Source organism: Dactylosporangium sp. NPDC000244 (assembly GCF_040300725.1).
Taxonomy (GTDB): Bacteria; Actinomycetota; Actinomycetes; order Mycobacteriales; family Micromonosporaceae; genus Dactylosporangium.
The window spans coordinates 55,831-150,065 of the sequence record NZ_JBEPEH010000032.1 but is presented as its reverse complement, the minus strand read 5'-3'; the positions used below and the strand labels follow the sequence as shown (position 1 = coordinate 150,065).

Annotated in this window: 82 protein-coding genes, 4 tRNA genes and 2 pseudogenes (1 of these 88 running past the window's edge); 28 read left to right on the top strand and 60 right to left on the bottom strand. The window is 71.5% G+C overall.

The genetic code is table 11. The features are described 5' to 3' along the window. The 33 genes and pseudogenes from rpsC to ABT369_RS38405 form a co-directional block, all read right to left on the bottom strand. Positions 1–870, bottom strand: an 870-nt coding sequence (rpsC, locus tag ABT369_RS38565; protein ID WP_350619921.1) for a 30S ribosomal protein S3, incomplete at its 3' end; no start/stop codon positions are given. A 113-nt stretch (positions 871–983) separates the two neighbouring features. Beyond that, positions 984–1,433 (bottom strand): annotated as a pseudogene (gene rplV / locus ABT369_RS38560) (50S ribosomal protein L22); the annotation flags it as partial. A gap of 31 nt (positions 1,434–1,464) precedes the next feature. Further along, complete coding sequence (rpsS, locus tag ABT369_RS38555; RefSeq protein ID WP_350619916.1) at positions 1,465–1,746, bottom strand: 30S ribosomal protein S19; 282 nt, start codon at positions 1,744–1,746, stop codon at positions 1,465–1,467. Between the two features lie 12 nt (positions 1,747–1,758). Beyond that, the gene (gene rplB, locus ABT369_RS38550) at positions 1,759–2,598 is read right to left on the bottom strand and encodes a 50S ribosomal protein L2 (protein WP_350619914.1); all 840 of its coding nucleotides are present in this window, start codon (positions 2,596–2,598) and stop codon (positions 1,759–1,761) included. A 12-nt stretch (positions 2,599–2,610) separates the two neighbouring features. Continuing rightward, a complete protein-coding gene (rplW, locus tag ABT369_RS38545; RefSeq protein WP_033357665.1) occupies positions 2,611–2,913 on the bottom strand; it encodes a 50S ribosomal protein L23 in 303 nt (100 codons plus the stop codon). 3 nt (positions 2,914–2,916) lie between these two features. Continuing rightward, entirely contained in the window at positions 2,917–3,582 is a 666-nt protein-coding gene (gene rplD, locus ABT369_RS38540) for a 50S ribosomal protein L4 (RefSeq protein WP_350619911.1), read from the bottom strand. Further along, positions 3,579–4,250: a 50S ribosomal protein L3 gene (rplC, locus tag ABT369_RS38535; RefSeq protein ID WP_350619909.1), complete on the bottom strand. Its 672-nt coding sequence runs from the start codon at positions 4,248–4,250 to the stop codon at positions 3,579–3,581. The genes rplD and rplC overlap by 4 nt, the downstream gene beginning before the upstream one ends. A gap of 12 nt (positions 4,251–4,262) precedes the next feature. Next, positions 4,263–4,571 (bottom strand): 30S ribosomal protein S10, encoded by a 309-nt coding sequence (gene rpsJ, locus ABT369_RS38530; protein WP_018347762.1) that lies wholly within the window; start codon positions 4,569–4,571, stop codon positions 4,263–4,265. A 324-nt stretch (positions 4,572–4,895) separates the two neighbouring features. Next, positions 4,896–6,089, bottom strand: a complete 1,194-nt coding sequence (tuf, locus tag ABT369_RS38525) for an elongation factor Tu (protein WP_350619906.1) — start codon at positions 6,087–6,089, stop codon at positions 4,896–4,898. Positions 6,090–6,237: 148 nt separating this feature from the next. Continuing rightward, complete coding sequence (fusA, locus tag ABT369_RS38520) at positions 6,238–8,337, bottom strand: elongation factor G (protein WP_350619904.1); 2,100 nt, start codon at positions 8,335–8,337, stop codon at positions 6,238–6,240. Between the two features lie 46 nt (positions 8,338–8,383). Continuing rightward, positions 8,384–8,854: a 30S ribosomal protein S7 gene (gene rpsG / locus ABT369_RS38515; RefSeq protein WP_350619901.1), complete on the bottom strand. Its 471-nt coding sequence runs from the start codon at positions 8,852–8,854 to the stop codon at positions 8,384–8,386. A gap of 1 nt (position 8,855) precedes the next feature. Beyond that, entirely contained in the window at positions 8,856–9,230 is a 375-nt protein-coding gene (gene rpsL, locus ABT369_RS38510; RefSeq protein ID WP_033357671.1) for a 30S ribosomal protein S12, read from the bottom strand. A gap of 336 nt (positions 9,231–9,566) precedes the next feature. After that, positions 9,567–10,064, bottom strand: coding sequence for a hypothetical protein (locus ABT369_RS38505; RefSeq protein ID WP_350619898.1), 498 nt, complete (start codon positions 10,062–10,064; stop codon positions 9,567–9,569). Continuing rightward, positions 10,065–10,400, bottom strand: a complete 336-nt coding sequence (locus tag ABT369_RS38500; protein WP_350619895.1) for a hypothetical protein — start codon at positions 10,398–10,400, stop codon at positions 10,065–10,067. Between the two features lie 100 nt (positions 10,401–10,500). Continuing rightward, positions 10,501–14,388 carry a DNA-directed RNA polymerase subunit beta' gene (locus tag ABT369_RS38495; RefSeq protein ID WP_350619892.1) on the bottom strand — a complete coding sequence of 1,296 codons (3,888 nt, stop codon included), beginning with the start codon at positions 14,386–14,388 and terminating at the stop codon, positions 10,501–10,503. Positions 14,389–14,494: 106 nt separating this feature from the next. After that, the gene (rpoB, locus tag ABT369_RS38490) at positions 14,495–17,920 is read right to left on the bottom strand and encodes a DNA-directed RNA polymerase subunit beta (protein WP_350619890.1); all 3,426 of its coding nucleotides are present in this window, start codon (positions 17,918–17,920) and stop codon (positions 14,495–14,497) included. 527 nt (positions 17,921–18,447) lie between these two features. Continuing rightward, positions 18,448–18,828, bottom strand: coding sequence for a 50S ribosomal protein L7/L12 (gene rplL, locus ABT369_RS38485; RefSeq protein WP_350619888.1), 381 nt, complete (start codon positions 18,826–18,828; stop codon positions 18,448–18,450). Positions 18,829–18,873: 45 nt separating this feature from the next. Beyond that, positions 18,874–19,422: a 50S ribosomal protein L10 gene (gene rplJ, locus ABT369_RS38480; RefSeq protein ID WP_350619886.1), complete on the bottom strand. Its 549-nt coding sequence runs from the start codon at positions 19,420–19,422 to the stop codon at positions 18,874–18,876. 243 nt (positions 19,423–19,665) lie between these two features. Further along, the gene (locus ABT369_RS38475) at positions 19,666–20,355 is read right to left on the bottom strand and encodes a hypothetical protein (RefSeq protein ID WP_350619884.1); all 690 of its coding nucleotides are present in this window, start codon (positions 20,353–20,355) and stop codon (positions 19,666–19,668) included. Further along, positions 20,352–21,080, bottom strand: coding sequence for an ATP-binding cassette domain-containing protein (locus tag ABT369_RS38470; protein WP_350619882.1), 729 nt, complete (start codon positions 21,078–21,080; stop codon positions 20,352–20,354). Before ABT369_RS38470 ends, ABT369_RS38475 begins: the two co-directional genes overlap by 4 nt. A 61-nt stretch (positions 21,081–21,141) precedes the next feature. Further along, on the bottom strand, positions 21,142–21,873 hold the full coding sequence (gene rplA / locus ABT369_RS38465) for a 50S ribosomal protein L1 (protein ID WP_350619879.1): 732 nt from the start codon (positions 21,871–21,873) through the stop codon (positions 21,142–21,144). An 83-nt stretch (positions 21,874–21,956) separates the two neighbouring features. Beyond that, positions 21,957–22,388: a 50S ribosomal protein L11 gene (gene rplK / locus ABT369_RS38460; RefSeq protein WP_350619877.1), complete on the bottom strand. Its 432-nt coding sequence runs from the start codon at positions 22,386–22,388 to the stop codon at positions 21,957–21,959. 164 nt (positions 22,389–22,552) lie between these two features. Further along, a pseudogene (gene nusG / locus ABT369_RS38455) lies at positions 22,553–23,152 on the bottom strand (transcription termination/antitermination protein NusG); the annotation flags it as partial. A 192-nt stretch (positions 23,153–23,344) separates the two neighbouring features. After that, positions 23,345–23,818, bottom strand: a complete 474-nt coding sequence (gene secE, locus ABT369_RS38450) for a preprotein translocase subunit SecE (RefSeq protein WP_350619875.1) — start codon at positions 23,816–23,818, stop codon at positions 23,345–23,347. Positions 23,819–24,028: 210 nt separating this feature from the next. Next, positions 24,029–24,101 (bottom strand) — tRNA-Trp (locus ABT369_RS38445). 106 nt (positions 24,102–24,207) lie between these two features. Next, entirely contained in the window at positions 24,208–24,621 is a 414-nt protein-coding gene (locus ABT369_RS38440) for a MaoC family dehydratase (protein WP_350619872.1), read from the bottom strand. Between the two features lie 3 nt (positions 24,622–24,624). After that, positions 24,625–25,071 (bottom strand): FAS1-like dehydratase domain-containing protein, encoded by a 447-nt coding sequence (locus ABT369_RS38435; protein WP_350619870.1) that lies wholly within the window; start codon positions 25,069–25,071, stop codon positions 24,625–24,627. A gap of 136 nt (positions 25,072–25,207) precedes the next feature. Further along, positions 25,208–25,375, bottom strand: coding sequence for a 50S ribosomal protein L33 (gene rpmG / locus ABT369_RS38430; protein WP_350619868.1), 168 nt, complete (start codon positions 25,373–25,375; stop codon positions 25,208–25,210). Positions 25,376–25,486: 111 nt separating this feature from the next. After that, positions 25,487–25,559 (bottom strand) — tRNA-Met (locus ABT369_RS38425). 32 nt (positions 25,560–25,591) lie between these two features. After that, positions 25,592–25,664 (bottom strand) — tRNA-Thr (locus ABT369_RS38420). A gap of 205 nt (positions 25,665–25,869) precedes the next feature. After that, positions 25,870–28,407: a putative bifunctional diguanylate cyclase/phosphodiesterase gene (locus ABT369_RS38415; protein WP_350619866.1), complete on the bottom strand. Its 2,538-nt coding sequence runs from the start codon at positions 28,405–28,407 to the stop codon at positions 25,870–25,872. 67 nt (positions 28,408–28,474) lie between these two features. Further along, the gene (locus tag ABT369_RS38410; protein ID WP_350619863.1) at positions 28,475–28,687 is read right to left on the bottom strand and encodes a hypothetical protein; all 213 of its coding nucleotides are present in this window, start codon (positions 28,685–28,687) and stop codon (positions 28,475–28,477) included. Between the two features lie 372 nt (positions 28,688–29,059). Further along, entirely contained in the window at positions 29,060–29,362 is a 303-nt protein-coding gene (locus ABT369_RS38405) for a hypothetical protein (RefSeq protein ID WP_350619861.1), read from the bottom strand. An 85-nt stretch (positions 29,363–29,447) separates the two neighbouring features. Here ABT369_RS38405 and ABT369_RS38400 point away from each other — a divergent pair, with 85 nt between their 5' ends. The 8 genes from ABT369_RS38400 to ABT369_RS38365 all read left to right on the top strand — a co-directional run bounded on the left by ABT369_RS38400 (position 29,448) and on the right by ABT369_RS38365 (position 37,377). After that, complete coding sequence (locus tag ABT369_RS38400; protein WP_350619859.1) at positions 29,448–29,969, top strand: NuoI/complex I 23 kDa subunit family protein; 522 nt, start codon at positions 29,448–29,450, stop codon at positions 29,967–29,969. A gap of 96 nt (positions 29,970–30,065) precedes the next feature. Continuing rightward, positions 30,066–30,587: an NADH-quinone oxidoreductase subunit J family protein gene (locus tag ABT369_RS38395; RefSeq protein WP_350619856.1), complete on the top strand. Its 522-nt coding sequence runs from the start codon at positions 30,066–30,068 to the stop codon at positions 30,585–30,587. Positions 30,588–30,723: 136 nt separating this feature from the next. Then, entirely contained in the window at positions 30,724–31,203 is a 480-nt protein-coding gene (nuoK, locus tag ABT369_RS38390; RefSeq protein WP_350619932.1) for an NADH-quinone oxidoreductase subunit NuoK, read from the top strand. Beyond that, the gene (locus ABT369_RS38385) at positions 31,200–33,041 is read left to right on the top strand and encodes an NADH-quinone oxidoreductase subunit 5 family protein (RefSeq protein WP_350619854.1); all 1,842 of its coding nucleotides are present in this window, start codon (positions 31,200–31,202) and stop codon (positions 33,039–33,041) included. The genes nuoK and ABT369_RS38385 overlap by 4 nt, the downstream gene beginning before the upstream one ends. Beyond that, the gene (locus tag ABT369_RS38380) at positions 33,038–34,654 is read left to right on the top strand and encodes a complex I subunit 4 family protein (protein ID WP_350619851.1); all 1,617 of its coding nucleotides are present in this window, start codon (positions 33,038–33,040) and stop codon (positions 34,652–34,654) included. Before ABT369_RS38385 ends, ABT369_RS38380 begins: the two co-directional genes overlap by 4 nt. Beyond that, entirely contained in the window at positions 34,651–36,153 is a 1,503-nt protein-coding gene (locus ABT369_RS38375; RefSeq protein WP_350619849.1) for an NADH-quinone oxidoreductase subunit N, read from the top strand. Before ABT369_RS38380 ends, ABT369_RS38375 begins: the two co-directional genes overlap by 4 nt. An 83-nt stretch (positions 36,154–36,236) precedes the next feature. Further along, complete coding sequence (gene htpX / locus ABT369_RS38370) at positions 36,237–37,112, top strand: zinc metalloprotease HtpX (protein ID WP_350619846.1); 876 nt, start codon at positions 36,237–36,239, stop codon at positions 37,110–37,112. 103 nt (positions 37,113–37,215) lie between these two features. Further along, positions 37,216–37,377 (top strand): hypothetical protein, encoded by a 162-nt coding sequence (locus tag ABT369_RS38365; RefSeq protein WP_350619844.1) that lies wholly within the window; start codon positions 37,216–37,218, stop codon positions 37,375–37,377. Positions 37,378–37,569: 192 nt separating this feature from the next. On the opposite strand, the gene ABT369_RS38360 is transcribed toward ABT369_RS38365, so the two are convergent. Further along, on the bottom strand, positions 37,570–38,064 hold the full coding sequence (locus ABT369_RS38360) for a YajQ family cyclic di-GMP-binding protein (RefSeq protein WP_350619842.1): 495 nt from the start codon (positions 38,062–38,064) through the stop codon (positions 37,570–37,572). A 102-nt stretch (positions 38,065–38,166) separates the two neighbouring features. Here ABT369_RS38360 and ABT369_RS38355 point away from each other — a divergent pair. Continuing rightward, positions 38,167–38,247, top strand: a tRNA-Tyr gene (locus tag ABT369_RS38355). Positions 38,248–38,369: 122 nt separating this feature from the next. Here the strand turns inward: ABT369_RS38355 and ABT369_RS38350 are convergent. Beyond that, the gene (locus ABT369_RS38350; RefSeq protein WP_350619938.1) at positions 38,370–38,549 is read right to left on the bottom strand and encodes a hypothetical protein; all 180 of its coding nucleotides are present in this window, start codon (positions 38,547–38,549) and stop codon (positions 38,370–38,372) included. A gap of 282 nt (positions 38,550–38,831) precedes the next feature. Next, entirely contained in the window at positions 38,832–41,588 is a 2,757-nt protein-coding gene (locus ABT369_RS38345) for an ATP-binding protein (protein WP_350619840.1), read from the bottom strand. Between the two features lie 88 nt (positions 41,589–41,676). On the opposite strand from ABT369_RS38345, the gene ABT369_RS38340 reads away from it, so the two are divergent. Genes ABT369_RS38340 through ABT369_RS38330 form a run of 3 tightly spaced genes read left to right on the top strand, consistent with a single transcriptional unit; the run spans position 41,677 to position 42,994 of the window. Further along, the gene (locus tag ABT369_RS38340) at positions 41,677–42,039 is read left to right on the top strand and encodes a VOC family protein (RefSeq protein WP_350619838.1); all 363 of its coding nucleotides are present in this window, start codon (positions 41,677–41,679) and stop codon (positions 42,037–42,039) included. A gap of 53 nt (positions 42,040–42,092) precedes the next feature. Continuing rightward, the gene (locus tag ABT369_RS38335; protein WP_350619930.1) at positions 42,093–42,548 is read left to right on the top strand and encodes an iron chaperone; all 456 of its coding nucleotides are present in this window, start codon (positions 42,093–42,095) and stop codon (positions 42,546–42,548) included. Further along, complete coding sequence (locus tag ABT369_RS38330) at positions 42,548–42,994, top strand: pyridoxamine 5'-phosphate oxidase family protein (RefSeq protein ID WP_350619836.1); 447 nt, start codon at positions 42,548–42,550, stop codon at positions 42,992–42,994. The genes ABT369_RS38335 and ABT369_RS38330 overlap by 1 nt, the downstream gene beginning before the upstream one ends. Before the next feature lie 178 nt (positions 42,995–43,172). On the opposite strand, the gene ABT369_RS38325 is transcribed toward ABT369_RS38330, so the two are convergent. Then, entirely contained in the window at positions 43,173–43,790 is a 618-nt protein-coding gene (locus tag ABT369_RS38325) for a TetR/AcrR family transcriptional regulator (protein WP_350619833.1), read from the bottom strand. Positions 43,791–43,874: 84 nt separating this feature from the next. Here ABT369_RS38325 and ABT369_RS38320 point away from each other — a divergent pair, with 84 nt between their 5' ends. Beyond that, on the top strand, positions 43,875–44,630 hold the full coding sequence (locus ABT369_RS38320) for an SDR family NAD(P)-dependent oxidoreductase (protein ID WP_350619831.1): 756 nt from the start codon (positions 43,875–43,877) through the stop codon (positions 44,628–44,630). Between the two features lie 11 nt (positions 44,631–44,641). Here the strand turns inward: ABT369_RS38320 and ABT369_RS38315 are convergent, their stop codons facing one another. Beyond that, entirely contained in the window at positions 44,642–44,941 is a 300-nt protein-coding gene (locus ABT369_RS38315; protein WP_350619828.1) for an MGMT family protein, read from the bottom strand. A gap of 52 nt (positions 44,942–44,993) precedes the next feature. On the opposite strand from ABT369_RS38315, the gene proB reads away from it, so the two are divergent. The 4 genes from proB to ABT369_RS38295 are packed head-to-tail and all read left to right on the top strand — an operon-like array spanning position 44,994 to position 48,112. Continuing rightward, positions 44,994–46,094 (top strand): glutamate 5-kinase, encoded by a 1,101-nt coding sequence (gene proB, locus ABT369_RS38310; RefSeq protein ID WP_350619825.1) that lies wholly within the window; start codon positions 44,994–44,996, stop codon positions 46,092–46,094. A 22-nt stretch (positions 46,095–46,116) separates the two neighbouring features. After that, on the top strand, positions 46,117–46,626 hold the full coding sequence (locus ABT369_RS38305; protein WP_350619823.1) for an NADH-quinone oxidoreductase subunit B: 510 nt from the start codon (positions 46,117–46,119) through the stop codon (positions 46,624–46,626). After that, complete coding sequence (locus tag ABT369_RS38300) at positions 46,623–47,141, top strand: NADH-quinone oxidoreductase subunit C (RefSeq protein ID WP_350619821.1); 519 nt, start codon at positions 46,623–46,625, stop codon at positions 47,139–47,141. Before ABT369_RS38305 ends, ABT369_RS38300 begins: the two co-directional genes overlap by 4 nt. Beyond that, positions 47,141–48,112 carry a complex I subunit 1/NuoH family protein gene (locus tag ABT369_RS38295; RefSeq protein WP_350619819.1) on the top strand — a complete coding sequence of 324 codons (972 nt, stop codon included), beginning with the start codon at positions 47,141–47,143 and terminating at the stop codon, positions 48,110–48,112. The genes ABT369_RS38300 and ABT369_RS38295 overlap by 1 nt, the downstream gene beginning before the upstream one ends. Here the strand turns inward: ABT369_RS38295 and ABT369_RS38290 are convergent. Then, the gene (locus tag ABT369_RS38290) at positions 48,078–49,538 is read right to left on the bottom strand and encodes a pyridoxal phosphate-dependent decarboxylase family protein (RefSeq protein WP_502891874.1); all 1,461 of its coding nucleotides are present in this window, start codon (positions 49,536–49,538) and stop codon (positions 48,078–48,080) included. The genes ABT369_RS38295 and ABT369_RS38290 overlap by 35 nt on opposite strands. Then, on the bottom strand, positions 49,480–50,826 hold the full coding sequence (locus ABT369_RS38285; RefSeq protein WP_350619814.1) for an MFS transporter: 1,347 nt from the start codon (positions 50,824–50,826) through the stop codon (positions 49,480–49,482). Before ABT369_RS38285 ends, ABT369_RS38290 begins: the two co-directional genes overlap by 59 nt. On the opposite strand from ABT369_RS38285, the gene ABT369_RS38280 reads away from it, so the two are divergent. Next, positions 50,825–52,252: a gamma-glutamyltransferase gene (locus tag ABT369_RS38280; protein ID WP_502891873.1), complete on the top strand. Its 1,428-nt coding sequence runs from the start codon at positions 50,825–50,827 to the stop codon at positions 52,250–52,252. The genes ABT369_RS38285 and ABT369_RS38280 overlap by 2 nt on opposite strands. 7 nt (positions 52,253–52,259) lie before the next feature. Here ABT369_RS38280 and ABT369_RS38275 read toward each other — a convergent pair whose 3' ends face one another. From ABT369_RS38275 to ABT369_RS38240, 8 genes are all read right to left on the bottom strand, one after another. Then, a complete protein-coding gene (locus ABT369_RS38275; protein ID WP_350619810.1) occupies positions 52,260–52,592 on the bottom strand; it encodes a winged helix-turn-helix domain-containing protein in 333 nt (110 codons plus the stop codon). Continuing rightward, entirely contained in the window at positions 52,589–53,311 is a 723-nt protein-coding gene (locus tag ABT369_RS38270) for a hypothetical protein (RefSeq protein ID WP_350619808.1), read from the bottom strand. The genes ABT369_RS38275 and ABT369_RS38270 overlap by 4 nt, the downstream gene beginning before the upstream one ends. 356 nt (positions 53,312–53,667) lie before the next feature. Further along, entirely contained in the window at positions 53,668–54,222 is a 555-nt protein-coding gene (locus tag ABT369_RS38265; RefSeq protein ID WP_350619806.1) for a Uma2 family endonuclease, read from the bottom strand. A gap of 206 nt (positions 54,223–54,428) precedes the next feature. Further along, positions 54,429–55,226, bottom strand: coding sequence for a prenyltransferase/squalene oxidase repeat-containing protein (locus tag ABT369_RS38260; protein ID WP_350619804.1), 798 nt, complete (start codon positions 55,224–55,226; stop codon positions 54,429–54,431). Between the two features lie 73 nt (positions 55,227–55,299). Beyond that, positions 55,300–56,478, bottom strand: a complete 1,179-nt coding sequence (gene moeZ, locus ABT369_RS38255; protein ID WP_350619802.1) for an adenylyltransferase/sulfurtransferase MoeZ — start codon at positions 56,476–56,478, stop codon at positions 55,300–55,302. A 41-nt stretch (positions 56,479–56,519) separates the two neighbouring features. Beyond that, a complete protein-coding gene (locus tag ABT369_RS38250; protein WP_350619799.1) occupies positions 56,520–57,383 on the bottom strand; it encodes a DUF3152 domain-containing protein in 864 nt (287 codons plus the stop codon). Positions 57,384–57,389: 6 nt separating this feature from the next. Continuing rightward, positions 57,390–58,418, bottom strand: a complete 1,029-nt coding sequence (locus ABT369_RS38245; protein ID WP_350619797.1) for an alpha/beta fold hydrolase — start codon at positions 58,416–58,418, stop codon at positions 57,390–57,392. Between the two features lie 27 nt (positions 58,419–58,445). Then, a complete protein-coding gene (locus ABT369_RS38240; RefSeq protein WP_350619795.1) occupies positions 58,446–60,548 on the bottom strand; it encodes a hypothetical protein in 2,103 nt (700 codons plus the stop codon). 89 nt (positions 60,549–60,637) lie between these two features. Between ABT369_RS38240 and ABT369_RS38235 the strand changes: the two genes are divergently transcribed. Both ABT369_RS38235 and ABT369_RS38230 read left to right on the top strand, forming a co-directional pair. Further along, complete coding sequence (locus ABT369_RS38235; RefSeq protein WP_350619793.1) at positions 60,638–61,276, top strand: TetR/AcrR family transcriptional regulator; 639 nt, start codon at positions 60,638–60,640, stop codon at positions 61,274–61,276. Positions 61,277–61,345: 69 nt separating this feature from the next. Then, on the top strand, positions 61,346–61,579 hold the full coding sequence (locus tag ABT369_RS38230) for a DUF3107 domain-containing protein (RefSeq protein ID WP_350619790.1): 234 nt from the start codon (positions 61,346–61,348) through the stop codon (positions 61,577–61,579). Positions 61,580–62,050: 471 nt separating this feature from the next. Here ABT369_RS38230 and ABT369_RS38225 read toward each other — a convergent pair whose 3' ends face one another. Then, positions 62,051–62,728, bottom strand: coding sequence for a ferritin-like fold-containing protein (locus tag ABT369_RS38225; protein WP_350619788.1), 678 nt, complete (start codon positions 62,726–62,728; stop codon positions 62,051–62,053). Positions 62,729–62,963: 235 nt separating this feature from the next. Between ABT369_RS38225 and ABT369_RS38220 the strand changes: the two genes are divergently transcribed. Then, the gene (locus ABT369_RS38220) at positions 62,964–64,583 is read left to right on the top strand and encodes a DEAD/DEAH box helicase (protein WP_350619786.1); all 1,620 of its coding nucleotides are present in this window, start codon (positions 62,964–62,966) and stop codon (positions 64,581–64,583) included. A gap of 892 nt (positions 64,584–65,475) precedes the next feature. On the opposite strand, the gene ABT369_RS38215 is transcribed toward ABT369_RS38220, so the two are convergent. Together ABT369_RS38215 and ABT369_RS38210 are read right to left on the bottom strand one after the other, a co-directional pair. After that, positions 65,476–67,569, bottom strand: coding sequence for a RecQ family ATP-dependent DNA helicase (locus tag ABT369_RS38215; RefSeq protein WP_350619784.1), 2,094 nt, complete (start codon positions 67,567–67,569; stop codon positions 65,476–65,478). 42 nt (positions 67,570–67,611) lie between these two features. Then, positions 67,612–68,547 carry a C40 family peptidase gene (locus ABT369_RS38210; RefSeq protein WP_350619782.1) on the bottom strand — a complete coding sequence of 312 codons (936 nt, stop codon included), beginning with the start codon at positions 68,545–68,547 and terminating at the stop codon, positions 67,612–67,614. Between the two features lie 82 nt (positions 68,548–68,629). On the opposite strand from ABT369_RS38210, the gene ABT369_RS38205 reads away from it, so the two are divergent. Beyond that, complete coding sequence (locus ABT369_RS38205; protein ID WP_350619780.1) at positions 68,630–69,493, top strand: DUF8832 domain-containing protein; 864 nt, start codon at positions 68,630–68,632, stop codon at positions 69,491–69,493. 159 nt (positions 69,494–69,652) lie between these two features. Here the strand turns inward: ABT369_RS38205 and ABT369_RS38200 are convergent, their stop codons facing one another. From ABT369_RS38200 to ABT369_RS38185, 4 genes are all read right to left on the bottom strand, one after another. Next, positions 69,653–71,065 carry an FHA domain-containing protein gene (locus tag ABT369_RS38200; RefSeq protein WP_350619778.1) on the bottom strand — a complete coding sequence of 471 codons (1,413 nt, stop codon included), beginning with the start codon at positions 71,063–71,065 and terminating at the stop codon, positions 69,653–69,655. A 139-nt stretch (positions 71,066–71,204) separates the two neighbouring features. Beyond that, entirely contained in the window at positions 71,205–72,671 is a 1,467-nt protein-coding gene (locus tag ABT369_RS38195; protein WP_350619775.1) for a serine/threonine-protein kinase, read from the bottom strand. Beyond that, positions 72,653–75,316: a cyanophycin synthetase gene (gene cphA, locus ABT369_RS38190; RefSeq protein ID WP_350619773.1), complete on the bottom strand. Its 2,664-nt coding sequence runs from the start codon at positions 75,314–75,316 to the stop codon at positions 72,653–72,655. Before cphA ends, ABT369_RS38195 begins: the two co-directional genes overlap by 19 nt. Further along, entirely contained in the window at positions 75,306–76,130 is an 825-nt protein-coding gene (locus ABT369_RS38185) for a cyanophycinase (RefSeq protein WP_350619771.1), read from the bottom strand. Before ABT369_RS38185 ends, cphA begins: the two co-directional genes overlap by 11 nt. A gap of 259 nt (positions 76,131–76,389) precedes the next feature. On the opposite strand from ABT369_RS38185, the gene ABT369_RS38180 reads away from it, so the two are divergent. Continuing rightward, positions 76,390–80,064: a family 78 glycoside hydrolase catalytic domain gene (locus tag ABT369_RS38180; RefSeq protein ID WP_350619769.1), complete on the top strand. Its 3,675-nt coding sequence runs from the start codon at positions 76,390–76,392 to the stop codon at positions 80,062–80,064. A 29-nt stretch (positions 80,065–80,093) separates the two neighbouring features. Continuing rightward, positions 80,094–81,092, top strand: a complete 999-nt coding sequence (locus ABT369_RS38175; protein WP_350619767.1) for an SMP-30/gluconolactonase/LRE family protein — start codon at positions 80,094–80,096, stop codon at positions 81,090–81,092. A 16-nt stretch (positions 81,093–81,108) separates the two neighbouring features. On the opposite strand, the gene ABT369_RS38170 is transcribed toward ABT369_RS38175, so the two are convergent. Then, entirely contained in the window at positions 81,109–85,146 is a 4,038-nt protein-coding gene (locus ABT369_RS38170; protein ID WP_350619765.1) for a PDDEXK-like endonuclease domain-containing protein, read from the bottom strand. A 118-nt stretch (positions 85,147–85,264) separates the two neighbouring features. Between ABT369_RS38170 and ABT369_RS38165 the strand changes: the two genes are divergently transcribed. Beyond that, complete coding sequence (locus ABT369_RS38165; RefSeq protein WP_350619763.1) at positions 85,265–86,821, top strand: cellulose binding domain-containing protein; 1,557 nt, start codon at positions 85,265–85,267, stop codon at positions 86,819–86,821. A 33-nt stretch (positions 86,822–86,854) separates the two neighbouring features. Here ABT369_RS38165 and ABT369_RS38160 read toward each other — a convergent pair whose 3' ends face one another. After that, positions 86,855–87,817: a LysR family transcriptional regulator gene (locus ABT369_RS38160; protein WP_350619761.1), complete on the bottom strand. Its 963-nt coding sequence runs from the start codon at positions 87,815–87,817 to the stop codon at positions 86,855–86,857. 104 nt (positions 87,818–87,921) lie between these two features. Here ABT369_RS38160 and ABT369_RS38155 point away from each other — a divergent pair, with 104 nt between their 5' ends. The 3 genes from ABT369_RS38155 to ABT369_RS38145 are packed head-to-tail and all read left to right on the top strand — an operon-like array spanning position 87,922 to position 89,760. Next, positions 87,922–88,362, top strand: a complete 441-nt coding sequence (locus ABT369_RS38155) for a DUF4396 domain-containing protein (protein WP_350619759.1) — start codon at positions 87,922–87,924, stop codon at positions 88,360–88,362. A 10-nt stretch (positions 88,363–88,372) separates the two neighbouring features. Next, a complete protein-coding gene (locus ABT369_RS38150; protein ID WP_350619757.1) occupies positions 88,373–88,954 on the top strand; it encodes a DUF998 domain-containing protein in 582 nt (193 codons plus the stop codon). 2 nt (positions 88,955–88,956) lie between these two features. Further along, positions 88,957–89,760, top strand: coding sequence for an SDR family NAD(P)-dependent oxidoreductase (locus ABT369_RS38145; protein WP_350619927.1), 804 nt, complete (start codon positions 88,957–88,959; stop codon positions 89,758–89,760). Here the strand turns inward: ABT369_RS38145 and ABT369_RS38140 are convergent. The 3 genes in view from ABT369_RS38140 to ABT369_RS38130 are tightly spaced (at most 38 nt apart) and all read right to left on the bottom strand, a layout consistent with a single transcriptional unit that may run on beyond the window. Next, on the bottom strand, positions 89,749–90,447 hold the full coding sequence (locus ABT369_RS38140) for an NRDE family protein (RefSeq protein WP_350619755.1): 699 nt from the start codon (positions 90,445–90,447) through the stop codon (positions 89,749–89,751). The genes ABT369_RS38145 and ABT369_RS38140 overlap by 12 nt on opposite strands. A gap of 38 nt (positions 90,448–90,485) precedes the next feature. Continuing rightward, a complete protein-coding gene (locus tag ABT369_RS38135; protein WP_350619753.1) occupies positions 90,486–92,966 on the bottom strand; it encodes a putative bifunctional diguanylate cyclase/phosphodiesterase in 2,481 nt (826 codons plus the stop codon). A 27-nt stretch (positions 92,967–92,993) separates the two neighbouring features. Next, positions 92,994–94,235: the 3' portion of a S8 family serine peptidase gene (locus tag ABT369_RS38130; RefSeq protein WP_350619751.1), read on the bottom strand. 564 nt of this gene lie beyond the right edge of the window; 1,242 of the gene's 1,806 nt are visible here — the last part of the coding sequence; its start codon lies beyond the right edge, outside the window; its stop codon occupies positions 92,994–92,996.

The window sequence follows — 94,235 nt, the reverse complement described above, 5'->3', positions numbered from 1 at the left end:
TTGGCCTACTTCCGCCTCCCCGGCCCGGGCGGTGCCGCGGGGCCGGGGGGGGGGGGGGGGTGGGGGGGGGGGGGGGGGGGGGGGGCCGGGGGGGGGGGGCGCGCCCCCCCCCCCGCGACCGGCCTCAGTGCCACCAGCGGTCGTGCCGGAGGAGCCGGAACGCCCGCGGCGCGGCCGCTCGGGCCGGTCCGCACGCTCACGACGACCACGCGGCGGGGCGGCCTCGGCCGGCGCCTCGCGACCCGGAACGGCGTCGCCCTTGTAGATCCAGACCTTCACGCCGATCCGGCCGAAGGTCGTACGGGCCTCGAAGAAGCCGTACTCAATGTTCGCGCGCAGCGAGTGCAGCGGCACACGACCCTCGCGGTAGAACTCGGTGCGGCTCATCTCGGCGCCACCGAGGCGACCGGAGACCTGCACCCGAATCCCACGCACGAGCGGGTTCTTCATGGCCGACTGCATCGACTTGCGCATTGCGCGGCGGAAGCTGACCCGGCTGGACAGCTGCTCGGCCACGGCCTGCGCGACGAGCTGGGCGTCCGACTCGGGGCTCTTCACCTCGAGGATGTTGAGCTGCACCTGCTTGCCGGTGAGCTTCTCGAGCTCCGCGCGGATGCGGTCCGCCTCGGCGCCCTTGCGGCCGATCACGATGCCCGGGCGGGCCGTGTGGATGTCCACGCGGACCCGGTCGCGGGTGCGCTCGATGTCGACCTTGGCGATGCCGGCCCGCTCCAGGCCCTTGGACATCATCCGGCGGATCTTGACATCCTCCGCGATGTAGTCCTTGTAGAGCTTGTCGGCGTACCAGCGCGACTTCCAGTCGGTGCTGATACCGAGCCGGAACCCGTGCGGGTGAACCTTCTGACCCATTACTCGGTCCCTTCCTCGGCGTCAGCCTGCTCGGCGTCCGCCTTCTTGGCCGGCTCGGCCTTTTTGGCCGGGGCCTTCTTCGCGGCCGCCTTCTTCGCGGGCCGCGACTCGACCTCGTCGCCCTCGTCCGTCTCCGGCGTCACGGCCTTCGCGGCCTTGGTCGCCTTGGCCACGCCGGCCTTTGCCGCACGGGCCTGGGCGGCCGGAACGCTCTCGACCACGATCGTGATGTGGCTGGTGCGCTTGCGGATCCGGTACGCCCGGCCCTGCGCCCGCGGCCGGAACCGCTTGAGCGTCGGGCCCTCGTCGACATAGCACTCGGCGACCAGGAGCGAATCCGGGTCGAGGCGCTCGTTGTTCTCTGCGTTGGCGATGGCGCTGGCCAGAACCTTGTAGACCGGCTCGCTCGCCGACTGCGGCGCGAACTGCAGCACCGTGAGCGCCTCGCGCGCGGGCAGGCCCCGCACAAGGTTCACCACACGGCGCGCCTTCATCGGCGACACGCGCACGTGCCGCGCGATCGCCCGCGCACCGGGCAGCGCCGCCTCGCTCTTCGTTGGCATCGGGAAATCCTCTTGATTCCTATCGGCTGCCTTAGCGGCGGCGGCTCTTCCGGTCGTCCTTCTCGTGACCCTTGAACGTGCGGGTCAGCGCGAACTCGCCGAGCTTGTGCCCGACCATCGCCTCCGTCACGAAGACGGGCACGTGCTTGCGTCCGTCGTGGACGGCGATCGTGTGCCCGAGCATCTCGGGGATGATCGTCGACCGGCGCGACCAGGTCTTGATGACGTTCTTGGAGTTCTTGGCGTTCTGGACTTCCACCTTCTTGACCAGGTGGTCGTCAACGAACGGGCCCTTCTTCAGGCTGCGAGGCATTGCTCAGGCTCCTTAGCCGCGCTTCCGGGTGGCGTAACGCCGACGGACGATGAGACGGTCGCTCGGCTGGCCCTTGCGCCGCGTGCGGCCCTCCGGCTTGCCCTTCGGGTTGACCGGGTGGCGACCACCCGAGGTCTTACCCTCACCACCACCGTGCGGGTGGTCAACGGGGTTCATCGCGACACCACGGACGGTCGGGCGCTTGCCCTTCCACCGCATGCGGCCGGCCTTGCCCCAGTTGATGTTCGACTGGTCGGCGTTGCCGATCTCACCCACGGTCGCGCGGCAGTTCACGTCGACGCGCCGGATCTCGCCGGAGGGCATACGCAGCGTGGCGTACTGCTCCTCGCGACCCAGCAGCTGGATGCCGACGCCGGCCGAGCGGGCCAGCTTGGCCCCGCCACCCGGGCGCAGCTCCACCGCGTGAACGGTGGTGCCGACCGGGATGTTGCGCAGCGGCAGGTTGTTGCCCGGCTTGATGTCCGCGCCGGCACCGGCCTCGACCGCGTCGCCCTGCTTGAGGTCCTTCGGGGCGATGATGTAGCGCTTCTCGCCATCGGCGTAGTGCAGCAGGGCGATGCGCGCGGTGCGGTTGGGGTCGTACTCGATGTGCGCGACCTTGGCGGGAATCCCGTCCTTGTCCGCACGCCGGAAGTCGATCAACCGGTACTGGCGCTTGTGCCCGCCGCCCTGGTGCCGAGCGGTGACCCGCCCGTGGACGTTGCGGCCGCCCTTGCTCGGCAGCGGCACGAGCAGCGACTTCTCGGGCGTCGATCGGGTGATCTCGGCGAAGTCGGCAACGCTCGAACCACGACGACCGGGCGTCGTCGGCTTGTATTTACGGATAGCCATCGTCTATACCCCTCAGCTGACCGGTCCGCCGAAGGCTTCGATCCGGTCACCCTCGGCGAGCTTGACCATCGCCCGCTTCGTGTCCTTGCGCTTGCCCCAGCCCGTGCGGGTGCGCTTGCGCTTGCCTTCGCGATTGATGGTGTTGACCGACAGGACGCGGACGTTGAAGATCTGCTGGATCGCGATCTTGATCTCGGTCTTGTTGGCGTCCGGGTGCACCAGGAACGTGTACCAGTTGCGGTTGAGCTCGCTGTAGCTCTTCTCCGAGACCACCGGCTGGATGATCACGTCCCGCGGGTCTGCGATCGTCGCCATGGCTCAGCCCTCCTCGTTGCTGTCGTCGGCGCGCGCGCTCGACTCGGCCGGAACCCCGAGGAACTCGTCCAGCGCCGCGGTGGTGAACACCACGTCGTCGGCCACGAGCACGTCGTGGGTGTTGAGCTGGTCGGCGACCAGCAGGTGCACCGACTGCTCGTTGCGCAGGCTGAGCCAGTTCGCCTCGTCGTCGCGGGCGAGCACCACCAGGACCCGGCGGGCCTCGGTGATGGCGCGCAGCGCGACCAGCGCGGTCTTGGTCTTCGGCGTCTCACCCTCGATGAAGGACTCGACGACGTGGATGTGACCCTCGCGGGCGCGATCCGACAGCGCACCGCGCAGGGCGGCGGCCTTCATCTTCTTGTTTACCCGCTGGGTGTAGTCGCGCGGCACGGGGCCGTGGACCACGCCACCACCGGTGAACTGCGGCGCGCGGATCGAGCCCTGGCGGGCGCGACCGGTGCCCTTCTGCTTGTAAGGCTTCTTGCCACCGCCGGCGACCTCGCCGCGGGACTTCGCCTTGTGCGTGCCCTGGCGGGCCGCGTTCAGCTGCGCGACGACGACCTGGTGCATCAGCGGGATGCTGGCCTGGGCGTCGAAGATGTCGTCGGGGAGCTCGACGGAGCCGTTGGTGGTGCCGTCGGCCTTGCGAACGTCGACGGTCGTCATCGGGTGATCCCGCCCTTCTGCGCCTTCGCCTCGACCTTGGCCGCGCTGCGCAGCAGCACGAGGCTGCCCTTCGGACCCGGGACCGCGCCGCGGACCAGGATCAGGCCCGCCTCGGCGTCGATCGCCTGGACCGTCAGGTTCTGCACGGTGAAGCGCGCGCCACCCATGCGACCGGCCATCCGCACGCCCTTGAAGACGCGACCGGGGGTCGCGCAGGCGCCGATGGAACCGGGCGAGCGGTGCTTGCGCTCGACACCGTGGCTGGCCCGCAGGCCGTGGAAGCCGTGCCGCTTCATGACACCGGCGTAGCCCTTGCCCTTGGTGCGGCCGGTCACGTCGATGCGCTGGCCGGCGGCGAAGGTGTCGGCGTTGATCTCCTGGCCGAGCGAGTACTCGCCGGCGTCGGTGGTCCGCAGCTCGACGATGTGCCGGCGCGGCGCGACGTCCGCCTTGGCGAAGTGGCCGGCGCGCGGCTTGTTGACCTTGCGCGGGTCAATCTGACCCCACCCGATCTGCACCGCCGAGTAGCCGTCGTTGTCGGGCGTGCGCACCTGGGTCACGACGCACGGGCCGGCCTGCACCACGGTCACGGGGACAACCTTGCCGTTGTCCCAGACCTGGGTCATGCCGAGCTTCTCACCCAGGATGCCCTTGACTTGCCTGTCCATAAGTCCGAGTCCCTACAGCTTGATCTCGATGTCGACGCCGGCCGGAAGGTCGAGCCGCATGAGCGAGTCGACCGTCTTCGGGGTGGGGTCGATGATGTCGATCAGACGCTTGTGCGTGCGCATCTCGAAGTGCTCGCGCGAGTCCTTGTACTTGTGCGGCGAGCGGATCACGCAGTAGCGGTTGATCTCAGTGGGCAGCGGCACCGGCCCAGCGACCTGAGCCCCGGTGCGCGTGACCGTCTCGACGATCTTCCGCGCCGAGGAGTCGACGACCTCGTGGTCGTAGGCCTTGAGCCGGATGCGGATCTTCTGTCCCGCCATGGTGGCTTCAGTTCCCTCTCTCATGCGGGGCCTCGCAGCCCCGCCAAACCCCGCAGGGTCCGGTGCCGCCTAATGTGTTTGTCCGACCCCCGCGGTCGGGCGTGTCGCGGCCAAGGGCCAGGCTCCGCCGCAGACGATTTCCGCTGTGGAGACCTACCCCAGGGCGTGCCACGCCCAGTCGAGGGGATCCGCGTCGATCACAGGACCGACGCCGCGCGGAAGCGGTCGAGACTTCTCATTGAGCAGTCTCGACCGCCCCACGACGCAACCCGACCATTATGCCGCATGTTCTGCGACAAAGTGAAATCGGGGTACCTCCAGGTGTTACTTGATGATCTTCGTCACGCGGCCGGCGCCGACGGTACGGCCACCCTCGCGGATCGCGAAGCGGAGGTTCTCCTCCATCGCGATGGGCTGGATGAGCTGCACCGACATGCTGGTGTTGTCGCCCGGCATGACCATCTCGGTGCCCTCGGGCAGCGTGACGACGCCGGTGACGTCCGTGGTACGGAAGTAGAACTGCGGCCGGTAGTTCTGGAAGAACGGGGTGTGCCGGCCACCCTCCTCCTTGGAGAGGATGTAGACGGTCGCCTCGAACTCGGTGTGCGGGGTGTTGCTGCCCGGCTTCACCACGACCATGCCGCGCTCGACGTCCTCGCGCTTGATACCACGCAGGAGCAGACCGACGTTCTCGCCGGCACGCGCCTCGTCGAGGATCTTGCGGAACATCTCGATCGCCGTGCAGGTGGTCTTCATCGACTTGGCCTTGATGCCAACGATCTCGACCTCTTCGTTCGGCTTGAGGATGCCACGCTCGACACGGCCGGTGACGACCGTGCCACGACCGGTGATCGTGAAGACGTCCTCGACGGGCATGAGGAACGGCTTCTCGGTCTCACGCTCGGGCTGCGGGATCGCGGTGTCGACCGCGTTCATCAGCTCCAGGAGCGCGCCGGTCCACTGGCTGTCGCCCTCGAGCGCCTTGAGCGCCGAAACGCGCACGACCGGCGCGTCGTCGCCCGGGAACTCCTGGCTCGACAGCAGCTCGCGAACCTCGAGCTCGACGAGCTCGAGGAGCTCCTCGTCCTCGACCATGTCGCTCTTGTTGAGCGCCACGACGATGTACGGCACACCGACCTGGCGGGCCAGCAGCACGTGCTCGCGGGTCTGCGGCATCGGACCGTCGGTCGCCGCCACCACCAGGATCGCGCCGTCCATCTGCGCGGCACCGGTGATCATGTTCTTGATGTAGTCGGCGTGACCCGGGCAGTCGACGTGCGCGTAGTGCCGGTTCGCCGTCTGGTACTCGACGTGCGCGATGGAGATCGTGATACCACGGGCCTTCTCCTCCGGCGCCTTGTCGATCTCGTCGAACGGCGTGTAGGGGTTCAGGTCCGGGAACTCGTCGTGCAGCACCTTGGTAATGGCCGCCGTCAGCGTCGTCTTACCGTGGTCGATGTGACCGATGGTGCCGATGTTGACGTGCGGCTTAGTCCGCTCGAACTTCGCCTTCGCCACTGGTGTCCTCCTGTGGACTTCTTGGTTCACGGTGCGCCGACGCTGGAAGCGCCGACGCACCCTGTCGACTTGGGTCTGGCTGGCCCCGACTTGCAGGAATCCGAATCAGCCCCGCTGACACAGCCTCACGGCCAAACTACCGGGGTGCTTACTCCCCGGTCGCCTTCGCGATGATTTCCTTCGCCACGTTCGCGGGAACCTCGGCGTAGGAGTCGAACTGCATCGAGTAGCTCGCCCGGCCCTGAGTCTTCGACCGCAGGTCGCCGACGTAGCCGAACATCTCCGACAACGGCACGGTGGCGCGGACGACACGGGCGCCGCCACGCTCCTCCATCGCCTGGATGGTGCCTCGCCGGGAGTTGAGGTCGCCGATGACGTCGCCCATGTTCTCCTCGGGCGTCGTCACCTCCACCGCCATGAGCGGCTCGAGCAGCACGGGGTTGGCGCGGCGAGCCGCGTCCTTGAGCACCATCGAGCCGGCGATCTTGAACGCCATCTCGGAGGAGTCGACCTCGTGGTACTGCCCGTCGAGCAGCGTGAGCTTGATACCGACGAGCGGGAAGCCCGCCAGCACGCCGTACTGCATCGCGTCCTGCGCACCGGCGTCGACCGAAGGGATGAACTCCTTCGGGATGCGACCACCGGTGACCGCGTTGACGAACTCGTACGTGGGGCCGTCTGCGCTGGTCTCCAGCGGCTCGAGCTTGATGATCACGCGCGCGTACTGGCCGGAGCCACCCGTCTGCTTCTTGTGGGTGTACTCGACCTTCTCCGCAACCGACTTGATCGTCTCGCGGTACGCCACCTGCGGCTTGCCGATGTTCGCCTCGACGTTGAACTCGCGCCGCATGCGGTCGACGAGGATGTCGAGGTGCAGCTCGCCCATGCCGGCGATGACCGTCTGCCCGGTCTCCTCGTCGTTCTTGACGCGGAAGGTCGGGTCCTCCTCGGCCAGGCGCTGAATGGCGGTGCCCAGCTTCTCCTGGTCGGCCTTCGTCTTGGGCTCGATGGCCACCTCGATGACCGGCTCCGGGAAGGTCATCGACTCGAGGATGACCGGGTTCGCCGGGTCGCACAGCGTGTCGCCGGTGGTGGTCTGCTTGAGACCCTGCACGGCGATGATGTCGCCGGCACCGGCGCTGCTGCGCTCCTCACGCTTGTTCGCGTGCATCTGGTAGATCTTGCCGATCCGCTCCTTGCGGTCCTTGGTGGAGTTGACCACCTGGGTGCCGGATTCGAGCGTGCCGGAGTAGATGCGCACGTAGGTGAGCTTGCCGAGGTGCTTGTCGGTCTGGATCTTGAACGCCAGGCCCGAGAACGGCTCGCTGGTCGACGGCTTGCGCAGCAGCGGCGTCTCGCCGTCCGTCGCGATGCCCTCGATGGCCGGGATGTCCAGCGGGGAGGGCAGGAACTCCACGACGGCGTCGAGCATGGGCTGAACGCCCTTGTTCTTGAACGCCGAGCCACACACGACCGGGTTGAGCTTGCCGGCGATGGTGGCCTTGCGGATCGCGGCCTTGAGCTCCTTGACGTCGAACGTGTCGCCGTCGAGGTAGCGGACCATGATGTCGTCGTCGGTCTCGGCCAGCGTCTCGAGGAGCTTGTCCCGGTATTCGTTGGCCTGCTCGACCAAGTTCTCCGGGATCTCCTCGATGGCGTAGTCCTCGCCCTTCTGGGTCTCGCCGCGCCAGGTCAGCGCGCGCATCTCCAGCAGGTCGACGACGCCGATGTGATCGCCCTCGAGGCCGATCGGAATCTGCAGCACCAGCGGGGTGGCGTTGAGCCGGTCGACCATCATCTGCACGCAGCGGAAGAAGTCGGCACCGGTGCGGTCCAGCTTGTTGACGAAGCACATACGCGGGACGTTGTACTTGTCCGCCTGCCGCCAGACGTTCTCGGTCTGCGGCTCCACGCCGGCGACGCCGTCGTAGACCGCCACCGCGCCGTCGAGGACGCGCAGCGACCGCTCGACCTCGACCGTGAAGTCGACGTGGCCGGGCGTGTCGATGATCTGGATCGTGTGGCCCTTCCACTCGCACTTCGTGGCGGCGGAGGTGATGGTGATGCCGCGCTCCTGCTCCTGCTCCATCCAGTCCATGACCGCCGCGCCCTCGTGGACTTCGCCGATCTTGTACGTGATGCCGGTGTAGAAGAGGATGCGCTCGGTCGTCGTCGTCTTACCGGCGTCGATATGCGCCATGATGCCGATGTTGCGGACCTTGGCGAGGGCGGCGTCTACGGCAGCCACTACAAATCCCTACTTCGTCTCTCGTCGGATGCTGGGGAAGCGTCGCTTACCAGCGGTAGTGCGCGAAGGCCTTGTTGGACTCCGCCATCTTGTGGGTGTCCTCGCGGCGCTTCACCGAAGCACCGAGACCGTTGCTGGCATCGAGCAGCTCGTTCATCAGCCGCTCGGTCATGGTCTTCTCGCGACGGGCGCGGGAGTACGTGACCAGCCAGCGCAGGCCCAGCGTGGTGGCGCGGACCGGCTTGACCTCGACCGGAACCTGGTAGGTCGCGCCACCGACACGGCGGCTGCGGACCTCGAGGGTCGGCTTCACGTTGTCCATGGCGCGCTTGAGCGTCACCACGGGGTCGGTACCGGTCTTCTCGCGAGCACCCTCGAGCGCGCTGTACACGATGCGCTCGGCGAGCTGACGCTTGCCCTCGACCAGGATCTTGTTGATCAGCTGGGTCACGAGCAGGGAGTTGTAGACCGGGTCCGCCACGAGCGGCCGGCGCGGCGCGGGGCCTTTACGCGGCATGTCAGCTCTTCTCCTTCTTCGCGCCGTAACGGCTGCGAGCCTGCTTGCGGTTGCGGACGCCCTGGGTGTCCAGCGAACCACGGATGATCTTGTACCGGACGCCGGGGAGGTCCTTCACACGACCGCCACGGACCAGCACGATCGAGTGCTCCTGAAGGTTGTGACCGACACCGGGGATGTAGGCCGTCACCTCGATGCCGTTGCTCAGCCGCACACGGGCCACCTTGCGCAGCGCCGAGTTGGGCTTCTTCGGCGTGGTCGTGTACACACGCGTGCAGACGCCCCGCCGCTGCGGGCTTCCCTTGAGCGCCGGCGTCTTCGTCTTGCTCAGCTTCGCCTGGCGGCCCTTGCGGACCAGCTGCTGGATCGTAGGCACTGGGCCTGCCTCTCCCTTCGGCCTCGCGGCCGCAACGTCTTCTCTATCTGTCTGCCCGGCGTAGACCGGCACCCGCGGTCGGGCGTGTCGCCAGTTCCGCGGACCCGGCCCGTTTGATCCCAGCCCGGGGTTGTGGTCCGCACCCACTCTCACTCCCGCGGAGCGGGCGATGTGGGCGCACGCACGAGTTGCCCAGCAATGCCGGGCACGAGGGGAAAGAGTACCCACCGTAAGGACGCTGGTCAAAATCGCCCGGCACGCCCGCCGACGGAACACTCTTCACGCTAAGAGTACCTGGTCGCAGATCGAAGCGTCCGGGGGGCCCGTTTTCCCCGCTCAGCTGAGCAGGAAGGTGAGCATTATGACGAACATCGCCAGGCCGCCGCCCGTGCAGCCGAGCACGATGCCGGTGATGGCCATGCCGCGCCCGCTCACCGCGGCGCCGGCGGCGGCGGCCTTGCGGATCTGACGGGTGCCGGCGAGGCCCAGGCCGGCCGCACCGGCGCCGAGAAAGATACCCAGGACGGTGAACGCGCCCGCGGCGGCGAGCCCCCAGCCCTCGGACGCGCCGGTGGCGCCGAGGCAGAGCGCGAACAGCGCGACCAGGATCGAGGCGATGCCCGCGACCAGGGAGCCGATGGACGGACCGCTCGGTGTGGTCGGCGCGGCCGGGTAGGCGACGCCGAACGGGGTGCCCTGGATGACGTCGACGCGCATGGCGGGCGTCAGCGCGGGCGACGGCGGGGCCGGGGGCGGCGCGTAGCCCGGCGGCGGGCCATAGGCCTGCGGCGGGCCGTAGACGGGCTGCTGCGGCTGATACGGCGGGTAGGACATCTAGTTCACCGTCGAGTCGAAATCGGTGCCGCGCTGCCGCGCGTAGTGCAGCAGGCCGACGATCGCCAGCACGACGAGGCCGGCGATGGCGAGCACGATCCCGGTCCAGGCCAGCCGCACGCCGTTGCGCAGCCGCCGGGCGCCGAGCAGGAAGCCCTCGGCGGCGACCAGTTCCTTGTGCGACTCGCGGGCCATGAGCAGCGCGAGCGTCGCCGGAATCACCCCACCGAGGAACGGGCCCGTGACGACGGACAGCAGGCCCAGCCCGAACACGGCGGTGGCCTTGGTCGCTCGAACGGGATCCGGATCCAGCGGATGCCGGGTGGATGACGTCACCAGACGACTCTATCCGGTGAACGACGAAGGGGCGGAGACCCCTGAAGGTCCCCGCCCCTGCGCTTGTTCAGATCGCTTTGCTCGGCCTAGCGGAAGGAGCCTAGCGGAAGGAGCCCAGGTCGAAGTCGTCCAGCGGGACGGCCTGACCACTCGCGGGCCCGAAGCCGTAGTCGGCCTCCGGGTAGCCCGTCATCGAGTAGACCTTCGCCTTCGCCTCCTCGGTCGGCTCGACCCGGATGCTGCGGTACTTGCTGATGCCCGTACCGGCCGGGATGAGCTTACCGATGATGACGTTCTCCTTCAGACCGATCAGCGAGTCGCTGCGCGCGTGGATCGCGGCATCGGTCAGCACCCGGGTCGTCTCCTGGAACGAGGCCGCGGACAGCCACGACTCCGTCGCCAGCGACGCCTTGGTGATACCCATGAGCACCGGACGACCCGCGGCCGGCTCACCGCCCTCGGCGACGACGCGGCGGTTCTCCGCCTCGAACATCGCGCGGTCGACGAGCACGCCCGGCAGGAACTCGGTCGAGCCGGAGTCGATGACCGTCACCCGCTTGAGCATCTGGCGAATGATGATCTCGATGTGCTTGTCGTGGATGAGCACACCCTGCGAGCGGTACACCTCCTGGACCTCGGACGTCAGGTGCACCTGCACCGCCCGGGGACCCATGATGCGCAGCAGCTCGTGCGGGTCGATCGTGCCCTCGGTCAGCTTCTCGCCGACCTCGACGTGCTCGCCGTCCTGGATCCGCAGCTTGACGCGGCGGCTGAGCTTGTCGTGGACGATCTCGTCGCTGCCGTCGTCCGGCACGATGATGATCTTCCGCATCCGCTCGCCGTCCTCGATGCGCACGCGGCCGGGGGTGTCGGCGATGGGCGCCTTACCCTTCGGCACGCGGGCCTCGAAGATCTCCGTGACACGCGGCAGACCCTGGGTGATGTCCTCACCCGCGACACCACCGGTGTGGAAGGTACGCATCGTCAGCTGCGTGCCCGGCTCACCGATGGACTGGGCGGCGATGATGCCGACCGCCTCGCCGACGTCGACCGTCTTGCCCGTGGGCAGCGACCGGCCGTAGCAGGCGCCGCAGACGCCCAGCTTCGACTCGCAGGTGAGCACGCTGCGGACGCGGACGTTCTCGGTGCCGGCCGCGACCAGCAGGTCCACGACCATCGAGTTGATGTCCGTGCCCCGCTCGGCGACCATGCGGCCGTCCTTGTCCCGCACGTCGTCGGCGAGGGTGCGCGCGTGCACACCGGTCTCCGCGTGCTGGTGGATGCGCAGCACACCGTCGGCCAGCTCGCCGACCGCCATCGGGATGGCGCGGTCGGTGCCGCAGTCCTCCTCGCGGATGATGACGTCCTGCGAGACGTCGACCAGACGACGGGTCAGGTAACCCGAGTCGGCGGTCCGCAGCGCGGTGTCGGCCAGACCCTTGCGGGCACCGTGCGTGGAGATGAAGTACTCCAGCACGGACAGACCCTCCCGGTAGCTGGCCTTGATCGGCCGCGGGATGATCTCGCCCTTCGGGTTGGCCACCAGGCCACGGATCGCGGCGATCTGGCGGAGCTGGAGGAGGTTACCGCGGGCACCCGAGTTGATCATCTTCCACAGCGGGTTCTCGCGCGGCAGCGCGCTCTCCATCTCCTTGGCCACCTCGCCGGTCGCCTTGGTCCAGATCTCGATGAGCTCGCCGCGGCGCTCCTCGGCGGTCATGAGACCACGCTGGTACTGCTTGTCGATCCGCTCGGCCTCCTTCTCGTAGCGCTCGAGAATCTCGCGCTTACGAGGCGGCTGGATGACGTCCTCCATGCCGATGGTGACGCCGGACCAGGTGGCCCAGTGGAAGCCGGCCAGCTTCAGCGCGTCCAGGGCCGCCGCGAGGGAGACCTTGGGGAAGCGCTCGGCGAGGTCGTTGACGATCGCCGACAGCTGACCCTTGCGGATCTCGTAGTTCACGAAGCGGTACCCGACGGGGAGCGCCTCGTTGAACAGCACGCGCCCGAGCGTGGTCTCGATCGTGACCGTCTCGCCCGGCTGCCAGCCCTCCGGCGCCTCCCACGGCTCGGCACCGGCGCCGTTGTCGACCCCGATGAGCTCCTTGAGCCGGATCCTGACGGGCGCCTGCAGGTGCAGCTCGCCGTTGTCGAACGCCATCCGCGCCTCGGCGTCGGAGCTGAACGTGCGCCCCTCGCCGAGCAGGTTCTTCTGGATGTGCGTGAGGTGGTACAGGCCGATGACCATGTCCTGGGTAGGCATGGTGACCGGCTTGCCGTCGGCCGGCTTGAGGATGTTGTTGCTGGACAGCATGAGGATGCGGGCCTCGGCCTGCGCCTCCGCGGACAGCGGCACGTGCACGGCCATCTGGTCGCCGTCGAAGTCGGCGTTGAAGGCGGTGCAGACGAGCGGGTGGATCTGGATCGCCTTGCCCTCGACCAGCTGCGGCTCGAAGGCCTGGATGCCCAGACGGTGCAGGGTCGGCGCGCGGTTGAGCAGCACCGGGTGCTCCGCGATGACCTCCTCCAGCACGTCCCACACGACCGGGCGCTGACGCTCGACCATGCGCTTGGCCGACTTGATGTTCTGCGCGTGGTTGAGGTCCACCAGGCGCTTCATCACGAACGGCTTGAACAGCTCCAGGGCCATCTGCTTCGGCAGGCCGCACTGGTGCAGCTTGAGCTGCGGGCCGACGACGATGACCGAACGGCCGGAGTAGTCGACGCGCTTGCCGAGCAGGTTCTGCCGGAACCGGCCCTGCTTGCCCTTGAGCATGTCGGACAGCGACTTCAGCGGCCGGTTGCCCGGGCCGGTGACCGGACGACCGCGGCGGCCGTTGTCGAACAGCGCGTCGACGGCCTCCTGCAGCATCCGCTTCTCGTTGTTGACGATGATCTCCGGGGCACCCAGGTCGATCAGGCGCTTGAGCCGGTTGTTGCGGTTGATGACCCGGCGGTACAGGTCGTTGAGGTCGCTGGTGGCGAAGCGGCCACCGTCGAGCTGCACCATCGGGCGCAGGTCCGGCGGGATGACCGGGACGCAGTCCAGCACCATGCCCAGCGGCGAGTTCGCGGTGTTGAGGAACGCGGCGACGACCTTGAGGCGCTTGAGCGCCCGGATCTTGCGCTGGCCCTTGCCGCTGCGAATGGTCTCGCGCAGCAGCTCGGCCTCGTCCTCGAGGTCCAGGTTCTCGAGCAGGGCCTTGATCGCCTCGGCGCCCATGGAGCCGTTGAAGTACTCACCGAACCGGTCGCGCAGCTCGCGGTAGAGCAGCTCATCGGTGATGAGGTTCTTGCGCTCCAGCTTGCGGAACGTGTCCATGACCTCGTCGAGGCGGTCGATCTCGCGCTGCGCGCGGTCACGGATCTGCCGCATCTCGCGCTCGCCGGCCTCCTTGACCTTGCGGCGCACGTCGGCCTTCGCACCCTCGGCCTCGAGCTCGGCCAGGTCCTGCTCCAGCTTGGCGGCCCGCTTCTCGATCTCGGAGTCGCGCGCGTTCTCCGCCTGCCGCTTCTCGGCCGACACCTCGTTCTCGAGGGTGGCGAGGTCGCGGTGGCGAGCCTCCTTGTCGACGCTGGTGATCACGTACGACGCGAAGTAGATGATCTTCTCGAGGTCCTTCGGCGCCAGGTCGAGCAGGTAGCCGAGGCGGCTGGGCACACCCTTGAAGTACCAGATGTGCGTGACCGGCGCGGCGAGCTCGATGTGGCCCATGCGCTCACGGCGGACCTTCGCCCGGGTCACCTCGACGCCGCAGCGCTCGCAGATGATGCCCTTGAAGCGGACCCGCTTGTACTTACCGCAGTAGCACTCCCAGTCCCGGGTCGGACCGAAGATCTTCTCGCAGAAGAGCCCGTCCTTTTCCGGCTTCAGGGTGCGGTAGTTGATGGTCTCAGGCTTCTTGACCTCGCCGTGCGACCACTGGCGGATGTCGTCGGCCGTGGCCAGGCCGATGCGGAGCTCGTCGAAGTAGTTGACGTCGAGCACTTCGTCTATGTCCTCACGATTCAGTTGCTCGGGTAATTGCTAGGTCGCGTGCCGGTCCTCAACGGGCCGGCGAGGCGGCGCCCCCGCAGGAGCGCCGCCCGCGATATCAGACTTCCTCGACGCTGCTCGGCTCGCGCCGCGAGAGGTCGATGCCCAACTCCTCGGCCGCGCGGAACACCTCGTCGTCCGTCTCGCGCATCTCGAGGGCCACGCCGTCGCTGGAGAGCACCTCGACGTTCAGGCACAGCGACTGCAGCTCCTTGAGGAGCACCTTGAAGGACTCCGGGATGCCCGGTTCCGGGATGTTCTCGCCCTTGACGATCGCCTCGTAGACCTTGACGCGTCCGAGGACGTCGTCGGACTTGATCGTCAGCAGCTCCTGCAGCGCGTAGGCCGCGCCGTAGGCCTGCATCGCCCAGCACTCCATCTCACCGAAGCGCTGGCCACCGAACTGCGCCTTACCACCCAGCGGCTGCTGCGTGATCATGGAGTAGGGGCCGGTGGAGCGAGCGTGGATCTTGTCGTCGACCAGGTGGTTGAGCTTCAGGATGTAGATGTAGCCAACCGCGATCGGGTCCGGGAGCGGCTCGCCGGAGCGGCCGTCGAACAGCCGCGCCTTGCCACTGGCCCCGATGAGCTGGTTGCCGTCCCGGTTGGGCAGCGTGCTGCTCAGCAGGCCGGCGATCTCCTCCTCCTTGGCGCCGTCGAAGACCGGGGTCGCCACGTTGGTGTCCGGCTCGGACTCCCCCGCGTTGATGGCCTTCAGGGCGCGCTGCCACTCGTGCTCGTCGCCGTCGATCTTCCAGCCGGTCTTGGCCACCCACCCGAGGTGGGTCTCCAGCACCTGGCCGATGTTCATACGGCTCGGCACGCCGAGCGGGTTGAGCACGATGTCGACCGGGGTCCCGTCCTCGAGGAACGGCATGTCCTCGACGGGCAGGATCTTGGAGATGACACCCTTGTTGCCGTGGCGGCCGGCGAGCTTGTCGCCGTCCTGGATCTTCCGCTTCTGGGCCACGTAGACGCGCACCAGCTCGTTCACGCCCGGGGACAGCTCGTCGCCGTCCTCGCGGCTGAACGTCCGCACGCCGATGACCGTGCCGGTCTCGCCGTGCGGCACCTTGAGGCTGGTGTCGCGGACCTCGCGGGCCTTCTCACCGAAGATCGCGCGCAGCAGCCGCTCCTCGGGGGTCAGCTCGGTCTCGCCCTTGGGCGTGACCTTGCCGACGAGGATGTCGCCGGTGACGACCTCGGCGCCGATCCGGATGATCCCCCGCTCGTCGAGGTCGGCGAGCATCTCCTCGCTGACGTTCGGGATGTCGCGGGTGATCTCCTCCGGCCCCAGCTTGGTGTCGCGCGCGTCGACCTCGTGCTCCTCGATGTGGATCGAGGTGAGGACGTCGTTCTGCACCAGCTTCTGGGACAGGATGATCGCGTCTTCGTAGTTGTGGCCCTCCCAGGGCATGAACGCCACGAGCAGGTTTCGCCCGAGCGCCATCTCGCCCTCGTCGGTGCACGGACCGTCGGCGATGACCTGCCCCGCCTCGACCCGCTGGCCCTCGAAGATCACGGGCTTCTGGTTGACGCAGGAGCCCGAGTTGGAGCGGCGGAACTTGTGCAGCAGGTAGGTGCGGCGGTGGCCGTCGTCCTGGTGGACCGTGACGTAGTCGGCGCACATGTCCTCAACGACCCCGCCGACCTCGGCCACGACCACGTCGCCGGCGTCGACGGCGGCACGGTACTCCATGCCGGTGCCGACCAGCGGCGACTCCGCCTTGACCAGCGGCACGGCCTGGCGCTGCATGTTCGCGCCCATCAGTGCCCGGTTGGCGTCGTCGTGCTCGAGGAACGGGATCATCGCGGTCGCGACCGAGGTCATCTGCCGCGGCGAGACGTCCATGTAGTCGACCTGGTCGGCGGGGACGTTGTCGACCTCGCCGCCCTTCCGGCGAACCAGGATGCGGTCCTCGGCGAAGTTGCCGTCGCTCTTCAGCGGAGCGTTGGCCTGCGCCTTGACGAACCGGTCCTCCTCGTCCGCGGTCAGGTAGTCGATCTGGTCGGTCACCTTGCCGTCGACGACCTTGCGGTAGGGCGTCTCGACGAAGCCGAACGGGTTGACCCGCGCGAACGTCGAGAGCGCGCCGATGAGACCGATGTTGGGACCCTCAGGAGTCTCGATCGGGCACATGCGGCCGTAGTGCGACGGGTGCACGTCACGGACCTCGAAGCCGGCCCGCTCACGGGACAGACCACCCGGGCCGAGCGCGCTCAGCCGGCGCCGGTGGGTCAGGCCCGCCAGCGGGTTGGTCTGGTCCATGAACTGCGACAGCTGGGAGGTGCCGAAGAACTCCTTGATCGCCGCCACGACGGGGCGGATGTTGATCAGGGTCTGCGGCGTGATCGCCTCGACGTCCTGGGTCGTCATCCGCTCGCGGACGACGCGCTCCATCCGGGACAGGCCCACGCGGACCTGGTTCTGGATGAGCTCGCCGACCGTGCGCAGGCGACGGTTGCCGAAGTGGTCGATGTCGTCGGCCTCGTAGCCCTCTTCGCCCGTGTGCAGGCGGCAGAGGTACTCGACCGTGGCGACGATGTCCTCTTCGGTCAGGACGCCCTGGTTGATCGGCAGGCCCAGCTCGAGCTTCTTGTTGAACTTGTATCGGCCAACCTTGGCGACGTCGTACCGCTTCGGGTTGAAGAACAGGTTGTCGAGGAGGTTCTGCGCGTTCTCCCGCGTCGGCGGCTCACCCGGCCGCAGCTTGCGGTAGATGTCCAGCAGCGCCTCATCCTGACCGGCGATGTGGTCCTTCTCGAGCGTGGTCATCATGAGCTCGGACCAGCCGAACTTCTCACGGATACGCTCGGCGGACCAGCCGATGGCCTTGAGCAGGACGGAGACCGCCTGCCGACGCTTGCGGTCGATGCGGACACCGACGGTGTCGCGCTTGTCGATGTCGAACTCAAGCCAGGCACCCCGGCTCGGGATGACCTTGACGCTGGTGAGGTCGCGGTCGGAGGTCTTGTCCGGCTGCTTGTCGAAGTACACGCCCGGGGAGCGGACGAGCTGGCTCACCACGACGCGCTCGGTGCCGTTGATGATGAAGGTGCCCTTGGGCGTCATCATCGGGAAGTCACCCATGAACACCGTCTGGCTCTTGATCTCGCCAGTGGTGTGGTTGGTGAACTCCGCGGTCACGAACAGCGGGGCGCAGTAGGTGAGGTCCTTCTCCTTGCACTCCTCGATCGGGGCCTTGACCTCGTCGAAGCGGGGCGCGGAGAACGACAGTGACATCGTGCCGGAGAAGTCCTCAATAGGACTGATCTCATCGAGGATCTCCGCGAGCCCGGAACGGGCGTGCTGATCACCGGCCGAGCGGCTCTGCCAATTCTCGTTGCCAACCAGCCAGTCGAACGAGTCGGTTTGGATGGCAAGGAGGTTGGGAACCTCTAGGTGTTCGGTGATCCTGCCGAAGGAGACCCGGCGGGGAGCGTAAGCGCTCGAACTGGTCTTCGCAGGGCGGGAAGCTGCCAAGATGCGTCCTTCCGAGGACCGGTGTTGCAGACAGGCCGTTTCGCGTGCAGCCTGACGACCCCCGATGTGGAGGAGCCCATGAAGGGACACCTCACGCCGAAGGTGAAGTCAGAAGACAGCGCAAACTAGCAGTGTAGCCGAGAGGCTCACCGCTGTCCAGCGGCATCGTGCACGATGTTTCCAACGACCTTTTGCGAAGATCGTTTCTCCACCGGCCGGGCCGCTCGCGACGGTAGTGGCCTGCGGTTCCCTGTTGATGCGCGCTGAACCGGACCCAAGAAGGATCGGGGCACATCTAGTCGGTCCGCCCGGCCCACCGCGTCCGCGGAAGGCAGTGCCTGATTAGCGTGCCTGGCCGCCGGTCACCGCGTCAAGGGTTCCCACGCGCGTCGGGGCTTCGTGACAGATATCTCGCACCCCGACCACTAAGTGTTGTGGTCGGCCCCCTAGATCTTGGGGTCCTTACAAGTTGCTGACAAAAAAGACGGCCGCCGGAGTCCGGCGGCCGTCCTTGGATCCACGCTGAGTTACTTGAGGGTAACCTTGGCGCCCTCGGCCTCGAGCTTCGCCTTGGCCTTGTCGGCGCTCTCCTTGTTGGCCTTCTCGAGGACGGCCTTCGGCGCGGCCTCGACGAGGTCCTTGGCTTCCTTGAGGCCCAGGCCGGTCAGCTCGCGCACGACCTTGATGACCTGGATCTTCTTGCCACCGTCACCCTCGAGGATGACGTCGAACTCGGTCTTCTCCTCGACCTCGGGGGCCGCGGCGGCCGGGCCGGCGGCGGCAACGGCGACCGGGGCGGCCGCGGTGACCTCGAAGACCTCTTCGAACTGCTTCACGAACTCGGAGAGCTCGATCAGCGTCATCTCCTTGAACGCGTCGAGGAGTTCGTCGGTGCTCAGCTTCGCCATGGTGGCGTTTCCTCTCAAAAGTTTGGGTATCGGGGCGGGCCGGACTTATTCGGCCTCGCCACCGGCTTCCTGCGCGCGCTTGTCCACCAGAGCCTGGGCGGTGCGGGCCGCCTTCGACAGCGGAGCCTGGAACAGCGCCGCCGCCTTGCTCAGGTTGCCCTTCATGGCGCCGGCCAGCTTCGCCAGCAGCACCTCACGGGACTCCAGGTCGGCCAGGCGACGGACCTCGTCCGCGCTGATGGCCTTGCCCTCGAAGACACCACCCTTGATGACGAGCATCGGGTTGGTCTTCGCGAACTCGCGGAGGCTCTTGGCCGCCTCCACCGGGTCGCCGCCGACGAAGGCGAGCGCGGTAGGACCGGAGAACAAATCGTCGAGCCCGCTGATGCCCGCGTCCGTCGCGGCACGCTTCGCGAGCGTGTTCTTCGCGACGGCGTACGTGGTCTCGCGGCCCAGGCTGCGGCGCAGGGTCTTGAGCTGCGCCACGGTGAGGCCGCGGTACTCGGTCAGCACGGTGGCCGAGGAGCCCCGGAACTGCTCGGTGAGCTCCGCGACTGCCGTGGCCTTGTCGTCTCGAACCGGCTTGTCCGCCATGTCCCTCCTCTCTCGTTGCTTCGGTGCCAGTCAATTGGCCCCAGCAATGAAAAACGCCCCGGGCGCAGGGGGCGCTCGGAGCGGAGGACGGCACTTTGCGGCGCCGGCATTCACACCATGTTCGCGTCCCTGCGCGGGTCGCCCGCATTGCGGCGGGGCCTTCGATGTCCGCTCACGCGGACATGACCAGCGGTCTTCGGGTTTGCGTTACCAAAGTACGCGACGGTTCGACGTTTTTCCAAATCAGGCGCGGTCGAGCCGCAGGCGGCCGTACACGACGGTGAAAACCAGCGTCCAGACCAGCCCCCACGCGGTGGCCAGGAGGATCGCGGGGAGGTGGGCGGCGCCGAGGGTGTCGCGGGCGACCGTCATCACCGGCGGGGCGAGCCAGGGCGCCGGGAAGCTCTTGAGGCCGAAGACGATCGTGAACACGATGCCGGCCACGAGCACGGTCAGCCCGCGCGCCGCCTGCAGGGTCACCGCGCGGCTGGCCAGCGCGCCGAGCGCCACGGCCGGCAGCAGGAGCAGCAGGTGCGCCCAGAGGCCGAGCGCGATGCCGGTGGCCAGCGACGGGTCGCCGGGACCCGGCGTGGTCACGCCGTTGACGACCCACGGCAGGACCATCGCGATGAGGATCAGGGGCAGCCCGGCGACCAGGGCGGCGGCCAGCCCGGCGGCGATCTCCCGCACGGCGCCGCCGGCCGCGACCCGGCCGAGGCGGCGCTGCACGTCCGGCTCGACGTCGAGCAGCACCTTGGTCTGCCAGGCGAGCACCACGAACAGCACGGCCGCGGAGACGCCGTAGGCCTCGCCGGCCTGGGCCTGGCCGCCACCATAGAGGATCGAGAGCACCACGAGCGCGGCGAGCAGAGGCGCGGCGGCGCGGCCGGTCTGGACGAACCCGGTCAGCCGCATGCGGATCAGGGCGGTCATGACAGGGGCACCTCATCGCGTACCGCCACCACGTCGAAACCGGCCGAGCGCAACCGCGAGACCGCTTCTCCCGCCTCCGACGCGTCGACCGCCAGCTCGATCACCGTCTTGCGCGCCGGCCGGTCGCCGGCGTGCACCTCACCGTCGCGGACGTGCCAGCGGCGCGCGCCGGGCAGCCTTGCGACCTCCCCCAGGTGGTCGCTTACCAGCACGGACCCGCCGCGCCCGACGACCTCGGCGACGATCGCGGGCACCTGCTCGCGGGTCTGCGCGTCGAGGCCCTCCCAGGGCTCGTCGAGCACCAGCAGCCCGGGCGGGCACAGGAGCGCCTGGACCAGGCCGACCTTCTGCGCCGAGCCCTTCGAGAGCCGATTGAGCCGGACGTCGAGAAAGTGCTCGAAGTTCAGCCGGCGCGCCCACCGCTCGACGTCCTCGGTGGCGTCCAGGCCGCGAATGGCCGCCATGTGCCGCAGATGGGCGCGAGCCGTGAAGGGCTGATCCGCCGGGAAGCGCTCGGGCACCCAGCCGACGACCGGGGGCCGCTGCGTGACCAGGCCGCGCCCCGGCCGCAGTACGCCGGCCGCCAGCTGCAGCAGCGTGGACTTCCCCGACCCGTTCGGGCCGGCCACGATCGCGGTCTCCCCCGGCTCGAGGGTCAGGTCGACCCCGCGCAGCGTCCAGGGTGCACGGCGGCTGTATCGAAACCACACGTCCTGCAAACGCACCGGGACAGCGTGCCACAGGCACGCTGTCCCGGATGTTCCCGCTTGACTGGGAGTCTGCTGACTACTCCGCGGCGGTGATGACGCTGTCGTCCTCGAGGAGGTTGCGCATCTTGTTCGGGTCGACCGGGATGCCCGGGCCCATGGTGGTGGTGAGGAAGATCTTCCGCAGGTACTTGCCCTTGGCCGCCGAGGGCTTCGCCCGGTTGACCTCCTCGAGCACGGCCGCGTAGTTCTCCACGAGCTGCTGCTCGCTGAAGCTCGCCTTGCCGATGATGAGGTGCAGGTTCGAGTGCTTGTCCACCCGGTAGGTGATCTTGCCACCCTTGATCTCGTTGACCGCCTTGGTGACGTCCATGGTCACCGTGCCCGTCTTCGGGTTCGGCATCAGGCCGCGCGGGCCCAGGATCCGCGCGATCCGGCCGATCTTGGCCATCTGGTCGGGCGTGGCGATCGCCGCGTCGAAGTCCAGCCAGCCCTCCTGAATGCGGGCGACCAGCTCGTCGGTGCCCACCGCGTCGGCGCCGGCGGCCTCGGCCTCGGCGGCCTTCGCGCCCTGCGCGAAGACGATGACGCGGGCGGTCTTGCCGGTGCCGTGCGGCAGGTTGACCGTGCCCCGGACCATCTGGTCGGCCTTGCGCGGGTCGACGCCCAGGCGCATGGCCACCTCGACGGTGGGGTCGAACTTCACGGTCGTCGTCTGCTTCGCGAGCTTGACGGCGGCCATCGGGCTGTAGAGCGCGTTGCGGTCGACGAGGTCGACGACCTTGCGGTAGTTCTTGCCGTGCTGCGACATGTCGCTGAGTTCTCCTGTGGTCTCAGTGCGGACGCCCTCGGGCGCCCTCCCACTTCTGCCGATCGGTGCTGCGGGGCGGTGCGTCAGTCCTTGACGACGATGCCCATGGAGCGGGCAGTGCCGGCGATGATCCGCTCGGCCATCTCGATGTCGTTCGCGTTCAGGTCGGCCATCTTCTTCTCGGCGACCTCGCGGAGCTGCGCCTTGGTGATCGAGCCGACCTTGTCCTTCTGCGGGACGCCGGAGCCCTTGGGCACGCCGGCGGCCTTGAGCAGCAGGCGCGCGGCCGGCGGCGTCTTGAGGATGAAGGTGAACGTGCGGTCCTCGTAGACGCTGATCTGCGCCGGGATGATGTCACCGCGCATGGACTCCGTCTGGGCGTTGTACGCCTTGACGAACTCCATGATGTTCACGCCGTGCTGACCGAGGGCGGGACCGACCGGCGGTGCCGGGGTGGCCTGGCCGCCCGGCAACTGAAGCGTGAAGGTCTTGACGAGCTTCTTCTTCGGAGGCATGGCTGCTTTCGTCTTCCTGGGCTGGAATTCGGTTTCGTGCTGTTCTCGAGTTCGCCTTACCGGCGGTCTCTACGCACGACTGAGCGCCCGGCAACTGAGGCCGGACGCTCAAGCGTACCGCAGGCGAATTCGATCTTTGACCTGGCCTCGGGCCGGGTCGCGACTCAGATCTTCGTGACCTGGTTGAAGTTGAGCTCGACCGGGGTCTCGCGACCGAAGATCGAGACCAGCACCTTGAGCTTCTGCTGGTCGGCGTTGATCTCGCTGATGGTCGCCTGGAGCGAGGCGAAGGCGCCGTCGGTGACGGTGACGGAGTCGCCGACCTCGAAGTCGAGGACCTTGACCTCGGCCTTGCCGCCGGCCTTCTTCCCGCCCTCCTGCTGCACGGCGGGGGCGAGCCACTTGAGCACCTCGTCGAGCGACAGCGGAGCCGGGCGGTCGGCCCGGTCCGTCGCGCCGACGAAGCCCGTGACGCCCGGCGTGTTGCGCACGCAGGAGTACGACTCCGGGGTCAGCTCCATCCGGACGAGGATGTAGCCGGGAAAGACCTTGTTCTGCACCTGGGTGCGCTTGCCGTTCTTGATCTCGACCTCTTCACGAGTCGGGACCTCGACCTGGTAGATGAACTCTTCCATGTCGAGGCTCGTGATGCGGGTCTCGAGATTCGTCTTGACCTTGTTCTCGTAGCCGGCGTAGGAGTGCACGACGTACCAGTCACCGGGCGCGAAGCGCAGTGCGGCACGCAGCTCGGCGACGGGGTCCTCGGCGTCGGCCGTCACCGGCGGGGTGTCGGCCGTCATCACCGTCGACGTTTCCTCGTGCTGCTCGTCGTCGTCGGTACCGGGCGTCTCGTCGAATTCCTGCACGCTGCTCACTTCCGTCTGTCTGATCTTCGGGTCGCCGTGTGTGCTGGTCCGGCCTTCATCGGCGGTGTGTCACCCGATCGGCCGGCGCCCTTACTGGTCGGCGTTGCCGTTGCCGAAGGACCAGAGGACGAGCTTGGCGAAGCCGAAGTCGAGGCCGCCGACGATGGCCAGCATGATGATCACGAACACCACTACGACGAGGGTGTAGGTGGTCAGCTCTTTGCGGGTCGGCCAGATAACCTTACGCAGCTCGGCGACAACCTCGCGGACGAAGTTGATGAGCCGCACGAAGATGTTGTTCGAGCCGCCCTCTTTGACCTTGACCTTCTTGCCGTCTTTGGTCTTGAGGTCCTTCGACTTGGCGTCCTTGGACTTGTCCTTGGACCGACCGTTCTTGCTCGCGGTCTCCTCGTCGAGGTCATCGTCCTCGTCGATCTCGTCATCGACGTCGAGGCTGTCCAGCTCGTCGGCGAACTCTTCCTCGATGGCGGCGTCCTCGGCGCTGAGCTCCTCTTCACGGCGATCGTCGGCGGGGTTGGTCCCGCGTCGCCTGCGTTCGGCCACTTTCGCCCTCTTCCGTGATCTCGCGAGTGCTCGGTCCGTGTCGGCCGACAGCGAGAACCCGGGCCCTTGGACCCGTCGACCACCGGTTCGGCTCAATTCGCGGGACACCGGCGAGAAGCCGGTGGCACGCGGTCGGACCAACCGTGACCGCTGTGGTCGACGTCCCGGCCTTCCGGCCGGGCGCACCAGACCCAGGTCAGGCCTTCGGCGCAGGGGCGACAGGACTCGAACCTGCAACCTGCGGTTTTGGAGACCGCTGCGCTACCAATTGCGCCACACCCCTTCGCGAGGAAGGCAGCTCCGACGGTCCGGACAGGCCGGTGTCGGGTTGCTCACCCCACGGCGGACCAGTGTACGGGTTGTCGGCGGGATATCCCAACCACCCCCCTCTACCGGTTGTCGTCGTTGTTTCGAACGAGTGCCTTCGCGGCCCCCAGGACCTTGTCCCCCTCGCAGGTCGCGGTCACATCGATCTGCACCAAGCCGTCGTCATGGATCTTCTTGACCACGCCGCTGATGACCACCTCGGCGCCCTTGTCGTCGTCGGGCACGACCACCGGATTCGCGAACCGGGTGGAAAATTCCACGATCGCGGCCGTTCCGCCCACCCAGCACGCCACCGCCTGACCCGCCAGACCCATGGTCAGCATGCCGTGCGCGATGACGCCGGGCAGCCCGACGGCGGTCGCCTGACGGTCGTTCCAGTGGATCGGGTTGAAATCGCCGGACGCGCCCGCGTAGCGCACCAGGGTGGCCCTGGTGACCCGGTAGGTCTGGGCCGGGAACTCGGTGCCTGGCTGCATCGTTCAGCCCTCCCCACGAATCACGAGCCGGGTCCAGATCGTCACGACGGCCTCGCCCTCGACCGTGGCCACCTCGTGCCGCGTGGTCAGGAACGCGTGGCCGGCCCGGCTGCTGATCTCCTCCACCGTCATCACCGTGACGAGGTGGTCGCCGGCCTGGATCGGCCGCTCGTAGCGGAACGTCTGGCCGCCGTGCACCACCCGGCTGTAGTCCATGCCGAACGTGGGGTCGTCGACGAGCTGCTGGCCGGCGTTCTGGCTCAGGATGATGGCGAACGTCGGCGGGGCGATCACGTCGCTGTAGCCCCTCGCGCGCGCCTCGGCGAGGTCGCGGTGCACGGGGTCGGCAGCGAAGACCGCGTCCGCGAACTCGCGGATCTTCTCCCGGCCTACCTCGTAGGGAGGGGTCGGCGGGTACACCCGGCCCAAGAACGACTGATCCAGCGGCATGACCTGAAATTTACCGGTAACACCTAACGGCTCCGGTCGCAGGCCGGTCGTTCCTGCGCCGACTCCCCCGGAACACGATGAAGCCCCGGTCCCCTCGGGGCCGGAGCTTCATCGAAAGATCGTGTTGCGGCAGCGACTAGCGGGTCTCGCGGTGGAGAGTGTGCTTGCCATCGCGCGGGCAGAACTTCTTCAGCTCAATGCGGTCCGGGTCGTTGCGGCGGTTCTTCTTCGTGATGTAGTTCCGCTCTTTGCACTCCGTGCACGCCAGCGTGATCTTCGGACGAACGTCGGTCGCCTTGGCCATGGCGAAGTGCCTTCCTTCAGAACGTTCAGGTGGGGCGGAATCTGATCCAGCGAACCATCATAGCGGCTCACACAGATGGACGCCCAATCGGGCGTCCCAGTGGTGCTTCTGTAGCGGTGGCCGGACTTGAACCGGCGACACAGCGATTATGAGCCGCTTGCTCTGCCATCTGAGCTACACCGCCGCGGCGGACTCGATGTCTCAAGCCCGGTCTCGAGCCCCCTTACGGAATCGAACCGTAGACCTTCTCCTTACCATGGAGACGCTCTGCCGACTGAGCTAAGGGGGCGCATCGCGTACGTTCCCGCATACGCGCTCGCTAAGCGTACACGGCCCCGGGCTGGGCACGAAATCGACTTACCCACTTTCGGCCTTCGCGCAGCTCAGATGCCCTTTTCGGCGCGTCTGGGCGTGTCCCGGCCACTCGCGCGCCGCATTCGAGGGTCGCTGTGCTCCCGCCTTCGCTTTGGGCTGGCCCGTGCTTTCGCTTTGGGCTACGGGACGGCGCGCAGCCAGCGGACCTCGCCCGCCGGGGCCTCGGCCGAGTCCTCCGCGGTCTGGACCTGGAGCCAGGACTCGAAGCGCTCGTAGGGCAGCGGGCGGCTGAACAGGAAGCCCTGGCCCATGTCGCAGCGCATGTCCTCGAGCAGCCCGAGGGTGAGCTCGCTCTCCACGCCCTCGGCGACCACGTCGAGCTCGAAGTTGCGGGCCATGTCCACGATCGTGCGCACGATGGCGAGGTCGCTGGGCGAGGTCGCCATGCCCTGCACGAACGTCCGGTCGATCTTGACCTCCTGCACCGGCAGGCGGCTGAGATCGGCGAACGAGGAGCGTCCGGCGCCGAAGTCGTCGACGGAGAGCCGCACGCCGAGGTCGCGCAGGCGGGTGAGGGTCGACAGGGCGCGGCCGCCGACGAGCAGGCCCTCGTCCTCGGCGATCTCCAGGATCAGCCGGTCCGCGGGCACGCCGTGCTCGTCGAGCAGCTCCGAGATCTGCAGCGGCAGGTCCGAGTCGCCCAGCGTGCGGGCCGAAAGGTTCACGGCGACGACGAGCGGCCGCCCGGCGTCGGCCCACTCGCGGGCGCGGCGAATGCCCTCGCGCAGGACCACGCCGTTGAGCCGCCCGAGCTGGCCGGTGTGCTCGGCCACGGCCACGAAGTCCGGCGGCGCGACCTGGCCGTGCACTGGGTGCTCCCAGCGGGCCAGGCACTCGACGCCGACGAGCCGGCGGTCGGAGAGGGCGACCTTCGGCTGGAAGTACACCTCCAGCTCACCGCCGGCGAGGGCCGTGCGCAGGTCGGCCGCGAGCCCGACCCGCCGCACCGCGCGGGACTGCAGGCCGGCGTTGAAGACCTGCACGATCCCCCGCGACTTCGCGACGTGCGTGGCCACGTGGGCCCGCTGCACCAGCTCCTCAGGGTCCGAGCCGTGCTCGGGATAGATCGAGATCCCGACGTACGTGTCGATGTCGATCGTCAGCGAGTCGATCACCATCGGGTCGCGCAGTCCTTGGCGCAACGTGTCCGCGACGGTCGCGGCCGCGTCGGCGCTGGCGGTGCGCAGCTCGATCGCGAACTCGTCGTCGCCGACCCGGGCCACCAGCGCACCCTGCGGCGCGAGGGCCCGCAGGCGCCGGGCCACCTCGGCGAGCACCTTGTCGCCGGCGGCGTGCCCGAGCGAGTCGTTGACCTGGCGCAGCGCGACGACGTCGAAGAGCAGCACGGCCACGACCTCGCGCGGGCCGCGGCCGGTCATCGCCTCGCCGAGCGCCTCGAGCATCCGGCGGCGGTTGGCCAGGCCGGTGAGCGAGTCGTGGTTGGCGTCGAACTGGAGCCGGTCGACGAGCCGGCTGTTCTCGACCGCGACGCCGGTGTGCGCCGCGAGCGTCTCGATCAGCTGCACATCGTCCTTGCCGAAGGCGGTCCGCTCGCCGAGCCGCCCGGCGACCTCGAGCGTTCCGATTGTGACGCCGCCGGAGAGCAGCGGGACGACGATGATGTCCTTGACCGACGCCTCCTGCAGCGTCGTGCGCAGCTCGGTGTCGCCGACGCGGGGGCCGACCGCGATCGTGCGCCCGCTGCGCATCGCGAGCTCGCGGAAGAGATCAGGCGTCGGGGCAGCGTCGAGCAGTCCCGGGTAGTCGAAGCGCGCGGAGAGCAGCACCTCCTGGTGCCGCCCGTGCTGGGGGAGCCAGAGCGACGCGGAGTCGGCGACGAGCAGCGCCCGGACCCGGCCGAGCAGCACGTCGGGCAGGGTGCCGTCGTGGTTGGTGCTGGCGATGTCGCGGGTCAGCCCGTACATCTCCATGAGGCTCTTGTGCTGGCGCAGGAACCGCGCATAGGCCCGGTTGCCCAGCACCAGCGCGACCGCGATGAAGATCAGCAGCAGGCTCGCCCACGGGTTGGCCTGCAGGGTCAGCAGCATCACGAGGCCGAGCACGATGCCGACGCCCATCACCGCGTGCCCCGGCAGGGCCGTGCGCAGGAACTGCGGCAGGTGCGCGATGCCCTGCACGATCGCCATGACGCCCGAGATGGCCGCGAGGTTGATGATGTTGCTCGCAACGATGGCGAGCGCGAGCACCAGCCAGGTGCGCGGCTCGTTGGGTGCCCCGATGTGCAGCTCGGCGACGACCAGCGTGGCCGCCGCGACGCCCGCGAAGTGGCTGGCGGCGTTGAACGCGACCTTGTGCGGGCCGAGCCTCAGCTTGAACACGTTCCAGCTGAGGCTGGCGATGATCCGGATGACGATCACCAGCACCGGCGACAGGTAGCACAACGCCAGCAGGATCGGGACGTCGTTCATCCCGATCGCCAGCACCTGCCTGCGCACGTCCAGCCGCAACTGCGTGTAGGTCGCCACGATCGCGAACAACAGCAACACGGGCGCGTACTGGATGTTGTGCGTGATCGGATAGGACTGGTCGGAGAGCAGCCCCGGCAGGGCCATCAGGATGCCAAGGAACAGCAGTGGACCGGTGATCAGCCAGGCGTGAGTGTCAGCACGCCTGATCGGCGTCTTCGGTGCGGGCACCAGTTCCCCATTCGCGCACAGCGGTGGTCATGATCGACCGTCGCCGGCTGCGAGGGCGACGGTCCGATCACTCCCAGCTATAGTCCTCGGTGACGAAGATTTGTTCCTGCGCCGGGCTCAGCCGCGCCGCGCCGCCCAAGGTCGTCTGGTGAACACTGAATCGGGCATATGTGGACTCGTCGGCGTGGGCCGCGACAGACGACAGCCCTAACGCCAGCGAGCCGGCCCCGACGGTCACCGCCAACCGCACAATCCACCGGCCTAGCGTCTTTTCGCGCATCTCTTGCTCCCATGCGATCGCTGTGACACGTGGCCCGGTTTGGTTACCCACGATCGTGCCACAAGCCACGTCAGGACCAACAGAGCGCGGGCCAAGATGACGTGGCCGCGCGGAAGAATCGACCTTTCGGCCGATTTCAGGGTTGGCGAACCGGCTATATCAGCTCACTCGTCGCAGCTTCCCCGCAACGTTTTGGCGTCGCCGGGAGTCGGCCTTCGTCGAACTCCATGTCCTTCGTTCGCCGCCGCCGACCGTTCGGTCTCTGCAAGCTCACACAAATCGGACCCCCGTTCTTCCGCACGCCCCATTGATCGTAAGCATCCGAACGACTTCACATGTCGCTGCAAGTCCGACGTGTCAGGACATGCCCCCTCAGGCGACCTGCCCGCCGCTACTCCCGCCCGGCGCGACCCGGACCGCACTACGCCGGCCGCGCCCCTTCCCCTTGAACCGGGTCGCCACGATCTCTCGCCAGTGCGGCTCGGCGCCGACGACCGTGGCCTCGATCCACTCGATCGCCTCCCGCTCGGAACCGAACCCGCGGGTCCGCACGCGCCCCTCGGGCCCGCCCCGGCGCAGCTCCACATCCCACCGGCCGTCGGCCGCGTTGCGCACGTAGACGTCGCGGCGCGTGAGCCGCGACCAGCTGCCGTTCCACCACCGTCGCTCGTTCATGGGGACATCTTAGAACAGGTGTACGACATTTTTTGGGGCTCGGCGGGCGAGGCCACCCGTCCGGGTCCGGTGTTACCTTCCGAATGTGGAGTTTCCGGGGAAGGGCCTCGCCAAGGGGCTGGCGGTCACGCTCGGCACGATGACGAAGCGGTCGCACACGCAGCAGTACCCGGACGTCGAGCCCGAGCTGCCGCCCCGCTCCCGTGGCGTGATCGCGCTGGTGGAGGAGAACTGCACCGTGTGCATGCTGTGCGCGCGGGAGTGCCCGGACTGGTGCATCTACATCGACTCGCACAAGGAAGAGGTCATGGTCCCCGGCGCCGCGCGGGCCCGCCAGCGCAACGTCCTCGACCGGTTCGCGATCGACTTCTCACTCTGCATGTACTGCGGCATCTGCATCGAGGTCTGCCCGTTCGACGCGCTGCACTGGTCGCCGGAGTTCGAGTACGCCGAGCACGACATCCGCGATCTGCTGCACGAGAAGGAGCGGCTCGAGGAGTGGGTGCCCACCGTGCCGGCGCCGCCCGCCCACGATCCGCGGGGCGAGCCGGCCAAGGAGCAGACGGCCGCCGCCAAGCGCGCCGCCCGCGACTCGAACGCATCCTGACGTTGCGCACGAACCCAGGCTGATCGCGCGGCGGCCCGGCGGTCGATTCCTGTCATACCCGGATGGCAGGATGTCGGCCATGAGGGTGGCGCAGCGATGACCGTGGCCGACGTGCTCACGCTGGCGCTCGGCGCTGTGGCGCTGGGCGCCGGCCTCCTGGTCGTGACCACCCGGCACGTCGTGCGGGCCGGGCTCTGGCTCGTCGTCGCCCTGGGCGCGATCGCCGGCCTCTATCTGGTGCTCACCGCCGAACTCGTCGCCTGGGTGCAGGTGCTGGTCTACGTCGGCGCGGTCGTGGTGCTCCTGCTCTTCGCGGTGATGCTCACCCGGGCCCCGATCGGGGCGAGCGACGACCTCGACCGCACCCGGTGGCCCGGGGCCCTGATCGGCGCCGGCGCCGGGCTGGGGCTCGCGGCCCTGTTCATCGACGCGTTCCGGTGGACGCGGGTCGCGATGCCGGAGCCGGGCACCGCCGAGCGCATGGGCGCGGCCCTGTTCCGCACGTGGGTCCTGCCCTTCGAGCTCGTGTCGGTGCTGCTGCTGGCGGCCCTGGTGGGCGCGATCGTGGTGTCCCGCCCGGACATCGGCGGCCGCCCGGCGGAACGGAGGCGTGGCTGATGGCCCCGGACCTGACGCCCGCGAGCGGCCGCACACCGGCCCGCAGCGCCCGGCCAGCCCACAGCACCCGGCCGGCCCACAGCACTCGGCCGGCCCGCGGATCCCGGCCGGCCCCGACCGGACGGGGGCGCGGCTGATGCATCCCGTGCTGCCGTTCACCATCGCCGGCCTGCTGTTCGGCATCGGGGTCTACGGCGTGCTGGTGCGCCGCAACGCCGTCCTGCTGCTCATGGCCGTCGAGCTCATGCTCAACGCGGTCAACCTGGTGTTCGTGACCGCGGACGCGACCATCCGGGCCGCGGCGCCCCAGGCCGGGCAGTCCTTCACGCTCTTCGTGATCGTCCTGGCCGCCGCGGAGATCGGGGTCGGGCTGGCCCTGATCCTGCAGTTGTATCGGCTGCGGCGCACGGTCGGCGTCGACGACCTCCCGCTCGGCGACGGGCCGCCTCCTCCCGGACCGTCGACCTCCCCGCCGCCGGAGCCGGGTGCGTCGCCGGAGCCGGGTGCGGTGCCGGACCCGGACAGTGCGGTGGGCGCGGCGAGAACCGGTTCGGCCCCTCGATCCGATGAAGCGGTGGAAGAGCCGGACGCAGGCGGAACGGGGGTGGCTCGGTGAGCGTCGACGCGCTGGGGGCCGTGCTGCCGGGGGTGCCCGTCGCGGCGGGGCTGGCGGGGTTGCTGCTGCGGTACCGGATGCGGGGCTTTGCCGCTCTTCTCGGGGTGGGCGGGGCCACCGTCGCGCTCGTGTGCGCGATCGCGGTCGCGGTGCGGGGGGTTCGCGGCGCCGACGCCGGGGTGACGATCGCCGAGTTCGGGCGGGTCACCGTGACGTTCGGGACGTGGCTGGACGGGCCGGCGGGTCTGGTCGCCGTCGCGGTCGGCGTGGTGGCGCTCTGCGTGCAGGTCTACTCCGTCGCCTACCTGCACGACGACGAGCGATATGCGCCGTATGCGGCTCAGGTGAGCCTGTTCACGGGCGCGATGCTGCTGGTGGTCGTGTCTGGGGACCTCATCGCGCTGCTGGTGGGGTGGGAGGTCATGGGCATCTGCTCATACCTGCTCATCGGGCACGATCGGCGGCTGCCGGAGGCGCCGCGGGCCGCGGTCAAGGCGTTCCTGGTGACGCGGGTCGGCGACATCGGCTTCCTGCTCGGGATCGTGGTGCTGGGGCTGCACGCGCACAGCTTCCGGATCGCCGAGGTGTTCGCGGCGGCGCAGTCGGGGGCGATCTCCGGCGGGACGCTGACCGCGGCGTGTGTGCTGCTGCTCGCCGGGGTGGCGGGCAAGAGCGCGCAGTTCCCGCTGCACACGTGGCTGCCCGACGCGATGGCCGGCCCGACGCCGATCTCGGCGCTGATCCACGCCGCGACGATGGTGGCGGCCGGGGTCTACGTGGTCGCCCGGCTGTATCCGCTGTTCGAGCGCTCGACCGCGGCGATGGTGGTGCTCGCGGTGATGGCCTCGGTGACCATGCTCCTCGGCGCGCTCAGTGCGCTCGGGCAGGACGACATCAAGCGGGTGCTCGCCTGGTCGACGGTGAGCCAGCTGGGGTACATGACGGGGGCGCTGGCGGTCGGCGCGCCCTCGGCGGCGCTGTTCCACCTGCTCACCCACGCTGCGTTCAAGGCGCTGCTGTTCCTCGCGGCCGGGTCGGTGATCCACGCGGTCGGGACCAACCTGATGTCGGCGATGGGCGGGCTGCGCGGCCGCATGCCGGCGACGTTCTGGACCATGACGATCGGGCTCGGGGCGCTGGCCGGGGTGCCGCCGCTGGCCGGGTTCTGGAGCAAGGACGCGATCCTCGAGGCGACGACCGGGTCCGGGCCGGTGCCGCGCGGGGTCGCGTGGATCGTGCTCGGCTCGGCGGGGGTGACGGTGGCGCTGACCGCGGCCTACGTGGTGCGGCTCTGGCGCCGGACGTTCTTCGGCGCGCCGCGCACCGCCGCGGCCGAGGCCGGGCACGAGCCGCCGTGGGCGATGCGCGGGCCGCTGCTGGTCCTGGCCGTGCCGGCGGCGCTGCTCGGGCTGGCCGGGCTGCTGCCCGGCTTCAGCGAGCGGCTCGGTTCCGGCGAGCCGGTGGCGCACCTGGGCTGGATGACGCTGGTCGCACTCGTGCTGCTGGCCGCCGGGGCGCTGCTCGCCTGGCGCCGCGATCCGGCCGCTGCGCCGCCCGACACGGCGCTCGGGCGGCTGCTCGCGAACGCCTTCTATCTGGATGCCGTGCAGGACGCCCTCGTGACGCGGCCGGTGGCGGCGCTGGCACGGCTGGCCCGCCGCGGCGACGAGGGGCTCGTGGACGGGGCCGTCGAGGGGGTCGGCTCCGGGGCCGGCGGGCTCGGCGGGCTGCTCGCCCGGGCTCACACCGCCGCGCTGCCTCGGGCCGCGACCGCGGTGCTGGCCGGCGGCGTGGTGCTCGCGGCCGTGATCGTCGTCGCGCTGGGGGTGGGGCGATGAGCTCCGCACAGACCTTGTTGCTCGCCACGCTGCTGCTGCCGGCGATCGGGGCGCTGTTCGCGGCCGCGATGCCGGCCCGGCTCGACCGGGCCGGGCGGGTCGGCGGGACCGCGTTCGCGGCGGCCGCCGCCGGGGTCGTCGTCGCCCTCGGCCTCGCGCGCACCGACACCCCCGGGGTGCGGCGGATCGAGCCGTTCGCCGAGATCGACGTGCCCTGGGCGCCGTCGCTCAGCCTGCGGTTCCACATCGGCGTGGACGGCATCTCCTACCCGCTCGTCGCGCTGACCGCCCTGCTGACCGTGCTCTGCTGCGCCTACTGCCTCTGGCGGGTGCCGGAGCCGGGGCGCGGGCGGCTGCTCGTGTCGCTGCTGCTGGTGCTGCAGGCCGGCATCACCGGGGTGTTCCTCGCCCTCGACCTGGTGCTGTTCTTCGTGTTCTTCGAGGTCGTGCTCCTGCCGATGTATGCGGTGATCGCGGTCTGGGGCGGAGCCGATCGGCGGCGGGCGGCGCGGAAGTTCGTGCTGTACACCCTGTTCGGCTCGGTGCTGTTGCTGGTCGGCGTGTTCGTGGTCGTGTCGTCGTCCGGCACCGGGGACCTGGTGGCGCTGAGCGACCCGGCGGTGCGGCCGATGTCGGCAGGCATGCAGCTGCTGGCGTTCGTCCTGCTGGCGCTCGCGTTCGCGGTGAAGAGCCCGCTCTGGCCGCTGCACACCTGGCTGCCGGCGGCGCACACCGAGGCGCCGACGGTCGGGTCGGTGATCCTGGCCGGGGTGCTGCTGAAGATGGGTACGTACGGGCTGCTGCGGGTCGCCGTCGGGGTGGCGCCGGACGGCGCGGCCCGCAGCGCGCCGGTGCTCGGGATCCTCGCGACGGCGGCGATCCTCGCGGGCGGCCTGATCTGCCTGGCGCAGACGGAGTTGAAGCGGCTGATCGCGTACTCCTCCGTCGGTCACATGGGCTTCGTCCTGCTGGGCGTGGCCACGCTCACGGCGACGGGCATGCAGGCGGCGCTCATCGGTAACATCGCGCACGGGATCGTCACCGGGCTGCTGTTCTTCGTCGCCGGCGGCATCAAGGACCGCACCCACACCGGCGAGCTCGACCGGCTCGGCGGCCTTCGCGAGACGGCTCCGGCCCTGAGCGGGGTGCTGGCGTTCGCGGCGATCGCGTCGCTCGGCCTGCCGGGGCTCGCCGGGTTCTGGGGCGAGGCCTTCGCGGTGGTGGCGGCCTTCCAGCGGGGCGGGCCGCTGTGGATCACGCTGGGCGTGCTGGCCGCGGCGGGGGCGGCGCTGGCGGCGGCGTACTTCCTGCGGCTCCTGTGCCGGGTCACCCACGGCGCGGCCACGCCCGACGTCGCCGCGCTCGCCCGGCCGCTGCCCGCGCTCGTGGGAGCGGCGCCACCAGGCGCGGCGCTCCCCCACGGCGAGGATCCTTCGCCCGGGCGCCGGGCGGACGGTGACGGAGGGCGGACGGCGGCTCGGTTGACCGCGGGTGAGCTGGTCGCCTGGGCGCCGTTGATCGTGCTCACGCTCGCCGTCGGGATGGCGCCGGCGCTGGCGCTGGGCTGGTCCAACGCGGCCGTCGAGGCGCTCGCGGGGGTGTTCGGGCGATGAGGATCGACCAGGTGGCGCTGATTCCCGCGTACGTGGCGGCGGGGACGGCCGTGCTCGCGCTGCTCGTGGACCTGTTCGTGCCGGGGCGGCGGGGGCCGGTGATGGGCGCCACGGCGCTCGGGATGGCGGGTGTGCTCGCCGCGGCGATCGCGGTCGGGGCCGGGGGCGAGCGGCGGACCGCCTTCTGCGTCGGGCCCGACCAGTGCTCCCTGGTGCTCGATCCGGCGACGGCGATCGTCGCCGCCGTGTTCGCGGGGCTCGCGCTCGGGGCGCTGGCGCTGTCGGTGCCGCTGCTGCGGACCGGTGAAGTGCCGGTCGGCGAGCACTGCTTCCTGCTCGCCTGCTCGCTCACCGGGGCCGTGGTCCTGGGCGGGGCGCGCGATCTGATCACACTGATCGTGGCGCTGGAGACGCTGACCCTGCCGCTGTACCTCCTGGTGGGGCTGCGCCGCGGGGCTCGCGAGGGCGCGTCGGCGGCGGTCACGTTCTTCGTGGTGAGCGTCGTGTCGACGGCGATCGCGCTGCTGGGGGCGGCGCTGGTGTTCACCGCGACCGGCGGGGTGCATTTCTCGGACATCGCGGCGGGGCAGGCCCACCTGGCCGGGCAGTCGGCCGAGGCCGGGGCGGCGGGGCTCGCGACCGGGGCGATGCTCAAGGTCGGCGTGGTGCTGCTGCTGGTCGGGCTCGGGTTCAAGGTGGCGGCGGTGCCGGCGCACGCGTGGGCGCCTGCGACGTACGACGGGGCGCCGCTGCCGGTCGCCGCGTATCTCTCGACCGCCTCGAAGCTGGGTGGGGTCGTCGCGCTGCTGCTCGTCGGGGTCTCGGCGGCCCGGCCGGTGCTGTCGACCTCGGGGCTGACGCTCGCGGTGCTGGCCGTGCTGAGCATGACCGTCGGAAACCTCGTGGCGCTGCGGCAGCGGCGGATGGTGCGGCTGCTCGCCTGGTCGTCGGTCGCGCAGGCCGGCTATCTGCTCGCGCCGCTCGGGGCGCTGATCGCCGCCGACGAGGTGACGCCGCTGCTGGTGGCGGCCGCGATCGGGTACGCCTTCTTCTACGTGGTGCTCGAGTTCGCCGCGTTCGGGGCGCTGGTCGCGGCGCGCGGGGCGGCCGACGGCGGGGAGATCGCCGACTACCGCGGGCTGGCCCGGCGGTCGCCCTGGTTGACCGCGGTGCTGGTGCTGGCCCTGGCCGGGCTGGCGGGCCTGCCGCCGGGGCTCGCGGGGCTGTTCGCGAAGGTGGCGGTGGTCCGATCGCTGCTCGGCGGGGACGCCACCTGGCTGGCGATCGTGGTCGCGGTGAACGCGGTGATCGGGCTCGCGTACTACGTGCGCGTGGGCGCGACCTTCTTCGCCGCGCCGGGCGACGGGGCGGTGGAGGTGACACCGCGCGCTCGGGTGCCGTGGCCGGTCGCCGCCTCCGTGGGGGCCGCCGCGGTCGTGGCCGTGCTGGTGGGCTTCGGCCCCGAACTGGTGATGCGCGCCGCGGGAACGTTCGGCTGACGGTCAGCTTGGCGGCGTGACTTTCAGCCAGCTCACAGCGAGCGCCGGGAAGGAGTACGGGGAGTCGCGCTGTTGTAGGTGGCATGCAGCACAGGCATTTCAACGGCGTGAAGACGGCAGCCCTGCTCGGGTTGCTGACCTCGCTCATTCTGCTTGTCGGCTACTGGCTCGGCGGTAGCACCGGTCTGGTCATCGCCGTGTTCCTGTCGCTGGCCATGAACGCGTTCAGCTACTTCTACTCCGACAAGATCGCCCTGCGCGCGATGAACGCGCAGCCGGTCACCGAGGCTCAGGCGCCCCAGCTGTACGCGATGGTTCGCGAGCTGGCGACCAGTGCCGGCCAGCCGATGCCCCGGCTCTACATCAGCCCGACCCGGCAGCCGAACGCGTTCGCGACCGGGCGCAACCCGCAGAACGCGGCCGTCGCGGTCACCTCGGGGATTCTCGAGATGCTCACGCCGCGCGAGCTGCGGGGCGTCATCGGACACGAGCTGTCGCACGTGTACAACCGGGACATTCTGATCTCGAGCGTGGCCGGGGCGCTCGGCGGAATGATCACCATGCTCGCCAACCTCGCGATATTCCTGCCGCTCGGCGGGTCCGACGACGACGAGGAGGGGCCCGGCATCGCGGGGCTGCTGCTCATGATGATCCTCGGCCCCCTGGCCGCGACCGTGATCCAGCTGGCGATCAGCCGGAACCGGGAGTACCAGGCGGATGAGTCGGGCGCCCAGCTCACCGGGGACCCGCTCGCGCTGGCCAGCGCGCTGCGGAAGATCCATCGGGGCACGCAGGCGCTGCCGCTGCCGGCCGACGGACAGATGGCCAGCCAGGCGCACCTGATGATCGACAATCCGCTGCGCGGGGGCGGGATCGCGTCGCTGTTCTCGACGCACCCGCCGATGGAGCAGCGGGTGGCGCGGCTGGAGCAGATGGCGGGGGTCGCGCTGCACCGGTGACCCCGGAGCCGAAGACGAGCGCTGACCGGTGCCGCCGGTCAGCGCTCGTCGCGTTCACTCACACGAGCGACCCGAAACCGGCCGCCCTGTAAGGTCGCCAGCCATGGCTCAGACGCTCCAGGTCGTGCTGACCGATCCGGACGAGACCGGCGAGCGCGACATCGAGATCCGCCACACGGACAGCTTCCTGCTCGTCCGCGCGCCCAACGACCTCCGCGATCTTGTCGATCGAGACGGGTCAACGGCGGAGGTGCCACTCGGCTAGGCTGCGCGGCTATGGGTGCGATCCGGCCGTGGGAAGTCCTGTGCTGCTGCGTCGTGGTGGTGGCCGTTATCGTGACCGCCGTCGTGGTGGTGGTCGTGCGGCGCGGCAAGCGCCACTGACCGCTCCGGGCCCACCGACTGCTCCGGGCCCACCGACTGCTCCGGCCCGCGGGCGAGCCGGAGCAGCGCCGGGTCAGCGGTAGTTGGTGAACTGCAGGGCGATGCCGAAGTCCTCCTGCTTGAGCAGGGTGATGACGGCCTGCAGGTCGTCCTTCTTCTTGCCGGTCACCCGCAACTGGTCGCCCTGGATCTGGGCCTGCACGCCCTTCGGGCCCTCGTCGCGGATCTTCTTCGAGATGGCCTTGGCCTTGTCCGACTCGATGCCCTGCACGATCTTGGCGTCGATCTTGTAGGACTTGCCGGACGCGCGGGGCTCGCCCGCGTCGAGGGACTTGAGCGAGATGTTGCGCTTGACCAGCTTCTCCTTGAAGACCTCGAGGGCGGCGACGACCCGCTCCTCGGTCTCCGCCTGGAGGGCCACCGTCTCCTCCCCGGCCCACTTGATCTCAGCGCCGGTGCCGCGGAAGTCGAACCGCTGCGCCAGCTCCTTCTCGGCCTGGTTGAGCGCGTTGTCGACCTCCTGCCGGTCGACCTTGCTGACGATGTCGAACGAGGGTGCCGAAGCCATGGCAGACGCTCCCTGTTACTGCGCGCGAAAGACGGTTGTGGGCGTGCCGAGGGTACCCGTTTGCATTGCCCCCGGGGCCTACCGCTATTCTGGCTTCCGCCAGGCGGGTTGCCCGAGCGGCCAATGGGAGCGGACTGTAAATCCGTCGCGAAAGCTACAGAGGTTCGAATCCTCTACCCGCCACTGGCAGCAAAAAGCGCCCCCGACCAGGGAGAACCCGGTCGGGGGCGCTTTCGTTGCTGTCCAGCCGTAGCCAGCCGTTCACGGCTGTTCACGGAGAATACGCGGAGAAATTTCCGCGCCGGTCAGGCGGCGTTGTCCCTGCTCACGGCATCGTCGTCCCCGCCCATCGCGTCCTCGATCCGGCGCCGCGCCACCGCGTCCTGCCCCACGATGCACTTCGCGTACACCCGCAGGAGCACGGCGACGCTGTGCCCCGCCCATTCGGCGACCTGGGTCGCCGGTACGCCAGCGCGTTCAGCCACGTCGGCACCTCGGTCGGCTAAGAGCATGCTGCGTGCATCCAAGATGGCGCGCCGCTTGAGCCCGTAACCATGCGGGCAGCCAGCATCTCTCCATCCCGGCCCTCATGGTTGTACGAGTCGGCGAACTGGACGAAGGCGACCATCGGTGTTGACGCACCCTTACCCGCTTCGATCGTCTCGCCAACGAGGGGCATGACGAGTAGCGCCAACGGCACAGCAAGGCAAAGGGCGACTACAGCACCCAGGGCGCCGACGATCCATGGCCATCGGCGTCGAGGCTTTCTAGACGCCGTCCAGGTCGGCAAGGGCATGGGAGCGGGCGGCCTGGTAGGGGCAGCCGGCGGCGGCGAAGGCCTCGGCGGTGGCGCGGACGCGGTCCCGGTCACCGTCCAGGATGGCCTCGGCCCGGTCCAGCTGGGCGGCGGCGATTGGGTTGCCGGCCACCACCTTCCGGGCGGACTCGATGCGGGCGCGGGCCTGCGGGTGCCCGGCCAGCGCCGCGGCCTCGGCGCGCAGCCCGACGTACCAGTGCAGCCAGATCCAGGTGACCCACTTCCACACCGCTTCGGGCTCGGCCTCCACCCGGGCCAGGGCCGAGGCGACCTCGCCGCGGTGCAACAGGACGGTGGCGTCGAAGACGGCGCCGTAGCCGACCGCACGCTCCGGGGTGGCGCCGAGCCGGTCGGCCACAGCCAGCCAGCGGGCCCGGGAGGAGTCGTCGCCGCGCAGGGCGTGGATCATGGCGACGGCCGCGGCAGGGGCGCCCAGGCGGGCGGCGCGCAGCCGCCCAGTGCGCTCCCAGGCCTCCAGGAAGCGCCCGCCGGCGTCGAGCACGGCGTCGGCCTCGCCGGCCAGCGCGTCGACGGTGAGCAGCCAGGACAGGCCAAGGTGGCCCACCTCGGCCAGCAGGGGCAGCTCGGCCAGGCGCCGGGCCCAGCCGCGGGCCGTGGCGAGGTCGCCGACGCCGAGGCTGGTGTCGACGCCGGAGACTAGGGCGTCGGTCAGCTCGAGCATGCTGGCCGGGGCGACCGGCACGGCGCAGAGCATCTCGATGCGGCTCCGGGCGGTGGCCGCGGCCCCGAAGCTGTCGCCGGCCCAGGACCGGGCGCCGGCCAGCGAGTCCAGGGCGGCCGAGACGGCGAGGGGGTCGCCGGCCCGGCGGGCCAGCTCGACGGCCCGCTCGGCGGCGGCCAGCGTCGCGGCGACCGCGTTGTCGGACGGGCCCTGGTCGGAGCCGAAGGCGTCGGAGACCACGGCGGCCTCGGCGAGCGCCAGCGCCGCCTCGGTCAGGGGGTCGCCGCCGCCCAGCTCGCGGGCCTCGGCCAGCAGCGCGGCCGGCTCCTCGTCCGGCGGGAGCCGGGTGAAGGTCCCGGAGAACCGGTAGGCCGTCGTGGCCGCGGCGGCCATCGCGCGGGCCGCGCCGGCCTTGTCCCCCGCCCGGACGGCGGCCCCGGCGGCCGCGCGGTGCAGCCGGTACATGTCGTCGCCGAGCAGCCGGCAGCCGGCCACCGCGGCGGCGCGGGACAGCGCGGCGGCGGCGAGGGCGTCGTCCCCGGCGAGCCCGCCCGCCTGCTCGTAGCGCTGCTGGGCCTCGCCGACCAGGTTGCGGGTGAACGCGAGCTCGGCCAGCGCGATGGCCAGCCGGTAGCCGTCCGCGCGGTGCTCGGCGGCGCCGGCGGCCCACCCGAGCGCGGCGCGCAGGTCGTCGGCGATCGCGTCGAACCGGGCCCGCCAGGTCCCGTCGGCCGGGCGCGGGTCCTCCGCCAGGCCGGCCGCGCTCGCCCCGCACCATTGCAGATGCCGCAGCCGTACGCCGGGCAGCTCCCCCGCCCCGGCGAGCCTCTCCACGCCGTACTGCCGGATCGTCTCCAGCGCGCGGTAGCGGGTGCCCCCGGTGGCGGGGGCGGCCACCAGCAGGCTCTGCTCGGCCAGCCGGGCCAGCCCGTCCATCACCGCGAACGCGTCCAGCTCGCCGGTGCCCGCCACCCGCGCGGCCGCGTCGGCGGTGAACGGCGCGACGAAGACCGCGACCCGGCGCAGCAGTGTGCGGTCGGCCTCGTCGAGCAGGTCGTAGCTCCAGTCCAGCATCGCGCGCACCGAGCGGTGCCGGTCGTCGGCCCGGGCCCCGCCGGTGAGCAGCCGCAGCTGGTCGCCGAGCACAGCGGCCAGCCCGTCCAGCCCGAGCGTCGGCAGCCGGGCGGCGGCCAGCTCGATGGCCAGCGCCACCCCGTCAAGCCGCCGGCAGATCTCGGCGGCCTGCTCATGCTGCTCGGCCGCCACCGGCCAGCCCACGGCCGCGGCCCGCTCCAGGAACAGCGCGACCGCCTCGGACTCGCCGTCGCCCGTCAGGGACAGCGGCGGGACGGGGTGCACCCGCTCGAAGGGCACCACCAGCCGGGCCCGGCTGGTGGCCAGCACGCTCACCCGCGGGCAGGCGGCCAGCAGCCGCTCCAGGAACGGCGCGACCCCGTCCCGCACGTGCTCGCAGTTGTCCAGCACGAGCAGGGCATGCCGGTCGGCCAGCGCGGCGAGCACCGACTCGTCCAGCCCGCGGCCCTGCTGCTCGCCGACGCCGACCGCCCCGGCCACCGCCGATCCGACCATCGCCGGGTCGGTGATCGGCACCAGGTCGATGAACCACACGCCGTCGGGAAAGTCGCCGGCCGCCTGGGCCGCGACGGCCAGCGCCAGCCGGGTCTTGCCGACCCCGCCTGGCCCGACCGCGCTGACCTGCCGATGCTCGCGCAGCGCGGCGGCCAGCCCGGCCTGCTCCCGGGTCCGGCCGACGAACCGGGTCACCGGCGACGGCAGCCCGGGCGCGGCCCGGCCACCGCGGCCGGCCCGGCTCCACTCGGCCGCGAGCTGCGCGAGGGCCCGCCGGTCGGCCGCGCCGAGCTTGCGCAGCAGCGAGGAGACGTGGGTCTCCACGGTGCGCACGGAGATGAACAGCCGCCCGGCGATCTCCGCATTGCTCAGGTGCTCCCCGACCAGGGACAGCACCTCCGCCTCCCGCCCGGAGATCCCCGTCTGCGTCGCCACGGGCCCCATTATCCGTATGGGCTCTCCGTGGTCGTCTCCGTGCTCGCCACGGATGTCACCGGGCCGGCGCCGGGCGAGGCTTGACCCCATGAGCGACAACGCAGCGGGAAACGTCATCAAGACCGTGTTGCACCCGGTTTCGGACCTGGCCAGGGCCAAGGAGGTGTACTCCGCGCTGCTCGGCGTCGCGCCGCAGACCGACGGTTCGTTCTACGTCGGCTACGAGGTGGACGGCCAGCAGATCGGCCTCGTCCCGGGCGGCGGGCCGCAGGGCATGACCTCGCCGGTGGCGTACTGGCACGTGCCGGACCTCGCGGCCAAGCTCGCCGAGGTCGTGGCGGCCGGCGCCGTCGTGCGGGAGGACGTGCGCGACGTGGGCGGCGGGCGCCTGGTCGCCACCGTCACCGACCCGGACGGCAACGTCCTCGGCCTGCTCCAGGACCAGCGATGACGAGCCTGCTCGACCGACTTTTCCGCCGTACCCCCGAGAAGGAAGCCACCACGATGACCGCGAAGACCACGAAGACCAGCAAGTTCGGCGGGTTCTCGGCCGAGGAGATCGCCGCGATGAAGGACCACGGCGAGGAGCTGCGCAACACCTCCCGCCGCGACCCGAACAAGGCCCGGGAGTCCGGCGAGAAGGACATTCTGGGCAAGCTGGCCAAGATGTCCGACTCCGACCGCGCGATCGGCGAGCGGATCCACGCCATCGTCACCGCGAGCGCGCCACAGCTGACGCCGAAGCTGTGGTACGGCATGCCGGCCTACGCCCGCGACGGCAAGGTGGTGCTGTTCTTCCAGAGCGCGGCGAAGTTCAAGTCGCGCTACGCCACCCTCGGCTTCAGCGACCAGGCCGGCCTCGACGAGGGCGAGATGTGGCCGAGCGCCTTCGCCCTGACGTCCATGACGCCCGACGCCGAGGCGCGCATCGGCGCCCTGGTCGAGCGGGCCGCCGGCTGATGACGCCGCCTCCCCGGCCGCTCGCCCGGCGCCGCGAGGACGCCCTGCGCCGGCTCGAGCTCGACGTCGACGCCTGGGTGGCCACCGCCGACGCCGAGGGCACGCCGTACCTGGTGCCCCTGTCCTTCCTGTGGGAGGGCGAGACGCTGCTGATCTCGACCGCGGCCACCAACCCGACGGCCCGCAACCTGCTCGCGGGCGGCCGGGTCCGCCTCACCGTCGGGCCGACCCGGGACGTGGTGCTCATCGAGGGAACGGCCCAGCACGTCGGGGAGGTCCCGGACGAGCTCGGCGACGCGTTCGCGGCCAAGACGGGCTTCGACCCGCGGCGGCAGCGCAGCTCCTACCCGTACTTCCGCGTCCGCCCGGAGCTGATCCAGGCCTGGCGGGAGGTTGACGAACTCGCCGGCCGCGACCTGATGGTCGCCGGGCAGTGGCAGGCCTGACGGCGCGCGGCCGTCCTCTCCCCCGGGTATCGAACCGCGTGAGGTCATGACCGAGTAGACGGGCGCCGATGCGCCGAGGTTCCGGGCGCTGCTCAGGAAGCGAGCCGCGCCCGGGCGCCAGGGTCAGCTCGCGAAGGCCTTGACCTCCGGCAGGCCGACCGAGCTGGTGCCGAATCCTCTACCCGCCACCGGCAAGTCTGAAGGGCCCGTCACCGACGGGCCCTTTTGCATCGCTGACCTCGGCCAGGGCCGCGTCCAGGGCCACCCGCAGCGCCGTCGAGTCGCCGGTCGCCAGCAGGATGCCGACGCCACCCTGGACCGCCGCCAGGATCACCAGGCCCGACCGCTCCGGATCGGCGGCCCCGGCGCGGCGGGCGCCCTCGGTGAGTCGCGTTCGCCAGGTTTCGAGCAGGTCCGACACGATCGGCCGCACCTCGGGGTTCGTCGGGGCCAGCTGGCGCGTCAGGGCCGCCAAGGGGCACCGCGTGCCCTGCGCCTCGTAGCGCTCGATCACCGCGTCCCGCCAGGCCGCCCAGGACTCCGGAGGGCCGAGGGAGGTGAGGTGGGGCTCCTGATCGCGCAGTACCGCCGAAGCCTCATGCTGCGCGACGGCCAGCAGGAGTCCGGCGCGCCCGTCCGGGAAGTAGTGGAAGAGCTGGCTCTTGCTCGTGGCGGTCGCGGCCCGGACGTCGTCGAGCGACACCTCGTCGACCCCGCGCTCGCGCAGGAGCGCCGCCGCGCCGGCCACGATGCGCTCCCGGGTCGCGGCCCCCTTCCGCGTCAGCGACGTGCTCACGAGCACATCCTAGCCTTGTGGACCGATCGGTCCAGACGCTGCTAGATTGGCTGGACCATCTAGTCCATTCAGGAGTTGTACGTCATGAGCCGACTCGCCCACCGCACCGCCCTCATCACCGGCTCGACGAGCGGCATCGGCCGCGCGATCGCCGAGCGTTTCGCGGCCGAGGGCGCCGATGTCATCGTCAGCGGCCGCCGGGCCGACCTCGGCGCCGAGGTGGCCGCGGCGATCGGCGGCCGCGCGCGCTTCCTGCCCGTCGACCTCACCGCCGGCCGCGAGGCGATCGAGGAGTTCGCGGCCCGGGCCGGCGACGTGGACATCCTGGTGAACAACGCCGCCTACCTGGTCGGCGGCCGCTCGACCACCGACACGCCCGAGGACGTGGTGGACGCGGCCCTGGCCACGAACGTCAAGGCGCCCTACCTGCTCACCGCCGCCCTCGCGCCGAAGATGCTGGCCCGCGGCTCGGGCGCGATCGTGAACATCGGCTCGATCAACGCACTCACGGGCATGCCCGGCAGCGCCCTCTACAGCGCGAGCAAGGCGGCCCTGCACGCCCTCACGGCCGCGTGGGCGGCGGAGTTCGGCCCGCACGGCATCCGGGTGAACACCATCGCCCCCGGCCCCACGGACGTGGAGTGGTCCACGCCGATTCGGCCGTACCTCGAACGTATCGTCGCCACCGTCCCGAGCCGGCGCCTGTCCAGCCCGGCGGAGATCGCGTCGGCCGCGGTGTTCCTGGCCTCGGACGAGGCCGCACACATCCACGGCGCCACCCTGGCGGTGGACGGCGGCCTGACCGCGGTCACGGCCCACGGCGCCGCCCGCGCGGCCTGACGGCTGAGTGCTCAGCCGGAGTCGGGCCACCACGGGGCACGGCGCATGTCCACCTTGTCCCCGCGCAGCGGTGTGCCCTCGCTGCGGTGCCGGCGCAGCGCCTCCTGCTCGTGGCCGGGCACGAGCCGGCCGTTCGCGGCCACGACCCGGTGCCAGGGCACCGGGCCGCCATAGTGGGACATCACGCTCCCGACCTGGCGCGGTCCGCCCTGGCCGAGGTATTCGGCGATCGCGCCGTACGACATGACGCGCCCCGGCGGGATGCGCTCCACGAGCGACAGGACCAGCTCGGTGTACTCCTCGTCCGCCACGATATGGGAACCTACCGCGCCGCGGCGGGACGTACGCGGCAAGATTAGCGGCGTGCGTGAACAGGTCACCGAGGCTCGGCGGATCGTCGTCAAGGTCGGGTCGTCGTCGTTGACCACCGCGACCGGAGGGCTCGACGAGGCGCGGGTCGACGCGCTGGTCGAGGCGCTGGCCACGACGCCGGCCGAGGTCGTGCTCGTCTCGTCGGGCGCCATCGCGGCCGGGCTGGCCCCGCTGGGGCTCCCCCGGCGACCGCGCGACCTGGCGACCCAGCAGGCCGCGGCCAGCGTGGGGCAGGGGCTGCTCATGCGGGCGTACAACGACGCCTTCGCCCGGCACGGGCGCGTGGTCGGGCAGGTCCTGCTGACCGTCGACGACGTGACGCGCCGCGCCCACTACCGCAACGCCTACCGCACCCTGCGGCGCCTGCTGGACCTGAAGGCGATCCCGATCGTGAACGAGAACGACACGGTCGCGACCCAGGAGATCCGCTTCGGCGACAACGACCGGCTCGCGGCGCTCGTCGCCGCGCTGGTACACGCCGATCTGCTCGTCCTGCTGTCCGACGTGGACGGCCTGTACACGGGTGACCCGCGGCTGCCCACGTCCGCGGCCATCACGGACGTGCGCACGTTCGCCGACCTGGACGGCGTGGACGTCCGCCGGCCGGGCAAGGCCGGCGTCGGCACGGGCGGGATGGTCACCAAGGTCGAGGCCGCGCGGATCGCCACCACGAGCGGCATCCCCGTCGTGCTGGCGTCGGCGCCGCAGGCCTCCGCCGTGCTCACCGGGCAGGCCGTCGGAACGCTGTTCCACCGGCAGCGGGAGCGGCCGCAGGCCCGGCTGTTCTGGCTGGCGCACGCGACCAGTCCCCGCGGGCGGCTGCATCTCGACGCGGGGGCCGTGCGGGCGGTCGTGGGCGGGCACGCGTCCCTGCTGCCGGCCGGGATCACCGCCGTGGACGGGCGGTTCGCCGCGGGTGATCCGGTCGACCTCGTGGACGGCGGGGGGATTCCCGTGGCTCGCGGGCTGGTGAACTACGACGCGACCGAGCTGCCGCCGCTGCTGGGGCGCTCGACGGGGGATCTGGCGGCGGAGCTGGGCCCGGCGTACGAGCGCGAGGTCGTCCACCGCGACGACCTCGTGCTGCTGTAGCCCCCGCGAGTAGGCTGTCGCCATGTCCGGAGTGCTGGGTGAGCCGATCAAGTTCGTGCTCAACTGGGGGCGGCGATACTCCCTGTGGGTGTTCAACTTCGGGCTCGCCTGCTGCGCCATCGAGTTCATCGCCACCTCCATGGGGCGGCACGACTTCATGCGGCTGGGCGTGATCCCGTTCGCCCACGGGCCGCGGCAGGCCGACCTCATGGTCGTCTCCGGCACCGTCACCGACAAGATGGCGCCCGCGATCAAGCGGCTCTACGACCAGATGCCCGAGCCGAAGTACGTCATCAGCTTCGGCGCCTGCTCCAACTGCGGCGGGCCCTACTGGGACTCGTACTCGGTGACGAAGGGCGTCGACCAGATCATCCCCGTGGACGTGTACGTGCCTGGATGCCCGCCGCGGCCCGAGGCGCTCCTGCACGGGATCATGCGCCTGCAGGAGAAGATCGCGGGTGAGCAGGCCGGGCTCGGCGGCACCCCGCGGCCGGACGTCAAGGCGCTCATGGCCCCGCCGGTGCAGCGGTGAAGGGCGAGGTCTCCGAGAGCGGCGGCGGCCGGTTCGCCCGCCCGACCTACGACGTCCCCGCCGACACCTGGGCCGAGGCGATCGCGACGGCCAGGGACGAGGGCTTCGACTTCTTCGACTGGCTCTCGGCCGTCGACGAGCTGCCCGGCGGGTTCACGATCGTCGTGCACCTCTGGTCGACCACCCAGAAGAAGGGCGTCCTGATCCGGGCCGAGATCCCCCGCGCGGCGCCGGCCATCGACAGCATCGTCGGCATCTACCCGGGCGCGGCCTGGCACGAGCGGGAGACGCACGAGATGTTCGGGATCGGGTTCACCGGGCACGGCGAGCTCAAGCCGCTGCTGCTGCCCGACGAGTTCGAGGGCCACCCGCTGCGCAAGGAGTTCGTGCTCGCCTCCCGGGTCGCCAAGCCCTGGCCCGGCGCGAAGGAGCCCGGCGAGAGCGAACACACGGTGAGCAAGCGCGCCCCGATGCGGCCGCCCGGGGTTCCGGATCCCAAAGAGTGGCCGAAATAATGCCGATCTGGCTGGATGTCGCGATCCGCGTTGTCGGGGTCGTCATCGCGTTCCTCACCCTGCCGCTCGTCGTCGGGCAGGCCGAGCACAAGGTCATGGCGCACATGCAGGGCCGGCTCGGGCCCATGTACGCGGGCGCGTTCCACGGCTGGGCGCAGCTCGTCGCCGACGGCGTGAAGTTCGTGCAGAAGGAGGACATCACCCCGCGGGCGGCCGACCGGGCGGTGTTCCGCCTCGCGCCGGTGATCGCGCTGCTGCCGTACCTCGCCGTCCTGCTCGTCATCCCGCTCGGCCCGAACGGGCTGGTCGCGCAGAAGCTCGACATCGGGCTCTTCTTCGTGCTCGCGGTGGTCGGCGTCGGCGTGGTCGCCGTGCTCATGGCGGCGTGGTCGTCGGCGAACAAGTACGCGCTGCTGGGCGGGCTCCGGGCGGCGGCCCAGCTGCTCGGGTACGAGCTCCCGTTCATCCTGAGCGCGCTGTCGGTCGCCATGGCCGCGGGCACCCTGTCGCTGTCCGGCATCGTGGAGGCCTGGCGACCCTGGTGGCTGCTGTGGCAGCTGCCGGCGATGCTCGTCTTCTTCACCGCCGGGCTCGCCGAGATCCGCCGGCCGCCGTTCGACATGCCGATCGCCGACTCCGAGCTGGTGTTCGGCTACATGACGGAGTACACCGGCCTGCGGTTCGCCTTCTTCCTGCTCGCCGAGTACGTCGGGATCGTCGTCATCGCGGCCCTCACCACGGTGCTGTTCCTCGGCGGCTGGAGGGGCCCGTTCGGCCTCGACGCCGAGCTCGGCTGGCTCTGGACGCTGATCAAGGTGTTCGCGGTGTCGTTCGTGGTGATCTGGGTGCGGGTGTCCTACCCGCGGCTGCGCGAGGACCAGCTCCAGCGCCTGTGCTGGCTCGGGCTGGTCCCCGCCGCGCTGGCCCAGCTCGTGCTCACGGCCGCCGTGAAGGTCGCTGCAGGAGACTGAGAAAAGCGACAAGCAGCTTCTCTCGTACTGCCGGTGCCGCCGCGTTCAGCAGCGAGTTCACGGCCGCCATGCGATCCGGCAGGCCCCCGCCCTCGCCCAGCCCCAGGGCCGCGGCCAGCTGCTCGACGGGGGCGGACTCGAGCAGGTCCAGCACGCCGTCGGGCAGCTCGACCGGCCCGTGCGCGCGGGCGGCGGCGACCGCGGCGGCCAGGTCGGCCTCGAACTCGCCCAGCCGCGGCGCGACGGCGGCGGTGACGGTCAGGTGCACCGACGCCGGCATCTCCCCGTGCCGGAACTGCGGCTGGGTGTGCCAGCCGCGCGCGGCGAGCTCGTCGGCGAGCACGAACAGGTCGACGCCCGAGGACATGAAGGCGACGACCGTCGACTCGCGCGGTACGACGGAGAAGTCCTCGATCCTGGCGATGGCGTCCGCGATCGACCGGGTGGCGTCCCGCGTCTTCGCGGCCAGGGCCAGGTACCCGTCGTCGCCGATGTGCCGCAGGGTGGCCCAGGCCGCGGCGATGGGGCCGCCGGAGCGCGTCGAGGAGATGACCGGGTTGACCATGGTGTACCCGGGCCAGTCGGCGTAGCCGAAGTACTGCGGCATGCGTAGGGACTCGTCGCGGTGCAGCAGGACGGATACGCCCTTGGGTGCGTAGGCGTACTTGTGCAGGTCGACGGAGATGCTGGTGACCCCCGGGACCGACAGGTCGAACGGCGGGACGGGCTCGCCCAGCCGGCGCAGGTACGGCAGGGTCCAGCCGCCGAAGCACGCGTCCACGTGGCAGCGCACCCCGGCGGCCCGCGCGGCGGCCGCGATCGGCTCGACGGGGTCGATCAGCCCGTGCGCGTACGACGGCGCCGAGCAGGCCACGAGCACCGTCTCCGGGGTGATGGCGGCCGCGACCGCCGCCGGGTCCACGCGCAGCGACACCGGGTCGACGGGCACGGTGTCGAGCTCCACGCGCAGGTAGGACGCGGCCTTGGCGAGCGCGGCGTGGGCCGTGGCCGGCATGACCAGCCGCGGGCGCGCGATCTCGGGCCGCCCGTCCCGGGCCGCCTTCACGGCCAGAATCAGGGATTCGGTGCCGCCGGACGTGACGCTGCCGACGGTGTGCTCGTCGCCGCCGAGCACCTGCGCGGCCGCCCCGACCAGGTCGTTCTCCATCGCCAGCAGCGAGGGGAACGCGGTCGGGTCGAGCCCGTTGACGTGCGAGGCCAGCGCGTGCGCGGCCGCCGCGAGGTCGTCGAGCCCGGCCAGCCCCGGGTCGTATACGTAGGCGAACAGCCGCCCACCATGCGTAGGCAGGTCGTGCTCGCGCAGCTCCTTGAGCTCCGCGAGCACGTCCCGGGCCGGGACGCCCCGCTCAGGCAGTGCGCTCAAGTTCCTCACCCTCCCGCGACAGTCGCTCTTCGTCGAGGTCATAGCCTCGCAGAGTGAACAACGCCAATGCGACGACGATGGCCGGCACGACCGTGAAGCCCAGCAGCACCCCGAGCCTCGCGGTGTCCGTCTGAGCCGCGGCGGTGCCGGAGTCGCTGGAGACGTACCCGAACGCCGCCAGGATCAGCGCGAAGATCCCGGGCCCGAGCGCCAGCCCGAACGTCTCGCCGGCCGTCCACAGCCCCGTGAACACGCCGGCCTGGCGCCGGCCCGTGCGCGCGGTGTCGAACGCGATGCAGTCCGGGAGCATGGCCAGGCCGAAGACCTGCTGGCCGGCGTAGCCGCAGCCGACGAGCCCGGTGACCACGTACACGACGGCGTTGGGCAGCACCGGCGCCAGCGCGATGAGGGCCGCGGCGGCCGCGAAGATCACCGACGACAGGACGTACGCGCGCAGCTTGCCGATCCTCGCCCCGACCCGCGACCAGAGCGGCATCACGAGCAGGGCCGGGCCGACGAAGCAGGCGAAGAGCACCGTGGAGCCCGTGTCCGGGTCCTCGAGGATCTGCGTCGCGAAGTAGCTCACCCCGGCGAGCATGGTGGCGATCCCGGCGGCCTGGACGATGAAGCAGATGAGCAGCCGGGTGAACGCCTTGTTGTTCCTCGCGGTGGCGAGCTGGGCCCGCAGCGAGCCCTCGCTCTGCAGGACGCGGCCGGTCGGCGCCTTGCGGGTGCCGAAGAAGCTGCCCAGGGTACCGATGACGATGAGGACGGCCACGAAGACGCCCATGGCGCGATGGCCCGGGATCCCGTCGCCGAACTGCTTGGTCACCACCGGCGCCAGCGCGCCCGATGCGAGGATGGCGACCGCGAGCAGGGCGACGCGCCAGGTCATCAGGCGGGTCCGCTCGGTGTAGTCGTCGGTCATCTCGGCGGGCATCGCGACGTACGGCACCTGATAGAACGCGTAGGCGGTGGCCGTGGCGAGAAACGCCAGCGCGACGTACACGCCGCTCTTGACCGGAGCCGCGAAGATCGCCGCGAAGAGGACGGCCACGGCGAGCCCGGCACCGAGCAGAAAAGGCCGGCGGGCGCCCCAGCGCGTGCGGGTACGATCGGAGATCCTCCCGGCAACCGGGTTGATCAGCACGTCCCATGCCTTCGGCGCCAGCACGAGCAGCCCGGCCACCCCGGCTGCGACGCCGAGGGTGTCGGTGAGATAGGGCAGAAGCAGTAGACCGGGCACGGTGCCGAAGGCACCCGTGACGAGCGAGCCGAGCGCGTATCCCGCCCGCACGCGACCGGGCAGTGACTCCGACGGGTGGTTCATGGTCCACGGATGCTACCGCGAGAATTCCTCATGGAAATCCCCCGCAGGGGTTGCGGCCGGACATCCGGCGACAACCGAGGTCGGCCTGCGGGTGCTGGAGGACGGCGGCTCGGCCGCCGACGCCGCCGTGGCCGCGATGCTGGCCGGCTGCGTGGCCGAGAGCGTGCTGACCGGCATCGCGGGCGGCGGCTTCGCGACGTTCTACGACGCCGCGACCGGGACCATCACCTGCCTCGACTTCTTCTGCTCGGTGCCGGGCCTGGACGCGACGCGCGCCGCGGCGCCGATGGAGCCGATCGCCATCTCGTTCGGCGGGGTTCCGCAGCGGTACGAGATCGGCGCCTCGAGCGTGGGCGTGCCCGGCGTCCCGGCCGGCGCCGGCGCCATCCACTCGCGCTGGGGCCGCCTGCCCTGGCCCCGGGTCGTGGCCCCCGCGCTGTCCCTGGCCCGCTCGGGCACGCTGCTGCCCCAGCCGCACGCCCCGACGCTGGCGGCCCTGGCCCCGGCGATGCTGCCGGGCCTCGGCGCCCAGGTGTACGCCCCGACCGGCCGCCTCCTGTCGGGTGGTGACCTCCTGTATCACCCGGGCCTGGACCGCGCCCTGGCCATCCTGGCCGACTCGGGCCCGGCCGCGTTCTACACCGGCGAGGTGGGCCGGCAGATGGTCGCGACGGTCGCCGCGGGCGGCGGCATCCTGACGCCGACGGATCTGGCGGCGTACCGGGTCCTGGCGCAGCCGGTGGCGTCGGCGCCGCTGGCCGGCCTGACCGTCTCGGCCCGCCCCGACCTGAACGACTTCATCGTGACCCTGGCGTCGCTGCCCGACCTGGTCGCCATGCCGCGCGCGCCGCGCGCCGTGGCCCTGGCCGACGCGCTGCGCGCCTATGGCACCCAGCGCCTCGGGGACACGACCAACATCTCGGTCGTCGACGGCGACGGCAACGCCTGCGTGGTGACGCTGACGCTGGGGATCGGGTCGGGCGTGTGGCTGGACGGCCTCGGGATCCACCTGAACTCGATGCTCGGCGAGGGTGAGCTGATCCGGCCGGGCACCCTGCCGGGCGAGCGCATGGCGTCGTGCATGTGCCCGGCCGTCGTCACCGCCCCCGACGGGCCGCTGCTGCTGGCCATCGGCTCGGCCGGCGCCACGCGCATCCGCACGGCGCTGCTGCACGCCCTGATCAACACCGTGGTGGACGGCGACGACACCCTGACCGCCATCGCCCGGCCGCGCTTCCATGTCGTCTCCGACCTGGTGCACGCCGAGCCCGGGTACCCCGAGGACGAGCTCGACGCGCTGCAGGAGGCGGGGTACAAGGTCCAGCGGTGGGACGGGCTGGACCACTACTTCGGCGGGGTGAGCGCGGTGGGGATCGCGGGCGCGGCCGGCGACCCGAGACGGGGCGGCATCGGCCGCCTCCTCTAGCGGATGCTCACCCGCCGCCGGTCGGCGGCGATTCCGCTTGTTCGACCTGCTGGATGAGTTGCTTCAGGTGGGAGATCTCGTCGCGCAGGGCGGCCTGACCGGCGGCGGTGAGGGTGACCCAGGTGCGCGGGCGCTTGCCCTCGTAGCCCTTCTCGATCTGGATCAGCTCGGCCTTCTCCAGCACGGTCAGGTGCTGCCCGAGGTTGCCGGCGGTCAGCTGCAGGGTGGTGCGGAGGAAGCCGAACTCGACCTGGCGGGCCTGGTGGGCGATGGCCATGATGCCGAGCCGGACGCGCTGGTGGACGACGTCGTCGAGGCCGTTGGCGGGATGGTCGGTCATCCCGCGCGAACCTCGGGCCTCGGCCGGAACACGGCGAATGCCGCAGCGCCCAGGAGGAGTACCACCGCCGGGACGAGCAGGTACGGCAGGAAGAACCACGGCGACGACGAGCGGATGGCCTGGTTGCCCTGCACCATGCCGATCGCCAGGTAGACGACGGTGTACGCCAGCAGCGCCCAGTAGCGTTCGACCCAGGCGAGCACCAGCAGCGCCAGCCCGATCGCCGCCAGGGGACTGGCCAGCCCGTTCACGAGCCACACGGCCGGCCCGGCCTCGATCCGCGCCGGATCGGTGGAGGACGGGTCGGCGGGCGGGGGAAGGATCGGGTGGAACGTGAACCAGATCGACATGGCCGTCATCACGATGGCCAACGCGACGCCGGCGAAGACGTAGGGGCGGATGGAGGTCCCCACGCCGCGCTGCCGGGACTTCCTGACGTAGAAGGCCGCGATCGCCGCGTAGGCGAGCAGCAGCGCGACCACCCAGTACCCGAGCTCGACCGGGTTGGGCCCCATGCAGACCTTGTCCTGCGGGCCGGATCGGCAGGTGCCGAAGACGTCGACGTAGGGGACGTACCGGTAGACGGGTATCGCGACCAGCGTGATCGCCGCGAAGACCAGCAGCGGGAACCAGGTGCCGCGCTGGGCGACACGGACCTGGCGCGTCAGGGCGCGCATGGCGGCCAGCAGCTCGCGAGGACTTTCCGGCTTATCTTCCATGGAGATAGCTTTGCATTACAGACCTAGTCTGCGCAACAGAGCGCACGGATTCGGCTGGGCTACATCAGGTCAGCACGCGGCGAGCGGCGTGGGGCCCGCCCGGAGCGTGGTCGCGTATTGGTCGCGACGGGCGAGATCCACGAGAGAGGCCCGCGACCCTGGGTTTCCCCTTGGTCGCGGGCCTCTCTGTACTGCCGGTGGCGGGTAGAGGATTCGAACCTCTGCAGCTTTCGCGACGGATTTACAGAAGCCTTCCAGTGTCGGGAGCTCTGGACGGCATGATCAGGAGTTTTACACGCCACCGGCCGTCCCGCTGCCCTTAGATCGGACAGACGATCCTCGACCAGTACCAGGCGCTACCGGCCTACCAGTGACCCGGTGTCAAGCTGGAACGCGAACGGCCGGTCCGAGGCAAGCACGGCACCGCTCGTAGCTGACGCGTGCTCGACGTAGTGCGCGCCTTCCAGGCGGTACAGCCGCAACAGCACCGCATCCGAATCCTGCTCGACCAGCAAGTACCACGCGATCTGCGCGGCCGCGTACAGCTGCATCTTCAGCAGGCGGTCCGCCGACGCGTTGCCCGGCGAGACGACCTCGCCGACCAGGACGACCTCGGACGCCTCGGTCATCGCGCCGTCATCGTCGGTGTCTGCTACGACCAGATCGGGGATGACGATTCGGCCGGCATACAGCCGGACGTTGACCGCCTCCCAGACCTCCAGGCCAGCCTCCGAAGCGGGCTCGTCGAGAGCGTTGGCGATCCGCCGGGACAGACGCTGATGGCGCTTCGTCGGGGCGGGGCTCACCAGCAGGCTCCCATCGAGCAGCTCGATCCGGTCCACCGTCTCGCCGAGCGCGAGGTAATCCGCCTCACTCCACGGACCGACGTGCTCCAGCACGGCGACGCTCATCTCGGACCACCTCCCGGCCGACACCTGGCTCAAGCTTCTCATGACCGAAGCCGCAGCTCCACGCAGCGCGGACAGACCGATCTGACCGCGATCCGCCCACGACCAGCCGTGGCCGGCCGGATTCGGCCGGACCGGCCAGACACATGAAGAAGGCCCCTGTCCAAACCTCTGTAGCTTTCGCGGCGGATTTGCAGTCCGCTCCCCCGTCAGCGGAGGGCGCGGATGGCCTGCAGCGTGGTGTGGACGTTGAACTGGTCCCCGTCGTCGCTGGTCCAGGCGCCGTCGCTGCGCTGGGTCTCCAGCAGCCGCTTGCGCGCCGCGCCCAGCAGCCAGTCCTCCGTCGACAGCCCGATGCGCCGCAGCGACGAGAACAGCCAGGCCGTGTCCGCGGCCGTCATGGTCGGGACGCGGTCGGCCAGAGCGACCTGGATCTGCGCCGACTCGTAGAACCAGCCGAGGTGGTACAGCACCGCGCACCCCAGCCAGCCGGTGACGAGGAACGAAGGCCAGGAGCCGTCGGGGCGCAGCGAGGCGCGGAAGGCCTCCGCGGCGCGGGCGATCCGGGCGGCGTGCTCGTCCTCGTCGCCGGGGGCGGGGCCGCCGATGACCAGCCAGTACGCGGAGCTACAGGTGAGGAACAGGCGGGCCTCGTCGTCGCCGGGCTGGGCCCATGGAGGAGCGACGCCGGCCAGGGACTCGTCCTCTTCCCACATGCCGTCCGGGCGCTGGCTGTGCGCCAGCCAGGACAGGGCGCGGCGGGCCGCGGGGCGGTTGATCGCGCCGAGGTCGTCGAGCTCGGCCAGGCGGAAGCAGGTGGCGTCGATCGAGGCCACATGGGCGCCGAAATACGCGGGCCAGCCGCCCGTCGACGCCTGGCCGGTCTCGGCCCGGTCCAGGACGTCCGCCGTCGGGGGCTGGCCGGTGCGCAGCCAGGCGAGGCGGGCTCGGTCCACGGAGTCGCCGTGGGCGACTACGTAACCGATCGCGGCGTCAAGGTCCACCATGGGCCGTAGGCTACCGCCCGCCCGGCTCGCCCCACATGGGTGAGCCGGGCGGGGAACATCACGACCTGGAGAACTAGTAAATCGGCAGGGACGGGTCGACGGTCTTCACCCAGGAGACCACCCCACCCTGCACGTGGACGGCGTCCTTGAAGCCCGCGGCCTTCACCGCGGCCAGGGCCTCGGCGGAGCGGACGCCGCTCTTGCAGTACAGGACGATCTGCTTGTCCTGAGGGAGGTCGGACAGGGCGTTGCCGTTGAGGATCTCGCCCTTGGGGACGAGCCGGGCGCCGGGGACTCGGACGATCTCCCACTCGGCCGGCTCACGCACATCGATGAGGTCCATCGGCTTGCCGGAGTCCTGCCACTCCTTGAGCTCAGTCGCGGTGATCGTGGAGCCGACGGTCGCGGCCTGGGCCTCGTCCGACACGGCGCCGCAGAAGTCGTCGTAGTCGATGAGGCCGGTCACGGTCGGGTTCTCGCCGCAGATCGCGCAGTTCGGGTCCTTGCGGAGCTTGATCTTGCGGTACGACATCTCCAGGGCGTCGTAGACCATCAGGCGGCCCAGCAGCGTGTCGCCGACGCCGGTGAGGAGCTTGATGGCCTCGGTCACCTGGATCGCGCCGATCGACGCGCACAGGACGCCGAGGACGCCGCCCTCGGCGCACGACGGGACCATCCCGGGCGGGGGCGGCTCCGGGTAGAGGCAGCGGTAGCAGGGGCCGTGCTCGGCCCAGAAGACCGACGCCTGGCCGTCGAAGCGGTAGATCGAGCCCCACACGTAGGGCTTGCCGAGCAGCACCGCGGCGTCGTTGACCATGTACCGCGTCGCGAAGTTGTCGGTGCCGTCGATGATGAGGTCGTACTGCGCGAAGATCTCCATCACGTTGTCGTTGCTGAGCGCCTCGTTGTGCAGCACGACGTTGACGTACGGATTGATCTCCAGCACCGAGTCCCGCGCCGACTCGGCCTTGGGGCGGCCGATGTCGGACTGGCCGTGGATGATCTGGCGCTGAAGGTTCGACTCGTCGACCGTGTCGAACTCGACGATGCCGAGCGTGCCGACCCCGGCCGCCGCGAGGTACATGAGCGCCGGCGAGCCCAGGCCGCCCGCGCCCACACAGAGCACCTTCGCGTTCTTGAGTCGTTTCTGCCCGGCCACCCCGACGTCGGGAATGATCAGATGGCGTGAGTAGCGGCGGACCTCGTCCACCGACAGGTCGGTGGCGGGCTCGACCAGAGGAGGCAGCGACATGGTTCTCATTCTGCCCCGCGAGACCGCCGAACCCGAGTGAGCTACGGCACTTCAGGCCCTGTGTACTCCTGACCGTCCACGAACGGCCACGAGTTGGCGACGCAGCCCTTGAGGCCGTACGTCTGCTGCATCATGACCGGCGCGGGCCTTCCGGCGGCCGGGCACGCCTCGTGCCCGTGGCCGAGCTCGTGCCCGGTCTCGTGGTTGACGACGTAGGTCCGGTAGTCCTCGACCGGCGCGCCGTAGTCCGGGATGGCCGTGTTCCAGCGGGCCAGGTTGATGATGACCTTGCCGGTGATGCGGCAGGAGCTGTACCCGTCCGTGTGCAGCCCCGCCGTGCCGCACATCGCCTCGGACGTGACCGGCGTGGCCAGGAACACGGTGAAGTCGGCGGCGCCCTCGCCCTTGACGCGCTGCAGCCGCAGCTGGCCGGTCGCGGTCCAGCCGCGCGGGTCGGCAAAGGTCTTCTCGACGGCCGCGGCGAAGTCGTCGGCCTTCAGCTCGGCGCCGTTCTCGACGGCGACGCGGTACTTCTTCACCGCCCCGCCCGCCCCCACCACGGCCCCGTCGGTCGTCGCGTAGGAGAACGTGCCGTCGCCCTTGGCCGCGCCGGCCTCAGGCGGCGGGCTGGCCGGCTGCGAGGGCGGCGCCATCATCGGCGCCTCGTGACGCGAGGCCGTCTTCGGCGCGGGCTCGGGATCGTCGGCGAAGAACAGCTGCCGGGTCAGGCCGAGCGCGGCGAGCATGCCGGCCCCGGCCATCAGCCCGGCGATCAGGTACCGCCGCCGGCGGGCCTCCATCCGGCGGCGATGGCGATGGGCGCGCACCACCTCGCGGGCGGCCGTCGGGTCGCTCGGCAGGGGAACCGGCTCCCGCCGGCGGTCAGAGAACAGCCGGCTCACCATCGACGCTCAGCTTGCCATGCGCACCCGGGCCACGCGCGCGCGGACCGCCTCCTGCACCCGTTCCGCAACCGGGTTCGCGACCTCGTCGACGAGCCCGAAGACGGCCCGGGCGACGGTGCGTGGAACTTCCATCTGAGCGACGTGCCCGACGCCCTCGAGCATCATCAGCCGGCTGTCCGGGATGAGCTGGGCCACCTGCGGGGCCGTGCGGATGTCCACGAGCTTGTCCTGGCGCCCGGCGATGACCAGGGTGGGCGCGGTGATCCTCGCGGCCGCGCGCCAGATGGATCCCTCTCCCGGCAGGTACGCCCGCAGGAAGCTGCTCACCAGGCCGCGCAGGCTGCCGACGTACGCCTCGGCGTACCACGGCACCTGATGGCGCAGGCGAGCCTCCTCGATGGCCTCCAGGCGGCGCTGCTCCGGATAGCGGGTCGGGTCGGCGTAGCAGGAGTCGATGACCATGTCCGCCAGCGCCTCGGGCTCCATGGACGCCATGTGGCGCGCGGCGAGCCGGGCCGCGTTGGGCAGCAGGAGCAGCGGCACCACGCGGCCCTGCAGGGAGCGGCGCGGGTCGAGGAACGGCATCGCCGGGGAGATCAGCGTGAGCGAGCGCACGAGTTCGGGGCGGCGCGCGGCGGCCTTGACGATGGCGGCGCCGCCCATCGAGTTGCCGAACAGGTGGACCGGTCCGCGGTCGCTGTGCTCGATCCAGTGGATGACGTGGTCCGCCATCGCGTCGAGGGTGTAGCTGCGGGCGCGGCCGCTGTACCCGAAGCCGGGAAGGTCGATCGCCTGGCCGTCGAGCGCAAGGCCGTCCTCGCGGGCGGCCAGGATGCCGGCCAGGTCGGTCCAGTTGGTCGAGGAGCCGCCGAGGCCGTGCACGTAGACGGCGGGCTCGGCCGTCGCGCTCAGCGCCGGGGTGTCGCGGACATACGCCACCGATCCGTCGAGCTCGACCTCTCGTCCCGGCCACCGCTCCGGCAACCGCGCGGGTGACGGGACCGTGAACTCCGGGACAAGAGTGGCTCGCTTCATGACCCAAGTGTGCCCCGCATTCCCGGCCTACGGCAGCAGAGCCTCCAAACGCCGGTTCACGGCGGCCAATGTCGCGCGCACGACCGCCTGGCGGGAGTCGCCGTCCGCCGACACCACGGCCGAGCCCGTGAGCTGCTCCACAAAGCCGTCATACATCAGCAGCAGCACGACGACCGCCACCTCGCATCCGCCGAGCGCGACGACCGCGGCGTGCTCGATGTAACAGCGCGCGCGGACGGAGGCGTCGGTGTCGATCAGCAGCTGGTCGACGGCGGAGGCGGCGGCCAGGGCGGCCAGCTTCAGCATGTAGCCGTCGAAGTTCGGGCCGCTCGCCACGCCGACGGCCGGCTGGTTGTCGGCGGTCAGGCGCACCTCGACGGTCGCGTCGATGCCCTGCGTGTTGACGTCCACCGACTCGATGACGACCCGCGGCGAGACGATCGCCCCCGGGTTCGGCAGGAGCGCGGGTGCCTTCTTCTCGGCGCTCTCGGCGCTCTCGACGGTCGCGGCGGGCTTGCGCCCTCCGCTGCTCACCGGCCGGCGGCGGCGGGCCTCGCGGCCGTAGCCCGGCAGAGCGCTGTGTGGCGAGTTGCGCGCGACGGTCGCCGGCGGCCGCGGGAAGGGCACCGGCGCGGAGGCGGGCGCCTCGGAGGCGAACGCGACCGGCTCCGGCATGCCCTCGGGCAGCAGCGGGTTCTGCTCGGCCGACAGGCCCATCGTGTCGTTGAGCATGCGCGCGACGATCCGGCTGACCTGCCCGGCATCGGCCTCGTCGGCGAGCTCCAGGCGCAGGGTGTGCAGGCCGTCGGCGTTCTTGCGCAGGCTGGCCCGGGACACGCCGGTGACCGTCTGCACGGCCCGCAGGACGCTCTGCACGTCGAAGCCGTCGGGGCGGGCGTCCGGGTCGCCGGGCTCGCCGTCCTCGTCCTCGCGCAGGTAGTTGGTGATCCGCGTGAGCTCGGGCGCGCCGACCGCGGCGGTCGGCGGCTCCCCAGCCGGGACCGGCGGGACGTCGGGCTCGGAGGGCACCCGCTGGGGCAGCTCCAGCGGCTCGTAGGCCGGCTGACGCATGTCGTCGGCGAACGTCGGCATCACCGGCTCGGCGGGCGCCATCGTGGTGGCCGAGCCGAGCAGGACGGGCGGCAGCGGCCCGACGAGCGGATCGTTGTCCGGGACGCGCTGGGTGGGCACCTGCTGGGGCTGGACGGGAGCAGGCGGCGGCACCGACTCGGCCGGGGCGGCCGGGTGCTGGCTCGGGGCGGCCCAGTCGAACTCGGGCTGGGCGGGCTCGGGGGCCCAGTGGCGCTGCTCCTGGGGCTGATACTGCCCGCCCTGGTAGCCCCAGTGGTCGTGGACCTGCGCCTGCGCCTGCTGCTCCGCGACGCGATCGAGCGCGGACTGCGGCTGCTCGTAGGTGGCGTTGTCGTAGGCCTGGGTCTCGTAGGCCTTGGTCTCGTAGGCCGCGGGCAGCTCACGGCTCGGCCGCTCGTACTCGTAGGGCTGCTGGCCGTAGGACGGCTGGGCGGAGATCGGTCGGCGCACCTCACCCGTGTGCTCCGTTGACAGGGCTCCGTAAACCGTGCCGGGCGCGGGCGGCGGCGGAACGCTCTTGGTCTCGCCGGTCGGGCTCGAGGTCGGCCAGCCCTGCCCGTCGGGGCCGTAGTGCCCGTAGTGCAGCGTCGAGGTGGGCGGCTGGACCGGCGGCGGGGCGGAGACCGGCGGGCTCATCGGGGCCAGCATGTCGGAATACGGACTGCGCACCTCGGCCCGCCCGCGCGGACCGGCGCCGTTGACCCCATTGGTCCCATTTGCGCTATTCGTGCCGTGCCCATTCGGCGAGCCGTTCGCGCCGTTGACGTTGACGCCGTTCGACCCCAGGCCATGACCACCGTTGATGCCCGAGATGTTGAACGCGCCCGTCACCTGGGCCCGCCCGGCGATCGCGCCGGTGGCCGGCTCGCGCCACGCCGAGACGATCGCCTCGAGCGCGTCGTCGGTCGGCGTCTGGCCGTTGACCTGCCCGTTCGGGTATGCGGCACGATCACGACCCAGGCCCGGATTCGGGCCAAGGCTGCCACCAGGGTATGCACCGCCCGCGTCCGGGCTACCGGCTTGCCCTGTTTCGTCCACCGCACGCTCCTCCGTCGCCCCTAGGTGAGGCTACCGTGTGGGTTGAAAGGGGGTAAGTTGCAATCTCGACCCAAATCCGGATGGTGAACATGACCTCGGCGATGAGCGGCACGCAGTCGGCCGGTCGGCCCGTGCGGCTGCCCCGGTCGGCCCGGCGAAAGCAACTGCTCGCCGCGGCACAGCAGGTGTTCGTGGCCCAGGGATACCACGCCGCGGCGATGGACGACATCGCGGAGCGAGCGGGCGTTTCGAAGCCGGTCTTGTATCAACATTTCCCGGGCAAGTTGGAGCTGTACCTCGCCCTGCTCGACACCCACTGCGACGCGATGGTCTCGCGGGTGCGCTCGGCGATGGAGGCGACCACGGACAACAAGGACCGCGTGCGGGGCGCGATCCAGGCGTATTTCGACTTCATCGACCACGAGAGCGAAGCCTTTCGGCTGGTCTTCGAGTCCGACCTGCGCAACGACCCCGCCGTGCGCGAGCGCGTGGACCGCGTCGAGACCGGCTGCATCGCGGCCATCACCGACACGATCATGTCCGACACCGGAGTGAGCCGCGCCCGCGCCGAGCTCCTCGCGTCGGGGCTGGTCGGCGCGGCCGAGATCGCGGCGCGCTTCTGGCTGGCCGGCGGCCGCCAGGTGGATAAGGCCGAGGCGGAGACCCTGCTGACCACATTGTCGTGGCGCGGCATCGCGAGCTTCCCCTTGCACGGCGAACACGCCTGATCGCGTTAATCTTCAACCACACTGGGTGTGCGGGCCTGAGCACGGTCGCGCCCGATCAAGGAGGAAGACGTGGAGGTCAAGATCGGCGTGCAGTACGCGCCTCGGGAGCTGGTGCTGGAAAGCACGCAGTCGCCGGCCGAGGTCGAGTCTGCTGTCACCGACGCGATCAACGGTGGCGATAAAGGTGTTCTGTCCCTGGTCGACGACAAGGGCCGCCGGGTGATCGTGCCTGTCGGCAAGCTGGCCTACGTGGAGATCGCCGAGTCGTCGCCGCGGCCGGTCGGGTTCTCGGCTGCGCGCTGAGAACCGGCGCTGAACGTTAGAGGGCTCCCTGGTTCGGGGGCCCTTTTTCGTTTGCCTTGGTTGGGCGAAATGTCGGGCGCTTCGCGCCGCGACATTTCGGACTTATACCCCGACGGCCGATAAATCCGTTTCGACGGCGCCGCGCCGCGTTCGTCGCTTTTTGTGCGGCGCGGCCGGCACCACCCAGCCTGGCGGGTGCAGGTGGTGTCGGTCGGCGAGGTGGCCCGACGGCGCTTCGGGGTGCTCCGGCGAGCCCGCGCCGCACGGCGAGGCGGGCGCGGCGCTGGACCGTGTCGAGTAGGCGACCGGCGCCGCGACTCGTCGCGCCCCTGCTGGTTGCCGGCCGCCCCCGTCCTCACCTCGCCGCCGGGCGCCAACCGACCCACTGCGAATACCGACATATGCCCTGGCGGGCGAAAAATCCGATATGTCGCGGCGCGGAGCGCCCGACATATCGAGCCGACCGCCCACCTAGTTGTTCAGCCCCACGGCGCCCATGCGCGCGGTGTGAGCCGAGGTCAGGCGCTTCAGCAGGGCCGGAACATCGGTACCGTGCACAGCCAGAAGCGTCCCGAGCGACGGCCGCTCGGCGGCCACCCGCAGCGACTGGGAGATCGCCTCACCAACAAGGCGGCGGGCCCACATCGACAGGCGATTGGCCACCTTCGGGTCGATCGCGATCGCGGCCCGCAACTCGTCGGCTGCGAAGTCGGCGTGGCGCGAGTCGTGCAGCACGTCGAGGATGAGGTCGCGGTCGGGGGCCTCGAGCACGGCGGCGACCTCGCGGGTGAAGTCGTCCGCGATACCGTCGCCGACGTAGGCCTTGGTCAGGCCCTCGAGCCAGTCTTTGGGCTCCGTCTGCTCGTGGTAGTCCGACAGCGCGCGGACGTAGGGGGCCATCGCCGCCTCGGGGTCGGTGCCCAGCTCGGCGAGGCGGTCGGCCAGACGGCGGTAGTTGACGATCTCACGGGCCGCCATCTCGCTGAGCACGGCGCGTCGGTGCAGGTCGGGGGCGAGGCGGGCGTCGGCGGCCATGCGGTCGAAGGCGACCAGCTCGCCGTACGCGAGCATGCCCAGCAGATCGACGACCGCCTCGGCCGCGGGGCCGGTCGCTTCGCCGGACCGGACGGCCGGGGTGACATCGGACACGTCGGCACAGTACCGCGCCGAAACGTCTGACGGGCAGCACGCAGTGTTGTGAGCGGATCCGTCATGGTGTCGGTACAATGGCCGAAATGAGCCCGGGCGGACCCTAGCCCAGGCAGACCGGCGCTTGTAGCCCGCGACCGCAGTCAAACGGTCGCGTGTGGCCCGCGCCCCACACAGATCGAGCGCACCCGGCAGTTCAGGGGCGCTCCCGCGAGAGAGACACCCCGAGCACAACATGACGATCGACAACACTGAGGCCGCCGAGACGGTGGCCCCCCGCGCGCCTGTGCGCGGCGACTCACCATCATTCGCCGACCTGGGCGCGCGGCCCGAGACCGTGGCCGCGCTCGAGGCGGTCGGCATCACCCGCGCCTTCGCGATCCAGGAATACGCCGTGCCCATCGCTTTGCGGGGCACCGACCTGATCGGGCAGGCGCCGACCGGCACCGGCAAGACCCTCGGGTTCGGCGTACCGCTGCTGGACCGCGTCACCGCCCCCGGCGAGGGCGCCGACGGGCTGCCCCAGGCACTCGTCGTCGTGCCGACCCGCGAGCTGGGGCTCCAGGTCGCCCGCGACATCGCGGCGGCCGGCAAGACCCGCGGCGTGCGGGTGTTGCCGCTGTACGGCGGAGTGGCCTACGAGCCGCAGGTCGAGGCGCTGCGCAACGGCGTCGAGATCGTGGTCGGCACCCCCGGCCGCCTGCTCGACCTGGCCAAGGGCAAGCACCTGCGCCTGCACGCCGTGCGCGCGCTGGTGCTCGACGAGGCCGACCGCATGCTCGACCTCGGCTTCCTCGACGACGTCGAGCGCATCCTGACGCTGCTGCCGGAGGAGCGCCAGACGATGCTCTTCTCGGCCACGATGCCCGACCCGATCGTGACCCTGGCGCGGCGGTTCCTGCGCCAGCCGATGACGATCCACGCGCACCACGACGCGAACACCGGCCCGTCGCCGCTGACGAAGCAGTTCGTCTACCGCACCCACCCGCTCAACAAGATCGAGATCGTGGCGCGGGTGCTGCAGGCGACCGACCGCGGGCTCACGATGATCTTCTGCCGCACCAAGCGGGCCGCCGACCGGGTCGCCGAGGACCTGGACTTCCGCGGCTTCGCGGCCGCGGCCGTGCACGGCGACCTGGGCCAGGGCGCCCGCGAACGGGCCCTGCGCGCGTTCCGGGCCGGCAAGATCGACGTGCTGGTCGCGACCGACGTGGCCGCCCGCGGCCTGGACGTCTCGGGCGTCACGCACGTGATCAACTACGACTGCCCGGAAGACCCGGACACGTACACCCACCGCATCGGCCGCACCGGCCGGGCCGGCGCGACCGGCGTCGCGGTGACGTTCGTGGACTGGGAAGACATGCCCCGCTGGCGGATCATCGACAAGAGCCTGGGCATGGAGCTGCCGGAGCCGCCGGAGACGTACCACACCTCGGCGCACCTGCTCAGCGACATCGGCATCCCCGAGGGCACCACCGGCTCCCTGCCGACGGCCGACCGCAAGCGGGCGGGCCTGTCGGCGGAGAAGCTGGAGGACATCGAGGGCAAGCCGCGCGGACGGGCCGCGCGGACGAGCCGCGGACGTTCGCGGTCGTCGGCCCCGGCCGCCACGGCCACCGAGACCGCCGAGCCGACCGAGGCGCGCCGTCCGCGCCGCCGCCGGCGCCGGGGCGAGGTGGACGCGGCCGAGCACGCCGAGTCGTCGGCCGCGGTTGCTTCCGCCGCCGCGACTGAGGACGGTTCGGCCGTGGCCGTGACCTCTGACGAGGGTGGTGCCGGGCGCGCCCGGCGTCGCCGGCGCCGGGGCGGTCGCGGGCGAGGCGGAAGCGGCGAGGGCGACAGCGCCGCGGAGTAGGAAAAGACGATCAAGAGGGCGGGTCCGTATGGGCTCGCCCTTTTGATTGCTCGGGTCCACGTCAGTAACTGGCCGTCGCTCCCGCCAGGAATCCCGGCCCCCGCGGTGGCAAGAGCCGGGCCGGGGTCCTCGTCGCCGGCTTCCACGGACAGCGAGTCACTCGGGCACCCCGCCGACCGACGCGCCGCTGTGGCGGATCGAGCGGCAGGCACCGTCGCACCTCCCCCGAACAGCGAGTCACTCAGGCACCGTCGCGGCCCGCGTCAGGGCGGGGTCCGCTCCGGATCGCGGCCCGCGTCGGGGCGAAAGCCGTCCGGCGGAGTCCGGCCCGCGACCGTGGCCCGCGATGGGGGTCGGCGTGGCCCTGCGTGGCCGTGCCCGGACCGCGCTCGCGAAGCAGCGAACTGACGGCCCAGCGGCCCCGCACGGCCCGGGCCGGACGGCGCTCGCGAGGCCGCGAAGCGGCGGGCCGCCGTGGCCACCATCGAGACCGCACCCGCGAACCGGGCCGGACGGCGCCCGCGAAGCAGCGAAGCGGCGGGCCGCCGTGGCCACCATCGGGACCGCACTCGCGAAGCAGCGAAGCGAGGCCCGCAGCCGGACGGCGCCCGCGAGGCCGCGAACCGGCCCGGCCGCCGTGACCCTGCGAGGCCGTGACCGGGTCGCGCTCGCGAAGCGACGAAGCGTGGCCGTGGCCAGACGGTGCTCGCGAAGCGGCGGTCGGCGTGGCCCCGCGAGGCCGTCGTGCAGCGGCGAAACGGCGGCCCGGCGTGGCCCCGCGAGACCGTGGCCGGGCCGGGCCATGCCGCAAAGCAGCGAAGCGGCGGGCCGGCCGCGGCCCGCGTGGGCTCGGCCGGGCCGTGAACGCGACGTGGTGTTGGTGTGCGGAGTGTCAGGCGGTCAGGGCCAGGGCGAACGGCAGCACCGCCCGGGCGCCGGCCAGGCGAAGAGCGCGCGTGGCCAGGGCCATGGTCCAGCCGCTGTCGACCAGATCGTCGACCAGCAGGATTGGGCCGTCCGTTGAGCGCACCGCCTCGGCCAGCTGGGGCGGGATGTCGAAGGCGCCGTGCAGGGCTCGTACGCGTTGGGCGCTGTTCGTCCTCGAAGCCGTGTCCGAGGACAGGGCGGCGGGGATGGTGCCGAGCAGGGGGAGGCGGCCGACCTCGGCGATTCGGGTGCCCAGGGACGATACGAGGGCGGGGGCGTGCTGGGAGCCGAGCACCACGACGCCGGCCGGGCGTTGCTCCCACCTCGCGTCGCCCTTGGCCCACTCGGCGAGGGTGGCCACGACGCCGTTGAAGAGCTCGTCCGGCAGCGGGGCGTCGGGGCCGTTCAGAACCGTCCGCAGGCGTTCGCCCCAGCCGAGGTCGCTCAGGCGGCCGATCGCGCGGCCCGGCAGCGACTGCTCGGCGGGCGGGATCTTGCCGCTGAGCGGCACGCCCACGGCCGGCAGGCCCGTCGGCCACAGCTTGCGGGGCGCGATCTCGACGCCGGCGCGGCCGAGGTGGGCCCGGGCGGCCTCCAGGGCCTCGGGGGAGACCGTCGTCGCATACCACGGCCCCGTGCACGTGTCGCACCGCCCGCACGGCGCGGCCTCCGGGTCGTCGAGCTGGCGGCGCAGGAACTCCAGGCGGCACGTCGTCAGCGCCGCGTATTGCCGCATCGCCTCCTGCTCCGCCTCCCGCGCCACGGCGATGCGGGCATAGCGCTCGGTGTCGTGCTGCCAGGGCGCGCCCGTCGCCTCCCAGCCGCCGCCCCGCACGCGATGGACGGCGCCGTCGACGTCGAGGACCTTGAGCATCAGCTCGAGGCGGCCGCGGCGCAGCTCGACCCGCGGCTCCAGGGCCTGGATGGACAGCGGGCGCCCCGCGTCGGCGAGGACGTCGATGACCGCGCGGACCTGGTGCTCGGGCGGGAACGCGAGCGAGGCGAAGTATCGCCAGATGTCCCCGTCCTCCTTGCCGGGCAGCAGCAGCACGTCGGCCTTCTCGACGGCGCGACCGGCCCGGCCGACCTGCTGGTAATAGGCGATCGGCGACGAGGGCGCGCCCAGGTGCACCACGAACCCGAGGTCCGGCTTGTCGAAGCCCATGCCGAGCGCCGAGGTGGCCACGAGCGCCTTGATGCGGTTGCCGAGCAGGTCGGCCTCGGCGTCGCGGCGGTCGGCGTCCTCGCTCTTGCCCGTGTAGGCGGCGACGTCGTAGCCCTGCGAGCGCAGGAACGCGGCCGTCTCGTGGGCCCCGGCGACGGTCAGCGTATAGATGATCCCGGAGCCGGGCAGGTCGCGCAGGTGCTCGCCGAGCCAGGCGAGCCGGTGCGACGGGGAGGGCAGCGAGAGCGAGCCCATGCGCAGGGACTCGCGGTCGAGGGAGCCCCGCAGGACCAGCGCGTCGCCCAGCTGCTCGGCGACGTCCGCGGTGACGCGGGAGTTGGCGGTGGCCGTGGTCGCGAGCACCGGGGTGCCGGGGGCCAGGTCGAGCAGGAGCGTGCGCAGGCGCCGGTAGTCGGGGCGGAAGTCGTGGCCCCAGTCGGAGACGCAGTGCGCCTCGTCGACCACGAGCAGCCCGGCGGTCGCGGCCAGCTTGGGCAGCACGTCGTCGCGGAAGGCCGGGTTGTTGAGCCGCTCCGGGCTGACCAGCAGCACGTCGACCGAGCCGTCCGCGATCTCGGCGGTGATCGCGTCCCACTCCTCGAGGTTCGCGGAGTTGATGGTCCGGGCCGCGATCCCGGCCCGGGCGGCCGCGTCGACCTGGTTGCGCATCAGGGCCAGCAGCGGCGACACGATCACCGTGGGCCCGGCGCCGCGGGCCCGCAGCAGGGCGGTGGCCACGAAGTAGACGGCGGACTTGCCCCACCCGGTGCGCTGGACACAGAGCACCCGGCGGTGCCCGGCGACCAGCGCCTCGATGGCTGTCCATTGATCTTCGCGCAGCTCAGCGCTGGGTCCGGCGAGCTTCTTGAGTGTTGCCGTGGCTTCCTGTCGCACGTTGCCGACGCTAGCCGAGGGGTCTGACAAAAACCGAGTCGATCACAGAGGTCGCCCGTATCCGACCACCGGAGCGTAGTCGATCAGTCGCATGGAGATACGTTCACCGGCCCGGGGCGCCTCGATCACGCGCCCGTCGCCGATGTAGATCCCGACGTGGCTGACGTCCTTGTAGTAGAAGACCAGGTCACCGGGGCGCAGCTCGGCCCGCGTGATCGGCTTGACCGTCTGCTTCTGGCGGGCGGCGTTGTGTGGCAGTACGACTCCCGCCGTCTTCCACGCCGCCATCGTGAGCCCCGAGCAGTCGTAGCTGTTCGGCCCGTCGGCGCCCCACTGATAGACCTTGCCGAGCTGCGAGAACGCGAACTTGACCGCCTGCCCGGCCGCGTCGGCGGTGAAGACCGGCACGTACCCGTCGTGCAGCGCACCCGACGGCGCCCTCGCGGTGCGCGAGCCCCCGAGCCGGCGCAGCTGCGCCTCGATCGCGGCCTTGCGCTGGCCCAGCTCGGCCGACTGCGCGCGCTGCCGTTGCTGCAGCGTCGTCAGCTCGGTGAGCTGCGCGTCGAGTTGGGCCTGGGCGTCCTTGAGCGCCTTGAGCGCACCCACGCGGCGGCGCGAGATCTGGTCCAGCATCGCGAGCTGGTCCATCCAGGCCTCGGGCGACTCCGCCGAGATCAGCACCGCGGTCGAGCCGACGGCGCCGCTGCGGTACAGCGCGGCGGCCTGCGCGTCGGTCTCGCGCTGGGCGGCGTCGACCTGGGTGCGCAGCGGCCCCAGGCGCGAGTTCACCTGCTCCAGGCGTGCGTCGGTGGCCCGCAGGTCGTCGCGAACGGCGTTGTACCGTTCGATGACACCCTCGAGCTCCTGCCAGGCGTTGGCGAGCGACCGTTGCCGGTCCGCGGCAGGATCCGCGTTCCCGGTCCCGGGCGCCGCCAGGAGAATGAGTCCGGCAACGACCAGTGATGCGGCGCTGCGCAAGTTCTTGCGGCAAAACCCCACGTGTCACCAACGCCACAATTTGGACATAAGTGACGTAACTTCCCCCGGTAGGGTGGCGGGCATGATGCTCAAGGGACCGTTCGTGGCGGCCGGCTTGGTCGCGGCCCTGCTGCTGGGCTTCGGCATAGCCCGCGCGACCGCGCCGCAGTCGACGCCCGCCGCGACGGCCGACCCGACGACGATCCCGTCGCACTCGCACGGCGGCGCGGTCATCGGCGACCTGGGCGGCTTCTCCCTGAGCGCGGGCGGCTTCACGCTGATCCCGGCCGAGGCACCGACCTTCGCGGCGGGCGACCAGCGGACCTTCGCCTTCAAGATCGTCGGCCAGGACGGGAAGCCGGTGACCAAGTTCGTCCCGAACCACGACAAGCTGCTGCACTTCATCGTGGCCCGGCACGACCTGTCGGGCTTCCAGCACCTGCACCCGGAGATGGCCGCCGACGGCACCTGGTCGGTCCCGCTGACGCTGCCCACGCCGGGCATCTGGCGCCTCTACGCCGACTTCGTGACCCTCGACCCGGCCGGCCAGCAGCTGCCGCTCACGCTGTCGACCGACGCGACGGTGCCCGGAAACTACACACCGACGCCGCTCCCCCCGGCCGCACGCGAGGCCGACGCCGACACGTTCAAGGTCACCTACGAGGGCACGCCGCGGGCCAATGCCACCCAGCCGCTGACCTTCCGCGTCTTCGCCGACGGGACGCCGGTGACGGACCTGGAGCGCTGGCTGGCCGCCTACGGCCACCTGGTCGTCATCCGCGACGGCGACCTCGGCTACCTGCACGTCCACCCCGAGGACCAGCTCGTCGGCGGCGCGGTCAAGTTCTGGCTGTCCGCGCCGGGCCCGGGCCGATACCGCCTGTACTTCGAGTTCCAGAAGTCCGGCGCCGTCCACCGCGCGGAGTTCACGGTCGACGTGCAGTAAGAGCCAGAAGCGGATGGCTCGGGTCCGCGTCGGTAACTGACCGTCGCTCCCGCCAGGAATCCCGACGTCCGTGGTGGCAAGCACTTCGTACACATGTTCGTCCACAGCCTGTGGATAGAACATGTGTACGACGGTCGAGTTGGTGCGGGCGGGGCGGGGTCAGTCGACCAGGCGCATGGCTACCGTGGGGGCGTCCAGCAGCACCGACGCCGGTTCGGAGCCGACCACGGTCTGCAGGCGGTGGTCGCCCACCACCAGTTCCACGCCGGTGTAGAGCTCGATCGAGTCCCACCCGTCCAGCTGGTAGGACTTCTTGTAGATGCGCTCCGTCTCCTCCTTGATGTCGGGGGACGAGCGCTTCCAGATCACGGTGCCGTTCTCGCTGGTGTCGGTCACCTTCAGGTGGCCCGACTCCACCTCCAGCTTGACGTGCTCCTTCGCGATCCACGCCGCGGCCGCCTCGTGCAGCCAGGTCGCTACCGAGATGTCGTCGGGGTTCTTCGGGTCCTTGCCGACGCGCACCGGGTGGTCCGTGGCCACCACGAAGCGGCGGCGGGCCAGGTCGTCCACGACCACGGCCACGGCGAACGCCGGTGGGCGCGGGCCGATGTCCTTCACGGGCTCGCCGTGGCGGGGGCAGGCGGGCATCCCGGCTCGCATTCTCGGGACCGGCTGGCCGATGCGGCGGGACTCGCCGAAGGCGGGGCAGTCCGGCTCCTTGCAGCGCCACTCGCGGGCCATCAGCGAGGCGCCGACGCCGCTGGGGTCGGCTCTGGTGAAGCGGCGGCGCACTACTCGGGTGCGGCCGAACCGCTGGGAGCCGCGCGCGGTGAAGGACTGCAGGCCGTCCGGGCGGCCGCCCTGCTGCTCCGCGGCAGGCGGAGCGGCAGGCGGAGCGGCAGGCGGAGCGGCAGGCGGAGCGGGAGTCGGAGCGGGAGTCGGAACGGGAGTCGGAACGGCAGGCGGATCAGTGGCGGGAGCCGGCTCGGCCATCTCCTTCTCCGTCGCGGGGTCGTCCGGGTCGGGCGGGACGATCGGCAGCGTCGCCTTGCCCACGACCACCAGGCGCTCCTTGCCGTCCTTCGGCGGCGTCGGCTCGCCGCCCGGCGTCAGCACCGCGCCGCCGGCCCGGGGGGTCAGGCGCAGCAGGCGCTCGGGGCTGTCGGCGATCCACGGGAAGCGGGTCGCCTGCTGGGGCAGGTCGCGCACCACGATGAGCGGCAGGCCGGTGAAGTCGGCGATCTCGGCGGGGCGGTCGGCCACCACCGGGGTGACCTCGATCAGGCCGTCGTCGGCCCAGCGGCCCAGGACCATGCGCTCCTTCGACGTGAGCGCGGCCTCGGAGAGGACCTCGCGGCCGGCCACGGGGTAGAGCATCGCGCCGGCGTCGATCAGGTAGCGGCTCAGGGCGTCGACCACCATGCCGAGGCGCAGGAGATTGATGGGGCGGCCGCCGTCCAGCGCCACGAAACGGGCGACCTCCGCCAGGTCGACCACGGCCTGCGCCAAGGTCACGTCCGTGGTCAGCCGCTGCTCGATGGTGTCCATGACCCGGCTGATCTCGAACCGCACGGCGCCTCCTACCTTCGACCCCAACACCCTACGGCGAGGCGACCCTAAATCGATGGGACGCCACGAGGATCAGACTTGTGTACCAGTCAGGAAGGTTGCACGCCATAACTTACAAAACGACGATCAGCTTACGAAAGGGTCAATCGTCCTCTCCCTTTCCCTTTTTCCCGTTGTCCTTCTTCGCCGGCTTCCCCGGGCCCTTCTCGACCGGCGGCTTCGGCGGGGCGGCCTTCGTGGCGGGGGGCGGGGCGACCGTGGTGACCACGACCTGCGCGGCCGGGGCGACGAGGACCGAACGGCAGGCGGCGCCGTTGAGCGCGAAGTCGCTCGGCAGCGCGGACGTGTCGCGGTAGGCGCCCGCGACGGTGAAGTCGGCGCCGGCGGACAGGTCGGAGGCCAGGTCTCCGCCGCCGAGCAGGACCGTTGCGCCGTCCTGGTGCCAGGTTGCCCCGTCGATCGCGCCGATCGCCTGGCCGTCGGGCAGGCGGAAGCTGAGGCTCCAGCCGCCGGTGCCGCCCGCGGCCTTGAGCCGCAGGTCGGCGTTGAAGCTGCCCGCGTGCTCAGTGCGCACCGAGTACTCCACGGTGCAGTCGACCGGCGCCGGAGCCGAGGCCGAGGAGAGCTCGGGACCGGAGGCGGGCCGCGCCGACTCGGCCGCGCTGCCCGAGGTGGACAGGGCCAGCACGCCGACGGCCGCGGCCGCCACGGCGCCGCCCACCAGCACGCGGCCGCGCACCTGCCGCGGGAAGAGCACGCGCCGGGTCTCCTCCAGCACCGGCGCGTCCGGCTCGGAGGGGACGGGGGCCTCCAGCGTCAGGAAGCCGGCCAGGACGCCGGCCATCTCGGCGGCGGACGGGCGGTTCTCGGGCGCCTTGGCCAGGCACCGGGTGATGGCCGCCGCCACCGGCGCGTCGACCAGGTCCTCGGGCAGCGGCGCCGGGCGCGTGCGGCGGTGCGCCTCCAGCACGCCGGTCGTGCTCGCGCCCTCGGGCCACGGGAAGTGGCCGGCGAGGGCGCGGTACAGCAGCAGCCCCAACGCATAGACGTCGGTCGCCGCGGTGGTGGGCAGCCCGCGAATGCGCTCCGGGGCCAGGTAGGCGGGGGTACCGAGAATATGCCCGCCGATGTCGCTGTCGTCTCCCGCGACCGCGGAGATGCCGAAGTCGACGAGCTTGGCCCCGCCCTCGGTGAGCATCACGTTGGCCGGTTTGACGTCGCGGTGCACGAGCCCTCGCGCGTGCACCGCCGCGAGCGCCGCGGCCAGCTCGGCCCCGGTGCGCAGGACCGTCTCGGGCGCCAGCGGGCCGACCTCCTCCAGCGAGCGGCCGGTGACCAGCTCCATCACGACGTAGGGCACGCCGTCGGGGCCGTGGCCGAAGTCGTACACCTGCGCGATGTGCGGGTGGCTGAGCAGGGCGGCGGCCCGCGCCTCGGCCTGGATGCGCCGGCGGGAGTCGGGGTCGGCGAGCAGCTTCGAGGCCAGGAGCTTGACCGCCACGGGTCGCTCGAGCACCTCGTCGAAGGCGCGCCAGACAACGGACATACCGCCCGTGCCCAGGGGCTCGATCAGCCGGTAACGTGCTCCACTCAGGCGATTCCCGTCCACGCCATGGTCATTCCCAGATTCACCTCGGTCACACGGAAATCGGCCGCCGGGTGAGCGCCGTGGGCCTCGAGGAGGGCGAGGAGGGGCTCGATCTTCTCGTACAGAAGCAGGACGACATCCCCGGGCCGCGCCATCGCCAGGGCCGCCGGCACCGCCTCGTCGACCGTGCGCACCTCGACGCAGGCGGTCTCGGGCGCGGCCCGCAGCAGCTCGTCGCGGACGATCCCGGGCACCTCGCCGGGGGCCCGGCCGCGGCGGTCGGCGTCCTCGTAGAGCACCACCCGCCCGAACCTCGACCCGACCACCGTCGCGGACTCGCGCAGCAGGTCGTCGCGGCGGTCGCCGGGGAGCGTGATCGCGGCGACCGCGCGCTCGCAACCCCACACCCGCTCGACCAGGTCGCTGACGGCGGCGATGGCGGCCGGGTTGTGCGCGTAGTCCACCAGCACGTCGACGTCGCCGCAGCGCAGCAGCATGCCCCGGCCCGGGTTGTCGGCCGGGTCGGTGCCGAAGCGGCGCAGCCGGTCGGCGATCTGGGCGGTGGTTACGCCGAGCACCCGGGCCGCGGCCGCGGCGGCGAGCGCGTTGGCGACCAGGTGCCGGGCGGCGCCGCCGAAGCCGCCGCCGAGCTCGTTCGCGGCGAGCAGCGGCACCCACCGACGGCCGGCCAGCTCGACGAGCCAGCCGTCGGCGAGCAGGTACGCCCGCCCGCCGGAGTCCCAGTGCCGGCGCACCAGCGGGTTGCGCGGGTCGAGCGAGCACCAGATGATCTCGCGACCGGGGAACTCCAGCTCGCGGCTCCTCGGGTCGTCGGCGTTGAGCACCACCGCGCCGCCCTCGCGCACCCGCTCCGCCACGACCGACTTGAGGTCGACGAGTTCCTCGACGCTCTCGATGCCGTCCTGGCCGAGGTGGTCCGAGGAGAGGTTGGTGATGATGCCGACGTCGCTCCAGTCGTACCCGAGCCCCTGGCGCAGCAGCCCGCCGCGCGCGGTCTCGAGCACGGCCGCGTCGACGGTCGGGTCGCCGAGCACCACGCGGGCCGAGCGGGGGCCGGTCGCGTCGGCGCGCTGGATCAGCCGCCCGCCCACCACCACGCCGTCGGTCGTGGTCAGCCCGACGCGCAGCCCGGCCCCGGCGAGCAGGCGCGCGGTCAGCCGGGCCACCGTGGTCTTGCCGTTGGTGCCGGTGATGGCCACGATCGGGATCCGCGACGGCGTCCCGGCCGGGTAGAGCGCGTCGACGATCGCGGCCCCGACGTCGTGCTGCTCCAGGTGCATGCGCAGCCCGGGAGCGGCGTTGACCTCGATCACCCCGCCCTGGCGCAGGGACAGCTCCTCGGCGATGTCGGGCAGCCGCAGGTCGATCCCGGCGATGTCCAGCCCGACGAGGCCGGCGACCCGGCGGCACAGGTCGGCGATCGAGGGGTGCACGAGTTTGGTCACGTCGACGCTGGTACCGCCGGTGGACAGGTTGGCGTTGTCGCGCAGCCACACCGTCCGCCCCGCCTCGGGCACGTCCCCCACCTCGAGCTCCTGCCGGCGCAGGAGCGTGTGGGCGACCTCGTCGACCGCGAGCCGGGTGAGCGCGCGGGCGTGCCCGTCGCCGCGGCGGGGGTCCTCGTTCGCGCGGGCGATGAGCCCGGCGATGTCGGTGCGGCCGTCGCCGATGACGTGCGCGGCGACCCGCTCGGCGGCGGCGACGATCTCGCCCCCGACGGTGAGCACCCGGTAGTCGCGGCCGTCGACCTGGCGCTCGACGACGGCGTCGCCGCCGTCCGCGGTCGCGGCCTTGAAGGCGGCGCGCACGGCGTCGGGGGTGTCGACGCCGAGGTACACGTGCCGCCCCTGCCGCCCGCCGCGGGGCTTGACCACGACCGGCGCGCCGAGCTCCTCGAACAGCTTGAGCGCCTCGGCCACGTTGTCGGCCGGCCCGCCCGCCGCGACCGGGATGCCGGCGTCCTCCAGCAGGCGGCGGGTGAGCTCCTTGTCCCCGGCGATGTCGACGCCGATGGCCGAGGTCTGGTCGGTCAGCGCCGCCCAGACCAGCCGCCGGTGGCGCCCGTAGCCGAGCCGCAGCAGGCTCAGGTCGCCGATGCGCTCGACGGGGATGCCGCGGCCGCGGGCGGCCTGGGCGATCGACTCGGTCGACGGGCCCGGCTTTTCGCGTTCGTACCGCCGCTGCAACTCGGCCAGATCGAGCGCCGGGGGCGTCTCGCCGCGAGTCAGCGGGAGCACGAACTGCGAAATGGCTTTTTCAAGCAGTTTCTCGGAAATTTCGGACTCAAGCGGCTCGTCGACGGGGCACTCCATGATCACGTCGAACGCGGCCGGGTCCTCGGTGCCCACCGTGCGGCCGAAGCTGACCTCGCGGCCCATGAGGTTGGACAGCTCGATCGCGATGTGCTCCGCGGTGTGGCCGAAGTAGGTGCCGCCGTGCAGCCGCGCGACGAACCCGCCGGGCGCCCCCGCCGCGCAGTGGTGCTCGGCCAGCCCCGGCAGCAGCTCCAGCAGCCGCTCCGGCAGCCCCGGGAAGTCGCAGGTCTCGCGGCCGGTGAGCCCATCGAGCAGCACCCGGGTCACCTGGACCGGGCGGGCGAGGTACCGGTTGGGCCCCCGCAGGCGCCGGCTGCTTTCAATACGCATTGTCCTCTTCCGCTCTCCTCATCGGCGACCGCTCGGTCAGGTTGAACCGGTGTCCGGCCGGCAGGACGTGCAGTTGGGCGCCCCACAGCGCGATCGGGCCGCCGGCCTCTCCGGCGAACCCGACCGAGGGGCAGTGGATGTCGCGCGCCTGGCCGGCGTCGATCACGGTGACCGTGCCGTGGCCGAGGACCTCGAAGACCTCGCCGTCGACGAGGATGGCGGTGTTCTCGTCGATGCCGAGCCCGAGCTCGTGCGGGAACATGGCGATGGCGCTGAGCAGCCGGTTGAGCCGCCCGCGCTCGGCGAAGTGCATGTCGATGAGCACGCCGGGCAGGAACTCCATGCCGGGGCCGGTCCGCACGCTGGTCGTGCTCACCGAGGCGACGCTCCCGCCGAGGATCATGGTGCTGGACATCATGGCGGCGCCCGCGCTCGTGCCGGCCAGGATCATGCCCTCGGCCAGCCGCGCGTGCAGCGCCGAGTCGACCTTGGAGCCGCCGACCACGGTGGTGATGCGCAACTGGTCGCCGCCGGTGAAGAAGACGCCGGTGGCGCGCTCGATCGCGGCCACGGCCAGGTCGCCGTTGGCGTCCTCGCGCGACTCGAGCCGCAGCGCCGTGACGCGCGCGGCACCGAGCCGGTGGAAGACCTCGGCGTACTCCTTCTCCCGCTCCCCCGGACTCTCGCTCGCGGTGGCGATCACGACAAGGTGCGCGTCACCCCCGCCGGCGAGCAGCACGAAGCGCTCGAGGATCTCGTCATCGCCGGCGTCGTGACTCTCCGCGCCCCCGATGACGAGCAGTTTTCCCGCCATCCCACCTCCACTTCCCATCTTGGGGACCGGGGATGCCGGGCGTCCGACGTTTGCCCGGATTGCTCGCGCGGGCTCCCCGCCGGGCGATGCCGGCACCGACCCGAGCCATGGATCGGCATCGACTTTCGAAAATGTTCGGTTCCTGGTCGCCGGTTGTGCGGCGGCGGCATTGCGTATCGACGATCGTCTCATTACAGTGGGCGCACTATGTGCATATGAAACGTTTTAATGAAACGTTTCACAACCGAGGGAGCCCGCCATGCCCCTGCACAAACGAACGCGCGCGGCCGCCACCGCGCTCGTGTCGCTCGCCGCGCTGATACTCGTGGCGCCCCCGTCCCCGGCCGCCGCGGCCACACCGGTCGCCCTGTCCGGGGCGCACTGGATCTGGTACCCCGAGGGCGACCCGCACGTCAGCGTGCCCGCCGCGACCCGCTACTTCCGCAAGACCTTCACCGTCGCGGCCGGTGCCGTCAGCGACGCCCAGCTCGTCGTCACCGGTGACGACACGGTCGACGTCTGGCTCAACGGGCGGCCCCTCGCCGGCTCGCAGCGGGTCACCGACTCCTGGAAGAACGCCGTCTACGTCGACCTGCAGAGCGCGCTCACGAGCGGCACGAACACCCTGGCCATCGCCGCCCGCAACACCACCGCGGGGCCGGCCGGGGTGCTCGGGCACGTGCGCGTGGTGACCGCGGGCGGCCAGGCCGACCTGGTCACGGACGCGAGCTGGAAGACCGCGCAGAGCGCTCCGGCCGGCTGGGAGCAGCCCGGCTTCGGCGACGGCGGCTGGGCGGCCGCGACCGACCTGGGGCTCTACGGGTCCTCGCCGTGGAACTCGTCCGTCGTGCTGCCTGACCCGAACGCCGCCTCGCCGCTGAGCGTCGCGAGCGCGACGGTCGAGCACAGGGTCAACCCGCTCGGCGTCGACGCCGCGCGGCCGCTGTTCGGGTGGAGGCTGAGCGCCGCCGCGGGGCAGCAGGAGCAGGGGGCGTACCAGATCCAGGTCTCCACCACCAGCGCGAACACCGCCGACGTGTGGGACAGCGGGCGGGTCGCCTCGAGCAACCAGGTCGACGTCGCGTACGCGGGTCCGGCGCTGGCGAGCATGCGCGGGTACTTCTGGCGCGTGCGGGCCTGGGACACGCAGGGCCGCGCGGGGGCCTGGTCCGCGACCCAGTCGTTCGAGACGGCGCTGCGCAGCCCGGCCTCCGAGTGGACCGCGGACTTCGTCGGGGCGCCCGCGACCGGCGCCGACGTCTCCGGGGCCACGTGGATCTGGTACCCCGAGGGCGACCCCGCCGCCGGTGTGCCCGCCGCGACCCGGTACTTCCGCCGCACCTTCACCCTGACCGGCGCCCCGTCGAGCGCGACGCTCGTGGTGACCGGCGACGACACGGCCGACGTGTGGGTCAACGGCGTGCAGGCCAGCTCCTCGCCGCGGGTCACCGACTCGTGGAAGCGGGCGGCGACGCTCGACCTGGCCGGGCGGCTCACCAGCGGTACGAACACCATCGCCATCTCGGCGCAGAACACCACGCAGTCGCCGGCCGGCGTGCTGGCCAAGCTGACCGTCGCCGGTGGGCCGACGATCACCAGCGACGCCGCGTGGAAGTCGAGCACCACGAACCCGAGCGGCTGGAACACGACCGGCTTCAACGACTCGGCGTGGCCCGCGGCCCAGGCGATCGCGGCCTACGGAACCGGGCCGTGGGGCTCCAACGTGCTCGTGGTCAAGCCGACGCCGCTGGTGCGCAAGGGCTTCACGGTGAGCAAGGCGGTGGCGTCGGCGCGGCTGCTGACGACCGCGCTCGGCCTGCACGAGACGCGGCTCAACGGGGCCAAGGTCGGCGCCGACGTGCTCGCGCCGGGGTGGACCGACTACAACAAGCGGCTGCAGTACAAGGAGTACGACGTCACCGGGCAGATCCGCCAGGGCGCCAACGCGCTCGGGGCCTACGTCGGCAACGGCTGGTACTCCGGCAACGTCGGCTTCGCGGGCAGCCAGCTCTACGGCACCCAGCCGTGGTACTCCGCCCAGCTGGTGATCACGTTCACCGACGGCACCACGCAGACCGTCAAGACCGACGGCACCTGGAAGGTCACCACGGGCCCGATCCGATCCGACGACTTGTACGGCGGGGAGACCTACGACAACCGCATGGCCATCGCGGGCTGGGACGGCGCCGGCTTCAACGACGCCGCGTGGTCCTCGGTCGCGGTGCGCGGCGGCGCGAAGCCCAACCTCGTCGCGCAGGTCGACAACGGCGTCACCGTCCAGCAGGACTTCCGGCCGGTCGCGATCACCCAGCCACAGCCCGGCGTGTGGGTGCTCGACCTCGGGCAGAACTTCACCGGCTGGGACCGGCTGACGATGAGCGCCCCGGCCGGCACCACGGTGCAGCTGCGCCACGCCGAGGTGCTCAACCCCGACGGGACCATCTACACGGCGAACCTGCGGGGGGCGGCGGCGACGGATCGGTACACCTTCAGCGGCTCCGGCACCGAGACCTACGAGCCCCGATTCACCGTGCACGGGTACCGGTACGTCGAGCTCACCGGCCTGCCGTCCGGCTTCACCCCGACCGCGGACACGCTGACCGGCCGCGCGGCGTGGACGAGCGGCGCACAGTCCGGCACGTTCACCACGTCCAACGCGATGCTCAACCAGCTGGCGAAGAACATCCTGTGGGGCGAGCGCGACAACATGCTCTCGATCCCGACCGACTGCCCGCAGCGCGACGAGCGGCTGGGCTGGACCGGCGACATCGCGGCGTTCGTGGCCACGTCCACGTTCAACCTCGACGTGCACGGCTTCCTCGACAAGTTCGCCGACGACCTCACCGACGCGCAGCACGCCGACGGGGCGTTCACCGACGTGGCTCCGGGCGTGTCCGCGGGGGCCGGCACCGCCGGGTGGGGCGATGCCGGGGTGATCGTGCCGTACACCCTCTGGCAGCGCTACGGCGACGTGCGCGTGGTCGACGAGCACTTCGCGGCCATGGCCAAGTGGGTCGACTACCTGCGGGCCACCTCGGGCAGCGACCTGATCCGCAACGTGTCGACCTACGGCGACTGGCTCAACGTCAACGACAACACCGCCCAGGACGTCATCTCGACCGCGTTCTTCGCGTGGTCGGCGCGGCTGGTCTCGCGGATGGCCGCGGCGACCGGGCGCACCGCCGAGGCGACCTCGTACGGGCAGCTCGCCGACCAGGTCGCGGCCGCGTTCACGAACCGGTTCGTGGCGGCCGACGGCACGGTCAGCGGCAACACGCAGACCGGGTACGTCCTCGCGCTCGCCTTCGGCCTGCTGCCCACCAACCGCGTGCAGGCCGCGGCGGACAAGCTCGCCGCGAAGGTCGCCGCGACCGGCGGCCACCTCTCCGTCGGCTTCCTCGGCGTGGAGAACCTGCTGCCGGTGCTGGCGAACAACGGCCACGCCGACACCGCCTACCAGATCCTCACGCAGCCCGGCTTCCCCGGCTGGGGCTACATGATCAACAAGGGCGCGACCACGATCTGGGAGCGCTGGGACGGCATCCGCACCGACGGCTCGTTCAACGACCCGGGCATGAACTCCTTCAACCACTACGGCCTCGGCTCCGTGGGCGACTTCCTGTACCGCCAGGTCGGCGGCGTCGCCCCCGCGTCCCCCGGCTACGGCGCGCTCACGATCGCGCCCCAGCCCGGCGGCGGCCTGACCTCGGCCAAGTCGTCGTACGACACCCCGTACGGCGGTGCGGTCAGCGACTGGTCCATCTCCGGCGGCACCCTGACTCTGCGGGTGACGATCCCGGCGGGCACGACGGCGACGGTCAAGGTCCCGACGTCGAACGCGGCCTCGATCAGCGCCCCGGCCCAGGCGGTCCCGACCGCCGCGGCGACCTACTACCTCCCGTCCGGCTCCTACACCTTCACGGCCACTGCCTGACCGGCCCCCGGCGCGGGACACTCAATCGCATGAGTGTCCCGCGCCCCTTCTTCATCGACGGTGCAACGCTCCCGGCGACGACGCCGCCGAAGCTGACCGGCCCGTGGTCGCCCGCCGACACCCGCATCGACCGGGCGGTGCTCGTTCCGCTCCCGTCCGGGCACGCCCCCGAGGACGTGGCGGTCGACCCGTCCGGAGCGGTCTTCACGGGCAGCCACGAGGGCGTCGTCTGGCGGCTTCGCGACGGCGCGTTCGAGCGCCTGGCCGAGACCGGCGGGCGTCCCCTGGGCATCGAGCACGACCCGGGCGACGACTCCCTGATCGTCTGCGACGCGCACCACGGCCTGCTCCGCCTCACCCGCGACGGCGCCGTGCGGGAGCTGACCCGCTCGGCGGCCGGCACCGAGATCCTGTTCTGCAACAACGCGGCGATCGCCCGGGACGGCACCGTCTTCTTCAGCGACTCCTCGAGCCGCTTCCCGCTGGCGCACTGGCGCCGCGATCTGCTGGAGCACCGCCCGAACGGCCGCGTGCTGGCCTACGACCCGGCCGCGCGCACCACGACGGTCGTGGCCTCCGGGCTGTACTTCCCCAACGGCGTGGCCCTGACCCCGGACGACTCGGCCCTGCTCGTGTGCGAGACGGTCGCGCACCGCCTCACGCGCATCGACCTGCCCTCGGGCACCGCCACCGTGCTCACCGACCTGCCCGCCTACCCCGACAACATGTCCCCGGTCGGCGACGGCACCTTCTGGATCGCCCTGGCCAGCCCGCGCGTCGCGATCGCGGAGCGGCTGCTGCCCTACCCCCGCGTGCGCAAGGCGGTCGCGGTCCTGCCCACGTGGTTGCAGCCCCGGCCGGGCAAGCACACGATCGCGGCCCTGGTGGATGCGGACGGCACGGTGCTGCGCACGCTGCACAGCCCGGCGGGCCACTACCCGATGCTGACCGGCGTCCGCCAGTCCGGCGACCGGCTGTGGTTCGGCAGCCTGACCGAGCGCTCCCTGGCCCACGTCGACCTCGACTAGCGGCCGCCTCGGAGCGTCAGTCGGTCTCGGGTTGCTGGACGGGCAGGACGCGCGTGCGGTCCTCGTCCGGCTCGTCCGGGGCCGGTGCCGGGTCGGGCGCGGACGAGGACTCGCCGCGGGCCTCCTCCAGGGCCGCCGTCAGGGCCGCGTTGATGCGCGAGCCGCCGCGCTTGAAGCCGAGCTGCTTGCGCGCCTCCTCCACGACCTGCTCCTCGGTGCGCAGCAGCGTGTCGGACTCGATCCAGCGGATCAGGTCCACGAGGAGGGCGTGGGGGTATTCGGCGATCGGGCGGCCCGGCTCGAACTCCGGGCGGGGCGAGGACGGGCGGTCCGGCTCCGGTTCGTCGAGGTGCAGGACCACCGTCGGCTCGTTCGTGCGGCGGGCCTCCACCGCGGCCACTGCCTCGTCGTAGGCGGCCCGGGCGCGCGCGGTCTCCGCCTGCGGGTCGGCGAACCAGTCCGTCGACCAGATGCGGTGGAAGCGCCAGCCCAGGCGCTCGAGCTGCTCCTGCCGCAGCCGGTCGCGGTCGCGGGCGGTGCTCGCGGCGTGGTAGGCCTCGCCGTCCGTCTCGATGGCCAGGACCATCTCGTTCGGGTTGGTGGGATGGGCGCAGGCGAAGTCGATGGCGAAGCCGGCCACGCCGAAGCGCGGGGTCACCGGGACGCCCGCGGCCGTGAGGCGGCGCTCGACGTCGGCCTCGAAGGCGCCCAGGGCGGGGCGCTCGGCGGCGGCGGGGCTCAGCGAGGTGCCGCCGGACTCGGTGTACTCCAGGTAGGAGCGCAGCAGCCGCACCCCGTCGCTGGTCGAGCGGGCCGGGTCCATGTCGGCGGCGGTGAACGAGCTCACCAGGGTCATCCGGCGCCGGGCCCGCGTCACGGCCACGTTCAGCCGGCGTTCCCCGCCTGGGAGCAGGAGCGGGCCGAAGCGGTACAGCAGGCGCCCCTGGGCGTTCTTGCCGTAGCCGATCGACAGGATGATCGCGTCCCGCTCGTCGCCCTGGACGCGCTCGAGGTTCTTGACGAAAAAGGGCTCCGCCGCCGTCTCGGTGAAGAAGGCGTGCAGTTCGGGGCGGGCCGCCAGCACCCGGCGCAGGGCCAGGTCGATGCGCTCGGCGTGGGTGATGCCCATCGTGATGACGCCCAGCGACTCGTTCGGGCGGACCTGGGCGTGCTGCAGGATCAGCTCCACCACGCGGTCGACCTCGGCGGTCACCGAGTCGGGGGCGGACTCGTCGGCCGCGCCGGACACGTGGACGTGCGCGACGCTGCCCTCCCCCGCGACGCCCGGGAAGGTGACGAGGGAGCCCTCGTAGATGTGGGCGTTGGAGAACCCGATCAGCCGGTCGTCCTGGCTGCGGTAGTGCCAGCGCAGCAGGTACCCGGGCAGCAGGGCGCTCAGCACGTCGAGGATGGATTCGTATCCGGACGTGAGGGACAGGTCGATGGAGCCGTCCGCGTTGACCCCGAGCGGATCGGTGCCGCCGCTCTCCTCCGCGGCCGTGAAGAACGACGTCGGCGGGAGCTGGTGCTCGTCGCCGGCGACCACGACCTGCCGGCCGCGCAGCAGGGCGGGCACGGCATCGGCCGGCGTGACCTGGCTGGCCTCGTCGAACACGACCACGTCGAACAGGTCGGCCTGGGGCGGGAGCAGCTGGGAGACCACGAGCGGGCTCATCGCCCAGCAGGGCCGCAGCGCGGTGAGCATGTGCGGGGCGGCCGCGAAGAGCTGACGGATCGGCAGGTGGCGGCGCTTCAGGTTGGCCTGGTGCTCGACGAGGCGGCTCTCGTCCGGGTGCTCGTCGCGGACCTTGGTGATGTGCTCGGCCACGGCCCGCAGCACGCGGGTGGCGGTGGCGTCGATGTGGCGGTGGTCGGCGTCGCGGTATTCGGCGACGGTCCGCGCGTGCAGGGGCCCGTCGAACGCGCCCACCCGCGGGTCGGTGAAGTTCAGGTGCTGCAGGATCGAGGCGAGCCAGCAGGCGTCGAAGACCGCGGCGGCCTGGTCGGCATCGGCCCGCCGGGCCTGGAGGTCGTCCACCAGCTCGTGCAGGCCGGCCCGGGCGAACGCGTCGGCCAGCTCGTTGAGGCGGGGCACCCGGCGCAGGGTGCGCTCGTCGGCGGCCAGGGCCTGCGCGGTGCGGGCCAGGCGGTCGAGGTCCATGGTGAGCAGGGGGATGTGCACGCAGTACCGCTGCAGCTCCTGCACTTCCCGGTCGAGCGCGTCGAACGCGGCCCGGGCGCGGGGAAGCTCGTCGGGGAGGCGCGGCACGCCACCCCACTGCTCCCGCTGGCGGTGGGCCACGGCCAGGCCCTCGAAGAGCTGCTCGGCGCTCGGGGTCCCGCCGCCGCGCCAGAGCCCGGCGGCCTGCTTGCGCAGCTTGCGCCGGGCCCACCAGCCCAGGTCCGCGACCCGCAGGTATGGGCTCAGATCCGCCTGGTACACCTCCGGCCGGAAGACGCTGAGCGTGGCCGCGATCTGCTCGAGGAACGCGAACTGCGCCCGCCAGCCGGTCACGTTCGACGGGCGGGGCAGGCCGGTCTGGGCCGCGACGTATTCCAGCGCGGGCCGCGTCTCGGGCAGCGTGCGCCCGGACAGGCGCTCGGCGAGCTCGAAGGCGGCCTGGGCCTCCTGCGGGGTGTGGACCTCGGCCCCGACCCAGCCGGACTGCTGCTCGGTCAGGGCGAACCCGCCGACCGTGGCGTAGTCGCGCAGCTGCTCGCGGATGCGCCGGGCGCCCGCCTCGTCGAGGCCGGCCAGGACGGGGCCGCGCAGCCGGACGGCGGTCATCGGGGTGACGAGCGCGTTGAGCCGGATCAGCTCGGTCTGGGCCTGGAACGCCGAGATCCCCCACGGGCCCCGGATCTGGTGCATGGCCTCGTCGTGGTCGTTGAGCGCGGCCCGCCGGGCGGTCAGCGTCTCGTGCAGCACCGCCAGGTCGGGCTGGGCGATGCGGGCCGCGGAGTCGAACGCGGCCTTGAGGTCGGCGGCGACCTTTCTCCTGGAGGTCGTACCGTCGTGCACGTCCATCACCAGGTTGCCCAGGCCGCGCCGGGTCAGCCGGTCGGTCACGGCGGTGATCGCCGCGCGCTTCTCGGCCACGAACAGCACCCGCTTGCCCTGGGCGACCAGCGACGCGATGAGGTTGGCGATGGTCTGGCTCTTGCCGGTGCCGGGCGGGCCCTTGATCACGCTGTGCTGGCCGGCGAGGACGGCGTTGATCGCGTAGTTCTGCGAGGAGTCGGCGTCGAGGACCAGGAACTCGTCCTCCGGCGGGATCCAGTCCGGGTCGCGCACGGCGATGCCCGACGCCGGGCGCAGCGCGGCCTGGGCGTCGCGGTCGCCGGCGATGGCCGCGATGACGTCGTGCTCGATCAGCGCCCGGGCGCCGACCCGCAGGTCGGTGACCATCGGCAGCTTGGCGTAGGAGAAGGTGCCGAGCACGAACCGGGGCGTGACGGCGAAGCCGCGGACCCGCCCGGCGGTCTCCTTGGCGAGCCGTTCGTACAGCGGCTGGGGATCGAATCCGGAGGCGTAGCTGACCAGCTCCTCGAGCTCGTCGGCGTCGACGCGGATACCGAAGTCCTCCTCGAGCAGCTGCAGCAGCGTCGGGTTGAGCTCCAGGTCGCCCTGCAGGGTGAGGTCGAAGTCGTCCTCGGCCGCGCCGCGGGCACGCAGCTGGGCCGAGCGCAGCAGCACCGGGGCGGCCGGCGCGGCCCCGGCACCGGGGGCCGGGGTCCAGGTGGCGCTGCCGATCGCGGCGAAGCACGTCTCGATGCCCCGCTCCTCGGTGAGCTCGCGGGCCTTGTTGCGGATCGTGCGGGCCCGCTTGATCGCGGCGGCGTGGGCGTCCGGCTCCGGGAACAGCTGGCCGAGCGGCAGCGTGCGCCCGCCCAGCAGCGCCTGCTGGGCCACCGGATCGGCGCTCGTCAGGTCCAGGGTGCCCGCGCGCAGGTCGCGGTAGTACAGCAGCGTGTTGCGGCCGCCGAGGTCGATCAGCTGCGACCGCCAGCGACGGGCCGCCTCCTGAACGAGCGCGCCCCTAGCTTCCTCCACGAGCAGAGCGTATCCGTCCTGGCAAGTGATTGATCGGGACCTTTACTGTTAACAAACCTTCGCGTAATCTTCCCCGCCAAGGGCGCCCTAACCCCCTTCTACCCGAGGCAGGACCATCGTGCGGAGACTGCGAATCGGGGTGATCGCGGCCGTCCTGGCGACCGCCGCGGCCACCGTCATCTCACAAACGCCGGCGTTCGCCGCGGCCGCCACCGCGACGTTCACGAAGACCTCGACCTGGGGCACCGGCTACGAGGCGAAGTACACGATCACCAACGGCACCGGGTCGACGATCAACGGCTGGACGGTCGCGTTCGACCTGCCCTCCGGCACCTCCATCAGCTCCTCGTGGGACAGCAACCGGACCGGCTCGACCGGGCACATCGTCGTCACCAACAGCTGGAACGGCACGATCGCCCCCGGCGGCACGGCCAGCTTCGGCTTCGTGGCCGCCGGCAGCGGCGACCCGGCCAACTGCACGCTGAACGGCGCCTCCTGCTCCGGCGGCACCACGACGCCGGGCGCCCCGGGCGCGCCGGGCAACCTGCGGGTCACGGCCACGACCAACACCAGCCTCGCGCTGGCGTGGAACGCCTCGACGGGGAGCCCGACCGGGTACCGCGTCTACGAGGGCACCACGGTGAAGGCCACGGTCACCGCGACCAGCACCACGATCTCCGGCCTGACCGCGGGCTCGACGCACACGTACACGGTCAAGGCGTACAACGCCCAGGGCGAGTCCGCGGCGTCGAACAGCATCACGGCCACCACGACCGGGGGCACCACCAACCCGCCGGCCGGCGGCGCGGCGGCCCCGTACCTGTACCAGTGGGGCGACCCGCCGAACCCGCAGACCGTGCAGTCGGCGACCGGCATCAAGTGGTTCACGCTCGCGTTCGTGCTCGCCAGCGGCGGCTGCAACCCGGCGTGGGACGGCAGCCGTCCGCTCACCGGCGGCGTGGACCAGACCGTCATCAACCAGGTGCGGGCCGGCGGCGGCGACGTGATCCCGTCCTTCGGCGGCTGGTCCGGCAACAAGCTCGGCCCGAACTGCTCGACCCCGCAGGCCCTGGCCGGCGCCTACCAGACCGTGATCAACGCCTACGGCCTCAAGGCGATCGACATCGACATCGAGAACACCGACGAGTTCGAGAACGACACCGTTCGCAACCGGATCGTCGACGCGCTCAAGATCGTCAAGCAGAACAACCCGAGCCTGAAGGTCATCGTCACCTTCGGCACGGCGACGACCGGCCCCGGCTACTACGCGCAGCAGCTCATCAGCCGCGCCGCCTCGACCGGCGCCGGGATCGACGTCTTCACCATCATGCCGTTCGACTTCGGCGGCGGCGCGAACATGTACCAGAGCACGGTGAGCGCCTCCGAGGGCCTCAAGACCATGCTCAAGTCCGCCTTCGGGTGGGACGACGCGACCGCCTACAAGCACATGGGCATCTCCGGCATGAACGGCCTGTCCGACCAGCAGGAGAACACCACCCCCGCGCAGTGGCAGCAGATCCGCGACTACGCGCAGAACAACCACCTGGCCCGCCTGGCCTTCTGGTCGGTCAACCGCGACCGCGGCTGCGCCGGCGGCGGCGTGGTGTCCAACTGCTCGGGCATCGCCCAGAACACCTGGCAGTTCACGCAGATCACGGCGACCTTCACGGGCTGACGGCTCGCCGCCGCGTTCCGCGACGCAGGGGGCTCACAGCGTGAGCCCCCTGCGGTCCGGATGCCGCCCCAGCCAGTTCGTGTAGCGCTCGTTGCGCCGGACGGCATCCGCGTAGGACTCGATCGCGTACGCCCAAACCTGGCCCGCCAGATCCGCCGCGGGACCGTCGGGCAGCCAGCCCAGCATCTGCCGCCAGTGCAGCGGCGCGTCCGCGATCGGCACGGTGACCAGCCCCGCCATCGGCCGCAGCGTCGCCTGGCACAGGCCCACCGCATCCCCGGACTCGATCAGGTCGATCGCCCCGCGCACCTCGGTCTCGAAGAGCACCTTCGGGGTGAACCCGGCCCGCGCGCAGGCCGCCGCGTGGCACGCCGAGAAGCACCCGTCCCCGGGCGCGGCCACCCACTGCGCCTCGGCCAGCTCCGACAGCTCCACCTCGTCCCGCCCCGCGAGCTCGTGCCCCTCGGGCAGCAGCAGGAAGACGGGATCGGCCGCGACCACGCGCCAGGCCAGCCCCCGGTCGGTCACCGGCGGTGCGTCCCCGCACGCGCCGACGAGCACGAAGTCCAGCTTTCCGGCCAGCACGAGATCCCCCAGCTCCGACGCCGACCAGGACGCGTGCGTGGTGATCTGGGCGGCCGGGTGGTTGCTGGTGATCCGGTGCACCAGACCGCCCAGGATCGGGCCGTTGACCGCCCCGATCCGGTACCGCCCCGCCGGCTCGGCCGCGCTGGCCAGGCGCGTCGCCTCGTCCTGCAGTCCCTTCACCGCCGGCAGCAGCACCCGGGCCCGGGCCAGCACCAGCTCCCCCAGCGGCGTTGCCCGCGCGCCGCGCCGGTCCCGCTCGAACAGCGCCCCGCCCAGCGCGCGCTCGATGCGCTGCAGCTGAGCGGTGAGCGCCGGTTGGGCGAGCCCGAGCACGGACGCGGCCTTGGTCACGCTGCCGGCGTCCGCGATCGCGCATACGACCCGCAGATGCCGCAGCTCCAGTTCCATACAGAGACGGTAGGGCCGTCGCGCCCCTGGCAGAAGGCCCTAAAACATCGAGACACACCGTTTTTACTTGGCACATACCCCTGGGGGGTATACAGTCCGATGTCATGGAATCCCTGACGCGACAAGCTGTGACCGCGACGCTGCACTGCCTGACCGGCTGCGCGATCGGCGAGGTCCTGGGCATGGTCCTGGGCACGGCCCTGGGCTGGGGCAACACCGCGACGATCGTCGTGTCGATCGCCCTGGCCTTCGCCTTCGGCTACGCGCTGACCCTGCGCTCGGTCCTGTCGGCGGGCCTGACCCTGCGCGCGGCCCTGCCGGTGGTCCTGGCCGCGGACACGGCGTCGATCGCCACGATGGAGCTGGTCGACAACGGCGTGGTCCTGGCCATCCCCGGCGCCATGGACGCCGGCCTGGCCGACGTCCGGTTCTGGCTGAGCCTGCTGATCTCCCTGGTCCTGGCCTTCGCGGTGACGGTCCCGGTGAACCGCCTCCTGATCGCGCGGGGCCGCGGCCACGCGGTGGTCCACCAACATCACCATTAGTCTTGGGGCGATGATCCCCCGCTGGTCCGCAACGGCATCCGCGGCGACGGGCTGCACCGGCGCCGCGGGCCTGGCGGCCGCGGTGGCGACCTCGCCGCCGGCGACCTACGTGTCGGAGTCCGGCGTCCCGGGCGCCCCGCACGCGGGGCTGTACGCGGCGAGCATGCTGTTCCTGGCCCTGTCGCTGGCCCTGCTGGCGGTCCCGGCGCGGCGGTCCTGCTGGCTGATCGCCGCCTCCCTGGCCCTGGCCGCCCCGCTGGCCGCCGTGTCGAGCGCGGTGCACTGCAGCCCCGGCTGCCCGCTGCCGCCCTACGAGTCCCCGGCGACCCGCGACCTGGTCCACGCCGCGGCCGCGATCGCCGCGCTGCTGCTGTGCGCCCTGGCCATCCTCCTGTACTCCCTGCGACCTCCGCCGGACCGCTGGACCGGCCGGCTGGGGATCGCGGTCGCCTACCCCCCGCTGCTGCTCTCGGCGGCCGGCATCCTCTTCGCCGGCCGCTCCTTGTTCACGGGCGTGATGGAGCGGGCGGCCCTGGTCGCGGTCTCGGCGTGGGTGGTCCTGACGGCGATACGCCACTCGAAGAGGCCGTGAGCATGCCCCGGACGGTCGTGGTCACCGGGGCCAGTGCGGGCATCGGCCTGGCCGCGGCCCGCCGCTTCGCCGAGGCCGGCGACCGCCTGATCCTGCTCGGGCGCAACGAGTCCCGCCTGTCCGCGGCCGCCGCGCAGCTGCCCGGATCCGTCCCCGTGCGGGCCGACTTCGCCGACCTCGACCAGGTCCGGCGGGCCGCCGCGGAGGTCAGATCGGCCTGCGACCGGATCGACGTCCTGGTCAACAACGCCGGCGGCCTGTACCGCGGCCCACGCTCCCTGGTCGTGAACCACCTGGCGGGGTTCCTGCTGGCCCACGAGCTCGAGGACCACCTGCGCGCGGCGGGCACCTCGCGGCTGATCACCACCGCGTCGCTGGCCGAGGCCTGGGGCGTCCTCGACGTCGACGACCCGCTCCGGGCCTCCCTCGCGCACCGGGCGCGCTGGCTGGCGTACGGCTCGTCGAAGCAGGCCAACATCCTCTTCACCCGCGAGGCGGCACACCGCTGGGCACCCGGCGGCGTGCTGCCCACCGCGTTCTTCCCGGGCCTGGTGCGCAGCCGGTTCGCGTCGAGCAGCCCGCTGTTCATGCTGGGCAAGCTCGTCCCGGTGCTGTTCACCACGCCGGACCGGGCGGCCGACACGCTGCGGTGGCTGGCCGACGCTCCGGCGAGTGAACTCGTCCCCGGCGGATACTACTTCCGCCGCGAGCTCTTCCCGGCCACCCCGCGCTCGACCAGCCGGGACCGTGCGGCCCGCCTGTGGCAGTCGTCGCTCGAGGCGGCCGGCCTGCCATCAGTTCGGTAGCGGAATCTCCGACCACGCCGCCTCCGGGCCGGGGTTCGCGGTGAAGTCGTAGCGCACGCCCGGCTCACCGATCGCGACCAGCGCCGCCGAACCCGAGCCGTAGAGCAGCCCCGCCACCTCCTTGCGGACCAGCAGCGGGCGTTCGGCCGCGCCCGTGAACTCGCCGCCCGCCAGCAGGTCCAGCCAGTCTCCCCAGGCCTGCGCGGAGGGCAGGCCCGGCTTGGGGTCGGCAGCGGAGGCCGTGGCCAGCGGGGCGAACGCGTTGACGTCGATGCCCTGGTTCACGATCACGTGGTTGCCCGGTTCGAGCAGGGTGTGGGTCACCCGCACGCCGTCCCACGACGTCACCGCGATCTCCGTCGGTTCGGCTCGCACCAGGTGGAAGGCGTCGAAGGAGCGCAGCACGTCGTCCTCCGGCGGGAAGTGGGCCAGCGGCAGCGAGCCCCGGGTCGGGCGGTCGCCGGCCGGCGGGAGCGGCGGGTAGCCGTTCAGCAGGGCCGTCACGCTCGGGCGGGCCGGGTCCACGGCCAGCCAGGTGCCGCCCGCGGTGCTGTCCCGGCCGCCGAAGCGGCCCGGCCAGTGTTCGGCCGGGGGCTCCCACGGGCGGGCCAGGTACTCGTCGCGGACCGCGGCCAGGAGAACCGGCCACGTGGCGTCGGGGTCGAACCGGAGGAGCACGGTGCACATGAACCGGAACGTTATGCCAAGTGCGGGAGTAGGAGAACTCAGGCGACCCCGACGCGCGCGCTCAGCCAGTTCGCGAACTCGTCCGCGGGCAGCGGCTTGGAGATGTAGAAGCCCTGCACCAGGTTGCAGCCCTCCTGCCGCAGATGGTGCAGGGTCTCCTCGTCCTCCACGCCCTCCGCCACCACCATCAGGTCGAGGGCGTGGCCGAGCTGCACGGCCGAGCGCACCACCGCCCGATCGCGATGGTCCACGGCGATGCGCTGCACGAAGGAGCGGTCGATCTTCATCTCGTGGATGGGCAGTTCGCGGAGGCGGCCCAGGGACGAGTAGCCGGTGCCGAAGTCGTCGATGGCGAGCTTCACCCCGAGGGCGTGCAGCCGGTCGAGGATCACGAGGGCGCCGGTCGGGTCGGCCATGATGCTGCTCTCGGTGATCTCCAGCGTGAGGGCACTGGCCGGGACGCCGGCCTGGCCGAGCAGGCGGGCCACGATGTCGGGCAGGTCCGACTCCTGCAGGGAGTTCGGCGAGAGGTTCACGGCGACGTGGATGTCGTGGCCCGCGCGCCGCCACGCAGCGCACCGGCGCAGGGAGACCTCGAGCACGTGCAGGGTCAGGGGGCGGATGAGGCCGGAGTGCTCGGCGAGCGGGATGAACTCGTCGGGCGGGACGAAGCCGTGCTCGGGGTGGTGCCAGCGGGCCAGGGCCTCGGCGCCGACGACCGCGCCGGTCGCGGTGGACAGCTTGGGCTGGAAGACCACGACGAGGTCGTGGCGCTGGATGGCCTCGCGCAGGTCGGCGACCATGGCGAGCCGGCGCGGGCTGTTGCGGTCGTCGTCGCTGGTGTAGACGCGCACGCCGGTGTGGGTCGTCTTGGCCACGTACATCGCCACGTCCGCGCGCTGGATGAGCGTCTTGGCGTCGTGGCCGTGCTCGGGCGCGAGGGCGATGCCGATGCTGCAGCGCGCGTTGAGCCGCAGGTGCCCGATCGGGATCGGGTGCTCCATCGCGGCGCCGAGGTCGTCGCCGACGGCGATGGCGACCTCGCGCGTGCGGATGTTCGGCAGCAGTACCGCGAACTCGTCCCCGCCGAAGCGAGCCACCGTGCCGCGGTCGCCGAGCCGCTCCTGGAGGCGCTCGCCGACGAGCCGCAGCAGTTGGTCGCCGACGTCGTGGCCGAGGGCGTCGTTGACGTCCTTGAACCGGTCGAGGTCCATCAGGAGCACGGCGACGGGGGTGCCGGCGGAGCGCAGCCGGTCGGTGAGCGCCTGGAAGCGCTGGCGGTTGGGCAGGCCGGTGAGCGGGTCGTAGTTGGCCAGGTGCTCCTTCTGCGCGACCTCGCGGCGCAGGTCGTCGAGGAGCCGGGCCTTGGTCAGCGAGAGGCTCGCGTGGTTGGCCAGCGCCTGGAACAGCCGCACGTGCTGCTCCCCGAAGGTGGGGATGTCGGGCAGGCTGTCGGCCACGAGGAGCACGCCGGATTCGCCGTCGTTCAGCGGTACCGGCACGGCGATGCCGTCCTCGACGGACCCGATCACGCGGCTGCCCTTGGCCACGAGCACCGGCTCGCCGCCCCGGGCGGGCTGCCACCACGCGGTCTCGGGTAGGGCCTCGGCGGTGCCGATCTCGAAGATGTTCGCCCCGTGCATGCGCAGCCGCACGTGGGCGCCGCCGGCGTCGGGGATGATGAGCTCGGCCCGCTCCGCGCGCAGCTGGTCGCGGGCCTGCTCGAGCACGATCCGGGCCACGCCGCGGGTGTCGAGCGGGCCGTCGAGGGCGCGCGTGAACGCGTACAGCTCCTCCACCTGCTGGTGGCCCTGGCTCTGGTGGACGAAGGCGCGGTAGGCGCGGTACGTGACGGCGCAGACGACGGCCAGCAGCGCGATGGCGCGGGCGTCGCGCTCGATGGCGAGGGCGCTGATGAGCCCGATGCTGGTGGTGATGGCCACGAGCGGGAGGCCCCGCAGGGTGCTGGGCAGCCGGCGCCACTCGCTGGGGTCGTCGTGCAGGGCGATCACGGCGGTGACGAGGACCGCGGCGATCACGTCGGAGAGCAGCATGGCGATCAGGACGTACAGCCACTCCTGGGGCCCGCTGGGCAGCACGGGTCCGGCGAGCATGCGCAGCAGCACGGTCGCGGCGGTGGTCTGCACCCCGAGGAGCGCGATGTTGAAGCCGAGCTTGACGCCGCGCTGGCGGCGCAGGACGGACAGGCCCACGACCCCGCCGATGAGGCGCACGCACAGCAGCAGCGTCGGGTCGACCGACAGCAGCCCGAGCACCATCGGGATCTCGCTGAGGCTCATCGCGTGGCCGCCGCGGCGCACCCGGACGTGGATCGCGAAGCCCTCGGTCAGCGCGAACGCCACGAGCAGGATCGCGAGGGGCACCACATCGGGAGCGGCGGGGAGGCCGACGGTCCGGACACGCAGCGCGTGGGCCGCGACGGTCGCGACGCCCAGCCAGAGACTGAGCGTCGCGACCCGCGCATCCGGGCGACCCCAACCGCGTACTTTCGTCATCATCGCCCTGTTTGTACGGTTAGTGCGGTGTTACTGCCAGATGGAGCTGGACCAGTAGCTCCCACTCCAAGTTCGGCCGCTCCAGGTGTTTCCTGACCAAGTTCGGCCGCTCCATGTGCGCCCGTCCCACGTGGCGCCGCTCCACGTGCGCCCGCTCCAGGTCCGGCCGTCCCAGTTGGTGCCCGACCAGGTGACCGAGCTCCAGGTCTTGGCCGTCGGCAGGCCCGGGAACTGGCCGGTGCTCATCGACGTGCCGGTCCAGGCCGCGCCGTTCCACGTGCCGCCGCTCCACGCGGTGCCGGCCGTGGCGGCCTTGCCCCAGGTGGTGCCGTTCCACGCCTTGCCCATGATGTCCTTCTCGCCGGTCAGCTCGACGCCGCTCGTCGGGTCGGCCACGTGGGCGGTGCCGCGGGACGCCTCGAGCGAGCCGGCCCCGGTGGACGCCACCCAGCTCTGGGCGGCCGCGGCCGCGGACGGCGTCGGCGCGTCGATGGCCCGCTTGATGTTCAGCGCGCCCGCCCCGCTGCCGAGCTTCTCGGCCTTGGGCATGACGTCGGCGGTGCTCGTGAGCAGCTTCTTCACCTGGTCCGGGGTGAGCGACGGGCGTTGCTGCAGCAGCAGCGCGACCGCGCCGGAGGTGATGGCCGCGGCCTGGGAGCTGCCGCTGCCGCGGAAGTAGCGGCCCGTGGTGTCGCCGGGCACGAGCCCGGTCGGGTAGTTCACGTCGACGTACGAGCCGGGGTCGCGCAGGCCGACGATCGAGCGCCCGGGCGCGGTCAGGTCGACCGAGCGGGTGGCGTTGCCGCGGCTGCTGAAGTCGGCCACGACGTCGTCGGCGCGCGACTCGGTGCCCTTGGAGTCGGCGGCGCCGACCGCGATGACGTACGGGTTCACCGCGGGCATCGACAGGTTGCTGCGGGTGGTGCCGTCGTTGCCGCCGGACACGACCACGGTGATGCCCTTCTTCCAGGCCGACTCCACCGCGTGGGAGAGCGGGTCGAGCTTCTCGTCCTGGTTGGAGTCGGTGCCGAAGGATAGGTTGAGGACCTTGATGTTCAGGCCCGGGTCGTTGCGGTGCTGCACGACCCAGTCGATGCCGGCGATCACCTGGGACACGTCGGTGGCCCCGTCGGCGGCGGCGACCTTGACGCTGAGCAGCGTCGCGTTCGGGGCCATGCCGGTGAAGTTGCTCGGGTCGCTGACCGTCAGCAGGTTCGTGAGCGGGTCGCGCCCGGCGATGAGGCCGGCCATGTGGGTGCCGTGGCCGAACGT

What these genes read in the sequence shown, in the direction of transcription:
- rplA (WP_350619879.1), bottom strand. Translation starts at nt 21,873, where the DNA reads ATGTCGCAGCACGGCAAGAACTACCGCAAGGTCGTCGACCTCGTCGAC.
- nuoK (WP_350619932.1), top strand. Translation starts at nt 30,724, where the DNA reads ATGCATCCCGTGCTGCCGTTCACCATCGCCGGCCTGCTGTTCGGCATC.
- ABT369_RS38235 (WP_350619793.1), top strand. Translation starts at nt 60,638, where the DNA reads ATGACCTCGGCGATGAGCGGCACGCAGTCGGCCGGTCGGCCCGTGCGG.
- ABT369_RS38305 (WP_350619823.1), top strand. Translation starts at nt 46,117, where the DNA reads ATGTCCGGAGTGCTGGGTGAGCCGATCAAGTTCGTGCTCAACTGGGGG.
- ABT369_RS38290 (WP_502891874.1), bottom strand. Translation starts at nt 49,538, where the DNA reads ATGACCTCGACGAAGAGCGACTGTCGCGGGAGGGTGAGGAACTTGAGC.
- ABT369_RS38435 (WP_350619870.1), bottom strand. Translation starts at nt 25,071, where the DNA reads ATGCCGCTGGATCAGTCGTTCTTGGGCCGGGTGTACCCGCCGACCCCT.
- ABT369_RS38185 (WP_350619771.1), bottom strand. Translation starts at nt 76,130, where the DNA reads ATGGCGGGAAAACTGCTCGTCATCGGGGGCGCGGAGAGTCACGACGCC.
- ABT369_RS38475 (WP_350619884.1), bottom strand. Translation starts at nt 20,355, where the DNA reads ATGACCGCCCTGATCCGCATGCGGCTGACCGGGTTCGTCCAGACCGGC.
- ABT369_RS38440 (WP_350619872.1), bottom strand. Translation starts at nt 24,621, where the DNA reads ATGCAGCCAGGCACCGAGTTCCCGGCCCAGACCTACCGGGTCACCAGG.
- rpsS (WP_350619916.1), bottom strand. Translation starts at nt 1,746, where the DNA reads ATGCCTCGCAGCCTGAAGAAGGGCCCGTTCGTTGACGACCACCTGGTC.
- ABT369_RS38320 (WP_350619831.1), top strand. Translation starts at nt 43,875, where the DNA reads ATGAGCCGACTCGCCCACCGCACCGCCCTCATCACCGGCTCGACGAGC.
- moeZ (WP_350619802.1), bottom strand. Translation starts at nt 56,478, where the DNA reads ATGTCGCTGCCTCCTCTGGTCGAGCCCGCCACCGACCTGTCGGTGGAC.
- ABT369_RS38145 (WP_350619927.1), top strand. Translation starts at nt 88,957, where the DNA reads ATGCCCCGGACGGTCGTGGTCACCGGGGCCAGTGCGGGCATCGGCCTG.
- rplW (WP_033357665.1), bottom strand. Translation starts at nt 2,913, where the DNA reads ATGGCGACGATCGCAGACCCGCGGGACGTGATCATCCAGCCGGTGGTC.
- rplL (WP_350619888.1), bottom strand. Translation starts at nt 18,828, where the DNA reads ATGGCGAAGCTGAGCACCGACGAACTCCTCGACGCGTTCAAGGAGATG.
- ABT369_RS38270 (WP_350619808.1), bottom strand. Translation starts at nt 53,311, where the DNA reads ATGGAAGATAAGCCGGAAAGTCCTCGCGAGCTGCTGGCCGCCATGCGC.
- ABT369_RS38160 (WP_350619761.1), bottom strand. Translation starts at nt 87,817, where the DNA reads ATGGAACTGGAGCTGCGGCATCTGCGGGTCGTATGCGCGATCGCGGAC.
- ABT369_RS38245 (WP_350619797.1), bottom strand. Translation starts at nt 58,418, where the DNA reads ATGAAGCGAGCCACTCTTGTCCCGGAGTTCACGGTCCCGTCACCCGCG.
- ABT369_RS38150 (WP_350619757.1), top strand. Translation starts at nt 88,373, where the DNA reads ATGATCCCCCGCTGGTCCGCAACGGCATCCGCGGCGACGGGCTGCACC.
- rplD (WP_350619911.1), bottom strand. Translation starts at nt 3,582, where the DNA reads ATGACGACCGTCGACGTTCGCAAGGCCGACGGCACCACCAACGGCTCC.
- rplK (WP_350619877.1), bottom strand. Translation starts at nt 22,388, where the DNA reads ATGCCTCCGAAGAAGAAGCTCGTCAAGACCTTCACGCTTCAGTTGCCG.
- cphA (WP_350619773.1), bottom strand. Translation starts at nt 75,316, where the DNA reads ATGCGTATTGAAAGCAGCCGGCGCCTGCGGGGGCCCAACCGGTACCTC.
- ABT369_RS38360 (WP_350619842.1), bottom strand. Translation starts at nt 38,064, where the DNA reads ATGGCTTCGGCACCCTCGTTCGACATCGTCAGCAAGGTCGACCGGCAG.
- htpX (WP_350619846.1), top strand. Translation starts at nt 36,237, where the DNA reads ATGCAGCACAGGCATTTCAACGGCGTGAAGACGGCAGCCCTGCTCGGG.
- ABT369_RS38265 (WP_350619806.1), bottom strand. Translation starts at nt 54,222, where the DNA reads ATGAGCGTCGCCGTGCTGGAGCACGTCGGTCCGTGGAGTGAGGCGGAT.
- rpmG (WP_350619868.1), bottom strand. Translation starts at nt 25,375, where the DNA reads ATGGCCAAGGCGACCGACGTTCGTCCGAAGATCACGCTGGCGTGCACG.
- ABT369_RS38260 (WP_350619804.1), bottom strand. Translation starts at nt 55,226, where the DNA reads ATGGTGGACCTTGACGCCGCGATCGGTTACGTAGTCGCCCACGGCGAC.
- ABT369_RS38405 (WP_350619861.1), bottom strand. Translation starts at nt 29,362, where the DNA reads ATGAACGAGCGACGGTGGTGGAACGGCAGCTGGTCGCGGCTCACGCGC.
- ABT369_RS38335 (WP_350619930.1), top strand. Translation starts at nt 42,093, where the DNA reads ATGACCGCGAAGACCACGAAGACCAGCAAGTTCGGCGGGTTCTCGGCC.
- ABT369_RS38140 (WP_350619755.1), bottom strand. Translation starts at nt 90,447, where the DNA reads ATGTGCACCGTGCTCCTCCGGTTCGACCCCGACGCCACGTGGCCGGTT.
- ABT369_RS38175 (WP_350619767.1), top strand. Translation starts at nt 80,094, where the DNA reads ATGAGTGTCCCGCGCCCCTTCTTCATCGACGGTGCAACGCTCCCGGCG.
- ABT369_RS38375 (WP_350619849.1), top strand. Translation starts at nt 34,651, where the DNA reads ATGAGGATCGACCAGGTGGCGCTGATTCCCGCGTACGTGGCGGCGGGG.
- ABT369_RS38410 (WP_350619863.1), bottom strand. Translation starts at nt 28,687, where the DNA reads ATGCGCGAAAAGACGCTAGGCCGGTGGATTGTGCGGTTGGCGGTGACC.
- ABT369_RS38285 (WP_350619814.1), bottom strand. Translation starts at nt 50,826, where the DNA reads ATGAACCACCCGTCGGAGTCACTGCCCGGTCGCGTGCGGGCGGGATAC.
- rplC (WP_350619909.1), bottom strand. Translation starts at nt 4,250, where the DNA reads ATGGACAGGCAAGTCAAGGGCATCCTGGGTGAGAAGCTCGGCATGACC.
- ABT369_RS38180 (WP_350619769.1), top strand. Translation starts at nt 76,390, where the DNA reads ATGCCCCTGCACAAACGAACGCGCGCGGCCGCCACCGCGCTCGTGTCG.
- ABT369_RS38380 (WP_350619851.1), top strand. Translation starts at nt 33,038, where the DNA reads ATGAGCTCCGCACAGACCTTGTTGCTCGCCACGCTGCTGCTGCCGGCG.
- ABT369_RS38135 (WP_350619753.1), bottom strand. Translation starts at nt 92,966, where the DNA reads ATGATGACGAAAGTACGCGGTTGGGGTCGCCCGGATGCGCGGGTCGCG.
- ABT369_RS38250 (WP_350619799.1), bottom strand. Translation starts at nt 57,383, where the DNA reads ATGGTGAGCCGGCTGTTCTCTGACCGCCGGCGGGAGCCGGTTCCCCTG.
- ABT369_RS38275 (WP_350619810.1), bottom strand. Translation starts at nt 52,592, where the DNA reads ATGACCGACCATCCCGCCAACGGCCTCGACGACGTCGTCCACCAGCGC.
- ABT369_RS38155 (WP_350619759.1), top strand. Translation starts at nt 87,922, where the DNA reads ATGGAATCCCTGACGCGACAAGCTGTGACCGCGACGCTGCACTGCCTG.
- ABT369_RS38205 (WP_350619780.1), top strand. Translation starts at nt 68,630, where the DNA reads ATGATGCTCAAGGGACCGTTCGTGGCGGCCGGCTTGGTCGCGGCCCTG.
- ABT369_RS38365 (WP_350619844.1), top strand. Translation starts at nt 37,216, where the DNA reads ATGGCTCAGACGCTCCAGGTCGTGCTGACCGATCCGGACGAGACCGGC.
- rplJ (WP_350619886.1), bottom strand. Translation starts at nt 19,422, where the DNA reads ATGGCGGACAAGCCGGTTCGAGACGACAAGGCCACGGCAGTCGCGGAG.
- ABT369_RS38330 (WP_350619836.1), top strand. Translation starts at nt 42,548, where the DNA reads ATGACGCCGCCTCCCCGGCCGCTCGCCCGGCGCCGCGAGGACGCCCTG.
- ABT369_RS38505 (WP_350619898.1), bottom strand. Translation starts at nt 10,064, where the DNA reads ATGTCCTACCCGCCGTATCAGCCGCAGCAGCCCGTCTACGGCCCGCCG.
- rpsG (WP_350619901.1), bottom strand. Translation starts at nt 8,854, where the DNA reads ATGCCGCGTAAAGGCCCCGCGCCGCGCCGGCCGCTCGTGGCGGACCCG.
- rpsJ (WP_018347762.1), bottom strand. Translation starts at nt 4,571, where the DNA reads ATGGCGGGACAGAAGATCCGCATCCGGCTCAAGGCCTACGACCACGAG.
- ABT369_RS38340 (WP_350619838.1), top strand. Translation starts at nt 41,677, where the DNA reads ATGAGCGACAACGCAGCGGGAAACGTCATCAAGACCGTGTTGCACCCG.
- ABT369_RS38295 (WP_350619819.1), top strand. Translation starts at nt 47,141, where the DNA reads ATGCCGATCTGGCTGGATGTCGCGATCCGCGTTGTCGGGGTCGTCATC.
- ABT369_RS38395 (WP_350619856.1), top strand. Translation starts at nt 30,066, where the DNA reads ATGACCGTGGCCGACGTGCTCACGCTGGCGCTCGGCGCTGTGGCGCTG.
- ABT369_RS38220 (WP_350619786.1), top strand. Translation starts at nt 62,964, where the DNA reads ATGACGATCGACAACACTGAGGCCGCCGAGACGGTGGCCCCCCGCGCG.
- ABT369_RS38280 (WP_502891873.1), top strand. Translation starts at nt 50,825, where the DNA reads ATGGTCCACGGATGCTACCGCGAGAATTCCTCATGGAAATCCCCCGCA.
- rplB (WP_350619914.1), bottom strand. Translation starts at nt 2,598, where the DNA reads ATGGCTATCCGTAAATACAAGCCGACGACGCCCGGTCGTCGTGGTTCG.